Source organism: Fodinibius sp. GM108 (assembly GCF_058386985.1).
On the sequence record NZ_JBYEIR010000005.1, the window covers coordinates 288357 to 392542 of the forward strand.

The window sequence follows — 104186 nt, forward strand, 5'->3', positions numbered from 1 at the left end:
AGTAGCCAAACGGCACCGAGTTGCACAATATGATTGAATAATGTCTCTATTTTATGAAAGCGTTCTGGCAACAGATGAAAATAGCGGCTTAATGGGTTGGGCATGGGTTGTGTTTCATGATGATAGTTGAGGCATGTCAAATCCCGCCAGCATTTATCACCCCGCATTTTTATGAGTCCGGCACCGAATTCTACCCGGAAAACGAGCCAGCGGAGAATAAAAATCATCAACAGAGGAGTATGATAATGCATGGGTCCCAGGAAGATAGCATAGAAGCCGGCCTCGAGCAGTAGCGATTCCCATCCAAAGCCATAAAAAAGCTGCCCCACATTTACGATTGAGAGGTATAAAATCCACAAAAGAAGCCAAACGCATACAGAGAACCATAGCGGACCTGTGTCAGAGAGGCCTACAGCTGCAACTACTGAAAGAATTAGTCCAACCCATGCTATTACACCAAAGAAGCGATCGGAGTAATGCCAGTGGAAAATACTCGGAGCTCTTTTGAATGTAATGCGGTTCAAAAAACGGGGGACAGGCAATAGCCCTTTTTCACCTACCAGCGGTCGAAATTGGTTCAACGCCACAAGAAAAGCAAGCAGATACATTATGCCTAGTCCGCGTTGAATTACAAAACGACTTAACCAATACTCTCCTTGGTAAAGACCTTCAAACATGAAGTTAGAATTGCTTAGTCTTTATGAGAAAATAGGAAAGAAGCTATGATGAAAAAAGCTGACTCTTTCGTGAATACGTTCGGTGATTTATTATAGGATTCACTTTGCCAACCAATTTGCATATAGTTCGGGTCTGCGATCTTTGAGGAATAGTTTTTTAGCATGTGAATTTTGAACCTCGGACAGATCTATATTACAGTAGAGTATTTCCTCGACCTGTTTGCCGGCCTGAGCAATTATTTCTCCCGATGGATTACACACAAATGATTCTCCCGCAAAAGTAAGTTTAGCTTCTTTACCTATCCGATTGCACAAAGCAGTGAAATATCCATTTTGAAAAGCAGCGGTTCGAAGCTCGGATTCGTATAATCCTTCCGGCCATTCCCCAACGGCTCCGGCCTGCGGCACAAAAACAATTTCAGCCCCATTTAATGCCATTGTACGCATATATTCCGGGTAGTGGCGGTCATAACAGATGGCCACACCAATTTTTCCAAAAGGCGTTTCATAAACAGGAGCTCCATGGTTACCGGGGGTATAATATTTTTTCTCATGAAAACATGCATAGTCGGTAATGTGGACCATTCGTGTTATCCCTGAAATAGATCCATCAACATTTATAACCGGAGAGCTGTCATACGTTTTACCATCATCAAGTTCAAAGAGATTCAGGACAAAAACTATTTCAAACTCTTCAGCTAGTTCCGAAAATGCCTCTGTAATAGTACCGGGAATAGGCTCCGCATGCTTTTCGGGATTAGAAGGATGATCGTATTGCGGATAAAAAGGTTCGAAGGCAAGTTCAGGAAAACAGATTATCCTGGCACCGGCGTTGGCAGCCTCACGAGCGTTCTGCAGTCCACGTTCCAAATTTTGGTTCTTATCTTCTGTACATCTTTGCTGAATCAGTGCTATTTTCATCAGTTTCGATTCTTGATCTTAGGATTATTTTATGTTTAGGCCGGAATCTTATGATAATATTGATAGCTACTGAATTCCAGAGGCTTTTCAAAACCCAGTTTTATCTGTTCGCCACCGTTTGAGTATTGAACTAGTCACTATAACTAGTCATGAGTTCAGAAGAGAGTGACGCCGAGAGGATTTGTTTCGTTATTGTACCTCTGGAGCGTGAAGGAAGTTGTAACACGGATGTTTTGCCCATTTTATTGTTGTTTTCCACAGAGAAAACGAGAGTAATCACAGAGTTGCAAAGAGGATGTTTAACCCTTGGCGAAATCTATCATGCTACATTTTCTTCATTTACAAGCTCCCCGTTGCAGCTGTTTACTTAAGCAACACGTCTCTTCCCAGCAATAATCAATACCAAAATAAAAAAGGCTGTTCATTTAGATGAACAGCCTTTAAATGAAAAGATTTACTTTTAATTAATAAGAATTACTGCGCGTGTAGCTGGTGCAGTTTCCGTTTTCTTTCCCATCTTTTTTGCATTCTTCCTTGTCTTCAAATCCGCCGTCGGAGTATGCTTCAATATCACCATTTTTGGCTGTTCTTCGCCATCTCCATTCACCTTTGGCATCTTGATAGATTTCACATCGTGGCATAAAGCAAACCTGCTAATTTTTTGCTGTTACAATTAGAATTATTAAACGTAATGGAATTCATCACATTGTACTAATTACGAAAATTATAACTTTTTTATAAGAAATGATACTACAAGTCGAGATAAACCATAGCCTAGTTGGGGCTATCATTTATCTGCATATGATAAGCATGCTCAGAAGAAAAAATAATTTCAAAACCATTAACATGACTGACAATCGAAAGCATAAAAAAGAGAATACCGGCAATAATTAGCAGAATATTGCCGCATTGAAATACCCAAAATAGAATTCGTGAAGATTGAAAAAACTGGCGGTTTTGCCAACGCTTGTTGTTGTTTAAAAAAGATTTGATGCCAAAAAATATGATGAGTAGTGAACCCGAGCCGATCCAAAACATAAAAGAAACTATTTTTTGTATTCTTATATGTAGTTACGGCTCAAGGGTTCCCAAAGAATTGTTTTGGCAGATTCCTTGCTCCTGAGCTAGGGGAGAAGTTTAAAATCGTAGTCGACGTTGTCTTTTATCTCTAAATTGGGCAGGTCAATAGGCACATCATTTTCTTCGGCTTCTTTTTTAAGAGCAGTGTAAAATGTTCTTGAAACAAGGAGCCGTTGGTATTCTTGTCCTTCTTCATAGATATAATCGGTGATCGCATCGCGCAGGCGGTCCATTCTTTTCATAAGCAGACAATCTAAAGTTTACCTTTTCCAACTAAAGCGGAATATATCTAAAATTTATGCTTTAGTTAAAAGATATAGAAAGCTTGCTAATGGCAACAAGAATAATCCTCTAATTTCAATATTCTTTCGAAAATAAATAGATATGCTATACTGCTTTTTTCTCGAGCTTTTGCTGGGTCAAATAGGATGCGATCCAGATGAGCATCCAGCCGGCTCCGGCGTACCACCACCCAAAGGATAACAAAGCAACAGTATTTATGGCATAAAGCATATGAGAAAACCATTCGGGCGCTTCGGTTTTGGTCTTGTTCATCAGCATGCTATCGCTGATTAGGACAGAAAATTTAATTAAAAGCAATAGACCCGTGTATCCCCAAACCAAACCGCTAAGCCAAGAGTTAGAAGTAAGAACGGCAGCAATTATTGCAACGGTTACAATCAGATCAACGATCACATTTTTAAGCCAGCCCATGCATATATCTTTGTTTGAATTTCAGCCTAAATTAAAGGATTGTGAGGCTTTTAATCCAAACTAATTCGCTGGAATTGCTTCCGATATCCGATCGTGAAAGTGATGTTTCCAATGTCCAGTCTGATGCCTTGGCATCTACAAGATATCCCTCAAGTTCGACGATATGTCCTTCTCTGAGGAAATTGATTTGTTCCTTGATTTCATCGGTTGATCCAATAAGATGCATATTCGCTGCATTTTGCCACATCTTTTCTTGTTGGATGGGAGGTTTAGCCATTTCCCAGTAGAAGGAACGGTCTGACTGTCGAACCATTAAAGAATTCAAATTGCGTTCATCCGACATAGGGCCCCAGCCGAAGACGATGTCCGTAGAAGTCAAATCTGAATATTTATCGAAGTAGTATTTCTCAATGGAAAGCACACGGGCTTCCAGGTTGATTTCAGCTTTAGGAGTTAATTCTATCTCTTTGTAGTCAAATTCATCGCCATTATAGATAGCTTGTTGTTACGGTGTATCGGGGGCTACAATACCGGGCCCATGTTCCACCGGTTTAGTTTCCCAATAGTAGTATAAACTGCCCATTAATAACAACCCAAAAAGTAGATGCTTAATCATAATATGGCTCCATTTATTATTTGTCTGTAGATCCTTCCTTTATAAACAAGATAGCTGCAGACAGGAAATGTTACAATTTTCTAATATTTGTAATTTTTCCAGGTTGTTTTTAAAACTGCAGCGATATTCCCACCTGCCAGTTTCTGCCTGGAGCCGGTTCGTAAAAGGTTCCGCCCGAAGCATTTACAACGATCGACCCGTTATAGCGGGTATCCAATAGATTATTCACGTTTAGAAAGGGGTATAAACTTACCGAGCCATTATTAAATGATTTTTCGTAGCCGAGTTTGAAATCAATAATGCTATATTGATCATTTTGTGCTGAATTTAGATTGTTAGTGGGATAGCTATTGACATATTCGTAAGAAACGGTTCCCGAAAAGTTGCCGGGAGTCCAGTCCAACTGGCTGCGCATACGAAACTTTGGGATGCCGGGTACTTCATTACCGGCAAGAGGAACTTCCTCATCGTCAACTGTAATAGTGGCTTCTATAAATTCAGCCTCGGTAATATTTCCAGTTGCTGCAATTTTCCAGTCATGATTTACTTGCCATGAAATTGTTCCTTCAATTCCGGTATGTTGCGTTTCTCCCTGGTTGCGATAAAAGGTTGGTCCATTAGGATCAAGTTGATACGGAAATAGCAAATCCTGAATCCATAGTTGATAAGCTGTAATATCATAATAAATAGCTTGTGCGGATATATTACCGCGGATGCCCCCTTCCAGCCCAACGGTCTGTTCCGGCTTTAAATCGGGATTAAAACCATTGCCGCCGCCAGGACGATTGACAAGCTCAGTTGTCGTTGGTGCTTCAAATGAGGTACTTAGGTTAGCAAAAATTGTCTGTTCAGAAGGTTGATAATTTAAGCCAATGCTTGGGCTAATTGATTGAAATGTGCGGTTGCCGGAACGAGATTCAACCGGTGCATCTGTTTCAAATGTTAAACGATCGTATCGGAGGCTGCCCAGCATATTAAAATTCCCGATATCAAGCGTTGCATTGGCAAATACTGCCTGATTCCATACGCGCTCAACTTGATCGACATCTATTTCTCCGCGCTCTCCACCACCAACGTGATCATATTCGACACGATCATCGTTTTGTAATTTGGATTCAATTCCGGCCTGTAACTCAATATTTTCCCATTGGTTATCCAGAGTGGCACGTAATCCTCCTACACCACGATCAACTGTAATGATACCAAAGGGGAGGGGATTGTTGAGATCCCGATAGATACCATAGCTTGTAATATCGAGCAATCCCAGTCCTCTTTCGTGAATAAAAGATAAACCGCCCTGTACCTGCGTAATCTGTTTGCCAGCCTCGGCATCAACAAAAAATGATGAAGCTTTGGTGGGACTTTCTTTGGCTTCTTCTTTTGATAATCCGCTGGGGTGCTGGGCTTTGGGCATATAGATAGAAGCAGCCTGATACTTTATTCTACTCCGGTCAGAAATGGAAACAGAACCTGTTATACCAGATCGAAGAACTTCCGCAGCGCTGTAATCCCGAAAACCGTCCGTGGTATGATAGCTGGTATAGCCGCTCATGCGGTGTGAAGAATTGGAAAAAGAAAATTCTCCTTCGGCTTTTCTTGTGCCATAAGAGCCTGCCATCGTACGAAATCTGAAAGAAGGTGATTCCTCATACCTGGGTTCAGTAGACAGATATAAAACTCCACCGCTGCTGTTACCCCAATAGCTGGCGGCCGGATCACGGACAAGTTCTGCCTGCCGGACGAAGGCCGGTTCGACAATATTGAGCATAGTCTGTCCGTCAGCTACTGTCAGAGGGATATCATTTAACACTACCTGAACACCTCGCACACCAAAAGCTGCACGCCAGCCTATGCCTCGAATGGTAAGTCGTTCACCAAGGGCGTGGTTTTGTCGGTCATTTACCCAAATACCCGGCATATTTTGACTGATACTTTGCAGGGAAAGTGAGGCATCTTGGTTAACTGTGTTTAGGTCTCTTGAAAATGTGGTTAAAGACAGAGGAGCATCTGCTGCACTGACTGAGGAATGAATAGCTGTGATTTCTATCGTATCAAGTGTTACTTGAAGGCTGTCGTTCTTTTCCTGGGCTAATGCCGTTGATGTTATAGCAAACAACATCCCGGTGAAATAAATGCAAAAAATACGTAAGGTAGAGGAAAGCATAACTAGTAATCATTTAAAAGACTTAATCAGACTCCAATTTAAAATAGAAGGATTTATTTAATCTTATAAAGCTGAAGATTTAATATCCTGTAAAAACTATGTTATTGGAACCTTTCAACAAGTGAAGTTTATCGCTATTATAGTATCGAATTAAATTTGTTGTAAATTTAACCGCGTAAACAGTAATGGAATGTAACTTCAAAAATCAGAATGACGTACTAGGTTGTCTATGAAAGAACTATTTCGGAAATACTTTGAAGTTACAGCATTCACCACTGGACTTTTGCTTTTGGCGATGATGGATCCTGAAGCAGCTGATGGCCCAAGCTTATGCTTGTTTGATTTTGTAGGAATTTCATTTTGCCCCGGTGACGGATTGGGTCATTCTGTTTCTTATGTGTTTCGAGGTCAATTTAATAATGCTTTGGAGTCAAACATATTAGGTCCTTTGGCTATAATTATTTTAGGGGGAAGAATAATCCAATTGCTTTTAAAAAATTACAATTCACAATAAAAAATAGGTGCGTTATGGCACGAATGATAGACCATTTACCAGAATTGGAGGGTGACGAGGCGGCATACATTTCAAAAGTGATGGAATCTATGGATGAGGAACAGGCAGACCGTTTTGCCCGGGTTTACAGGGCAAGACGCAAAGAACCGCAGATTATTTTATTAACAGCCATCGTGGGTTTCTTTGGGGTAGCCGGTATACATCGTTTTATAATCGGACAAATAGGAATGGGGATACTGTATTTGCTTACGGCGGGGCTTTGCTTCATCGGTACTATTGTGGATCTGATCAACTACAAAAATTTGGCTTTTGAATATAATCGCGATATAGCCCGCGACGCTTTAACGTTAATCGAATGATAAACTTTGGGTCTGTTTATCATAATCCGAAGATACGATTAACGTTAAAGCCAAAGCGGAAGTCACCGGTCCAGAATTGATTCTGGTTATCGGCCATCACAAACTGTTCAAGATGCCATTCGGTTGATGTAAAAAAAAGCTGGAATACATGTCCACCGGTTTCGATATTTAATCCCATTGAAAACGCATTGTTGGTATCGGTCGGACGCTCACCCAGTACAGGATAATACTCTGCAGTCAGTGCAAATCGCCTGGATAAATGAATTTCCGTGCCAAGTCCGATGGCGAATACCTCGTCTCCATCAATGTATGAGACATTATTAAATTTGCCATACATCGGCGACACCTGAAAGCTTATTGCATCACTGAATTTCCTTGAGGCGATAAGTGAAACAAAAGTATTGAGATCATCCTCAAAGGGTTGGCCGTTTTCTTGGGTAATTACCCCGAGATCTCCTTTTAAGGATACGTTTAGCGGCACAGAACCGGATGTATTCTGTTGCAATAAGGCTACTTTTGTTCGTATATCATACACATTGGTTAGAGATGATCGTCCTATACCCATCGACCAGCGATCGGTAATGCCGTAATCTAGTCCTAGACGCACATTTTGCACATTGTCAATTCCAAAGAATGTTTGCAGCGAACGCTCTGTGGCAATACCAAAACTGTGCATAATAGTAACATTTAAATTGCGGGCAGCCAGATTTTCGGTTGTTGCCTGAGTGATCAGCGTTGGCGTCCAAAATACCTCTGAAATAGCTTCATCTGTTTCTACACGTTCCCGCTGCATCTGACCAAACAGGGCAGAGGTTCCCAGAAAAATTATTAGAATAGTTATAACTGTTGTTTTAAAATAATTCTTCATGACTGTTCATCTATTGGTTTTAAAAGAGCATCGATTCTGATATCAATTTCTTCGCTTACACGATAAAACAGAATACCAGGAGGCTCAATATCATAGTCTGTAATATTAAGAGTCCAGGCCGCTTTTAGCTGCAACCCTTCCTCTGTTTTATCGAGCGTACCATCAATAGAGACTTCTCTTGTGTTCCCGTGGACGGTAAACTCTCCCTCTACAGTAACTTCTTGTGTTCCGTTTTTATCTGGATTAAAGGGGGTTTTGAGCTTTCCGAAAAATTCGGCAAATGGATACTCCTCGGCATTCAGTGTTTCCAGCATATCCTTGTCACGTTTGCTGATTCCTGTCTCCAGAGTGTTGACATCCAGGTAAAAGTCGACGGTAGAATCAGCCAGGTTTATTTTACCCACAAGGTGGTCTGATTTGCCCGTAAAGGTGTGGAGAGGCACCGATGAATCGAATTCAGCGTGGCCGCTTTTGGTCATGTACGCCTGTCCATAAAGATGATACGGAGATGCTGTAAACACAAGCAGCAGAAGTGTTACGACCGATAAAGATTGAGCGTTTCTCATAACTATCATGCGATATATCTTATATCAGCTTAATTATTTTCTGCACCGTCATTAATCCATTCTTTAATGAGGTTTATCTCGTCATCTGACAGGTAAGGTCCGCCTTGGGGCATCCGTACTCCAAATTCCGGATTATCAGATTCAATCTTGTCCACCAGAGGACTGCCGTCAGCATCATTAGCCTGTACCACCAGTTCGCCATATTGAGCACCCTCACTATTCATTACATTATCGTAATTGTTGAGCTGAACACCACTTTCTGGACTACTGATATGGCAATTAGTGTCTCCACAGCTTCCATTGAAAATTTCTTGCACATTGGTAAAAGTAGGTTCTGGAGGTTCTTCGTTACCATTACCGCCGTTTTCACCATTATCGTTACCACCATTGGTACCGGTACTGTTATCACCACAAGAGCCAAGAACTAGTGCTAGTGAGCATATTGCCACCAGTAGTAAGCTTTTGGTTGTTCTAATTTTTTGTATCCAGGATTGTCGCTTGTTGTCAGAAGTAATCATAATTGGCCTCCAAAAAATAGGTTAACAGGTTCATTAGCTGATGGATATTTTATTCAATATCCCGGATCGTTATCAGGATTCTCTTCGGAGTCGTGACCCGGGGCTGCCTCCATATCATTTTGCACGACTGGCCAAACACCCGGTTCAGGAACACTCACACCTTTCGTATCTCCACGTTCATTATCACTATCGAAATAATAGAGTGGCCATCCTTTATAGGTAAGTTGCTGTCGGTCGCCGTGAGCAGTGAATTGACCGATATGAGCTCGCTCTATATTACTTGGTAATGATTCTATATCAGTATGAAATACCGGCCAGTTATCGCTACATCCACTAGTGCAATTGTTAGTGTTTGTAGAATCATTGATAAAAATATAGAGGGTCCTTCCTTCAGCATCGGTTATGTAATTTGTTTGTCCTTCGCCTGTACTGTAGTTCCCTTCATCATCAACTATATAGTTTTCGCCATCAGCGCCAACAAGCTGTCCTGTTGCATTCATTAAAGAATAGTCTGGTTTAGCAACAAACCATTCATTAAGAGCTCCATCACCAGCCACATCACCGGATTCTTGGTCGCCGGAAAAATAATAAAGAGGCCAACCTTTATATGTCGTCTGTGTTCCGGCATCAGGATGATTAATAGTTCCGAAATCATCAGGATTGAGGTTTTCATCCGGATCCAAATCGGCTACGTGGAAAGCGGGCCAACTATCAATACATTCGCCCTCACAATTGCTTTCCCCGGCGACATCCTGCGAGTAATAATAGAGCACATTGCCGTCACGATCAGCCAGTATGTCGCCGTGTGTCTCATGGGAGATTACTTGAATATTGAACTCTGAGGGGTCAGAGTCAGTACTGTTGTCGCCACAGCCCAGCACCAGAAGGCTGATGATACTTATTGCTGTCATCATCTTTAGTGTGGAATTAGAGGGACTGATAAAACTACCTATATCATGCTGAACCCTCTCCTGAACTTGATTCAGGATCTCTTTCAGCATCTCGGACCGATTGCTCTTCAGGAACTTTAAGTACGACCTTTGCAACAGATCCTGAAATAAATCCAGGGTGACACTCAGGTTTTGCCAAGTCCTCTGAATATTCTTTCTAGCATTCATAAAGACCTCATTTTTATTCAACTTTCTAGTTTTTCTGACCCCGAGAACTGTCCCCGTTTTACCATTTATAGTTGATTGAAAAGAAACTGCCCATCGAATAAAGATCGACATTCCCCCAGCCCACTTCTTTAATTGGTACTTTTAAAAATGGCTCCGCCCGAAAACTGATATTTTGATTTAAATCCAGTTCATAACCGAGTGAAAGAGTTCCGTTGCTCACCCAATGACGTGTGCCAGTCTGTTCTTGCCATCGTCGTGTGATCACTGATTGATTATCTTCATATGTAAATTTGTAATCCTCATTAAGCATGATGTAGGATGAGAGGCCTGCTGAAGCGAAAACTCGAGAACCGTGAAAATGCAGGAAATCGTACTTTAAGCTGACAGGTATATCAATTAGCAGACAGACGCCTTTCATTTCACCGGGGGCCGCCCCGTATGGCAAGTAGTTTTCAGGTAATCTGTACTCATTCCCACTGCCCTCATAACGTACTTTTGTGTATTGGGCACCGGTCGTTAGAGCCAGGTTTTCTGTGATATCATATTCAACTGATAAGCCAATTTTGTGCCCCGGTCTGGCAAAGTCCGATAAGTTACTGACCGTGCTGATATCAGGTCCCAGTTGCAGCCCCACTGAAAAACGAGACATTCTCTGTTGTGTGTTTATGGTTTCAGCTTGACCGGTAGATCCCAGTTTGGGATTTTGGTCTTGCGATGGTCGATCCGTGCCTATTGCTATCTGTTTTTTACTTACAGGCCTGATGGCCGCCAAGGTGGGGGTGGGGGAGCGACCATCAAAGCCCGGAGACGCCTTGGCTATTGAGCCAGTCAAGAAGTCTCCATTAAAATCAGCACTTGTAATCCGTTGAACATCATCATTGATGTCTGATTTACTTTCGTTATCCGGGGAGCGATTATCAGCGACAGGAGTCGATTCTGTTGTAGAAGCAGAGGGAGTTCCCCTGCTATCCTGTTCACCGCTTATTTCTGCTTCATTCGTACTGCTTTGATCACTTTCCGAATCTTCGGTAACAATATCATCAGGAATCACATCCACAAAAGTGTCGGGCAGATCCGTAACATTTTCGCTGTTGCTGAGTTGATCACTAAGTTCATTAATTTTTAACTGCTGTTGATAGGTGAAAAAAGCAAGCACAGCAAAAAGTATAGCAACAGCAGCTGCAGCCATCTGCCATCGGCGTCGATTTGCTAGCTGTTGGTCTGCCTTATCAAGACGATTTTCCAGTTTCAGCCAATCTTCTTCTCGATATTCGATGTTGTATTCGTTGGCCTTTTTGCGGAAAAACCGCTCAATAGGATCGTTATCGTAATTTTTGTTACTCATATTAAGTATCTATATAAAATTCTTTTCCACAATTGATTGCAGGTTTTTCTTGGCTTTATGCAGGTTAGATTTTGAGGTACCGACACTGATATCGAGCATATCAGCAATTTCCTTGTGTTTGAATCCTTCTATTACATAGAGATTAAAAACGGTTCTGTAAGCAGGACTTAGCTGCTGAACCATGTCAATAATTTCCTCATAGGATATGCCGCTTAAAATTTCCTCTTCTGTACTAACCTCATTTTCAGCTGTTGCTATATCGATTAGTTGCTGATCTTTATGATGCTTGTGGTAGTGGTTGATAGCGGTATTTACTATGATCTGTCGCAGCCATGGTTTAAAGGGACGAGATGAGTTATACTGATCGATATTTGTAAATACTTTCATAAAAGCGTCATTCAGGATTTCTGCAGCCTTTCCTCGCGAATCCGCATACCGCAGAGTGATGCTCATGCCATAGGCATAGAACATCTTGTACAGCTTTTTCTGGCTTTCTCGATGCCGCTTTCGGCATCCTTTTATGATCTCTTCTATCAAAGCCCTGTAACTTAATCCTGTGAAAGTTGTCCTGTTTTCCCTTTTCTATATTACCGATACAAGAATTTAGAGCAAAGGGTTGCCTCTTAATATTATATTATCTGCATCGGTTACTGTAACTTCTTTTTTTGTGGACCGTATTTTTTATATGCTATTCCTTTTCAGGATAGTATCTTAGCGATAAAACTTAACAAGAATAGTACGTATTGGTTAGATATCTCTCGATACTGTTAATTTTAGGATTTTCTGTTCAGACAGCTTCAGCTGTAACAGCGTATACTGCTGATTCTACGGAAGTGAAACAGTCCGCTGTTGGACACTCAGATCCATATATGACGAAAGAGTTTAACTTGAGCAATTCCGGCATGTTAAAAGTGTTCACTACCGCCGGTAATATAGATGTGATTCCCTCTTCTTCAGCCCAAAAAGTAAAAGTGGAGCTTTTTATCGACCGCGGGTTTGCTTTTTGGTCAAATGCCAATAACCTCGACAACTTTCGCATAACAATGATGCAGCGAGATAATGAAATCGTAGCGTCAGTGGAGCGAAAGAAAAGGGATACAGGTTTTTTCAGTGATAGGATGCATTTCTCGTTTCGCGTTTATGTACCGGAGTCGATGTCCACTGAGCTCAATACCCGGAGAGGAGATATCAAACTCGAAAATGTGCATGGTGAACAGGTCGTAAAAACAGGAGAGGGTAATATATCTCTGCGTAATATAACTGGGCAGCTCAAAGCCTATAGTTCGGGTGGCGATATAGATATTTCAAATAGCCAGGGAACTATTTTTGTACAGACAGAGGGAGGGAATATTACGCTGGATCGCAGTAGTGGCGAGATTCGGCTAAGAACCGGTGCAGGTGATATTGTTACTGAACGCGTTTCCGGAACGATGTTGGCTCGGGTAGGAAGTGGCGATATAAGGGCTGATTTCATGCGTGTTGGAGAGGGTATTAATCTGGAAGCATCGACTGGAGATATCCGACTTTCGGTGCCCGATCACACTGGATATGAACTATTGCTAAAAGCCACGGAGGTTAGTTTTACAGATCTTGATAAGGTGCAGGGCAGTATAGATTCGGGAAGGATCAAAGGCATATATAAAGATTCAGGACCGCCTATCAACTTGCAGACAAACACGGGAACTATCAGCCTCAAAATAAAATAATCGAGCAGATTTGAGAGCATCATCCTCACATATCAATTGCTATATGGCTGTGACAGCCGTGGCTTTCTGTTTCTTTGGATTACTCACCAATGTAAGCTTGGCCCAGACATCAGAAAATATAGTCACGCTTAGCAAATCAGATATCGATCCGGATGACAAAATCATTTATATAACCGACAGTTGGCTCTTTGAGCCGGGGGATGATCCGCAGTGGGCTTCTCCACAGCATCCTGATTCGACCTGGGAAAAAGTTAGTACATATTTGGGTGCATCAGACCTGTCATTTATTGAATGGGAAGGTATCGGCTGGTTTCGCTTTCATTTTAAGGTAGATAGTTCGCTCGTAGGTTATCCGCTGGCGTTGATTCCCGAACAGCATTATGGAGCTTCGGAAATCTATCTGGACGGAGAGCTTTTATATTCATTCGGGGAAGTTTCTCAATACGAAGAAGATACTACACCATATCGCGATAATCGTCCTCGTCCGCTGGTTATTCAAGATACAACAAGTCACTTACTAGCAGTCCGATTTGCCAATCATAAGGCCCTGGCGTACCGGGATTATGGGCTCTCTGCCGGCTTCCGATTTTTGTTGGGCGACCTGGAGCATCATATCAACTCCACATTGGAAAGCTCTATTTCCAGATCCTGGCCGCAGCTGTTTTTTGGCGGAGGGTTGGTTGTTTTTACGATTATTCACTTTTTATTGTTCGTGTTCTATCCCTCAGAAAAACGTAATCTTTATTTTGCACTGTTTACATTCTTTCTGGCTGTATTAACCTATACTTTGATAGAAGCAACATATTCTCAGTCGCCCATTATGCTGGTCACCTATGACCGGCTTTCGCTTATTGCCTGGTTATTTACTGTTGTGTATGCGCTGCGATTTGCATACAGCCTCTTCTACGAAAAAACGCCCCAATTATTTTGGGGATTTTTGGCGGCCGGCATAATGTTAGCTCTGGCTACCTGGTTCAACTACAGCCAGGTTCATTTTTATCGCGAGTTTTTTGTTTTGATTACCCTGCTCGAAATTTCGCGCGTCTTGCTGCTCTCTTTTTATCAAAATAAAGAGGGTGTATGGATTATTGGCACCGGACTTGGCGGTTTCGCCTGCGGCATTTTTTATGCGGTATTTGCTAACCTGGAGGTTATCAGCGGTGATCCGGTTCTTGCAAATATTGTCGGATCGTCAGTTCTGATATTTTCAATGTCGATCTACCTGTCCAGAAACTTTGCTCAAACCCAAACACGGCTCAAGGATAAGCTTGAAGAAGTACAGTATCTGTCCGAAAAAGCACTTGAGCAAGAGCGGTTGAATCGGAAGAAAGAGGTAGAACGAAAGTTGCTTGAAGCTGAAAATGAGCGGAAATCACAGGAGCTCGAAGAAGCCAGGGCACTTCAGCTCTCAATGTTGCCTAAACAGATCCCGAATAACAAAAAGTGGGATATCGCTGTATTTATGGAGACTGCTCAAGAAGTGGGCGGAGATTATTACGACTTCAGCGAATCGAAAAACGGGACGCTTACTGTTGCTCTCGGTGATGCCACGGGACACGGCATGAAAGCGGGGATTATGGTAGCTACCGCAAAAAGCTATTTCCATACGCTGGCAAATGATCATGATAATTTGGGTATCGTCCGCCGTATGTCTTCGGGCATTCGAAATATGGATCTGAAGATGATGTATATGGGACTCATGCTTCTGAAGAGTAATGGGCAACAGGTACATATTACTTCTGCGGGAATGCCACCATGTTTATTGTACGATCATAGTAACAATGAATGCAGAGAAATCGTATTAAAGGGCATGCCGCTGGGCAGCAGGGTAGAATATCCTTATCAGGAAAAACAGATAGAGGTTTGTAAGGGAGATACTTTGCTGCTTATGTCTGATGGGCTGATGGAACTTTTTAACGAAGAGCGTGAACAGCTGGGAATTGAACGAATTAAGCAGGAATTTAAGGAGGCAGCTCCCTCATCTGCTTCTGATGTTCTTTCGCAGATAACAAAACTTATTGATCAGTGGTCGGGAGCTAAATCGCAAGAAGATGATATCACTGTAGTGGTGATGAAGGCAAAAAAATGAAACTGATGAAAGAAGAATTAACAACTATGAAATGCATAACAACAATTTTTGCTGTCACAGCTTGCATATTTTTGGGGATGATTGGAGAGACATTAGCTCAGGCAGAGCAGGATTCAACAGAGAAAGATCCCTTTAAGAATGATCCCTTTTTCTCGGCACCTGTTAGTGACTTTTTTAAGCGTTCAGCGGATCAGGATACCAGCAAAAAAAATACGCGACGATTTGTCCGCAGTTTAAATGAAGAAGGGTTGGATTTCCGGGGCGTTTTTGAATCTGGCCCTTACAATTCGAGCACTCTGTACTCAGTATATCCTAATCTTCCGATGATCCATTTTAATCGCGTGAATGCTCTTTTCCTGGGTATAAGAAAAGAGCGCATGCAGTGGTATCACGACGATGACTGGCTGGGAATCCCCCGGATACAGATGCACGGATTAATCGGATATTCCACTGGTCAGCGTGACTGGCAGTATTCCATTGGCTTAGAAAAATTGTTTGGAAAGAAAAAGCACGTAATGATCGGAGGGGAATATCATGATGCCACGACGACAAATGATAGCTGGAGGGTTGGCCTCAACGAAACATCACTGACGGCCTTTGCCGGCGGATACGATTATCTCGACTATTATAACCAAGAGGGGTGGGGCGCTTATCTTCTAATGCGTTCTAATCGCTATTTTGAAGGTGGAGTTGCTTACAGTGAAGACCGCTATAGCAGCCTTCAGCAAGAAACAGACTGGGCGTTATTTGGTTCCGGCGGACGATATCGAGCCAATCCTCCCGTTGATTTCAGAGGTGGAGTTGCTGTGCAGGAGACAGATCTTTCAAACCTGACAATTTCGGCCAGCTTTAATCCCAAGCGGCTGGTGCTGAGCAGAAGCTTTACCTTTACACTAAGTGGAGAAGTCGAGTTCGCTGATCCCGGCATTGGTGTTTCTGATTTTGACTACACAAGAGTTACCGGAGAACTCATTTCATATGTAAACTTTGAACCAGGTGGTGTTTTTAAATACAGGCTTCGCACTTCCGGTATTACAGGAGAAGCTCCGCGTTTTAAACAGCTTTATCTGGGGGGAGTAGGTACTTTGCGGGCGCTGCCTTATAAATCGTTGGGTGCTGGTAATCAAATGCTGTTGAGCAATGCCGAATTTCAGTTTGGCAGTCCCGGTTTTCGTTCTGGCGACTGGATCGACTTTGATGATTTTTACCTAAGTTTATTCCTGGATTCAGGCTGGATAGATTTTAATTCCGATATGCTGGATTCAGATGATCCTTTCAGTGGATTAAAAGAATTTGAATTCTCCGATCTGTCTCACAATGGTGGAATTGGTATTGGTTCCAGCTTGATTCGCGCCGAGCTTGCATGGGATTTGAATAACAGAGATCGTGCTCCAGTATTTTGGATTCGATTCAATCCGACTTTTTAAGTAGGCTTTGCAGTGTTATGAGTAATGCTTGATGATCACTCGAAGCTCTCATGCCCAGCCTTGAAAGGCTGGGCTAAGGATAAAACCAAAAGCTATCTGAAGACATTTATTTTGTCTCACTCAAGTTGCTACAGATCTGTTTAAAGATATGTTGAACAGCCTTAATGTAGTCATCTGCCGTAAACAGAGCTTTTTATGGAGCTTTGAACAAGGATAGGGGATGATTATCTGTGAACCTCTGCGAATTCCTCTGTGCCTCTCTGCGGTAAAAATAAACACCCACAAAAAATAAGCTCCCAACCGATCAAGGTTGGGAGCTTTTTCTTTAGGGCATTTGGAGCTTGAGAAGCATCCAAATCATTGCTCTTCCATAAAAAACTACGGAGATGAAACTGAGATGTTACAGTTAATCTGAAGAAATTTTCTTTTCCAAATTTTGTTATTCCTGAAAGTTAGATCGTATATTTACCCTCAATTTTAACTGAACTATTTATATGCGTACGAGCAATCCGACCCTAAGCGAAAAAACGTTTCAAAATGTCTCACAGACTGTGCCGCGTGGTGAAGGCATGACCATCAGTGGAACTATTAATAAGACGGGCATATTATTTCTCATTTTGCTGCTGGGGGCATCCATAAGCTGGTATCAGCCTTCACAGATATTTATTTGGGGTGGTGCTATTGGAGGATTTATTGTGGCCATTGCCACTGTATTTAAAAAAGAATGGTCGCCGATTACTGCTCCTATCTATGCCGGACTCGAAGGATTATTCTTGGGCGGTATTTCGCTCATGTACGCAAATGCATATGATGGCATCGTTTATAATGCAGTTATGCTTACACTCGGTGTATTTGCGGCTATGCTTTTCGCATATCAGTCAGGAATGATTGAGGTCACCAAGCGCTTTCGAATGGGAGTTGTTGCGGCCACCGGTGGAATATTTTTGGTTTATTTGGCCAGCTTTGTACTTGGCTTTTTTGGAGTAAATGTAGGACTTATCCACGGCACAGGTATGATGGGTATCGGGTTTAGCTTGATTATTGTGGGGGTTGCAGCTCTTAATCTTGTATTGGATTTCGATTTGATTGAGCGCGGCGCCGAAGCCAATGCACCTAAGTATTTTGAGTGGTACACATCTTTTGGTCTTATGATTACACTCATTTGGCTGTATATTGAAATTTTGCGACTACTGGCTAAGTTACAGCGTCGATAAATTTTAACGACTACATACCTTGGCCAAGAAAAACGAAATATTTTTATCTCCCCGTGAGCTGTTCTGGGGATCTTTGCTATTTCTGCTGATAACATTAATTGTAGCAGGACCACGGTGGTGGCGTTTATATGATGGAGAGGCTATTTCGCCTCCATCTGAAGAACCTGTCCATATCTATCTTGATGAACAGACAAATTTCGAAGAGTTAGCAGAAATGTTAAGTGATTCGGGTGTTGTAGACGATGTCGTGGAGCTGGAATGGGCGGCAAAAATTTATGGCTGGCAGCGTTTTCATGAGGGGCATTACCTTATTGATGATGCATTTACCTATAACCAATTTCTTTCGAAGCTTGCTAGAGGGGCACAGGATCCGGTATCCGTAACAATAATTCCGGGCAGTACAAAAGCGAGAATTGCTGATGCTGTTTCACAAGATCTTCAATTTGATTCACTCGCCTTCCACCAGACGTTAACAGATAGCGCAATTTTGGCCGAGTTGAATATTGATCCCGAAGACGTCATTGGACGATTATATCCCAATACCTATTCGATGTATTGGACCAGTTCTCCGCGATCTTTTTTAGAGCGGGTTTTGAACGAATTTGATCGACAAGTAGTGCAGGCTTACAGTGAGGAGTTCAACAGTATTGAGTTTTCTGTTGATGAAATCATAACACTTGCTTCTATCATCCAGTGGGAGGCTCGAAATAAGGAAGAAAAGCCCATCATCAGCGGGTTGTACTGGAATCGTTTGAATCGTGGAATGCGCTTGCAGGCCGACCCCACTATCATCTATGCAATCGGCGAACAACGGCGTATTTTATATGAAGACTATCAAATTGATCATGAATACAACACGTACCGCTACGACGGACTGCCGCCCGGGCCGATTACAAATCCGAGTTTAAGCTCGATAGAAGCGGCACTAAATCCTGAAGAGCATGATTATCTGTATATGGTGGCAACTCCTAATGGAGGGCATTCATTTTCAGAAACGTTTGAAGAGCACAAACAAAAAAGTGCCAAATGGCGGCAGTGGCTGCGGGAACAATACCGTATAAAAAGAGAAAGAGAACAGAACTCGCAGTAAACAGATTGCGGGATTCAAGATGCAAGTAGCAGAATGAACCGACCCTGTTCACAGGATTTTCTAGATTATAACTAGCCCGTAATTCATCGCCAGACGTAAAGCGATAAAATTTTGGGCTTCGGAATGCGTGGATGAAACTTCTCACTTACGAATCACACAATCTCTATTAGTTGTGAGGAGGTTGTACAGCTATCCTCTAGAGTATAACTACCTCGGAACACGGAATGAAGCTGAATTGCGATCTTAGTATATAGGGGTGGAAAGGACGATTATCCTGTTCATTTTTTCAACGACGAAATCCCGATAGCTCTCGGGACCAGAAAACCCACTGGAACCAAAAAAATCGCCGGCTGTGGGTTCTTCGGATTCATGTCTCTTCGGGATTCGGCAAAGAATTAAACTCATCCGCCGGCCGGCGGATTCAGACAAAATTCTTTGTAATCCTTATCCCTAATCGACATAAGCTGAATCCTCACAACCCTAAAGCCGGTTGATTTAAAACGTGAATCGCCGCGGGATGTGTTTGCTAGAACCTTGAAATAAGCAACTGGCTGTCTTGCAATAACCTTAAAAACAAATACGAATGTTATTCCAGTACCGGGCGAATGCTATCGGCTTTGATAGTAAATATTTTTACTTCCTGATTTATATGCGTGCCATTAAAGTGGATATTGTTGCTTAAGCCCTCATAAAGCGGCTGATTTTTCAGAGCATTTTTCAGGAGGGCAGGATTGCCGATGTTATCAAGTGTTTGTAGCAGATAACTGGCAGCATCGAATCCAATCATTGCAAACCGATTGGGTTCTCTGTCAAACCGTCTTTCAAAATGCTCTTTAAACTGTTCTACACGTTGACTTTTCTGATTAACGTAATAACTTTCAGAAAAATAAATTTCCTGATCGTCCAGTTCTATGTCCGGGAGCTCAAAATTTCCCCATTCTTGTGATCCAAGAACTGTTATATCGCTATCCATTCCCTCAAGATCCACGAGCAGAAGTTCTGCAAGGGTAGGGGCGGCCTCTCCGGTAAACGGCGCATATATCCCATCCAGATAATGATAATTCCCGAGGCTGTCTATTTTAGCCTGGTCTTTAGTAAAAAACTTAGTATAGTCTGAAAGGTCATATCCCTGTGATGCCAAATCCTCCACGAAAAAATGAACTACTTTTGCTCCCAGCTTTTCGGCTCGGTTGCGAAAGGCGTAGGCTGAGGTTTCTCCGAGAGACTGTTTCTCCGCCAATACAGCCAGCGTATCCATGTTCAGATTGTTGACGGCATATTCAGCCATTCTTTGTCCATGAGAGGTAAAAGTTGGATTTGCCTGGTACACATATGGATTATCAATATTGAGTGTGTCAGAGTTAGCCAGAGGAGCCAGCATTGGTATCTGATATTGCTCGGCCAGCTGTGCCATTTGCCGTGCAGGTTCCGAAAACAGTGGTCCCAGCACAGCATCTGCATTAGTATTCCAGGCAAGCTCGGTCATAGCGTATTCCGCCGAATCCATCTTGGCGCCCGTATTTTGATGCCGAATAAAAGCCTTCTTATTGGTATGCTGTTGATTAAATTCTTCTGCAGCAAGGATATATCCAAAATATAATCCCTGGCTTACCTGGAATTCAGGAGCATCACTATCATAGAGGGGCAGGGCGGCACCGATATTGTAAGTAATACCATCGGGAGCATCTTTTTGGTCTTTATAAGTTGCTTTTACGGTATAATTCATCGAATCGGAGATTGACTCGGCGAGCTCCTGCATAGCTGGATTGGTTGTATCTATTTTAGAGGCAACAAGTTGCGAATACAGGGTTTTTGCTACGGGATATGAAACTTCCCCAAAAGCAGAAGACACGAGGTCATATTTTATTTGAGGATGATCGGATTGCTGAAAAGCACTTTTCCGCTGATTTATCGTCAGAAATGAAAGTATATCTTCGTAAAGGCGAATGCCGTCGGTAACGACCTGTGTTTTCCGATCCTGTTGCTTCATCTGATATAATCTGTTTAAGGCATCACCATACTGACCAAGTTGAAAATCGGTCAGAGCCAGCGTGTACTGTGCTTCATTATAGATATTCGGTGAATTTACGTCGGTCAGGGATCGGAGATATGATTTTGCGGTCATATATTTACCAAGCCCGAAATATGCCTTCCCACTGAAGAGACGAGCTTTGTCAGAATTCAACTGCTCAAAAATATCTACCGCTTCTTCATAGTTTCCCTGTTGATACAGGTCCAGGCCTTCTTCAAATGATTGAGCATTGCTTTGGTGTGGAGTGACAATTATTGATAGAACAAGCAACAATCCCACAAGGGATAGTAGAGAGAGAGTTGTTTTTTTAGATAGGTTCATACGATACGGTTCATTTACGAATACTATTCGTTTTTACTAACTAATTTTCTGCAAAATTGTTCTCTGCTACTCCCACTCTATAGTTGAGGGAGGCTTAGAACTAACATCATAGACTACACGATTTATTCCAACAACTTCATTGATTATGCGGTTAGATACATGAGCCAAGAATGGATGGGGCAGGTGAGCCCAGTCGGCTGTCATGCCATCAACGCTGGTCACAGCCCGGAGCCCGGCGGTGTATTCATAGGTCCGCTCGTCTCCCATAACGCCGACACTCTGTACGGGCAGTAAAACGGCCAGGGCTTGCCAAACCTCATCATATAAATCATTCTTACGCAACTCGCTGATAAAGATATCATCCACTTCGCGGAGCATCTCAAGCTTTTCTTTGGTAACATCCGATAAAATTCGAATGGCAAGGCCGGGACCGGGGAAGGGATGGCGCTTGGTGAAATGCTCGGGAATACCCAGCTCACGTCCGACGTCCCGAACTTCATCTTTAAACAGCTCACGCACCGGTTCAATAAGGTCGAGATTCATCTCTTCGGGCAATCCGCCGACATTATGGTGCGATTTTATGGTGGCCGAGGGACCTTTAAATGAGATACTCTCGATGACATCAGGATAAAGCGTGCCCTGTGCCAAATATTTCACATCGTTATCGTGAGCAATAGCATCATCAAAAACATCGATAAAGGTATTGCCGATGATGGTTCGTTTTTCTTCGGGATCCACAACGCCTTTCAGTTTTTTCAGAAACTGTTCGCTGGCATCAATTCCTTTAACCGGCAAATGCAGCTGATCTTCATAGACATCCAGTACATCCTGGAATTCATTTTTCCGCAGCACTCCGTTGTCTACAAAAATACATTGCAGTTGATCGCCGATAGCCTCATGGACGAGCGTCGCTACTACCGTTGAGTCAACACCACCGCTTAATCCGCAGATAACTTTGTCATCGCCAACTTTTTCGCGTATCTCTTTAATGGTCGATGCAATAAATGACTTTGCTGTCCAGTTGCCTTCTAACCCGCAAATAGAGCGCACAAAATTCTTAAGTATCTGTTCGCCATAGACCGTATGCACCACCTCGGGATGAAACTGAACACCGAAAATTTTGTGATCGGTATGTCGTACGGCCGCCACGCGGGCATTATCAGTATGGCCGATAACTTCATACTTTGATGGTAGTTCTTTTATATGATCAGAGTGACTCATCCAAACGACCGATTCCTGGGGAATATCCTGCAGAAGGTCGGAATTGTCATCAACTATAAGTTCTGATCGTCCGAATTCGCGGCGTTCTGCTTTTTCAACACTTCCCGGAATCTCTTTATGCGCCAAAATTTGCAGGCCATAGCATATTCCAAGCACCGGTACGTTCCAGTCAAAAATATCCTCATTGAGATCGGGTGCGTTTTCATCATTAACGCTGCTGGGACCACCGGAAAGGATGATTCCCTTGGGTGGAGCATCCGAAAATGCTTCAATATTTTTGTTAAAGGGATGGATTTCGCAATAAACATTCAATTCCCGAACGCGTCGGGCAATGAGCTGTGTATATTGGGATCCAAAATCGAGAATCAGGATCCAGTCTGTGGGTCGGTGTTGCATAAAGCGTATTTACAGGTGGTAAGCATTTATTTTAATTGAGATCTATCAATCAGCAAACTGATAGTTTTGTCATACAGAAGAACGTGTAATGAGGAATATCAAATGTATTGAGATTATAAAACCGGAATCAAAAGAAAGCCTGTTTCGACGTTTGAGATCCCTCATTAAACCACTCGGGATGACATTCAAAAAAGATTTATCTATTAGTATAGCGAAGCGTATGCTGTGTTAATCCCGAGCAGGTGCTCGAATGATGTTTATTTCTGTTGTGGTGCCTGTTTTAAGCTATAATTTCTTGGTATTCAGCTGATGACATCAACTCATCGAGCTGGGATTTATCACTCATAGAGATTTTGACCATCCAGCCGTCACCGTAGGGATCGTCATTGACCAGTTCGGGTTCCATCTCCAGTTGTTCATTGATTTCCAGGATTTCGCCGGCCACGGGAGCATATAGTTCAGAGACTGTTTTCACAGCTTCAACTGTGCCAAAAACTTCATCCTGTTCAAATTCAAAACCTTCGGGCTCAATTTCTACAAATACAATATCACCGAGCTCACTTTGAGCAAAATCCGTTACCCCGACCGTAGCAGTACCATCGCCGTTGTCGCGGATCCATTCATGTTCTTTTGTATACTTTAAATCTTCTGGGTAGCTCATAACAATAATGTTGTAAATCAGTTTTCAGGATTAAATTTAAACTCTTCGAGGTACTTTGTATTGAAGGTCCCTTTCTTAAAGTTTTCATCATCCATGAGCTGAATATGGTAGGGTATAATTGTTTTAACACCTTCAATAACAAACTCTTCCAGCGATCGCTTCATCCGTTTGATAGCTTCTTCGCGGGTTGGAGCACTCACAATTAATTTTGCAATCATGGAATCGTAGTGGGGAGGGATGCGATAGCCGGCGTAAGCATGGGTATCAACACGCACACTGTGCCCGCCGGGTGTATGAAAAACCTTGATAGTACCTGCGGAGGGACGGAAGTTATGAGCCGGATCTTCGGCATTAATTCGGCATTCAATAGCGTGTCCCCGCATTTTGAGCTCTTTTTGCTCGAGTTCTTTACCAGCGGCTACTTTAATTTGCTCGGCCACCAGGTCATAGTTTGTGATTTCTTCGGTTACAGGATGCTCAACCTGTATGCGGGTGTTCATCTCCATGAAGTAGAAGTTTTTGTCTTTATCCACCAAAAACTCTACGGTTCCCGCTCCTTCATAATCGACAGCCAACGCTGCATTAATGGCAGCTTGTCCCATCTCTTCACGAAGTTCGGGCGTCATGAGAGGAGAGGGGGCTTCCTCCAGAATTTTCTGATGTCTTCGCTGAAGTGAGCAATCACGTTCACCCAGATGAATGGCATTGCCATGTTGATCACCCAGAATCTGTATTTCAACGTGATGCGGATCCTCAACAAATTTCTCAATATAGACATCAGGATCATCAAAAGCCGTTTCTGCCTCCGTTTTACACATGCTGTAAGCTTGCTTAAGCTTTTCAGGTTCATTAACGACCCGCATGCCGCGTCCGCCACCGCCTGAAGAAGCTTTGACAATTACAGGAAAGCCGATCTCCTCACAAATCTTTTTGGCATCTTCGTAGCTCTCAACCACGCCATCACTGCCGGGCACGGTAGGAACTCCACTGTGCTCCATCGTTTTTTTGGCCATCGATTTGTTGCCCATGGCATCGATGCTCTCGGGCGATGGACCAATAAACTTAAGGTCGTGCTCGGCACAAATTCGAGAGAATTCTGCTTTTTCAGATAAAAAGCCGTATCCCGGATGGATAGCATCGGCGTTGGTAATTTCTGCCGCTGCCATAATATTGGGGATTTTCAAATAGCTTTCTTTGCTCGGAGGAGGACCTATGCAAACGGCCTCATCAGCAAATTTTACGTGCAGGCTATCTTCATCGGCAGTCGAATATACCGCTACCGTGTTGATATCCATTTCCTTACATGTACGAATAATACGAAGAGCGATTTCGCCGCGATTGGCGATAAGAATTTTGTTAAACATGAATTTTGTCTGCTTTACCCAATGATAAATAGGGGTTGATCATATTCTACCGGTTCAGCGTTTTCAACAAGAATCTTCTTAACCTCACCGGAATATTCAGATTCAATTTCATTCATAATTTTCATAGCCTCGACGATACAAAGCGTCTGTCCTTTTTCTACTTGATCACCGACCTGTACAAAGGCGTCATCATCGGGAGATGGAGAACGGTAAAAAGTACCGACAATCGGTGATTTAACCACATCGCCGGAAGGCTCTTCATCTTTTTCAGCTGTATCCCCACCAGAGGGCTGAGAGGCCTGAGCTTGTTGAGGGGCCTGTTGTTGCGGCTGTTGCGGTTGCTGTGGTTGTGCCGGAAGCTGGTATTGCATCGGAAACTGTTGACCCGATGACTGTTCTATATCCGGCTCTTTCTTGACTTTGATTTTAAAATCACCCTCCTCGATAGACACTTCATTGACTTCACTTTCTGCAATGAGGTCCAGGAGATTTTTAATAACTTCTAAATCCATGATAATATTTAATTTGATGTTACTCGTTCAATGTATTCTGAGGTGCGGGTATCAACCTTTATTTCTTCACCCTCATTAATAAAAAGCGGCACTTGTATTGTTGCCCCTGATTCGAGCGTAGCAGGTTTACTGCCACCCTGTGCAGTATCACCTTTAATGCCCGGGCGGGTATCCGCTACTTTAACAGTTATATGATCAGGTGGATGAGCGTAAAGTACCTGATCATTATCTACATCTTTAACCAGGGTACAAACTTGTCCTTCCGCTAAAAATTCGGACTTATTTACGCGATCTTCTTCCACGGGAATTTGATTGTATGTTTCCTGATGCATGAAATAATATAGATTCCCGTCTTTATATAAAAACTGATAAGGTTGATGCTCTACGCGAACTTCTTCAACATCTTCACCCGATCTGAATTTCTTTTCGATTGTTTTATCATTGACAACACCCTTCAGTTTTGTGCGAAGAAATGCCCCGCCTTTCCCGGGCTTTACATGATGGTATTCAACAATTGAATATAAATCATTATCAAGCTCAATTACCATTCCAGTTCGAAAATTAGAGGTAGAAACTTTAGCCATAAATGGTGTTAATAATCTTCAAATTTAGTGCCACAAAAATACCATCTCGGATGAAGGATAACAAGCACTAAAGTATACCAAGTCCTGACAATAAGTTATAGAGGATTGCAAGCGGAGCGATAACTTTAATAAACACCGGCCATACTTTAGCGAATATGCTAGTCATGACAGTGGGGTACCCTTCCTGCATCTCTTTTAAGGCATTTTCAGTTTTCCAGTAATAGCCGAGGAAAATACAAATCAGAAATCCACCTAGTGGGAGTCCCACTTCATTAAATATTACAACAAAGAGATCGATGAGCGAGGTGTCGAAAGAAATGAAGAGAGAGATAATCAAGATTCCACCACCGATATATTGAGCAGCTTTTTTACGGCTTATCCCATGTTCGTCGATAGCATATGATACCGGAACTTCGAGCAGAGATATCGTTGAGGTAAGAGCAGCAATACTAAGCAAAAAGAAGAAGCTGCCACCAAAAATAAGTCCCATTAAGCCGCCCATTTCATGAAACAGCTCGGGTAAAACCTGAAAGATTAAAGCTGCACTTGCCAGCAGATTACCACTTTCATCAAATATGGCTACTCCCTGAGCCTGCGCCATATACATAGTAGGAATAATCAGTAGACCGGCAAGAAAAGCAATAAAAGCGTCAGTCAGTGTTACGTAAGCTGCAGCTTCCGGTATGTTTTCTTTTTTGCTGAGATAAGAGCCATAGGTGATCAGAGCCCCCATACCAAGGGAGAGTGAGAAAAAGGCCTGTCCCATAGCAGAAAAAATGAGTCCTGCCGAAACTTTTGAAAAGTCGGGAACCAGATATTCCCGGAGTCCCACTTCTGCGCCGGGCTGAAAGATGACATAACCGATCATTATAATCAGGATGACCAGCAGTAGTGGCATCATAAATTTGGTAGCCCGTTCGATACCGTCACTGACGCCGCCCAGGATAATTGAAATTGTTGCTCCCATGAAGAGGATGGCAAATACAGCATTTATAGGTCCGTTACTGGTATCAGAGATCCAGGTAGCCCATTCGTGCATCTGCAGGTAAAAAAAGATTTCTTCAAAGAAATAGCTGACTGTCCATCCTGCAATTACGGTATAGAAAGCCAAAATCATGATACCGCATATAATACCCCAAACACCGATAGCAGAGTACATGAATTTGTTATCGCCAAGTGCTTTAAAGGCCCCCACGGGATTGCGACCGGTTTTACGGCCCATGGTTATTTCTGCAACCATTACCGGGAAACCGATGGCAAAGGCGCAGATGAGGTAGATAAATAAAAATGCAGCTCCACCGTTGGATGCTACTTGTGTTGGAAATCCCCAGATATTTCCAAGTCCCACCGCCGATCCGGCCGCTGCTAGTATGAATCCTAACTTTGAATTCCAACTACCCCGTGTTGTCGTATCCATTTGAGCCAATACTTTTTTCTGTTTTCTGCTTGAAATGCTTGATACTGCGTAAAATTAATTTTGCCTTAAAATGTAACGCAAGAAGATCACTTACAAATAGAATTTTTGAAAAGATGTTAAGTGGATAACCACTTAAGCACTAAGTACACTAAGAATATTTAGAATATGTAGAAAAACGCAGCATTTAGCTCAGAATTAAGGAAAAATTTTATAGTCATTTGCTAACACATAAGGTTTTATGTAGCCACTATATATAAATCCTTAGTACTCCAGGTGCCTTAGTGGTGAGCTTAATCAATTTACTACACTGCCGGGTTCGGCATCCGTTTCTACAAATTTGAGCGAGCCATCCTCTTCTTCAGCCATCAAAATCATCCCATTACTTTCTACTCCCATCAGCTTTTTGGGAGCCAGGTTGGCCACCACACAAACCCTTTGACCAACAATATCATCCGGATCAAAATCATTGGCGATACCCGAGACCATTGTGCGTTTTTCGAATCCGATATCAACGGTAAGCTTAAGCAGCTTGTCAGCCTTTTCAATAGCCGAGGCCTCAATAATTTTACCGGCCCGGATATCAATCTTCATAAAATCATCAAATTCAATTTCTTCTTTTAATGGCTCATAATTTGTCTCTTCGGATTGTTCTTCGGCTCGTTCTCTAAGCTTCTGTAACTGCTTTTCGACCTCTTCATCCTCGATTTTATCAAATAGAATAGCTCCTTTATTTATTTTGGAGCCGGTTTCCAGCAGATCTTTCGAAATATCCTTCCAACTAGGAATCTCAGACAGATTAAGCTCTTTTCTTAGTACTTCCATCTTATTTGGCAAGATAGGATCAAAGAGAACACTCAGTGCAGCAGTGATTTGCAGACAAACATGTAAAGTATTGCCACAGATTTCGCGATCTTCTTTTCTGGTTCTCCAGGGCTCCATCTCGGTAAAATACTTATTGCCGATACGAGCCAGATTCATGGTTTCAGCAATAGCCTGACGCAGCTTAAAGGTTTCATAGGCCTCGCTGACTTTCTGCTTTTGTTCTTCAATTGCAGCTAACGCCTGCTGATCTTTTTCTGTTGGATTTGTCAGCTCCGGCACAATCCCGTTGAAATAGTTTTCCGTAAATGAAGTAGTGCGGTAAACAAAATTACCGAGAATATCAGCCAGTTCACTGTTAACTTTATTTTGGAAATCTTCCCAGGAGAAATCGGAATCTTTTGTTTCAGGTAAGATCGTCCCCAGTACATATCGCAATAGATCGGGGTCATAATCATCAAGATATTCATCAAGCCAAACAGCCCAACCTCGTGATGTCGAAAGTTTCTTTCCTTCCAGATTTAAAAACTCATTGGCCGGCACATTTTTCGGAAGCACATAATCTCCGTGGGCCATCAGCGTAGCGGGAAACATTATGCAGTGAAAGACGATATTGTCTTTACCTATAAAATGGATGAGATCCGTTTCTTCATCCTGCCAGTAGGTTTTCCATCGATCAGGATCTCCTTGTTCTTCCGCCCATTCTTTGGTAGCAGAAATATATCCGATAGGCGCATCAAACCAGACGTAAAGCACTTTTCCTTCGGCTTCTTCGAGAGGAACAGGCACGCCCCAGGTAAGATCTCTTGTCACTGCCCGGTCTGCGAGTCCATCATCTAGCCAGCTTTTTACTTGACCTGCTACATTCGGTTTCCAGTTTTCGCGCGTGTCGATCCACTGCTCAAGTTTTTCCTGAAAATCACCAAGTGGCAGGTACCAGTGTTTGGTTTCCCTGGTTTCCGGAGTATCACCGGTGATCGCACTTTTGGGATCGATTAGTTCGGTGGGAGAGAGGGAGGTACCGCAGTTTTCACACTGGTCTCCGTACGCCTCTTCGTATCCACACTTTGGACAAGTGCCTCTTACATAGCGGTCGGGCAGAAACATCTCTGCTTTGGGATCATAAAGCTGCTCTTCTGTTTTTTGAACAAAGACTCCATCCTCGTACAGTTTTGTAAAAAACTGCTGTGAAGTTTGATGATGCACCTGCGAGCTCGTACGTCCGTAATAATCGAACTCGATCCCAAAATCTTTAAAAATCTGCTTATTCTGCTCGTGGAATTTATCAACGATATCCTGTGGACTTTTGCCCTCTTTTTCAGCGGCAATAGTGATCGGTACCCCATGCTCATCCGACCCGCAAATATGAATAATATCTTCATCGGTTAATCTCTTATAGCGGACATATAAATCGGCAGGCAGATAAGCGCCGGCAAGGTGTCCCAGGTGTATGGGACCGTTAGCATAGGGCAGTGCAGAAGTAACAAGTGTGCGTTTGGACATGGATAATAATTTCGTGTTTGATTTTCAGAGCTCGAAAATAAGTGTATCGGCTTTAAAATAACAAAAGCTTTGGGAGAAATATGGAGATGAAATATCGAATACCGAACAAGGAACCGCAGATTTATAAAGTATATCTTCTTTTACTGCTTACTGCACAATTCTATTTCTAAAAATCATCAGCGGTCAACACCTTAATCATATTCCATCCGTGTTCAATAGTTTTACCAATACTTCACCAAAAAGGCGTACAGAGCCACACCTACCGTAACCGAAACATTGAGAGAATGTTTATGTCCGTATTGCGGTATTTCCACAAAGTCATCAACAAAATGCAAAAGTTCTTCATCAACACCGGTGACTTCATTGCCAAAGATCAGGCATATATTTTGCTCATTAGGCAGATTATAATCAGGTAATAAAACGCTGTCTGTAGTCTGTTCCAGGGCAATGAATCGATATCCGGAATCTTTTAAGTGCATTAGATCGGATTCAATACTATCATCATCCAACTTTTGCCATTCCACATGTTTTTCAGCACCGATAGCTGTTTTGGAAATTTCAGGGCGCGGGGGATGAGGTGTAAAACCGGAAATGAGTATTTCATCAATTCCAAAAGCGTCAGAACTGCGAAAAGCAGCCCCGACATTATGCATACTGCGTACATTATGCAGCAAGATCTTAACCTTTCCAAGCTTTCCAGGCGTGGTTCGCTCTAAATTTTTCTGAAGAATTTCTTTCGTACTAAGTTTGGACATAAATCCCATTGGTCTGTTAAATATGAATGCTGTTGAAGATATGGATTAAGTAATAGATTTACATTTTCAGGATAAGAAACGGTGATTGAGTGACCAGGGTATAAAACCAACCAAATGTCCTTTATCAATAAAGAGAATACCGGATCGGAAAGCCGCTAATGAATCATTAAGATTCTTTCTACTAAGAAAATAACTTCTGGAGTGAAACAATTTTTCTCGCCTCATATTTGAAATGAGTATGGATTTAATGATTACCATATTTTTTGTAAGCCTGCTTGTAGTCTTACTGGGTGCCGTGGTAAGGCCATTGCAAAATATATTCCTTACAGAACCTCTGTTGGCAATGATTGCCGGGATTGTGTTGGGGCCGGCTCTGCTAAATGTTATCCAATCAGATATCACCCATAGTTTTGCAGTTCTAGATTTAGCTGCCGAGCTTACTATTGCGATGGCCTTAATGGCTACTGCTCTTAGAATACCCCGGCACTTTTACACAGATAATATCACTACCCAAACCAATATTATTCTTGGCGGTATGGTGCTGATGTGGTTAGCCAGTGCCGGTATTCTATATCTGATTTTTGGCCATTTTTCCTTTACTGAAAGCCTGCTGCTGGGGGCCATTATTACTCCCACTGACCCGGTCGTTGCCTCTACCATTGTTACGGGAGAAAAAGCCCAGAAATATTTACCGGCTTCTATCAGAGACACGCTCTCTTTTGAATCCGGAATAAATGATGGATTGGCTTATCCGATTGTATTGCTTTCACTGTTTTTGGTCAGTACGCCCGATTTTTCTTCACAAAGGTGGATCATAGAAACTGTTTTATATGAAACAGTTTTATGCGGTGCTCTTGCATATTTTGTTGGTTATTTGGCAGGCATCACTATGAACAAAGCTCACAAAAAGGAAATGATGAATACCAAATCAGTTTTATCATTTTCTTTAGGCTTGGCTTTTCTACTTCTTTCCGGATTGAACTCTCTGCAAATGAATGGGATTATCGGCGTCTTTATCGGGGGGATTGCCTATTCCAACCATATCTCTGAAAACGAAGATATTCAGGAAGAAAGGGTTCAGGAGACGATGGAACGGATATTTACCATTCCCGTATTTTTCATTTTCGGATTAATGCTTCCCTGGCAAGAATGGTTCTCTCTGGGATGGAATGCCCTGTGGATTGTATTGCTTATCCTGTTATTCAGAAGGATTCCTGCGCTGCTGGTTTTAAAACCTGTTATGCCTCAATTCAAAAATATGTATGATGGTTTGATTTTAGGATGGTTCGGACCTATAGGAGTGGCAGCGTTATACTATGCTATTCTTGCACATGAGAAAACCTCTCTTGATGAAGCGTGGATTATTCCCAGCCTGATCGTTTTCGCATCTACTTTGATTCATGGATTAACAAGCCTTCCGTTTGAGAGATGGTATTATAAAAATAAGGGTAGTAATTAATGGGGAAGCGTTTGCACCCACAGTTCAGGCTACTGTAAGAGAAAAATTGTGTAAGCTGTGACAGACCTGTGGATTTGAAGATCGTCTCTTCACCTCTTCGTGAACAGCTTTAAGCAAGATTGGCAGTGAGCTGCTTTAAATACCCCATCTACAGCAAAGTTTTAACTAAATTTTACTTTCACTTTTTGTACAATGCTAGCCATTACCGATGCACATTCATTTTAATTCAAGAATAGAAGCCATGATAGATCTACATTACCGTCGTTTTTGCGCTATTTTTATTGCTTTTTTGCTGATTGGTGTCAATGTATTATATGCTCAACATGAGCGTTTCCAGTTTGATCCGGATATAAGTTATAATTCGGAAATATCTTCTCCCGCTGAATACCTGGGATATGAACTGGGGTCCGAGTTTACACTCCATTCGGATGTAGTGGGATATTTCAAATATTTGGATGAGGCTTCCGATCTGCTGACGCTCAAAAAATACGGCGAAACGTATGAGGGACGTGGTCTGTATTATGCGGTTGTAAGTTCGGATAGCAACATGAATAATATTGACGAGATCCGCGAAAATAATTTGCAGCTGACAGATCCGAACAGGGCAGGAGCAGTACAGAAAAATGAACAACCGATTACTGTTTGGCTAAGTTATAATGTTCATGGCAATGAGGCTTCAAGCAGTGAAGCCGCAATGCAGACAGCTTACCGGCTGGTAGCTGGTACGGATGCAGAAACGCAGCGAATGAGAGATGAGGCTGTTACCATAATTGATCCGATGATAAACCCCGACGGACGTGATCGCTATGTATTTTGGTATAAATCCTCACGCAACAGTATTCTTAATTCCAATCCCGATGACCTGGAACACGATGAAATATGGCCCGGGGGACGTACAAATCATTACTGGTTTGATTTAAATCGAGATTGGACATGGTTGGTGCATCCTGAATCACAGGGAAGAGTGGCGGCATACCAACAGTGGATGCCACAGGTACATCTTGACATGCACGAACAAGGATTCAACAGCAACTATTTTACGATGCCGGGAACTACTCCCTACAATCACGAACTTCCGGATGATTACAATAAATGGGCTGATGAGTTCGGACGGGGTGTAATTGAGGAGTTTGATAAGCATAACATTAACTATGCCACTCGTGAGGCGTTTGATTTCTTCTATCCCGGATACGGCTCTTCCTATCCCAGTATCATGGGAGCTATCGGTATGCTGGCCGAGCAGGGCGGACACAGTCGCGGTGGACGTTCCGTGGAGACTGAAGAAGGCTATAAGTTAACGCTTCGCCAGCGAATTTTTGATCACTATACCAACTCGATAGCTACGGTCCGTACTTCTATCGAAAATCGAGAACCGTTACTTAGTTACTTTGAAAATTCGTTTACTGAGCAGGCGCGGAAAGGCGATGCTGAAGCTTTTATTCTGCCTGATAACGGAAATGACTATACCTATGAACTGATTGATATTTTGTTACAACACGGAGTGGAGATCGATCGGGCAAATGAAAGCTTCAATCTCAGTAATGCCTACAGCTATTGGGATGGAGAAGCAAGCAGCCGCTCTTTTGAGGAAGGCAGTTTTATCATCAACACCGATCAGCCGCGGCATGTATTCATAAATACTATAATGAAACGTCAGCTCGCTATTGATGACTCGGTGATGTACGATATGGCTACATGGTCGGCTCCGATGTCGTACAATCTGGATGCTGCCTGGTCAGAAGACCAGGTAGATGTATCTTCCACAAGTGTAAATGAGTCGCCCCAATATGCAGCTGGAGTAGAAAACAGTGGGGCACAGTACGCCTACGTGATAGAAGGAAATCAGCGGTATACGCCCAATGCTTTGGCCAAACTGTGGGAGGCTGGCTACCGCGTTCGTGTTGCCAAGGAGCCTTTCACTTATAATGGCGAAGAATATGGTGAGGGTAGTTTAATTGTGTTGATCGGGCGTAATTACGAAAAACGTGATCAAATTGCGGATGATATGCAGCGTATTGCCGAAGAGGCTAAAGTTATTATTAAAGGATTTGAAACCGGTCGAATGGATTCTGGGATTGATCTTGCCTCACGTGACAGTGAGCCGGTAGATAAACCACAAGTTGGACTGATGGTGGATAGTCCGTTTAGCTCTTATACGGCAGGACAGATCTGGTTCTTATTTGACCAGTGGACCGAATTCGGCATTAACAGAATCCGCAGTGATCGCCTCTCATCATTGGATCTTAATGAGTACGACGTACTGGTGCTGCCCGGTGCATGGGGCGGTTACTCTTCCGTACTGGATTCCACAACGCTTGATCGGCTCGAGAACTGGGTTCAGCAGGGAGGAACGCTGGTAGCAACTGAAGACGCAGCAGAGTTTATGGCTAAAGATCAGTCTGGTTTTACATCAGTAGAACTTGTTGAAGATGAGGATGCCAAGAAAGAAGAGGAGAACGGGCAAACGGTCGAGCCTGCTGCCTACACTCCATACGCTGCGCTTGAAGATTCGGCAGGGCTAAAGCGTATTCCGGGATCTGCTTTTAAAGGACATATCGACACCACAAATCCATTGGCTTTCGGTCTTTCTGACCGGTTGTATTCACTGAAGTTCAGTGACGAGGCACTGTTACCATCTACCGATTGGCAGGTAGTCGGATATTATGATAAGGATCCGGAGTCGGTGATGGCTGCCGGCTATGCTTCCCAGAAAAATAAGGAACATGCCGCGGGTAATGCTTTTGCCGGAGTCCAGAATATGGGATCCGGAAAGGTGGTATTTCTACTCGATAACACACAATATCGTATGTTTTGGGTAGGTCCGGCACGGATGATGCAAAATGCTGTTATGCTGCTGCATGATATGTAAAGATTAGGCTGAAATCTTTACTTTAAAGTAGAAGCCTGTCAGGTGGATAGCCTGCCAGGCTTTCTATTAAACTGCTGAATTCTTTCAATAGGTTTATTTAATATTCACTTGATAAAGAATATCAGTTAAGAAAAATTATCCGTTTATAATTTGGCAACACAAGTTTAATCATGGTATTTTAAGGCGCTTAAATGTGGAGTATGTGTCAGCTGAAAGCTGACATTTATTTTTTAAGCTTGAAAATAGATTTTGAATTAAATCCCTGAATGTCGTGGAAAAGAATTATTTGTCACGTGAAGGTTATGAAGAGTTAGAAGAAGAATTGCAAGATTTGAAAACTCGGGGCAGGAGAGAAATTGCGGAAGAAATTGCTGAAGCCCGGGCGAAGGGTGATTTAAGTGAAAATGCTGAATATGATGCAGCTAAAGAAGCCCAGGGAATGCTTGAAAAACGAATCGCCGAACTCGAAAATGCCCTGGCCAATGCGCGAATTTTAGATGAAGAGGATATCAATACAGATAAGGCATATCTGCTCTCCAAATTAACAATCTACAATCATACCGTCAATAAAGAGGTTCAATATATCTTGGTATCCAAGGATGAAGCCGATTTTAAAGAAGGAAAAATTTCGGTTGAATCTCCGATCGGACAAGCCCTCCTCGGATCAGAGCCGGGAGAAGTGGTGGAAGTGGATGTGCCTGCAGGAACATTAGAACTAGAAATCAAAAAAATTGAACGGTAATAAATGAATATAGCAGTTATTGGCACGGGGTATGTGGGATTAGTATCTGGTACTTGTTTCGCCGACTCCGGGAACGACGTTACATGTGTAGATATTGACGAAGACAAAGTATCACAATTAAAGGCCGGAGAGATCCCCATTTACGAACCAGGGCTGGAAACAATATTTTCACGCAGCCAGCGTGAGGGTCGTCTCCATTTTACAACCAAAATTGAGGATGTTATCGGGCAGGCCGATATTGTTTTCTTATGTTTACCTACGCCTCCGGGTGGCGACGGGCAAGCTGATCTTTCTGCTGTTATGCAAGTTGCTTCCGAAATAGGCCCTCTCATTGAAGATTATACTGTCATTGTTAATAAATCTACTGTGCCTGTTGGAACTGGTGATCGCGTAGAGGAAGCTATTGCTGAAAATGTGGACCGGGAACTGTTTGATGTGGTTTCCAATCCCGAATTCCTGCGCGAAGGGGCTGCTGTCGATGATTTCCAGTATCCTGAGCGTGTGGTAATTGGCACAGACAGCGACCGTGCTGCCGAGATCATGACAACGCTATACGAACCGTTTGTTCGGTCTGGCAACCCTATTATTGTGATGGACCGCCGCAGCTCAGAGCTTACCAAGTATGCCGCCAACGCTATGCTGGCCACCAAGATCACTTTTATGAATGAAATGGCCAATATCTGCGAGCGGGTTGGTGCCAACGTTGATAATATTCGCCGTGGCATCGGAACGGACTCCCGCATTGGCAAGCGCTTTCTGTTTGCCGGTATCGGTTACGGCGGCAGCTGTTTTCCTAAAGATGTGCAGGCTATTCACCACACCGCCGGGGAAAACGGCTATGACTTTAAAATTGTAGATTCGGTCATGAAAGTGAATGAGTATCAGAAAATGTCCATCGTACGCAAGATGGAAAAGTTTTACGGTACCAAAGATTTTTCCGGCAAGACATTCGGCATGTGGGGTCTGTCATTTAAGCCGGAGACCGACGATATCCGCGAAGCTCCAGCCCTTTACATCGCTGATGAGCTTACCAGGCAGGGTGCCAAGCTGCTGGCTTACGATCCGGAAGCGATTGAAACGTTTAAAGAAGCTACTACTCAACAGGTATTAGATAATACGACGTTTGTAAGTAACCAAAAAGAAGCGCTTAACGGGATTGATGCGCTGATTATCTGCACCGAGTGGAATGAATTTCGCCGGCCGACAGTTGATAATCTAGCCGATCATATGGAGCATCCGATCATTTTTGACGGACGGAATCTCTATGATCTTGAACGTGCCCGAAAGGCGGGAATTACATACATCAGCGTAGGAAGACCTTCAATCAATGTCGACTAAACGGGTACTTATTACTGGTGGTGCAGGCTTTCTTGGGTCGCATCTTTGTGATCGATATCTCGAAGAAGGATATCAGGTTATCTGTATGGATAACCTGATCACCGGTAATGCTGATAACATCGCTCACCTGATCGGTAACGATAATTTTGAGTTTATAAAGCACGATGTTACCAACTATATTCATGTGGGTGGTGAACTGGATCTGATTCTCCATTTTGCATCTCCGGCATCGCCCATCGATTATTTGCAGATGCCAATCCAGACGCTGAAAGTAGGCTCGTTGGGTACACATAAGGCACTGGGTTTAGCGAAGGCCAAAGATGCAAAGCTGCTGCTGGCATCTACCAGCGAGGTTTATGGTGACCCCAAAGTACATCCACAGGCTGAAAATTATTGGGGTAATGTTAATCCTATTGGCGACCGCGGTGTGTATGATGAGGCGAAACGCTTTGCCGAGGCGCTGACAATGGCTTACCATCGTTTCCATGGGGTAGAAACACGCATTGTACGCATCTTCAATACCTACGGATCCCGTATGCGTCTACATGACGGCCGTGCTCTGCCGACATTTATGCGGCAGGCTCTCAACGGTAATCCGCTTACGGTTTATGGGGATGGATCACAAACCCGCTCTTTCATGTATGTGGACGACCTGGTCGAGGGTGTGTGGCGGCTGTCGCAATCCGATTACGTGGAGCCCATAAATATTGGGAATCCCGAGGAAATTACAATCCTGGAATTTGCCAAAGAAATTATCGAGCTGACCGATTCCGACAGCGAAATTGTCTTTGAAGAACTGCCCAAAGACGATCCTCAGGTACGTCAGCCGGATATCAATAAAGCAAAAGAAGTATTAAACTGGCAGCCAAAGTATGACCGTAAAGAGGGGCTTAAAAAGACACTCGACTATTTCAGGGAAAAAGTACTGAACAGCTGATTTTATGTCCCGCCTGGTTGATGTTTATCCGTATCGAAAAAAAGAAAATGAACTTTCACTTTTAATTTTAAAACGATCCGCGGATGTAAAATATCCCAATCAGTGGCGCATGATTGGTGGAAAAGCCGAAGAGAACGAAAAGCTTTACATCACGGCACTGCGTGAATTAGAAGAAGAAACCGGTTTGATGCCGTTACTGTTTTGGAGCATTCCTTCGGTTAATCAATTTTACGATCACCAAACAGATACAATTCATCAGATACCAGCTTTTGGCGCAGAACTTCCATCTGATGCTGATATAACGCTTAATCATGAGCATTCGGAACATAAGTGGATTTCTGCAGAAGAAATTGATGATTATATTGCGTGGCCAGAGCAGCGCCGCCTTATGAAGTTGCTGGTAAAAATGATAAAGGGAAATAATCTTTTGGAAGAGTGGATAATCAAAGATCTCAAGTAATAACTTATTTCTTTTCACTGTTGGCCACAGTATTGTTTTTGGTTATGATCAATCCGAAACAGCCAGCAGCCCAAACAAATGGCGGCTCGTATGAAGTGTTACCGGCCCCGGATCTCTGGTATAACAGCGTTGATGGTGTGAGGGCAGGAGTACGGGTGCGTGGACAAGTACCGGGAACATTTGGCGATGGTCCGCACCGACTGAATGCCGGCGTTTGGCTGGGTACAAAATTCCCCACAAATCCCTTTTCATATTATCTGCGATTTACCGAGCCAATTCCCTCTTTGACGAATTTTGCCAGTGAAGCAAATATATCATTCGAAACTTCGTACCGTACAGGGTTTCAAGATCACGGGATTTCGTTTAATAAGAGGTGGCAACCAGGTTTTGACGAGCTGAATTATACTGAGCTATCAGTTGGATTTCGAACTGAAGATCGTTTTGAAGATAAGTACCTGCTGTATACACAGCTGTGGCAGAATCAATGGCTGTATATGTTATCAGCTGATCTTGACCACACCGATGAAGGACGCCTCGGCCGTTATGTATTTTCTTTTTCTGCTGATGGAAATATAGCCGGAAATGCCTCCACATTTATCCGTAGTGAGTTCTCATTTCGCCAGCGTATTGAACTATCAGAAAGTTTTAGTCTCTATGCTCGTTTTTATTCCGGTTTTGCTACTGAAGAAACAGCTCCGGAATATCTTTTCATGCATAGTTTGAAATCCGCCCGATTCTGGATGGATAATGGTCTTACCAGGGCAAGGGGGACCATTCCACCGGGTTGGATGGAGATTGGAAATATTCAAGTCACCGGTGGGCCTGGATTGAGAGGCTATAACAAACAAGTTATTCAAACACTGAATGTTGGTGCAGCCCCCCTTTATACTTCTTTATCATCCATAAACCTGGAGCTGGATTATCCCAATCCATTGGATCAGGCAATGCATAATATCCCAATACTGGGTGAATTTTTAAGTCTTCGCTCATACTTGTTTTTTGATGCAGGAACATCTTTGGGAATTACTTCATTTGAAGAAGATAGGGTGCTTTCTGATGCGGGGCCCGGATTTCTATTTTCTATAAATATACCCGACTATCTCGGTCAATCCCGCGGGATTTTTATCCGCTATGATATGCCACTATGGCTATCTGATCCGCGTACAGAAAGTTCTTTCAAATTTCGTAATATTATTGGCGTAGGTGCCATTATTTCGCTCTAAACAACATCTCTTGGAAAAAGTAATTCATATAGCAATTATACTTGTAATATCTGTTGCAGTAGCTTCCTGTACCAGTGCCCGGTGGACTGTTAAAGAAAAATCTGCAATAGACGAGGAAGATTATGAGTTGATAGAAGAAGATTACCTGCTCATGCAGCCGGGTGATATATCTCCACAAAACCCGGTTTTTGAGCTGAATTTATATTCTGAAAGGACGTACGAGTATACACAGCGTGTTCTTATACAGAGAAATATCCAGGAATATAAACTTCGTCCCGGTTTCTTGGCTTTAGGGTTGGGAGGTGCGGGAATGGCTTTTTATCTGGCAAACTCAGATACCTTTAATGGCAGTGCCGTATCCGGAAAATCTGTTACGCTGAATGCAATCGGCGGTCTGATGGCTATTTCGGGATTTCTGAATATGAAACCAGTCGGAGAGCCACGTCCCACCGGTGAGGAGCGCTATCTGCGGAGTTCCGGATCGGCTATGAAGATCGATACCGTTAGAATAACGGAAGAGACAGACAAAGTTGTTTCACTAACTGTTAATCATAATGAGCAGCTAATTTTTGAAGATAATGACAGATCCTTATCCAATGGATCTTTAAATATTTCTTTGGCGGGAATATTAAACGAACAACAGTTGTCGGGAACTGATCCGGGTGTTGTTACAATTGATGTTAACTTCGAAGATACAAGGTATCGTTACGAATATCCTGTTGAGGATATTCTGCAGCCGTATGCACGGGTTACGTCACAGCTTACAGAATTGCGGAATAGCCCGCAGGAAACTGACGATAACGTATTGGCTGATTTAATGAAGGGTAGTCAGCTTCAAATACAGAATTTTAACAATTTCAGTAGTGATGAGTGGTACCAGGTGCTGTATGGTATTTCCGAAAACTACGTTCGGAAAGAAAATGTCGAACTGATATGGCGATCAGATGACTTTATTGATGATGATCAGGTTGTTTCGGTGCCACGTGTGCCATTCGGTAACATCGATGTAGAAAGTAATATTCCCATTTTGCGGGATAATGCCTCCAGCGCTATTGGACTGATCATTACCAATGAAAGTTATACCGGGGATCTGCCAGAGCGAAGTTACACCCACCGTGATGGGCGACTGATTAAGAGTTATCTCACTAACGCTTTGGGATATCAACCACAAAATGTTTATGAAATGGCTGATATCCAGGATACAGATGCAATCCGGGGTATACTTTCTCAAATCGCTTCTGTATCAACAGATAGTACTGAACTTTTCGTCTATTTGAGTGGATATGGCAGAGTAACTACCGATAGCGATGATAAACAATTGGAATTTTTGGGTATCAATGGAATCGAAGATCCGCCGGTTATTTCCCTCAAAAAAATATATGAGCAAATAGCTTCTATATCCTCAGCTCAAACAGTGGTGGTAAGCGATATCGATTTCAGCCAGAATTTTTCGGAAAACAGTATCACAGCAAACGAAGAACGTACCCTCATCGAAACTACTGCAGATCCTATTTCAGATCATCCACGGGCCTCACTTTTTATGGGATCCCGTCTCAGGCAACCTTCAAATCTGTATGTATCTACGGCAGGCGAAGACAAAAAACATCATATTTTTCCCTATTTCTTCAGCAAAGCTTTGCAACAACGCAAAACCTCATTGCCAGATATATATCAATATCTGGAGCGAAATGTATCATATACAGCACGAAAACTGTATGATCGACCGCAAGATCCGTTACTAATTGGCAGCACTACGCTGGATTTAGTTCCACAGTGATGGCTTACCTTTATCTTCTGTTAAGTTCAATTTGTTCGCTTGCTGTTGCTCACCTGTTAAAACTTACCGAGGTAAAAGAACTCAGCACGCTCAACACACTGACAGTCAATTATATTGTAGCCGGAATATTTGCACTGGCAGTAGGAGCAAATGGCGGGGGAACAGGCATCGCCTCACAAACGGTTTATCTTTTCCTTTTTTGTATCATCGTAGGGGCTTTTTTTATTGGAAACTTTGTTGTCTATAGTAAGTCTGTCCACACAAACGGCGTGGGTATAACGATCGCTGCCATGCGTTTATCTTTGTTGATCCCAGTGCTCATCTCAATATTTATGTATGCTGAATATCTGGGTGTGACTGAATTATTTGGCGTGATTTTCGTCTTTGGATCGCTCGTATTGCTTATCCCTAAAAAGAATGAAGTGCAGATCGGGAACATCAATGCCTCATGGTTGCTTTTGATTACCTTTGTGCTTTCCGGTTTTGCGGATGCATCCCTGAAAATTTATGAAGAAGAATTTAGCCTGGCGTTGAATGAGCTAACGTTTATGGGGTTGGTGTTTTTGGGAGCTTTTGTTATTGGGATTATTCTCAGCATGATCCGAAGTGGCCCTCTCATCCGGAAAAAAGAAGCACTCCTGGGAGCACTTATTGGTATTCCTAATTTGTACTCCGCCATATTTTTAATTTATGCGCTGGGCGAAATCAGCGGATCGATTGCCTATCCGGTGGTAAATATCCTTAATGTACTAGGAGGCACATTTTTGGGTCTTCTAATCTGGAGTGATAGTGTTTCAGTTAAACAGTGGGCGGGAATAGTCACTGCTATTATTGCAATCGTTTTATTGATATAGCGATATTGTTTTACCGCAGAGTGGCACAGAGCTCTTCACAGAGAAAGCACCTCGTTCCCAAGCTCCTGCTTATGAACGCCAAATTTCAGTGATAAGCGTCCATGCTTTTCACCTGTAGTTTTTAAGCCCTGGACACTTGAAACAGCCAGGATGGGAAATAATTTGTTCTGATACTGAGTGATTTCAAAACACAACGGACGCAAATCTATGACTTGTATCGTAATCCTTTATATACTGCAAAACCTACACCAAACAAAAACAACGGTGATGTCACAGCGAGTGGAGTGGAGCGTAAGCGAAAAGGAGTCGAATCCATCTCCCGGAAATAGTTCGCAGGCTGTGAAAGAAAACCTCTAAGACCTATGCTACAGAGGATCTGCTTACGATAGGGAGGGATTCGTTGCCATTCATCCGATGGCAACCCCAGCCATCGGATGGAATAGCTTCCCGCTGGACTCTGCGCCTTCCTCTGCGCAACTCTGCGGTTAAGTATTGCACAAAACTGCGACTCGTACTGTAATCCTGAACTTGTATCAGTATTTTTTCAATAGACAGAAATGGCAAACTAAAATTCTCCCTTCCGCCGGTAGGCAGAGATAGGAGTTAGGCTATAAGAGATGTTGGGCTAACAGCCAGAGAATGTTATTATAGAACAGCTAAGAATTTAAAAAGAGAAAGGTATTACCATACATAATGGATGTCATCCAAAAAATAAGAAGCAGGGCAGGGGACAAGGGAAAGAAAATTGTATTTCCGGAAACGGCAGATCCACGGGTATTAAAAGCGGCCTCATTTCTGATGCGACAGAAAATATGCGAAGCTGTATTGATAGGTGAAAAGCAAAACATACGAGAACAGGCGGACAAAGAGGGAATAAAGCTGGCGGAGTCATTATCCTGTATTTCAGTAAATGATACATACTATGCTGATAAACTTGTCGACAACCTGTATAAGCGACGCAGGCATCGTGGAATATCAAAAGGAGAAGCACGTGAACAGTTAAAAAATCCGCTTTATTTCGGGGCCGGTTTGGTTACAGAGTCAATTGCTGACGGATGCGTTGCGGGATCAGTGGCTACGACAGGAGAGGTGATACGAGCCGCAATACATAACATAGGTCTGCGAGAGGGAACAGAGATCGTTTCAAGTATCTTTTTAATAGCGTTGCAAAACGGAAAAGTGCTAACATATGCCGATTGTGGTGTAGTGCCGTATCCCAATAAAGAACAGCTGGCCGATATCGCTATTGAATCGGCCCGTACGCACCGATTGCTTACCGAAGAGGAGCCCGTGGTGGCGATGTTGTCATTTTCCACAAAGGGCAGTGCTGAACACGATCGAGTGCAGCTGGTCAGAGATGCTTTGAATATAGCCAGAGAAAAAGCACCGGAGTTAACCATAGACGGTGAATTCCAGTTTGATGCCGCTTTTGTGCCTGATGTAGCCAGGCGGAAAGCTCCTGATTCAAAAGTAGCCGGACGTGCGAATACTTTCATATTTCCTAACCTCGATGCAGGCAACATTGGCTATAAAATTACCGAACGTCTGGCTGGTGCAACTGCTACAGGCCCTATCCTTCAAGGGCTGGCCAAACCTATGATGGATCTTTCCCGCGGATGCAGTTGGCAGGATATTGTAAACGCCGCGTGTGTAGCTGTTTTAATGGAGGGTGAATAATTGACTAGTCCGTCCGGCCGCTGATTTTGCGGTCGGGCGGCTGAAAATTGCTTTCCACTGTATTTATTTGTTACTCTGATCCACCGACGGCAAGACCAGCCGCCCGATCGTCTTCTTAATACCAGCCAAGCTTGAATCCCCAGCGGCCGATATCAAAAGCGAAAGCAAGTCCCCAGTAGTAGATGAAATAAGCTCCACCCGTGATGAGGGCTATGCTGCTGATCATTCGAAATTTATAAGGTTTGTTTTGTGCCGCAGACCCTATTTTTTCTCCGGCCAGCCAAACTACAAGTCCAAATAATAAAGCCATGACTGCAATCTGTCCAAGGCCTTGAATCATCATAACCCCTGCACCATAAAGCGGACTGTTGGCACTGGCGGCATAAGTCAAAAATTCCCGGAAAACAGGGAAGGGGCGACCCACGGCAAAAAATCCTACTAAAATACCCAGTAGTAAAGCTTTGGTCGATGTTTGCCCCAGAAAAGCACGGGTAGTATCTGATAACCGTTTTTTAAAACGATCCAGAAATCCCATTTCGAAGAGTCCCCAGATTAACATTATTGCTCCCAAAAGTGTAAAGGTTGCCTGAGCCTGAGCTATTCGGACTGGTCGTTCATTTAAAGCTTCAATGCCTTCTGCTCCCAGAGATCCCACAAAAACTCCATAAAAACCCGTAATGACTAAAACACCGTATACAAACGAACGAAAAGCTTTCCAGGCTGCATTTCTCCCTGATTTTTTGTCAACTGAACAGGCAAGGCCCGGAATCATTGCAAAAACAATGCAGTTGCATGCCGTAAAGGTAGCAGCGAGCCCGGCAATTGCAGCAAAAATAAATCCGAATGAGCTTCCTTTTGCTCCATAATCATCAGCCAGTTGGGAAGTATCTCCAATCGTATTGCCTGCTACAACTTCTTTTCCAAATCCGTCTACCAGGTGATAATTCCAAAAACCGGCAATCACTACAGCTGCCAGCACCGCAAGAACCGTGTAAATAATTCTGCGTTTCAAGGAATATTTTAACCGGAAATTAGATTCAGCATTTGATCCCATGATTCTCTTATAGATTTGATATGTTGTTTAAATACACGGATTAATACCAGGACTGACTGATGCAATTTTAAAATAAATCTTGGCAAAATAACACTGTAATGCAACAGGCATTTTAAGGGAAAGGGCACGAGTCACAGATTAAAAAGCAATAAATCTTTTCTATATTCAAAATAAGCTCTTTCAATTGGATTTATTCTCGTCTAATTATCTATTATTAGCTTGTTAAAGCAGTAGTACGAGGCAATTATAAGTAAACGGATTTAGTTTAGTTTGCCCGGAAGTTTGCTTATATTTGTGCCTCTGGACAGGCGGCTAAATTAGAATTAGTCCAAATAATTGAAACGCCGTGTCATGTCCCATTGTTCGTTTATTTAAATCATTAAACTTCACAAATACCGCAGTAACTTATTATGAGTGAAACTGAAGCACTTGAATCCATGGTAGGTGGTGAATATAAGTATGGTTTTACCACCGATGTGGAATATGAAGATTTTCCCACAGGTATCAATGAAGATATCATCCGGGAAATTTCTCGCCGTAAAGATGAACCTGAATGGGTGACGGAGTTCCGTCTCGAAGCTTTCGAAAAGTGGAAGCAGATGGAAGAACCCGACTGGCCCAATGTTGAGTATGAAAAGCCAGATTTTGAAAACATTCAGTATTATTCTTCACCTAAAAAGAAGGACGGCAAAAAACCGGAAAGCCTGGAGGATGTTGATCCCGAAATTCTGGAAACCTATGAGAAGTTAGGTATTCCTTTGCAAGAGCAGAAGCAGCTACAGGGTATTGCTGTGGATGCTGTTTTTGACAGTGAATCAATTTTTACCACATTTAAAGAGAAACTGGCTGAGGCGGGCGTAATATTTTGCTCTATCTCTGAAGCAATCCAGGATCATCCTGAGCTTGTAAAAAAATATATGGGTACGGTTGTCCCAAAAGGTGACAACTTCTATGCGGCGTTGAATTCAGCTGTATTTTCGGATGGATCATTTGTGTATGTTCCGGAAGATACAGTTTGCCCGATGGAGCTTTCTACCTATTTCCGCATTAATAATATGCAGTCGGGACAGTTTGAGCGAACGTTGATTATCTGCGAAGACAACAGTCACGTGAGCTATCTTGAAGGCTGCACGGCTCCGATGTATCAGGAAAACCAGTTGCATGCTGCGGTTGTGGAGCTTGTTGCACTCGAAAATGCCGAAATCAAGTATTCCACCATTCAGAACTGGTATTCAGGTGATGATGAAGGAAAGGGCGGTATTTTCAACTTTGTAACCAAGCGTGGACAGTGCCGCGGTGATAATTCCAAAATCTCCTGGACACAGGTTGAAACCGGATCTGCAATTACATGGAAGTATCCAAGTGTGATTTTGGCTGGAGATAATTCGGTCGGCGAATTCTACTCGGTAGCTGTAACGAATAAGCGTCAGCAGGCCGATACCGGCACCAAGATGATCCACATCGGTGAAAATACCAAGAGTACAATTATCTCGAAGGGTATTTCGGCCGGTAAATCCAACAATAGTTACCGCGGACTTGTGAAAATTAGTCCCCGTGCCGACGGTGCTCAAAATTATTCGGTTTGCGACTCCATGCTGATTGGTCAGACCTGCGGAGCTCATACATTCCCGTACATCGAATCTGCCAATGCAACGGCTAAAGTCGAGCACGAAGCCAGCACCAGCCGCGTAGGTGAAGAACAGATTTTCTATCTGCAACAGCGCGGAATGGATGAGGATGATGCTATTTCCCTCATCGTGAACGGCTTTGCTAAAGAAGTACTGCAAAAACTCCCTATGGAGTTTGCTGTTGAAGCCGACAAGCTGCTTGGCATTAAACTCGAAGGAAGTGTCGGTTAATCAATTTGCTAACCATATCAAATTCAAAATAAATATTAGAGGAACAACGTGTTAGAAGTCAAAGATTTACATGTATGCGTAGAAGAGGACCCTTCAGAAAAAATCCTCAAAGGTGTTGATCTGACGATCAACAAAGGTGAAATTCATGCTATTATGGGTCCGAACGGAAGTGGGAAAAGTACACTCTCCAAAGTTGTTGCCGGTCATGAAGCTTATGAAGTTACACAAGGCGACATCTTATTTGAAGGAGAAAGTATTTTGGAGCTTGAGGCGGATGAGCGAGCCCATCTCGGGATTTTTCTCGCCTTTCAGTATCCCGTCGAAGTTCCTGGTGTAACAAACAAAACTCTGCTGCGACAGGCGTATAACACCATTGCTCGCGAGCAGGGCAGAGAAGAACTTGATCCGCTTCAGTTTGAGGATCATGCCAAAGAGAAGCTCGAACTGATCGATATGAAAGAAGAATTTCTCGATCGCAGTATCAACGCCGGATTCAGTGGCGGTGAGAAGAAGCGTAATGAGATTTTCCAGATGGCAGTACTGAATCCAAAACTGGCATTCCTGGATGAGACCGATTCAGGTCTCGATATTGATGCCCTGAAGATTGTGGCTAATGGTATCAATAAGATGGCCAGCGCGGATAATTCTGTTGTACTTGTTACGCACTACCAGCGTATTCTCGACTATGTACAGCCCGATCACGTGCACGTAATGATCGACGGCAAGATTGCTAAATCCGGCGACAAGGATCTGGCAATCAAGCTCGAAGATGAAGGATACGACTGGCTGATGGACACTGCATCTGTATCTGTTAATGGAGAACAGTAATAATCAAATGACGAAAGTGAAGCAACAAAAAGAACGAACTTTTCTACAAGATTTACTGAACTTTCAAGGTTCACTGAACGGAAAATCTAAATTGCTCGATGAAATTCGTCTGAAGGGAGCCGAGGGGGTTCGTAATACTCCTTTCCCGACTAAGAAAGATGAGGACTGGAAGTTTATCAGTCTTCGCGATCTTTATAGGGATTCATATGAGCTCGCTTCTAACCTGGAAGTTGATGTTCCTGACTTCAGTGAGCATTATTTGCCTGAAAGTCAGAAGTCCAGACTGGTATTTATCAATGGTGCTTTCTCTGAGGAACATTCTTCAACAGAAGCGCTGCCCGAGGATGTGGTAATCGGCAATATCGCCCGTTTGGCGGCCGATGAAAATCCACAGCTGGAAAAACACCTGGATCAGCACGGCAACTTTGAGGGCGATATTTTCTCTTCCTTCAACAGTGCTTTCCTGGAAGACGGTGCTTTCATCTACGTTCCGAAAGGGAAAAAAGTAGATACGCCGGTGCACCTGCTGTTTGTGCAGACAGATGCCGACGAGAACTATTTCTCTACGTCCCGCACCGTTATTGTTGCAGACGAAGATTCCGAGATCACAATTGTTGAAGATCATATCGGGCTTGGTGACAACAAATATTTTAACCTGCCGGTGGTTGAGGTCAACCTGGAAGAAGATGCTTATGTGAAGCATACGAAGATACAGCGCGACAGCATGGAGGCTATCCATGTGGCGCGAACAGGTGCTTCGGTTGCGCATCACGCAAACTATGAGTCTTATACCATTACACGCGGCGCCAAACTTTCGCGTAACGAGCCGCGTATTTTTCAGATGGATGAAGAGGTCGAGTTTACTGTTGACGGCCTGGTACTAATCGATGGAGATCAGGTATCAGACACGCATTCTGTGATGGATCACCGGTTCTCGCATTGCGAAAGCCACCAGCTGCACAAATGCGTCATTACCGGCAATGCACACTCCGTATTCAACGGAAAGATTTTTGTCCGTAAGGATGCACAAAAGATCGACTCATTCCAGGAGAACCGAAACCTGTTGCTCTCGAAAAAAGGATTGGTCAACACCAAACCACAGCTCGAGATTTTTGCCGATGACGTTGTTTGTACTCACGGTGCAACAGTAGGGCAACTGGATGAGGATGAGCTGTTTTACCTTAAGAGCCGCGGACTCGATGAACAGCAGGCTCGCGAGCTGCTCATTTACGCTTTTGCCCTCGAAACAATCGAAAATATTACGGTTGATTCGGTTCAAAAGCTATTGGTCGATGAAGTTCACAAGTTTACCGAAAGACAATTAGATTCCGAACTTACGGTGTAATTTATCATGGCTAAAGCTGCTACTACCATACCAAAAAATGTGGATTTTGACAGCATCCGCAAAGATTTCCCTGTCCTGCAACAGCAGGTAAAGGGGAATCCGCTGGTATATCTGGATAACGCAGCTTCCAGCCAGATGCCTACTCCGGTCGCTGATCGTATTGACAGCTATCACCGCAACGAACATTCCAATGTTCACCGCGGAATTCACACGATGAGCCAAAAGGCGACGGACTATTATGAGGCTACTCGGGAAAAAGTTCAGCGATTCATTAATGCTGTTGACAGCGACGAGATCATATATACCTCTGGAACTACGGATTCTATTAATCTTGTTGCCCATAGTTTTTGCGAGCGATTTGTCGAAGAAGGGGATGAAATAGTAGTTAGTGAGATTGAGCATCACGCCAATATCGTACCCTGGCAGATGGCTGCGAAACGTCATGGGGCAGAGATTAAAGTTATCCCTGTAAATGACAATGGGGAGATTCTCTGGGATGAATATGTCAATCTTCTTACTGAAGATACGGCGATTGTAGCTGTCGGGCATGTATCCAATGCGCTGGGCACTATTCATCCCGTTAAAAAGATGATAGCGGCTGCTCACGAAAAAGATATTCCTGTATTGGTGGACGGGGCACAGGCGGTACCGCATAGTCCCGTGGATGTGCAGGATATGGATGCCGACTTCTATGCCTTTTCATCCCATAAAATGTGTGGACCTACAGGGTTTGGAATCTTGTACGGAAAAAAGAAGTATCTCGATGAAATGCCCCCGTACCGCGGAGGTGGAGATATGATCGACAAGGTTTCTTTCGAAGAAACTACGTATAACATTACGCCTCATAAATTTGAGGCTGGAACGCCGCCTATTGCTGCCGGCATCGGTTTGGGAGCTGCCATCGATTATCTCACTGATATAGGCATGGAAAATATTGCGCTCCACGAACAGATGCTTCTCAACTACGCAACTGAGCAGCTTCTCCAAATTGACGGATTACGTATTATCGGACAGGCAAGAGATAAGGCATCAGTAATCTCATTTGTTTTTGATGATATCCATCCTACTGATATTGGCACGATTCTGGACCAGCAGGGCATTGCCATTCGAACGGGACATCACTGTGCACAAACGGCTATGCGTCGATTTGATGTACCGGCCACGGCCCGTGCGTCAATTTCTTTTTACAATAACAAAGATGATATTGACCGCCTTGTGGAAGGTATCCGAGAAGCCAAGACTTTCTTTACTGAGGAATAAGTCTTCAGTATTGACACTATGAGGTATAATAGATTATATTTAAACTCGTTCTAAATAACGAACATTATTTAAAGCTGATATCCGAAAGCTATGCCGAAAATTAAAGAAATAGAACGCACGCCCAATCCCGACGCTATGCGCTTTGTGTTGGGAGAACCATTGACAAACGGTGTTACCAAATCTTACGAAAGTGCCAGCGATGCCGAAGATGATGAATTGGCATCGGCGCTTTTTGCAATCGATCACGTTATCAATGTCTATTATGTAGATAAATATGTGACGGTAACGCAGGATGGCGACGCTGTTTGGTCAGAATTGCTGCGTCAGCTTGCTCCGCCAATTCGTGAGGCCAAGCCTCAAACTGATTTAGAAGAGGATGATGAGGTACATGCTACGAAGGAAGTACAGGAGACTGACGACCCTCGTCTGCAAGAGATCAATAAATTGTTAGACGAGCAGGTTCGCCCATATCTTCTTGCTGACGGCGGTGGATTAAAGATTTTGGGCCTCGACGGCAATAGATTGAAGGTTCATTACCAGGGCGCATGCGGAACTTGTCCTACAGCGACAAGTGGTACGCTTTACGCTATTGAAAGTATGGTCAAGCGAATTGACCCCGAAATTCAAGTTGTATCAGTTTAAGTAATAAGTAGTTTATGTCCATCTCAATCACTGACAGAGCAGCAGAACGTATAAAGCAGATCCGAGAAGAACAGCAAGTTTCGGATGATGCTAAGTTACGTGTAGGCGTTGTCAGCGGTGGATGTTCCGGCCTTACATACGATTTGGAGTTTGACAAGGGCAATGGTTCATCCGACGATGAAGACCAGGAGTTTGAAGAGAAAGGAGTAAAACTTGTCGTGGATATGCGCAGCTTTCTGTATCTGTCGGGAACTCAGCTGGATTATACCGAGGGATTGGAGGGAGAGGGTTTCCATTTCCACAATCCGAATGCAAATCGCACTTGTTCATGCGGAGAATCATTTTCTGTCTAAGTTATGGCTACAGATACGCAAGGTGAAATTGTTAATAAAGTAAAGCAGTCGGACAAGCTTGTCACGATTGATCTGCAAAAATTTTATGATACTACTCCAAAAGCAGAGCTTGACCTGAAGCAGTTTCTGTTTAAGGAGATGATCCTCAAAGAAGATGATTTTCGTCAGCAGCTCGAAGATTTTGACTGGAGTCAGTTCGACGGAAAATATGTGAGCGTTTATTGCTCTACGGATGCCATCATATCCAAATGGGCGTATATGCTTGTAGGCCAACATCTAACAGGACATGCCGAAGAAGTCTTCAAGGGCCAGGAAGAGGAGATGCTCTTTGAATTATACCGGCGCAAACTGGAGAATGTCGATTGGAGCTCTTACCAGGATAAGTTCGTAATTTTGAAAGGATGCTCCAGTAAAGAAAAGCCCGTGCCTGATAGTATTTACTTGTATGCCACTCAGAAGCTTATCCCACATGTCAAAAAGCTGATGTATGGCGAAGCTTGTTCTAATGTGCCTGTCTACAGGGGATAGCCATCATTTCTCATAAATTATATAAGATCAAGATCTACAACTGTTCGATCTAGCCTGTCCTTGCTCTGCTAAGAGGAACCAGCCAAAGCTCACTTCAAGTGAGCTTTTTAAATGTTCTTAGCCCACGGATTCATCCATAGGTAAAAGAAGGAAGCATTTACTAGTAGAAAAATATCCTGATGAGACGGTATATTCACGTTATATTTGTAAGGTCAAATCCGATACATTACCTTCTGATTACATCAAAAACTTGAATTAAAAAAACAGACAAACGTGTACGCATTAGTTACCGGGGCATCGCGGGGTATTGGAAAAAGTATCGTCAAATCTTTACTTAAAGAAGATGGTCGGGTAATCGGGACGGCCCGAAGCTCTGATTTCCCATCTGAATTCATCAATCATTCCCAGTTTGAGGGTCTGTATGTGGATCTGTCAGATTTTGAGGCGGTAGAGTCAAAGTTGAAATCGGTTTTCCAGCGGAAAGAAGTCCCGAATGTTTTGGTAAATAACGCCGGTATATTTCAGGACTGTGATTATTCAGAAGACGACGAGCCGTGGCTTCAAAACTGGGACCAAACGATGCAGGTAAATCTGCGAGCTCCAGCTTTACTTTGTAAATGGGCCCTTAATCGATGGGTAAAAGAGGAGGGCGGCTTTCTTATTAATGTAGCCTCTCGTGCAGCCTATCGCGGTGATACGCAGGAATATTCGGCTTATGCGGCCTCGAAAGGCGGGCTTGTTGCTATGACGAAAAGTATAGCACGTGATTTTGGTAAAGATGATATTTCGGCTTATTCCATCGCTCCCGGTTTCATCAAAACGGATATGGCTATGGATTCTATTGAAGTTTATGGCGAAGAATATCTGACAGAAGGAATGGCTTTTGACGAGATTACGTCTCCTGACGAAGTAGGCGAACTCGTTGCTTTTTTGGCTTCGGGCAAAGTGCCACATATGACCGGGGCGACATTTCACATCAACGGCGGTAGTTATATGATTTAAAATGGTTTTAACACTAAGACACTAAGAACACTAAGTAATTTTATTGAACACTTTAAAGAGAATAGGAAAGGATGTCTATCAAGCAACGCAAAAAAGATCATGTAGAGCTGACTACCTCCGGTGAGGTCAACTACCAAACGTCGACGGGATTTGGAGACTATCGTTTCATCCATAATGCTCTGCCTGAAGTTGATGTAGAAGATGTCTCAACGGAAGCCGATCTGCTTGGAAGAACCTTTGCTTTTCCTCTGTTTATCTCATCTATGACCGGCGGCTATACCGATGCCGGTGCTGTAAATGCCATAATAGCTGAATTTTGCGAGGAGTATAATCTGCCTTTTGGTGTAGGCAGCCAGCGTATTATGCTTGAAGATGAAGAGGCTATCTCTTCTTTCTCTGTTGTTCGCGAAAAAGCGCCGTCAGCGTTCATTGCCTCAAACGTTGGCGGAGCACAGCTTGTTGGCGGTCTGACACAAAACGAGCTGGAACTGCTTATCGATTCGATAGAGGCCGATGCCGTGATTGTGCATCTTAATCCACTGCAGGAACTGATGCAGCCAGAGGGTGATCGAAAATTTAAAGGTATAGAAGAAGGCTTACGTCAGCTCTGTTCCGATAGCCCGGTGCCCGTTATTGTTAAAGAGACTGGTGCCGGCATTTCAGCCGAAGTAGCAAAACGTCTGCTTATTACTGGTGTCGATGTCATCGATGTAGCAGGGGCGGGGGGCACAAGCTGGGCCAAAGTGGAAAATGAGCGCGCTTCCAATCAAAATCCCGATCCTGATTTTAATGAATGGGGATTGCCTACGCTGGATTGTGTGTTACAAATTCAGAAGTTGAAAAATGAGCACGATTTTGAACTTATAGCGTCGGGCGGCGTTCGCTCCAGTTTTGACATTGCTATAGCGCTGTGCCTGGGAGCAGATTTTGGAGCTGCTGCTCAGCCAGTCATTAAGGCTGTGGCTGATGATGGGAAAAGAGGGCTCGAAAATCTCTATGGAAAATGGCAAAAACAATTGGTCAATATTCTTACACTGCTTGGATGTGAACAGATATCAGAACTCGAGCCGAAACATCTGAAATTAACCCAGTCTCCCGGGTAACATATTGCACTAATTTGTTTATATTTGGCCTTTTGTAAACAGACCCAAAGAAGTTGGAAATTAACGAGCAACAGAAACAGCTATCAGATCTTATAGATGAGAAACTGGCAGAACTAAATCTGCCGGACGAGCCCTCTTTGCTCTACGATCCGGTGCGGTATACCTTGTCGCTGCCGGGAAAAAGAATACGGCCATATCTGACGCTGATAGGGTGTGGGCTTTGTGGTGGTGATACGGACGAAGCATTTTCCGCGGCCATTGCTATTGAACTGTTGCACAATTTTACGCTTCTGCATGACGATATTATGGATAGGGCCGAAACCCGTCGTGGAGAACCCAGTGTGTATAAAAAATGGAACCAGAATGCTGCTATTTTATCGGGTGATGCGATGTATGCAAAGGCTTTTAAACAGCTGCAGTACTACGGCCGCAGTGATCAGTATACAAAGACCCAGTACAGCACAATACTCGACATTTTTTTGGACAGCGCGGAAACGGTCTGCGAAGGCCAGGCTTATGATCTCGCATTTGAAAGTAGCAGTAATGTAACAGTTGATGATTACCTTCATATGATTGAAGGGAAAACGGCTGCCCTTATCAGCGGATCGCTTGCTATAGGTGGAGCCGTTGCCGGGGCAACAGATAAGCAGATCGATGAACTACAATATGTAGGTCAAAAAACCGGCGTTGCATTTCAAATTCAGGATGATCTGCTGGATGCTATTGCCGATCCCGATAAGTTTGGTAAAAAACGCGGCGGAGATATCAGGGAAGGAAAGAAAACATATCTTACCCTGCTTGCGTTACAACGGTGTGATGATCGGCAAAAAAAGGTGCTAACAAGGGTATTAGGTAGTCAGAATAGCGATGCTGAAGATATCAACAAAATCATTGAGCTTTATCATACGTTGGGTGTTGTCGAAGACACCAAAAATGCTATTCTATATCATTATCAGGCCGCTTTGGATCATTTAGATGATTTTGAATCATCTGATTACAAAGATGAAATTGTCGCATTTTTAAATCGTTTGATCTCTCGTGAATATTGAAGCTAAATAAAATATAATGAACAAGATTTACACGTTTACACTTCGAACTGCAATTATTTTACTTGCTCTATCTGCCTTTACAGCCTGTAAAAATGAAAACCTGATTAAGCGGGGAGACTCGCTTGATGTGGCTTTTAAAAAGGCAATGAAGCTGTATCAAGCTGAAGATTACAGTAATGCTGCACAGGCATTTGAAACGGTAGTTGAAATAGGTCGCGGCACTGATTATGGTCAGGAGGCACAATTTTATCTGGCCGAATCATACTATCAGCATGGCCGGTATTTGCTCGCTGCTTCGGAGTATGAACGATATATTTCGTTATATCCCCAAGCCGAAAAGCGAGAAGATGCTCAGTTTAAGGAGGCATATTGCTATTATCAGTTGAGTCCGCGGTACAAGCTGGACCAGCAGTATACTCGTCAGGCCATCGAAAAATTTCGACTTTATAACTCTCGGTTTAGTAACTCGGAGAGGGTGGATGAAGCGGCTAAATATATCACGGAGATGCGTGCAAAACTGGCCAAGAAGCATTACCATTCGGCTGACTTATATATGCGTACCGATCAGTACGAAGCGGCAATAATCTATTATGATTTGACGATCGATAATTATCCAGAAACAATTTGGGCACAGCGGGCTCTGGTGGATGAAATAGCTGCTTATAACACATATGCAAGCCGAAGTATTCGAAGCAAGCAACAGGAGCGATACCAGAAAGCGGTAGAAGCATATGAAAAATTTGTGCAGTTGTTCCCGAACGGTGAGTATCGTTCAGAAGCTGAAGATTATGTTGATGAAGCACGTTCTGCGTTGGCGGATCTGGATGGAGGCAGTGAAACCAGAAATACAACAGCCAGTGCTGACAGTTCAGGCTCAAATTCTGAATAACAAATAATGTCAAATTCTGGTAAAGCCGTTGGCCTTTTAGGGGGTAGCTTTGATCCTGTCCATAATGGGCATGTGGCTATTGCCCGCTCTTTTTTGAACTCTGATTACATCTCTGAGCTCTGGATACTGCTGACTCCAGAGCCTCCTCATAAAACTGAGCAGGTATTTTGCGATTATAAATATCGTTTAAAAATGTTGCAGGGTGCTTTTCGTCACATGAATGGTGTGAAAATAAAGGAAATTGAAAGAAATCTGCCACGCCCTTCATATACTGTTCAAACATTGAAATATCTTGAAAAAGAATATCCTGACTATAATTTCTATCTTTGCCTCGGTGAAGATTCGGTCTTCAATTTCAAAAAGTGGAAAAATTGGAAACAAATACTTGATTTTTGCGAGCTGTTGGTGGTAAGTCGCCCATCTACTGAGGATCTGGATTTGGATCCCGACATTGCCGAAAAAGTGCATTTGGTTGATCACAGGCCGATTGAAATTTCATCTACCGATATCAGAAATCGGATTGCAGAGGGGAGAGATATCTCTGATTTGGTTCCACAGGAAGTGAATAAAATCATCAAAAAAGAAAATCTTTACTTACAAAATTAGTTATGCGTCGCAGTGGATTCCTAAAACTTTTGGGAGCCGGTAGTCTTGGCTCAATATTCAGCAAAGTTTCTTCAATAGATTCACCGCCAGATAAGATACTAAAACCTAAAAGGCTAAAAGAGGGGGATACAATAGGATTAGTTAGCCCCGCCAGCAGACTGCCCCGGGAAAAACAGTATGATGAAATTGTAGAGCAGGTCAGAGATCTCGGTTATAAGGTAAAGCTGGGAAGCAATGCCAGGGAACAGTATGGCTACCTGGGTGGACACGATAAACAGCGGGCCGAAGACATCAATCACATGTTTGCTGATGACTCGATAGATGCTATTATGGCATTTCGCGGAGGATGGGGAAGTAACCGTATTCTTGATCTCCTGGACTACGAGCTGATAAAAAAGAATCCGAAAATTTTTATCGGATTCAGCGATATTACTTCACTACTTTTGGCCATTCATGTGAAAACAGGACTAATAACTTTTCACGGGCCGGTCGGCAAATCCGACTGGACAGATTATACCAAGCATAATTTCAAAGGGACACTTAGTTATGAGCAAACAAGTCTGCTCAGTATTCCTGAAAAAGATTTGTGTGAGGAGTGCCGAGACTTTTATGTGATAACCACCGGAGAGGCGAGTGGCCGACTTCTGGGCGGTAACTTAAGCGTTTTAACATCGATGATGGGGTCAGACTATTTACCGAAGTGGAAAGACAATATTCTTTTCCTTGAAGATGTGGGCGAAGATATCTACCGCATCGATCGCATGATGACACAGTTGAAGCTTAACGGCATCCTTGATCAGATATCCGGTTTTGTGTTTGGACAATGTACCGATTGTGAACGCTCCAATAAGTACAGTCTTACCCTTGAGCAGGTTTTCGACGATCACATCAGGCCGCTTGGCATTCCGGCGTTTTCCGGGGCCATGTTCGGGCATCTCGAAAATATGCTGACGCTGCCTGTTGGTATTAAAACTGAAATTGATGCTCAAAGTGGTTCTATTATGTTAAAAGAGCCTTCGACCACTTGATTTAGCTTGATTTCCCGCCCAAAAATTCTACCCTCTTACGTAATGGAGTTTTATTTTTGTTTGAATACAATAGGTATCTGTTCATTTTTTGTCACCAATAAACGAACCAAAAAAGTGTCGGGGGAATAGTAGATTTTGTCCATATTAAAGTAGGAATCCAGGGATAGCTATTCTACACTAGTAGTTATGCTTAAGCAACTTTCCCCGATTCCCCCGAGCCCCCTGTTTATTGAACCGTGAAAATGGGATAGTTTTCGTTAGTACAGCCTACGTATCCCGACAGCCGTCGGGAGCAGTAAGCCCTTGATCTTTTACGAGTCTTTTGGACCATGTCCGCCTACCGACGTGATCAAGCCAAAAGACGGAACAAATATTTCCGATCCGGCCGAGCCTGTGCCCCGAAGCTCCGAGTATTCGGAGTCGTCTTTACTTTGCTGGTCCCGAATATGTTCTCCCTTAGCTTCAGTCCACTATTCTAAAGCCGCCGTGATTCTAATACCGGAATAATGAAATTGTAAAATTGGTAAAAAAAATCCCCTCCTTAAAAAAGGAGGGGATCGGGGAGGTTGTATGAATTATTCACCAATATTCTACGGGATCTTTCCACCTCAGAAGAAGGGTGAAAAACTGTGAAGAGGCTTGATAGGTTGTCGGCACCGTGTGCTGTACCGACTACAAAATAATCATCTCGTCCCGATGCTCCGCGTTTGGTTCCTTTTGGTGAGTCTGCGGATGCAGAGCGTCAGAACAGATTTCAGCCGCAGAGCAGTTGAAATAAGAGATAGGAATAGAGAGCATTTTCGGAGCCCAAATATTCACCAAACAACCGTCCTCGGTCATCCGTCAAAAATTCCGAGGGAGTTGTATTCCCGAGGATTGCTGTTCGGAGGTACAACCTCCTCACAACTCTAGGGCAGTGACAAGTATTTTCTTAGGATCCATTCTCCCGCGAGTAAAACCAGCACAACAATAAACCACGCTAAGTGCTGATAGGGATAAAAGAAATTGGTTTGCACGTCTTCCTGCTGTTCCAAGAGGCCCCGTTGTTCGAGCTGATTCCAGAATCCTGTGAGCGAGTCGAAAGGCACATAACTACCGCCGGAGCGTTGGGCAATCTGTCGCAAGAGCTGGTCATTGCGATTAATATCGACATATTCCGCATTGGAACTTGCCACAGCAAACTCACCTGATTGCGTATCGAGCGTGCGATCCTCTTTCTGTGCAGTAGCTTCAAACGAATAGATATCCTCGGGCAGTGTGCCGAGGTTAAGCTGATATTCACCGCCGCCGTGATTTTCCATTGTATAAAAACGATCATCCATCGAATCAGAAGAGATAGAGATATCAATTGTACCATCGGGTTCAGCCTCTCCGCGCTCGTTGTTTAAATAGGCATTGATAACAACTTGTTCAGAGCCGGCAAAAGTGGTTTTGGCCGGCTGTATATCCAACAGTTCATTTTCTGGATCGGTGGCGGTCCAGCTGATAATGTTTGACCAAAGCTGCTGCACAAATTCGCGCACTTCCGAATCACTATGCTGATTGAGCCGGAACCAGTTAAAAGCCGTAACAAAAGAGATTCGCTTGTTACCGATTTCTTGAACAGCAATAACGGGGTTTTCTGTCTCTTCGCCCTGAAAGCTGCTGCTGAATAGTTTCGTAGTTCCCGGAGCTTCTTCCAGGTTTTTTATTGGAGCTGAAAGAGAAGGAAGACGATCATATGTGATTGCCGGCAGTTCCATGATTGGATGAGCCGGTGATTTTACCTCCGGATAGATCGAAACAGAAAAGTAATTCCAGCCACCAGTAATTGAGACAGGGAGTGACGAGACTTGCTGCTCAAATCGTTGTGGATCAAATAAGGGGGTGGCTGTGACAACCATCGGCACTTGTTCTGCTAACTGTATCAGTTGTTGTTCTACATCATCTGGCACACCTGTCTGAGGATAGCCGTGAATTACTGCAAGATCCACTGTGTCGGGATCAATGGAGAAATCGCCTTCCATAAAACGATTGCCACGAAGCCAGGTACGGCTTGTTAGATCAGTATTTTGATCCTGCAAAAGTAAAGAACGAAGCAGTTTTACATCGGGATGAATTTCAAAGGCGAGCGATAATATTTGCTGCCTGGCATCTTGTACATCCACCGAAAAACGCTGCACATTGTTGGCTGCTGTCCATTCATCAGCCAATTCGGGAATCTCAATTTTATATTGATGCAGACCTTCCTCATCAAGAGGTAGTTCAAAAGAGACTTCCTGCGAGCTGTTAGAAATTACAGGCGTTACGGTTTCAGTATCGATGATTTCTTCTCCTTTACGAAGCTCTATCGGGAACGACTGTCCTTCAAATCCTTTGCTTGAAATCGTGGCGGAGACCGGGTGCGTACTGTTCAGATAACCCGTTGAGTTTGTGGAGACTGAGGTGACGAGTACATCCTTTTGAAAAGTGGTATCTCCAAGACCGATTGTAAACACCGGTATATCGATGTTTGATGTTTCGAACACCGGGTTTCGTCCTGTTGTATAAATACCGTCGCTGATAAGTATGGCCGCGCTGGCCTCAGATTGATTGCTTTGAATAGCTTGCAGGGCGTTAAATAAATTTGTCTGATCGGCTTCTAAATTGAGTGCCTGGAGATTTGAGGCTTCTGCTTCATCCCCAAATAAAAAGAAGTTGTAATCGACCGATGATGAATCTTCGAAATTCAATTCATCAAGCACTTGCTCATAGCTTTCTGCTCCCTGGTAATCAGTTTTTTCAATTGCGGTACTCTCCGAGTTATCCAACATGACCAGGATTCGCGGGTTTTCGAAATAGGAAATCTCTGTTCTAAAAAACGGGTTAAGCAGGAGAAGTAGGAGGATAAAAAAGACCAGCGAGCGGAGAGCAATTAGTAAATAGCGATATCTCTTGCGAATACCTTTGATACTTCTGTACGACCACCAGGCAAGGGCAGAGGTCGCAATAAAAATTAGCAGATATACCCAGAAGGGCAGAGAAGACTGGAAACCTTGGAAGATAAAATCCACAATGGTTGAAGCTTATATTTCATCCAGCAGCATTTCAATAAGTTTATCGGGCGAAAGTCCTTCGGCCTCTGCTGCATAGTTATTTACAATCCGATGACGGAGAACCGGTTTAGCCAGTGCTCTTAGATCTTCTTCAGAAACATTATATCGCCCATGCATCAGCGCCCGTGCTTTGCCGCCGAGTACCAAATATTGCGAGGCCCGCGGACCTGCGCCCCAGCTCATATATTTCTGGATAAATTCGGGTGCCACATCTGACTGCGGACGTGTTTTAGTAACTAATTCAACGGCTTGATTCAGAACTCCTTCGGGTACAGGAACTTCCCGTACCAAATCCTGAAGTTCCAGAATTTGATTGGCATTTAGAACAGGCTCAATCGTCGCTTCACCAAGGGATGTGGTTTGGCTTACGATCTGTTGCTCTTCTTTCAGCGAGGGATAATCAAGCCACAAGTTAAACATAAAGCGGTCGAGCTGGGCTTCGGGCAGGGGATAAGTACCTTCCTGCTCAATGGGATTTTGCGTGGCCAGCACAAAAAAGGGCGGCTCCAGCGGATAGGTTTCTCCCGCTGCTGTAATGTGAAATTCCTGCATACCTTCGAGCAAAGCAGCTTGCGTTTTCGGCGGCGTGCGGTTGATTTCATCCGCCAAAATGATATTGGCAAATATGGGCCCTTTCACAAATTTGAATGATTTGTGTCCGGTCTCCCGATCATCTTCGATTATTTCAGTACCCGTGATATCTCCCGGCATTAAGTCCGGCGTAAACTGAATACGGCTAAAACTGAGATCCAGAGTCTGCGAAATCGTTCTGATGAGCAACGTCTTAGCTAGACCAGGAACGCCTATAAGCACACAATGGCCTCTTGAAAACAGACATATCAACAGCTGGTCAAGTATATCTTTTTGACCAACGATAACTTTGCCTACTTCATCACGAATTTTATTGACTGATTCCTGGAAAAAATCTACTGCTTCAACCGAATCTTGAGGTATAGTGCTCATATTGTGCTTTTAGGAATTTCGAAATTGCTCCGGAACAGGAATTTTAAATTCTACATACATTTCCTTGCGCAGTCTTTTGATCATTTCGTTCATCTTCCGCTCCTGCTTTTGCCGAAGAGCAATTTCTCTGATTCGCTGATAGTCCTGTTCTAAACTTGCAACATGTTCCGGCACGCGTTCATCGAGACGAACAATGCGAAAAGCTCGTTTAGAATTGTTTTCTTCTCCCATTGTAAATGATTTGGGCTCAGAAATATCGCCGACCTCATCGAGTAACAGAACAATGCGATAGAGGGCAGGGTCGAGCTGTTCAAGAGCAATCAGCCGTTCGCCGGTTTGGGGATTCAGAATGCGTCCGCCTTGAGGTCCAGTATTGGGATCATCCGAGTGCTTGCGGGCCATTTCGGCAAAAGTGATATCATCATTGGTTTTGACCGAATCTTTGATGGCCTCTAATTTATTAATGGCTGCCTGATCGTCATAGCTCTCACTGTCGATCTCAATCAGAATGTGATTGGTATCAATTTGATCGCCCTGCCTTTTATTTAACCTAATAACATGGAATCCAAAACTCGTTTCTACTACCTGGGAAATTTCCCCCGGCTCCAGGGAAGAGGCAGCAGCTGAATATTCCGCAACCAGATCGTCAAGCGACATAAGCGGCAATTTTCCACCGTTTGAGGCAGAAGGCCCATCGCTATGCCGTTTCGCAAGTTCTTCAATCGTTTTACCATGATTTAAAACCGAATCACGTAACTGCTCGGCGAAACGCCGGGCCTGAGCTTCAGCATCTTGCATAGCAGAGGGTACGGCAACAATTTGTGAAACAGCTACCTGCTCGGGAATAGTTGGCAGAGAGTCTTCGGGAATTGACTCAAAGAATTCTTTAACCTCCGGACGGGTAATAGAGATTTCACTTCGTTTTTGCTCTTGAAATCTCTGCACGATCATCTGTTCGCGATAGGTATCCCGCAGATCAGCACGGATCTGGATGATGCTTTGTCCCATTTGGCGTTCTAATTCTTCTTCGCTTCCAACCTGTTCAACATAAGCATTGATTTGTTGGTCGATATTCTGGTCAACCATTTTATCGGAAATTTCAACGGAATCCCTTCTGGCTTGATCGAGCATAACATGTTGATCGACCACATTCTGAAGAACGGTGTACCAGATGTCTTCACCAAACTCTATCTGTTGATTCTGTTGTTGTTGCATCTGCATCATATATTGCTGCACACGCTGGTCAACATCCGACTTGAGGATGACATGATCGTTAACAAGCGCAACAATTTGATCCAGCTTTTTTGGCGAAGATTGTTGTTGTGCTTTAGAAGTGAATGGTACAAGGAAGAATGAAACTGTTAAAAAGAGCAGTAAATATGCTTTATTCATTTGTTGAATTGCTTTCAAGGGTGTCGTCAACCGTTGGATTTTGATTAGATTGCGTAGATAAAACGTTAAAGGTTTCTACTTCATTATTCGATTGCGCCTTAAGATAAAGATTCTTTACATAGGAACTGAAATTTCGTTGGTGATTATCTGTAACCATCCAGTCTTTTATTTCTTCAATCAGCCATTCAAGATCCGGATGTTCACCTTCCGATCTTATTTCTGTCAGCTGAACAAAATGATATACACCATTCACACGCTGAATGGTTGATATTTCATTTTGACCAATCCTGTGTAAATAGCTGTTCATAATATCGATTTCTTTGGCTGCCATAGATATAGGCCAAAATTGACTCGACTCATTAATAGCAACTTCCGGATTGATCGAATATTCTCTTGCGACTTCGGGCCAGGGGACACCTCGGAGTAGATCCTGCCGGGCCGAACGGGCTTCTGAGAGTGTATTTGTTCTCATATGCCGGAATTTCACGTAATCTTCGTTAAGTACAAACTGGTCTTTATTGGCCTGGTAATGAGAACGAGCTTCATTATCAGAAATTTCAAATTTATCCTGAGTGGTGCCGATTACATAATCTTTTAAAGCCTGACGCAAAATTTCTTCACGCGCCTGTTGTAGCTTTTGTTGAACTTCTTCGTTTTGATCCAACCCTAACCTGTTGGCTTCCTGAAGCAACAGTTGCTCCCTTACCCAGTCATCGCGATATCGCATCAGAGCATTTACACTATCCTCAGCTAAAACAAAATCGGGAATATCTTCTGCAGCTTGTTCGATGGTGAGAAATTTTGTACCGACTCTGGCCAGAGCTTCGTCGGAACCGTTTCTGGCAGATTGTTGACAGGAAGCTATGAAGCTAGCAATCCCTAAACAGAAGCAGGCTAAAATAAGTAATCTGTTATGTGAATGAATCATGATTAATTAATATAACATACCGGCTATGGTTGCAGTCATCAAATTAGCCAGCGTGCCAGCTAAAACTGCCTTCAAGCCGAATTGTGCTAACTCCGATTTCCTGCTTGGTGCCAATCCGCCAATGCCGCCAATTTGAATAGCGATAGAGGAGAAATTGGCAAATCCACACAGTGCAAAAGTAGCCATGGTAATAGTTTTATCTGTAAGGAGCCCCTGATTTACCATTTCAGAGAGCTGAGTATAAGCAAGAAATTCATTGAGTACTACTTTTGTACCTAAAAGGGATCCAACGTTAATAGCATCGGCCCAGGGAACTCCCACTATATATGCAATGGGAGCGATAAGCCAACCTAATATTTTTTCAATCGTAAGCGTACCGTCAGTGATCATAGCATTTATACCGGTAACACTGCCAAAACTCTCCATAAAATAATTGCCCATAGCAAGTAAGGCGATGAATGCCAACAACATAGCTCCAACATTTGCAGCTAAAACTAAGCCGGTTTTTGCTCCTGTTGCCGCGGCATCAATGCCGTTGGCATCTTCTTGTTCTACCTGCATTTTCACATCTCCTTTTGTAACAGGTTCATCCACTTCGGGATACATTATTTTAGCGATGACGAGGGCTGCAGGAGCGGCCATCAGGCTGGCCCCAAGCAGTTGTTCCGCAAACATGAGTCGTCCTACATCAAGAGCTACATCATGGGCCTGCGCATAGGAATTGCCCAGCATCTGCACATACGCTGCCATCACGCCGCCGGCGATTGTTGCCATACCGCCAGTCATAACGGCCAGTAACTCAGATTTGGTCATTTTTTTGATATAAGGCTCTACAACCAGAGGTGCTTCAGTTTGCCCGACAAAGATGTTGGAGATAACCGACAGTGATTCGGCACCTGACGTACCCATAAGTTTTTGCATGCCGGTAGCCATATATTTAACAATGCGCTGCAAAATGCCATAGTGGTAAAGGATTGCTGTGAGAGAGGCAAAAAAGATAATTGTAGGCAGTACCTGAAAAGCAAAAAAGTTGCCCATACTGTTTTCCATACCGGGACTCTTGGCCAGATCCCCAAAAATAAACTCTGCACCTTCAGTGGTAAAATCGAGTACGATTACAAAAAAGGAGGAAACCCAGCTAAAAAAATCTTTTGGCCATCCCAACGGTCTCCAATATTCTTCCATTTGTCGGCCTTTAAGGATAAAAACGGCCAAAATGAATTGGATACTGAGCCCCGTTCCCACTAACCGCCAATTTACTTTTCTTTTGTAATTACTGAAAAGAAAGGCGATGCCAACGATAGCCACCATCCCGATCATGCCGCGCAGTATATCAATCATATATTATTCTTGTTCTGTTTGTGATTTTTCTTGCTTCTGGAGGGGAGTCACAGGCTTGCCGCGGCGTTTATCCACGGGAGGACGATAACAATGCCGCGACCGTGGTTCATAAGCTTCAGCTTCGCCAACTAACACCCGGTCATCACTATCTACAACGCGCTGCGAATAATGAGCCATGGTACCACTTTCTGCACAGACAGCATGTAGTTTTGTGACAAATTCTGCTATGGCCAGCAGCTGAGGCATTGGCTCAAAAGGTCGCCCCTCATAATCCATATCAAGGCCGGCTATTATGACCCGTTTGCCATCATTAGCCAAAGTATTAGCAACATTCATCAGTTGTTTATCAAAAAACTGTGCCTCATCAATACATACAACCTGGGCTTCACCTGTGAGCAATACAATCTGATCAGCCGTGTCAACTACCAGACCGGGCAGAACATTTTCGTTATGAGAAACTACATTTTCTTCATCGTAGCGATCATCAACCTTTGGTTTGACAACCACTACTTTTTGTCCGGCAATATGGGCTCGTTTTGCCCGGCGAATGAGCTCTTCTGTTTTACCGCTGAACATTCCCCCACAAATAACTTCAATCCATCCAACTTTTTGTGGTACAAATGACGGTTCGTTAAGCATAAAATTGAATATAAAATGGTTCTGGGATATGCTGCTTTAAAGCATGGAATATATCTGTGTGAGGGTAAAAATAAAAAGATGAATTGTGAGGACAGTTAAAGCTAGTAGTCTGGTCAACCAGTTTATTTACTACTCTTTTTCAAGATCCGTAGCTCCGCTTCTGTACGGGATGAAAGTTCCGAGTAGTCATGGTTATACCACAAAGATTGACAGAGAAAACACAGAGTTTCTTTAGGGTTTATGAGTTACGGGTTGCGGGTAATATGTTTCGAGGTTCGAGTTGTAATTGTCAATTGACGTATTTTAATATATTTGAGATTCCTCATCACCGGTAACCCACCGTTCTTCGGAATAACTTAACAGCGGATGGTGAGCTGGGAAAAGATTGTGTTTTGATTGAGGCAATACCAACTGGTATCACACTTCTATGTCATCCCAATCCCGATACTTCGGGAGAGGGGTCTCAAGGGTATCAAAAGCAAACTTTGTTAGATGATCAAAAGCTCAATCAAAGTTTGAGATCCCTCGTCTCTTTGGTCCTCGGGCTTTTTTATTTCGTTCTCAGCTGTCTACTTCTCATTTTTAAGCCTTCTTAGGAATGCTCACAGCTTCTGGTTTAGCATGCCGAAGCAGGAGCATTGGCATGAGGCTAAGAAGAAAAAAACAGAAGCTACCTGAAGACAACTGGGATCAATAATGAAAAGCAGTGGCATTCCGATCGTAGTGGAGGGATCTCCTTGAATTGATTCGCGTAGGATCTAAATGATTATTTGCAACGTTGTAAGAGTTCAATCTACATATTTAGGTTCAGAGTCATTTTGAAGATACAAGCCGCTCTTTTGTAATCTCTTCAACTGATCTGCAGCCTGATAATGCCATCGTCAATTCAAAGTCAGCGCGATAGTTTTGAATAACTTCTTTCACACCAATTTCTCCGCCCAGAGCCAGGGCATAGACATAGGGACGTGCGAGCAGAACGGCATCAGCTCCCAGCGCCAGTGCTTTAAAAATATCGCTGCCCTCGCGAATACCGCTGTCTAAAAGCACCGGAATTTCGCTCTGCACTTCTTCGATGATAGCAGTGAGTGCTTCAATTGAACTAATAGCCCCGTTTACCTGACGCCCACCATGATTGGATACGATAATGCCATTCATACCAGCCTTAACGGCTTTGCGAGCATCTTCGGGATTAAGAATTCCTTTTAATAAGATGGGGAGATCGGTTAGTGAGCGCAGGAAGGAGAGATCATTCCAGATCAGTGAGGGGCGCGAATAGCATTCAATAAAAGTTTTCACAGCTCTGCGGGGTTCATCTGAAAACAGATTACCCCAGAATCCGCCGGGATAATTCCGGGCCATTTGAATAAGGGCCTTCAAACTGTTCCAGGTTAGCTTCGGCGGCTTATCAGCTTCGGCAAGTTCCGTTTTCATCAGTTCCCTAAAGACGGGATCACTGGTATATTGGGCAATGCCCATGCCGCGTAAGAAGGGCAGATAATCCAGATCCAGGTCGCGCGGCCGCCAGCCGAGCATTGTCGTATCAAGGGTGAGTACAATTCCCGTACAGCCACAATTTTCGGCTCGTCGGATAAAACTCTCTACCAGGTCATTTGAAGTGCTCCAGTAAAGCTGGAACCAACGAGGAGTATTACCCATTGCCGCACTGCACTTCTCCATAGAAACAGAAGCCTGACTCGAAAAAATAAATGGGATATCCTCTGATGCTGCCGCTTTTGCCACGGCCAAATCAGCATCGGGATGTGCCATCTCTAGCACGCCGATCGGACCTAGTAAAAATGGGGCAGGATATTTTTGGCCAAATAAAGAAATACCAGTATCGGGTGACGATACATCGCGCAGCATGCGGGGGACTATCTTCCATTTTTCAAATGCAGAGCGATTGTCCCTCTTAGTCGATTCATTGCCGGCCGATCCCGCTATATAGGCATAAGCTTCTCTCGAAATTTTATTTTGGGCCGCTTCTCTTAATTTATCAAATGAGACTGGTATAGCTCGCTTGTCCCCGCGAAGATTCCCTAAAAAAATTTCGGATTGGCGCTGTCGGCTGAACGACTTTTCAGAAGACATCTTAAATTTCCGTCTCTTTCATCAGCTGGCTCTGCCGGTACATATCTACGAAAATCCAAACTATCGGATAGGGTGGGAAGAGAACCGAAAGAACCAGCTTTATATTTGTAGATCTCGATTTCTCCTGTTGAGATATTCCCGCGATTCCTGCTACCCAGAAAATAAAGCTAAGGAAAATGAAAAAGGCGACTGATATGGAACCCAGAAAACCGAAATTATTGTAAAAGGTTTGCAGCATGAGTTTCTTCTCTACTTTGAGTAGGAAATTCGTTATTTTAATAGCTTATCAAATGAATGACAAAATATAAATTATTAAGATCATATGCTCCCTGTAGTTTCTATCGTAGGGCGCCCCAACGTTGGCAAATCTACTATTTTTAATCGTCTTATCGGCAGTCGCAAGGCTATTGTTGATGACGAGTACGGTGTAACCAGAGATCGCCATTACGGCGAAGCTTTTTGGAACGGCCGCGATTTTAACGTTATAGATACCGGAGGTTATCTGCCCGAGGAAACCGACGTGATGATCAGAGGTATTCGTGAGCAGGTGCATATCGCGATCGATGAATCGGATGTCATTCTCTTTGTTGTTGATGCCGAAGCCGGGATCACAAGTTTGGATGTTGCCGTAAGCCAGATGCTTCGTCAGGAAGATAAGCCGGTATTGCTGGTAGCCAACAAGGCTGATAACGAGGAGCGGGAGATGAATGCTACGGAGTTTTACAGCCTTGGATTCCAGGAATTATATACTATTTCCGCTATTAACGGACGGGGGACGGGCGATCTTGCGGATCGTATCGTGGAGCTTCTGCCTGAAGAAAAAGACGAGCCCGAGACAACAATTCCCAAGCTGGCCGTGATCGGTCGCCCGAACGTAGGCAAAAGCAGTTTTATCAACGCATTGCTTGACGATGAGCGCTGTATTGTCACTGACATTCCCGGCACCACACGTGATTCCATCAACAGTAAACTGGTCTATAACGGAAATGAATATATCCTGATCGATACGGCCGGGCTTCGCAAAAAAGCCAAAGTGAAAGAAAATGTAGAATTTTATAGCACTGTGCGTACCGATCGTGCGCTTAAAGAATGTGATGTAGCCGTACTTATGCTGGATGCCATGCGGGGATTTGAGGCACAGGATAAGCGAATTATACGTGAGGCCGCAGATTATAATAAAGGCATTGTTATTGCTCTCAATAAATGGGATCTGGTACCAGACAAGGATCAAAATGTCCATAAAGAGTTCGAGGATTATATTTATGATCGAATACCAATGATGAAGTATGTACCCATTGTTTCTATTTCTTCACTCAGTCGACAGCGGATCCACAAGGTGATAGAAGTGGCAGATAAAGTGATTAATGAGCGTAAGAAAACTATTAAGACATCTGACTTGAATGATTTTATTGCGAAAATATTAAAAGAAAAACCGTTGCCTGTACGACAGAGGGTACCGCTGAAAATAAAGTATGCTACACAGGTAAAATCGAATCCGCCGGTTTTTAAATTTTTTATGAATAAACCCGAAGAACTCCCAGCCAATTATAGACGTTATATTGAAAACAAGATACGGGAACAGTACGGATTTAAAGGTGTACCTATAACTATGAGATTTGTTCAGAAATAACTTATTTTAGTTTTGATGTGAATCATTGAATCAGTTATTTTTCCGAGCGATATTTCGTTGAGCAACATACAATTTTTTAAATGAGAACAGATGCCATCACCACAGAACTTAGAACAACCTCGTGCAAACGCGCTTAATGAAAACTTTGAGCGTGAACGTTCTTTCTCTTTTCTGGAAAATATCTACATCCCGGAAATATTTAAGGCGCTTTGGTATACGTTTAAACAGATGTTTCAGCCCTCTGTGACGCTGGAATATCCTGAAGAGAAATGGGACCCGCCGTCAATTTTCCGCGGTCGTCCGGTCTTGGTAGAGGATAACGGGGAAGAGCGCTGCGTGGCCTGCGGATTATGTGCCCGCGCCTGTCCGCCGCTTGCTATCAGCATGCAGGCCAATGAAGACGCCGACGATCCCAAAGAGCGTTATCCGGACATGTTCGAGATCAATATGCTGCGATGCATCTATTGCGGCTATTGCGAAGAAGTTTGTCCCGAAGAGGCCATTGTGATGAGCAAAGACTACGATATCGTCTTTGAATCCAGGGAAGAGGCCATCTATGATATGGAACGTCTGCTGGTACCCAAGGAAGACTTGCAAGAACGCCTCGATTTTCTGCGCGAGTATAAAAACCGGCAATTCGGTCAATTCTGGGATTTCGAGGAAGAAAATAACATCCACTCCGTTCGTGATCGTGACCGCGAATTTAATTCAGGCCTGTCACTTGTTGAAATGCTCGAGCAACAGCAAGAGAACGACAATGTGGAAGCTGAATCTGAATGGGTGAGATAATAAAAATGGCTGATCAGGAAATTTCGCAGGAGCAAATTGACAACCTTGTCGAAGATGCTTCATATTTACAGGATGAAGCCGAAGCAATGCAATACGTTATTGATAATGTACCTTATGATGAAAGTCCGCCGAATAGTCGGTCTATCGCCGAATTACTACTGATGATCGATCATGCACAGTTATCATATTATCGTCCAATCCTTGAAGAGGCTGTAGATAATCCACGACCGACCCATCTGGAAGATTTTACCCATTATGAGGAGAATTTCGAAGCCGATGAAGAAAAAATGAAGGATGTGCAAAAGATCCTTCGTAAGATAGCCAAGCACCGGGCCGGACTGGTTAATGTAATAAAAAACACTCCGCTAATCGATTGGGAAACAGTCGTTTATAGAGATGATCAACAAATTTTATTGTATGATTTTATGCAGGAGATGATCCGGTTTGAGCGGGGAATATTGAAAGATATTGCTGAGCAGGTTCGTCTCTTTAATCAGGAAAAAGAAACACAACGGGAGATAGAACAAAAGCGGGCACAGCGAGGAAATCAGCAACCCACCGAAAACTCCTAGCACTGTTTCTATGCCTTGGGCAACATTTATATTATTTCTGATCAGTGCATATGTTGCCGGAAAACTATTTATACTTACCAACAGCAGGGGCCGATTAAAATTCCTTGGACTCACTATTGCAGCCGGTATTCTGGCTGTCATGCAGGTCGGTCTGTTTTTTGATATGATGACTGATAACCCCAACTTTTCTGCAGCTGTAGCATTTACTGCCGAATGGGGACACATCACCAGTTTGGCATTTGTCCTAAGTTCACTTGCTATATTTATTCGCGAATCAAAGCCGGTTTTTGCACAATTTCCATTCTTCTATACCGCTTTGCCACTTCTTATTTTGATCTCATACTTTTTTGTTCAGGATACATATGCGCTAAAGAACTGGCTGACTGCTATCTACCAGGGGGGAGCAATCGTTGTATCTTTACTGATGTATTCGGTTTATACCTATCGCAAAATTGAATATGGGTTAATTCTCTCGGGAATAGGTGTTTTCTTGCTAACTTTTCTCTTGTTTTGGTTTATACCCGCGGTGCAGGACTCTTATGCCTGGATCTGGAAACTCATGGTCGGTATAGCAATGATTGTTACTGTAATCGGATATGAAAAAACAGAGAAGCAGATAATGGCAAAATCTATCTGATTTTATTTTCAACTGAAGAAATGAGTTTTTTATGTCAGCAGAAATAGATTCTAAGTCGGCCGATTTCACATTGCAGAATACAGAAGGAGAGGAGGTAAGCCTGTCTGATTTTAAAGGTACTAAAAATGTAGTTCTGCTGTTTTTTCCACTCGCTTTCAGCAGCACCTGTACCGAAGAGCTCTGCACCACCAGGGATAACATGAAGCTTTATAATTCGATGGATTCCAAAGTGATTGGCATCAGCGTGGACAGTTTTTTCACGCTGAAAGCTTTTAAAAAGCAAGAAAACCTGAACTTTACGCTGCTGAGTGATTTTAACAAAGAAGTGTCGGAGAGTTATGATGCTCTTTATGATGACTACTTTGGTATGCAAGGAGTATCAAAACGAGCTACATTTGTAATTGACAAAGAGGGCATCATCAGGCATCGTGAGGTGCTGGAGGACTCTGGTAAGCTTCCTGATTTTAAAGCCTTGCAAAATACCTTAGCAGACCTTTGAAAGCAGAGATAAAGACTTGTAACCGGATTGCTTCAGTAGTACTTCACAGCAGTCCCAATATCCATTGTTAATTCAATTCGTTTCTTTTTTTACTTCAACAGCTTTTACTGAAGACCAACTATTTTTTTACTATTCCAACATAGTAAATTCATATCTATATATTATTGATAAAACAGCACAGTAAAATTGATAGGGAGGAAAATCAGAAATAATATAAGTGCAAGAAGTGACGGCAAGATCCACATGACAAGTGCTATATTTTATTTATAGCAATTCTGTTATGCGAGAAAGAAGGCTTGTATTTTAATTTAACTCGATTGCTATAGGCGGACAACCATTTTAATATCCAAGAAAGTTACTATTTGGTGCCAAAATATAGATTGTAAGATCCTAATCGCAGTTTTCTTTGATATACACTTCAACTATTGTGAGTCTTTTTTTGTTCAAAAGCTGACCTTTGGGACAACCAACTTAATACTTCTTTTGGAGCGACAATTAAAATAATACCTGACAACAGTTTTTAACCCTCATTTTTCTCGGGATGCTGCTTATTTTAGTTCCTTATGATAGGAAATGTATTAGGAACTTAATAAGGAATTAAGATAACAGGAACAACTTCTTGAATAATAATATCTTAGCTCACTAAATGTGTAGTAGCTGTTAGGAATTGTTTTCATTTTTATATTGATATTCGATGTGATGAATTGGATCAAATATTTTCATTATAATGAAGTAAGAACAAAAAGATTTGAAAGAAAATGAAAAAACAAGATATCATAGATAAAATAAATGATTTGCCTGTTGCTATGAGAGAGCAATTAGCTGATGAAATTTATCAGAGTTTGGATTCTTCTGAATCAGGATTGAATGCCGATTGGATTGTTGAGGCTAACCACTTGATGAGAAAATTAGAAAACACCCCACCATCAATTCCAGAAGAATACTTAGAAGAAACAGAAAAAACTCGCGGCGATTTAGAAGAAGACAGCCAAACAGAAACTCTGTGGGACCTTATCGATGAGATTCGTCTACATTGTACACTCCGGGCCAGAACAAAATCGCCAGAAGAGGAATACATTCCTGGAGATCAGGTATTCGGGGAACTGAAAGAGCGTAGTCAACAACGGGAAAAGTTGCTGGGGGATTTGGAAGTTTCTTCAGGTCCAGTTCCCGATGTAATAGCTGTAGAACCCCTTGATGACTTTAAACTTCAACTAACTTTTGAGGGAGGGGAGCAACGCATTTTTGATTTAAAACCATATCGCAAAGGGATTTTTTCTGAGCTACAGGATCCAGGTTACTTCAGTTGGGTTCGGCTTCACTGGGGAGGAATACGTTGGCCCTATGGTGAGCAATTATATTCAAGTATACTTTATCCAAACAGTATTCCTAAAAATTAGATTAACTTTGTTTCAAGCTAACTGTTGAAAACGACCGGTTGGTTCCTAAAACAACAATCTCAATAGGAATTATATATAAGTTAAATTTCTAATTCGTTATTAGTTAAGCTGATTACTTCTTTATTAGTCGAACCTTTTAATCCTTGTATTAAAGTTTTTGTAGAATTATTCCACTCATTTTGGATGGTCGAAAATATTAGGCCATCTATTTCAAGGTCATTTGATAGCCTTTCGTAAAAACGAAATTGGTTATCATTAATACTGTTTGAGCTTTTTGCTTCGCCGATGTAAGATTTACCATCTCTTATCACAAAAAAGTCAATATTTCGTTTCTTTAATTCACCATTCTCAGGCCAATACAGATCCAAGTCTGGTGCCCATAAAAAATTCTTTTCACTTTTCCTTTTTAGATAGTATAAACTCATTAAGGGTACTTCCATATTTTCAGAAAAGCCTTGGTATATTACCTCAGTAAGTTTATATACCCAAATTGGATTGTTTATAATGTTTTGCTTCGTATAACAACGATTACATTTAAAGTTTTGTGTAATCTCATCACTTCTGTACCAGTCCTTAAGTGAGCAATTATTACATTGAAGAAGAAATCCCCTTTCAAGAATTCCATTTTCTAAGAGGCTGACAAATCGTTCTGGTAATTTTTCAAACTCATAGTCGACGTATCTTTTTATACTATTATCAAATTGGTTTTCAAATATTTGATTCAAATGTAAATGATGAATCCCCCGTCTATCTATCGAATTTAATATCCAACCTGGATGATGTTTATTCTCATTATCTCCCAAAATTTCAAATAGTTTTCGTAAATGTTTATCTCCTAAATAGTCTGGCAGATTTTTAAGTCCATCAATTTTACTCAAGAATTCTAACTGGTATTGTGACGTAGCACTTTGTTTAATTTTATTATAACCAGCATACTTAACTATTTCGTTAGCAAAATCTATAGCAGAGGGTACATTAATTTCTATGTGTTCAGAATTTTGAACTTGGTATGTTATAAACCTTTCATTATTAATTCTAAACTTTGGTACTGCGTATATATCAACTCCTGGTGTAAAAGACTTTATTACAGATTTAGAAATTAAATCTCGTATGTATAATTTGTTAGGCAGAAGAAGTTTATCCATTTTTAAAGTTGCAGATGCAACGCCGTAATCACTTTCAGGAGTAGGAGATATAAAATGATATGAAGAGTTGGATCCAGATATACTTATGGTTTCCCTATCGATAACCGGTCTTCCGGAGATATAATTTTTTAAACTCTCAAAGGACCTTATATCCCATTTGTAAAAGTCGTCAGTTGGATGATGAAGACTACCAACTATTTCACCCAAGTGATTAATACTGTCACTTGATGAGGCAAATGTTATATTTCCTTTTCGCATTCCTTGATTTCCTGTAGTTGAAAAGTATTTTCCCCCATAATCTGAATTTAGCCATTCAGATATACCATCTGAGTCTTTTTCCAATAAATTGAAAGAAAGCCAAGCTACAGTTGTATAATCTGCTCTTAAATTCCAGTAAAGACTAGCAATTTCTGTATCAAAGTTTTCTGACACAAGGATAACAACTGGCGGAGAATTGCTAATTAAATCTGGACTAATGTTTCGCCTATATCCTTTATTTAAATTTTTCTTAGTATATCCAATAAAGTTAAAATGCATGAATTGCCTTTGTGAATCAGTACAAGCCTTAAGTATTGAAACTGGATCTTTTTCAAGAGGGAAACAGGTGTCTTCTTTTAAGAGCTCTCTTAATTTATACCTGCTAGGCGCATCAATGACATTCCCAGTTTCTGGGTCTTGATATGCTTTTGCTTTTCGAGAAGGAACATCTTCTTTTAAAAATTGTCTTATAGCCATATCGCGATACCCTGAAGAGTTAAAATGGACCTCGTCATCCATTTTCATAAACATTGGGCGTCGTTCTTTAACATCTCCACATGCTACCAATGCCAGTTTACTCAAATTTTCTTTTGACTCTTCAGCAACCGCAAATAAAGCTTTCTCCTTCTCAAGGTTACTTATAATATCAGGAGTAATATTCATTCCTGAACCACCGGACATTGGCTCAAAATTATGAATTATCTTCCTTTGTCCCCACGTTAACAATTTGAATGGAAATGTTTCTTGTTTGATATTTTCAATATCAACTTTATCGGCTATTGGAGGTAAAACAATTAAATCCGGATCATAGTCTGATATTAAATGTAGGTCACAATCTTTAAGTTCTTCCTCTTGATTTAAACTGATTATGAGATTATGAACTCCTCCGAGAAGGGCACAATTAGATTTGACTATTTTCTCAAAAGTTGCCCAATCTTGGTAGTTTACTAGCCACGCAACATTTCTGGGGTGTAAGGTTATTTCTCCCGAATTATTTGCCATCTCAAAGAGTATTTAAAATTGAGTAAATGTTTATTTCACAAAAAACCAACAGGGAAAGGCTATTCAAACTTGTAAAGTAATTAGTTTTGTTTATTCATTTCTTTGAATTTCTTGTAGTAATAACCTTCCTCAGGTTCATTTCCTGTCGCAATATCATGAATTAATTGTAGCATTAATACGGATCCAGATATTACATCATCATTTTCGGTTGGTCTGGGACCTAAATGGTGCGTATTAGTTGGTATCTCGATTTCGACGATCCACCATTTTTCAATCTTCGCAAAAAGCTCAATCAATTCTATAAATAAGTTCGCATCAAATTCTTTGTCTACTTCAGCTAAAAATTCGTTGAGATTATGGACAAGCTCATTTCTATGCTTCCTAATTTTGTGGTAGACTTCTATATCTTCTTTTTCTATTGCTCCAAGTTTTGCGAACCATAATAATGATGCTTCTGTTAAATAATTGGATCTCGATTTGACCTCGCTTTTATACCTTTCGCTTTCCTTTGGACCATCTTGATCGTATTCATTAGCAAAAAAATTTAAAGGGAGGTCTTCAACTCTATCTTTGAATAATTCAAAAGACGTAATAAAAAGAGAAATGTAAATAAGGTTGCTTTTAAGACTCTCTGGGTTGAGAAATTTTTCCCAAGATTGTTTACTACTTGACATATTTTGAAGATTTCAGGATTTCATGAAAATATTGCTCCTCTAATAAATATAGGGGGAGAAAAGAGATGGCAATGTCTATCGGAATTATTATGTAGATCAGGCAACTTATAATCCTCGAATAATATCTTTCATTACACCACTTTTACAAGCTGAAGGTTCAACACTATTGATATATGTGTCAGAATTCTGATTAATATAATCGCGTAAGAGTAATGCCAAATCATCATCTCTAACACTAGTAATCATATTTACACAAGTATCCATTGCTGCAAACCTATTCATCTTCAGTGCCATGTCGGAAGCAATTTTAAATGCTTCTGCTCTTAGTCTATTGTTGATTGAATTATCAAAAACTATTTTCATTCGATTGGCAACGGTTTCAGCATATTGAAATGAGGCTGGAAAATTTAAAACAGCTTCTCTGTACTCATTTAAAAACCGTTTGAGTAAATCTTCAAAAATGTCTTCTGATAAGACAAAAAATAAGCTATTAGGAATCTCATAAATCAAATCCCATGTTGGGCGATTATCTAAACCGATTATTAATTCAACAAGCTTTTCAATCTCACTAGAAATATACTTTCCTTCTCTTTCAAGCTTGGTTACGATCGTATCCAACAATTGGCCTGCTTCACCTGATGCATCGGTTCTTCCTAATAAGATATCGTATGCAGATTTTAATGCCTGCTTCAGTTCAGATACATTTTGATATCTATATTCAGGCCTTTTATCACAACATTTTTCAATGATATATAAAAGTGGATTTGGCACTAAACTTTCATCGATGTAACTAGGATCTCTTCCTGTTAGAAGTACATAAAAGCTTTTACCAAGCATGTAAATATCTGATTTTTCATCCGCGTGTTTAAATCCACCGCTTAAAAACTCTGGTGGTAAATAACCCTGTGTACCCCAGAATTGACTTGATCTAGTAAAAGCAGTGTCGGAATCTATTTCCATGCTCAAACCTAAATCTGATACTACAACATCATCACCATCTAAAAGAAAATTCTGTGGCTTTAAATCTCTATGATACTTATTTGTTCTGTGTAGTTCAGCTACACAATTAATCATTTGATAAAACACTTTCTCTTGCTTCTCAAAATCATCTTCAAGATCAGATATTAAGTTTCTTAAATCCCCTTCAGGATAATATTTCATTACAAAAAAAGGAGGAGAATGGTCTAGGTGAGAATCTATTATCTGTACTACTTTACTGTTACCTGTAAACTCATTAAGTAATCTAACTTCTCTTCTAAATCTATTTAAAGCCTCATCATCTGATATTTTACAATACTTTAGTGCAAAAAAAATATCCTCTTCTCTGTCTTGGTCAGTTACCAATAAGAGAGTACCCATACCACCTTCATTGCTATGGATCTCCTGAACTAAATATTTATTTTTTATTATATCTCCTTCACTGTACATGATGTGCTGATATTTTTTTAACGATTAAGTTACCTAACGAACTTGAACTTAATCTGCATTTCTAACAAAGAGCCAAGTTAAAAACTATAGGTAAAAACTCAAGCTAAAAGGAGCAATCGTAGTTGCGACCATTTTATTGAGGCACCAAAAAACGAAGAAAGTTTAGCTGTTGCCACCGAATTGCTGGAAAGCACCTACCAAATAATGAGCAAATAGAGCGAATCAATAAGGGAAAGTTTCGTCGAACTATGTCCACTTAAATGCGCCAGTTAGAGACATAAATAAAATCCTTTAAGTATCTCTTTGAAAATAAAATGAATATAATTTTCCCATTCGCCTACTATTAAGCTCAATTTTCGGTTTTGATAAAGCGTATTTAATTTTTCTTGAAAAAGAGTTGTTTAAGTTATCCTCGTATTGAATATTAACTTTTAAGCTCAAAAAATTAGTGAATCTGGCGAAATATTTTTCCATTTCTTCAGGTTCTGCTAAGTCCATTAAAATGATTGTAAGCATAAATACTAGTTGTAGTGATCTCGGTAACCTTAATTCTATTTCTTCATCTTCTTGTTGGAATATCGGAATTAGATAATCATATCTTTTTGTAAAGTTCATTTGGTATGGGAAATTTCCAACTAAGAATTTGCCATATTTTTCATCAGATTCGACCCAACAAGAGTTTTCGCTTATCTTCATATCTAAATCTATACCATGGGATTTCAAATCCTTTCGAACTTCATTTAAGTATTCGGCATATTCAACATTGTTTGAAAAGGTTACCGAAATATTTTTTGCTAATCCTTGTCCTATATTTCTTAAAGTAATATGGAATTGAGATGCGTCCGAATCCAGAGCGTTTTCTTTATTTGTCGAGCAGTATGGATGAGGAACTTGATTCTCATATTTACAGAATGAAAAAAAATGGAAATTTAATGGTAAGATTATCGGTTCATATGAGGTAACTCTTTCAGTTCTCATCTCTCTTAATGTCAACCATATTACAATCAATGTTGCTACAGTTGATAATGCAACAATTAAATCAATTGTAGTTTTTACGTTGATACTATTAAAGAATTCCATTTCCTACTATTAGATAATTTTGTGCCGTAGCGATATTACGCATAGGGCATTCGAATTAATGTTAAGTAGTTAACTAATGAACGAGAAGTGAAAAAGCCAAAAGCTTACAGATGATAAACAGATCAGAACACTTAATGAGACTAGAATAAAGACACAACTGTTACAGTTTAGTCTGATTTTTGACAACATTTATAGAAATAACAATTGTTACTTTATTTACTAAGCTATTGTTACTTATGCATTTACAGATATTTTATTTTGACTATTAAGAATAATTTATTTAATCTGATACAACATATTGTTGACTAAGCAATATCTTAAATATCATTTTCATTACTACAGTCGGTCATATAATAAGTTGTTTATTGCTGTACTCCACTTTTAAAGAGTTTGAACTGATAAACAACAATTGCCCCTCTAAATAATATTGCTTTCTGGACTGCACTTGAAAACTCTGTGCTACTAGGAAGTAGTATTTTTAATATGATTTTTATGACTGATAGACAAGATGATCCAGTAGGTATTTATGAATTTATTCCAGTTTCAAATTTGGCAGAGATTATTGGAATAAGTACACGTGGTATACGAGCATGGGTTGAACAGGAGAAAATTGATGCTAAATTTTTAAAGAAAGAACCTTCTCCAGGCCAAAAGGGGTATCGATATTTGATAAATCCTGAGGGAATTCCCGGTCCATATAGAATTCAATATCATCAACATGTGATCAAAAATAAGTGTAATGAAGACCAAACTCGGAAAGCGTTACCTAATTGGGCAATTGAAAAAGCTACAGCCCGGTTAGACCTTATCCATTTCCTTGAACAAGAGTTAAGCAGAGCAAAAGAAGAGGGTAGAAACATTACGCCGGTATATCAGGCTACAGCAGAAATATTCAATAGTGGACATGTTCTGGAAAAGGCTTATGAAGCATTAGGGAATGTTAGCAGATACACGCTAAGACAAAAGTGGTGGCCGGCTTATAAGAAAGCCATAAATAACCACGAAGATCCTCTTTTAGCATTAGCCCCTAAATACAACACTAATAAAGGGAAGCGCAAAGTACCAAACTGGTATACTAAATTACTAAAAAAAGTCGTACTACATCCTAACCAAATAACACCCACTCAAGCAATCAAGGTTGTTAATGCAAAATTGCGTCGCCAAAACAAAAAAGTCCCTTGCAGTATAAAAACGGCTCTCCGGTGGATTAAAGATTTTAAGGGTGAATATTATGACCGATGGGTTTTAATGCGAGAAGGAGCTAAAGCACTTAATGATAAAGTGCTCCCATACCTTGATAGAGACTGGAACGTACTTAAGGTAGGCCAAGTACTAATTGCAGACGGACATGTGCTTAACTTTGATGTGAAGCATCCTTATACCGGTAAGGCCCATCGACCAACACTGATTTGTTTTTATGACGGGCGATCTCGAATGCCCGTCGGTCTTTCAATAATGCCTACAGAAAACACCGAGAACATATCAGAAGCACTAGCTGATGCTGTAAAAACATTAGGAAAATTTCCCGAAGCAGTTATTCTGGATAACGGTCGAGCATTTAAGGGAAAACATTTTACTGAAAGTAGCGAGTTCTACGATTCGGGTCTAGCCGGTATCTATGAGCGATATGGAATTATTACGCACTTCACTATGCCTTACAATAGCCAGAGTAAACCTATTGAGCCATTTTTCAATCAACTCAATCAGCGTTTCTCAAAGATGTTGCCAACTTACCTGGGAAATTCTATTCCAAATAAAGTAGCTAGGCTCAAGAGAAATGAAAAGTTGCATGTTACAGCTTATAAAAAACAAGTAGGAGACTGGCTTCCGACAATTCCAGAAGTTGTCAATGCAATTAAACAATGGAGTATGGAAGTGTATGGTAAAGAGTCCCATGGTGGATTAAGAAAAGGAGAAACTCCGTTAACAGTTCTTAAACAAGGGCAGGGGCCGGGAGTCCCTTACTTTCTCATGAGGGATCTTTTATTGAAGGTTGAACAAAAAGTCCCTCGTCGGGCACGGATTACAATTGAAGGGATTGTATATGAAAATAATGATGTATTAACGGGTTGGAAAAAACCTGTGGTTGTACGTTATACTCGGAGAGAACCGGAGTATATTTGGGTTTTTGATCACACAAGTGGTTCGCCAGATTTTATGTGTATTGCCCAAGCAGTCAAAGCGGTTCATCCACTCCAAAAATTAACCAAAGAGGACGGTGGTTTTGATCTAACAATCAGAGAGACTTTAAAACAGCGAAAACGTTTAAAAAAACGAGCAATTCAAGCAACCGAAGAGTTGCGGAAGATTGATAGTGGTATTCCAGAACCTGTGGGCAAATTTATTCCTGACTTTGAAAAAGAGAAAAATCTAGAAATTCAAACAATACCAAATGAAGAACCCGATCAACAGCTTCAGGAATCAGAGCAGATCAATTACTCTAAAAGCAATTTTGAGACAGTAAACGATAAATTATTTGAATACCCGTACGAGCGATTTGAAAACATAGCAAAAAAAGAAAAAAGCGATATAAACGATCAGGATATCGCTTTTTTGAAGGACTTTATCCGAACTTCAACTTATACAAGGTTATATGAGGAAGAACACACTGAATGGATAAATAATCTTCTCAAAGCCTAGTCAATTAGAACTGTTTCTACTTTAAAATTGATTTTTTTAAGGTCCCAAAATCACGACTTGTACTATATAATGGGAAAGAAAAAAGAGGTAATATGAAAGAAAAATTCGTAATCACTGATAATGTTAAACGATTATATCAATTAGCAGATACCTTGCTTGAAAAGGACAATGGTACTCCTGGCTTGGGTTTATATTATGGCTCTCCTGGATTAGGAAAGACAAAAGCTGCTATACATATGTACTTACAAAAAGATTTTATCTATTTAAGAGCTAAAACTGCATGGAGAATACGTTGGTTTCTTAATGACCTACTTCATGAACTCAATGAAAAAGAGCAATATCGAACTAAAAATGCTTACAATAAATTGGTCGAAGTTCTAAGTATAGATCCAACATTGATAATCATAGATGAAGTTGATCATATGCTACGTAATAGAAATATCATTGAAACATTACGTGATCTTCATGATGAAAGTGGTAACTGTTTCTTATTAATCGGGATGCAGGATGCTGAACGGAAATTGAAAAGCTTTCCTCATCTTTATAGTCGTTTTGCAGATGTTATTAGAGCCAAACCTATATATAAAAAAGAAATACTGCGGATAAGTGAAGAACTCTCAGAAGTTCCAATGAGCAAGAAAGCCGCTGAAAAATTATATGAAGTGACTAATGGAGAGTTTAGGAAAATAATAACCTGGTTGTATTATCTAGAAAAAGTGGCTAAGACTAATTCTATTGAGAAGATAGATGCTGACCTAATCAAAAAAAGAAAACGTTGATATGTCAATTAGTAAAGCTCTTTTAGTCAAACCACGTCCCTGCCCATTTTGTAATTATAGAAAACTAGAATTACGGGCGGTTGTTTTCAGGGAATGGAATATTTATTGCCGGAATAGTGAGTGTAATTGCAAAGGGCCCACTGGTAAAACCCCAGATATTGCTGTTACAAAGTGGAATTCATTAACACCGAACTGTTTAGATGATCGAAAAAGCTTAGATCAATTACTCAGAGAGTTTAAAGATCCAAACACTGTAGAAAAGATGTGGAGGGCAATGCGAAAACTTAGAGAGTTTACAATTGGAGAAATTATTATGATGACTTCATCTCATCAAATAATAGTAAAGAAGTATATTTTTTTACTTGAAGAAAATGATTATTTGCAAATTTCTGAGTCTAATAGAGATTCTCAAGAACCCAACATGTATCGTTGCTTAAAACCCCGAAAGGTGAAGGCACCAAATTGGTTAGATCTTCAAATGACTCCCAGAGATTTCGAAATATATAGACAAGAAAAACAGTCCTTAGCATGGAAGAAATTAACCGCTACTAGTTTTTCCAATTCTAACCTCCAACAAGTAAATCTGTTTAAAAATGAGTTATAGAGAAATTGTACATGAAGAACTTGGAATTTCATCTAAAGATATTGAAGAAGAATACGACCAAGAAAAACTTTTGAAATGGAAAGCCAAGATTGACGAGGACATTCAAATAATGTCAATTGACATCGAGACTGCCAAGTCCAAAGCTAGAAACTCGAATGAATATTCTGATCCAGAATGGTTTCATAAAGTCAGAGTAAAGAAAAAGTATTTCGGTATTCTTAGCCAAAAAATCCAAAATCAGCTTGGTATTGCCAGGAAACGTAGGAGAAAAAAATTTGAAAATGTATTCGTAGATATTTGTGCACGTGAACTTGAACAACAGACATTTGAAGAATTAAAAGCTCTTACCGATGCTGAATTGAGATATGATGAACGAGAAAATAGGCAAGATGATTATTTATAATAATTTGAATACCCTGTATTTAAATTAGGGTATACCCTAAATCAGTACGATATTTTATTAAACGGATCCTTGCTGAAAGCCCATAATCACCAGCTTGAACACACCACCCTAATTTTAGTACAGTATTAAAGATTTCGTCATGAAGGCGACTTATGTAAGAGTATCAACATTCGAGCAAAATATTTCCAGGCAATTAAAAAACAAGCAGGGAGAAGTATATTGGGATAAAGTGTCAGGAATGGTTGCTTTTGAAGATCGTAAAAATGCCTCAAGATTATTAGCCGATGCTAAGGAGGGAAAAATAGATGAAATAGAAGTCCATTCAATAGATAGACTTGGCCGGGATGCAATCAATGTACTGCAGACAATTAAAACTTTTACAGAGCTCGGTGTTAATATTATTTCCAAAAAAGAAGGACTAAATACTTTACTGGATAATGGTGATCAAAATCCAGTGGCTAAATTATTAGTATCTGTTCTGAGTACTTTGGCTGAAATTGATTATAACAACAGGAGAGAGGCCCAAAGAGAAGGAATTGAAAAGGCGAAAGCAGAAGGGAAATACAAAGGTAGAGCTAATGGTACCAGATTATCAGATATTGAGCTGGTTGAAAAACATTCTGATATTGTAGATGAATTAAATAGGGGAGAATCCATTCGAAGAACGGCTAGGCTTACTGAAAAAAGTAAAGGTACAGTGCTTCGCGTGAAGAAAGCTTTAAAACGCATTGAATCAAGGTAATATTTTATTATTACCCAGCCGTAATTAGAGTTTGAAAAACTATTATTTATTCTGTAAATATTATTCAATTAATGTTTTAAGAGAGCTAGGGGTACAAGATTTACTTATGATATTGAATTAGTTGATCTAGAAATATTTAGTGCCCTCCTCTATAACTTCAGAAAAATTTATGTGGTCAGACAATGAAGCTAAAGTTGATCTTATCAACGTTAACGATAAAGTAGCAGCTATTGAGGAAATAATAGCCAATCAAAATTTGTTGCCTACTACTATTGGCGTTTTTGGTGATTGGGGTAGTGGGAAGTCAAGTTTAATGCAAATTGTGCAAAATACAGTTGATAAAAAAGAGGGAGTAATAACTATAAGTTTTAATGGGTGGGTATTTGAGGACTACGAGGATGCTAAATCTGCATTGATGGGTAGAATCATTGATGATCTTATTGCTTCAAAGTCACTTTCAACAAGAGGAAAAGAAATCACTAAAAAGTTACTAAAACGGATAAACTGGTTCAGATTAGTAGGACTTGCTGGAAAAAATATTCTTTCAATGTCACTAGTCGGAACTCCTGATAAAGACATTTTATCAGATTTATCAAAAAGTTTTGAAACCGAAGAATTAGAAAAAGTATTAGAAGATCCAGATAGAGAAAGTTTAAGAAAATCAATAAGCGAATTTAGGGAAGACTTTCAAAAGTTGATGAAAGAACTAGAAATCCAAAAACTAGTTGTATTCATTGATGATTTGGATAGGTGTTTGCCAGATACAATCTTGGAAATATTTGAAGCTATTCGTCTGTTTCTATTTGTTCCTAGCACTGCTTTTGTAATTGGTGCTGATGAAAGAATTGTGGAACATGCAATAAAAACAAGGTATCCAACCAACAGTTCAAGACTAGATATTGGCAGAAACTATCTAGAAAAGATTATCCAGTTTCCTATACGTATTCCACCTATGAGTGTTCAAGAAACTGAGACGTATATAAATCTTCTTTTTGCCAAGCTTTATTTAGAGGATGAAGATTTTGATGACTTGTGTGCCTCGGTACTTGACTACAAACCTGAGACGATATTTGATATCGGGTTCAATTTAAATAATTGTGGTGAATTAATTGATGAAGTGCCAGGACAACTAATCAATGATTTAGAAATGTCTCATCAAATCTCAAAAATATTATCAACAGGTTTACAGGGTAATCCTCGTCAGATAAAGCGATTTTTAAACACTATGATCATTAGAATTAAAATGGCAGAAGCAAAAAATATTGAGTTATCAAGAAAGCTTTTGGTAAAGTTAATGGTTCTAGAATATTTCGAACCTACTTATTATAAGAAACTTAGAGATGAGCAATCGAAAAATGATGGCAAACCACCAATCCTTAAGAAATTAGAGTTATTCATTGAAAAAGGAGATGATGAAAAAGAAGATTTAAATCTCAACAATGAAGAACAAAAGTGGCTTGAAAACGACACTGTCCATAGTTGGCTTCAACTTCAACCATCATTAATTGGGAAGGATTTAAGGCCCTATTTTTACTTTTCAAGAGAAGATGAAGGGAACTACTATGCCACAAAATCTCCACTTACCCCAGATATGAAAGAAATATTGTCCCTCTTTATTTCTACCTCTGATGCTGAAACGGAACAAGCATTGAATAAAGTAGACGGGTTATCTCAAAAAGATATAGAGATAGTTTTCTCTGAAATTATGGATAAGATACATAGATCTGAAAGCAAAGAAGAAAGGGTAGGGTACATAAAAATTTGTTCAAAAATGGGTAGCAGAAATAAGTATTTAGTACCAATACTACTTGATAATATTAGGACCTTGTCATCTTCTAAGATGGGATATGCAATTCCAGATATCTTAAGTAATCTGGGAGTACAGACTGGTTATGAGGATGAAATTCGAAATCTATTTGAGAAATGGGAAAGTGAAGATCTGGGTAAAGGATTTGCTACTGCTATTTCTCAAGCTAAACAAAAGTTATAAAATATGGGAACATCAGCAAGCTATAGTGGACCTACTGGAAAAAATCCGTTGCTGCCCAATTGGGCACCTGAACCTGAAGAGGACCAAGATCAAGACCACGAAAATACAGATGAAAATGACAATTCAGTAGAATGGCAGACTCCAAAAAGGAACCTTTCAGACCATATTAACTATGGAAATAATGGGAGTAAAAAGCATGTTGCAAAAGCTTTTTCAAACTTTGTTAAGGCGGGGGGTGGTGTAAAAGGTAGTACAAAGGCATCATATGCGGGTAGATCTGCCGTAAGAAATCTTGGCAATTTTATATCAAGCGCATCTTCAGATTTCACCCAAGCTTTTGATGATCTAAATATAGATCTATCCGGGAAAAATAAGTTTGAGATATTGTCTGAGTTAACTAACTCAATTTGTGATGGGAATAATAATACACGGGAAGACTCAATTGCTAGAGAAGCTGCAGTCGAAGTTTTAAATGATTTATTTGAAGATCAGAATATAGATGAAAATAGTTTAGAAAACTTTGAGAATATTGAAGATGATGATTTAATAGACATTATTGAAAATTTTGTCTCAAAATTTATTTATAAGAGATTTATGCAAATACTAGCTGAAAGGTTGGAGAATAATACAATTGATTCAGATAGGATTGTTGAAATAGAATGGGAGATACGTGAGCTTGTACAAGCTAAAACTGAAGGCACATTCCAACAAGACTCTATCAAGAACATTCAATGGAAAACGGATCAAGGTGAATTAGTAGCCACTAAAATATTCAAAGAAACATATCAAATAATTGAGGATTGGGATGAAGACTAAAGTATTGGCTATAGTAGGAGAGGACGATTACAGCGTGGACGATGTAGATATTAAATTCTATATCGACAATAAAAAAAAGCCCCGTTTATCGGTTAATAGGGTGTGGGAGTTAATTGATAGAAATCACCTGGAACCCTCACAAGATGGAATTGATTGGTTTAGGTTCTCAGCAAGTATATATACTTGCGATTTAAGAATAAGTAGATCATCAGGTTATGATGATTGGACTAGAGAGATTGAGCTACATTTTCCGGTTAATGATATAGATAAATGGAATGCCAGTAAGGATAGGATTGAAAAGTTAGTAGGTTTTTTAACAGGAGATGTTTGGCATTTCGAATTTTACGAGACAGCCTTCAAAAGGCCTTCCAAGCCTCGATATATTAAAACTTATCCAAAGGTAGACACCAATTTAGTTTCGTTATTCTCAGGCGGTTTAGACTCATACATAGGTGTTAATAATCTCATGGCGAAAGACAAATCCATATATTTAGTGAGTCATTATGACAATACTTCTAAGCAACATGCTAAGCCTGCACAAAATAGGTGTATTGAAAATTTATCGGAGATATATGAAGACTGCGAATTTAGACACTTAAATTTTTTTGTGAATGCTCCGAAAGAAATATCTAATATCAGTGAGTCAACCACAAGAAGTAGATCAATAATTTTTATGGGGATTGGTATTTTAGTAGCCTCATCTTTAGGAGAGAAGGGTAAATTATACGTTCCTGAGAATGGGTTTATTGCTTTAAATGTTCCTTTAGGAAATTCACGTATAGGAAGTTTTTCAACTAGAACTACACATCCATATACTCTTGAACTTATGAATCAAGTGATGGATAAACTTAATATTAGTGTTAACCTTGTAAATCCATATTATTATCAAACAAAGGGACAAATGATAGATAGAATGGAGAACAAGGCTAAAGTAAAAGATACACTGGAAAATACAGTATCATGTTCCCATCCCTCTATAAGACGCTTTAATAAAAGTATCGAAGGAGGGGCTGGTCACTGTGGCCATTGTTATCCTTGTTTAATACGAAGGGCAGCAATGAAAAAAAATAATCTCGATGATGGTTCTAGTTACGCATTTGATTTAACTAAAAAAGAAGTTATAGATGAACTTTCTAGTATAAGACGAAAAGATGTAAAAGCCCTGTACAATGCAATTGAACGTGAAAAAAAGTTCAATGCTTCAATCGTACTAAAACCAGGACCAATAAATAGTGGAATATACAATATTGACGGTCTATATAAGATGTATCAAGATGGGTTACAAGAAATTTCAAGTTTATTACCTTAACAATGCCATTTAAAATCATTGATACTCATTTTCATTTAGATTTATTTAAAAATGAAAGCAATTTAGTTTCTAAGATTGAAAGCCAACAAATCTATACTATAGCAGTTACCAATTCACCAACTGTTTTTAAACATACCTACAGCTTATGTCAAGACAAAGAATACATTCGGCCAGCATTAGGTTTACATCCAGAATTGGTTGATCAAAGATATAAGGAAATAGAGATAGTAGAAGACTTCATAAATCACACTAAATACATTGGTGAAGTAGGCTTGGATTATTCAAGGAATACAAGTCAACAAGTTAAGAAGAAACAACGTGAGGTGTTTGCAAAGATACTTGATTTGTGTAGTTCTGCTGGAAAAAAAATAATTACTATTCATAGCCGAAGGGCTGAGGAGGATGTAATTAAAATGATAAAGGACAGTAATAATAATACTACAATTATGCATTGGTATTCAGGAAGTTTAAAGAACTTACAAAATGCAATAGATTTAGGTTGTTATTTTTCTGTCAATTATAAGATGCTTTCTTCACAAAAGGGAAAAAAGATCTTTAAAAATATTCCTCTACATCGATTGTTAACAGAAAGTGATGGGCCATTTACACAGACTATTAATAAAGTTTCAACCCCTCTAAATGTCTCAAATACTTTAGATCTCATGTCGAAAATACTATCCGTAGAAAAATATAATCTTCAAAAAAGAATATATACGAATTTTAAAAATTTACTGGGTTAAATAATCTATATGACTCAAGAATTAAATAGAGTAATTGAAGAGAAAAAGGGGAGGTAGCGGCAAGTATATTAAAAAAAGCTTTGGAAAGATTTGTTAAGGAGTCTATGTGGTTTACAGGTATAGGATTAGCCTTATTAGGATTTTTCACTGCTTTATTAGTACAACTTAAATTAGCTGAGATAGGATCTTTAAATTTTGTTGCAGGAATTGCAATTTTTGCATTATTGATTTCACTAGGATCTGGGTTTATGATTAAATTATATTTAATGAGGAATGATATTGGGAAAAGTTTGAAACCTGAAATAGAGAGTATACTTTTAACTCCTATAAAGAACGAACTTAAAAATATTAGCTGGAAGGATATAGAGGAAAGTACTATTAAAGTAAAAACTGACAAGGGACAGTCTGACCGAATATTAGATTCAATTGTTGAATCTCCACCTAACAGCTTAATTATGATCCAGGTACTTTTCCTATTTATTTCAATTTTAACAGTATCTATATATCTCATAAACTTTCTTCTCTAGAAAGGGCACACCTCAATATGAGAATAATAGACGTTTTAAATTGATAAAGGCATCTTAACCTATCAAATATTAAAGTAGTTGTTTCTCAATAGGGTCTCTCCATAGTAGGCCATGATTAGTTTTTGATAAAAGCGGTTGTCCGTTTTGATAAAAGCGTTTGTCCCTCGATACCCTCGATAATTGCGTTATAGCTGACCAGGAAGTAAGTGTGATATGATGATTCTATTCTATTTTACATAATATAAATTATACGACACAAACTATGGTATTTTATAGCAGATGCTGTTTTATGTCACTTATAGGCTCTTCTTATCTATCATAAATTACGTTTCAGATGAAGCTGTTATCATCTCTCTTCTCTACGGCAATTTCAGTCGGCGGCGAGTTCTTTATTTCAATTGGAAAAATGAACGTTTTCTCACTTCTCCTTGAAATCATCGGATTGTTCGAAATGCCTAAAGATGATTTTCGTTAATCTGAGCTTATTCGTTGCCTACCGAAATCATTCATCATTTTTTTCTATTCCTCAATAAATAATTATGGTAATACTGAAGGATTTCCTCCAAGATTTTCAATATTGAATATTTTTTTAAAAAATTGCTCAACACCCCTTTTATATGCTTAAAACGGCATATTTAGAACTTATAGGAAGGGTGGCTCCAAATTTGCCTTCTAAGCGGCTTAAAATATTTACTAATGGTATGCCATTCCTTTTTTACGTCTTTTTCCTATAAATTCTACTATCATTCATAAAAACAGTCAATAAATGAGAGTGAAATAGTAATCTTCAAGTGTGCGGCGAAAAGAGTTCACAGATGTTTGAAAAGATAGATACTCCATTGAACCAACACTAATCCTAAGTGCCTGACTCTTAGGGTTGAACATTCGGAACTAACTACATCATAAAGAATTGAAAAACTGTTCTAATTTATTTTAGGATGGATTAATCTAATTTGGATCTCAAAAAAATCCCATTATACTACTAATGAAATAAATAGATCAAGAGACAGGCTTCATCAGGATAAATTTTTAAAATATCTGAGATCTTATGAAGAACTACAGAAATATTATCCCAATATTAGTCAGTGCTTCGATATTCTTGTCGTTTACTTCGGTACAAGGTCAAACTGTGATGCAAAAACTAAAATCGAATAGTGAAACGACGGAATTTGCAAAAGCACTTGAACAAACCGATATCGATGACCGCTTAAATCAATCAGGTCCTTTTACGTTATTTGCTCCTTCAAATAGTGCTTTTACAAGAATTTCATCTGTTCAACAAAATAATGACAACCTGTTACTGAATCATATTTTTACCGGTCTGGCTACGAAACGGAGTCTTTCGGTAATGTCGGAGGTTACCTGCTTAAGTGGCCAAAATTTAAAAATTGAAAGAAATGGACAGGATATTTCAATAAACCAGATACGAATTGTAGAAGCTAATATAAAAGCTGATAACGGTGTGATTCATATCATCGATGGAGTTATTAACTAATCAATTCCGCAGATCACATTTAAGCTTCTGGGAATCATGGAGATAGAGATATCACCTTTAGCTATTTGAACGATTTCTCCATCGGCATGAGCTTCAATATTATCTTTTAACCGGAGGGTTATTTCTTCCACTTTTTGGGACCTGAAATGTGGAATCCAATAAGGTTTTTTTATTAAAAATAAAGGTAATAAGAGTGGAATCAGCCACTTCTGAATGGGAGATATAGTTATAAAGTTTAATTTGCCGTCATTCAAAGAGGCATCCGGTGCTATCCAGAAAGCACCGCCCTCTACCCTTCCATTTGCAAAAGTTGCCATTATGAGCTCGCGTTGAGACTTGTCACGTTCTGGCTGCTTGATAGTCAAACTGAATATATCATGATCTTTTGTGGCTTTAAGTGCCGCTACTGTATATCGCAAAAATGAAGGCCAATGACTCTTCTCAAAAGCATAACGATTCGTGAGACCGTCAAATCCCAGGCCAAACGTATTTAAAAAGATACGATCGTTATATCTGCCGACATCAATATTAATGGTATTACCTTCGAAAAGTATTTCAAGTGATTGCTGAATGTCTACAGGAATATTTAGTGATTTACAAAGGTCGTTACCCGTTCCCATCGGTATAATTCCCAGAGTTTTGTCGGTATCAATGAGTTTTGAGGCTATTTCCTGGACAGTTCCGTCTCCGCCGCAAGCAACAAAAACATCAAAATCTGCCCATATTTGCTCAACTAAAGCGCTGATGTCTCCTTTAACTTCTGAGCGAAAGAGCTTGGCAGCAGGTAATTGTTCAATTAATTTTTCTAAAACTGGAAGTTGGGATTGTGATCGGCCTGATCTTGCCGCTGGATTATATATGAAGGCGTAGCGTTTCACGAAATCGAATTGTCGAGATAACGGGCTACGATATCCAAACAGCGGTGGATATCATCCACAAAAACACGTTCGCCTTTTTGATGATATGGATAAATAGCCGGCTCCAGGGCTACAGATACCACCGGCTTCTCTCCTTTTTTATTGAAGACTTCACCGTACTGCAGGTAATCATTGGTGTTATTGTCTATTTTTATCTTTGGCTCAATAGATATGAATTTTCCCACTGTTTTCTCTGTCTGCTCGATAAGCTCCGGAGTGGGTTCCAGACCATTAAGCTCCCAGTGTTTTGAGTACAAAGCTATGCCTTTTTCACCTTTAAAAAGTGGTGTGGTATCCAATGTTATCACTTCCTCGGGAACTAAATCCAGTGACAGGCACCGCTCTGCAATCTTTCTTGCTCCCATACCGTGGTAATAACCCTCTCCGTTATTTTTTAACAGCACAGGATGTTCTTTGAGGCCTTTGCTCTCTTCCATTTCGGAGAAGAAAAAAAGCAGATTCGGCCAGCTTCTTTCTGCTGCAACTTCTGCCAGTGTCAGCATCATGCCCAGACCTGCGCAGTCATCCATAGCTCCTTCGATATAATCTTCTGTAATCTCTACAGGAAGTTTATCGGGATAGTCATGCCCATAGTGATTGATTTTATCCAGGTGAGCCGCCAAAGCAACGATCGACCGATCCGTCTTTGCGCCAACCTGAAAAATAAGGCTGTTGCCGTCTACTTGTATCTCTTTTGTTTGGGGAATATCGTCAAAAACGGATCGGATATACGGGTGCAAACGTTCTTCATACGTGCTAAATGACGGGACACTAGCGGTTTTTTTAATATGTCTGACAGCTTGATCTATCATTAAGAATCAGAAGTAAATCTAATATTAAATGTGCCGTCATCTTCGGCTTGAATATCAATTTTATCAATAACAGCATTCACACTCAATGGTTCGTAAAGGTGCGGGAATTTTTCTCCGGTTTCTTTTTCTTCTTCATATTTGATTTGATCTCTGATCATGGAAACGTCGATTACAAGCAACAAAATTTGATTCTTGTCAGGATAAAGCCGATTGGCTGCTTTCTCCAACTGACTACCCGTTACAAATGATATAAATCCTTGATCTTCAAGGGATTGGGGTTCATAGGTTCCAGTATCTTTATACTGATTCCATTCGTCTCGGGTAGTTATATGAAACAATAAATCTTCGCGCATAAATAAGTAAGAATAATTTTAAAACTAATATTTCAATTATGAATAAGCTAAATGTAGTAAGGCATCTCCTTTATGGACTACGGGCGCAAAGTTAAGCCCTATAACGCGTCCATCGTATGGACACGAAGCTTTAAAACGCTCACTGCCGTACGGATCGGTAATGTAGCCCAGCACTTGCCGTTTCTGAACTCTTTGTCCCAGTTCTACCTTGGGCTGGAAAAGTCCGGCATGCTTTGCCCGGATCCATGTGGTGGAGTGAAAAAATTCCGTTTCATGCTTGGCTTCGGGAGCTTCTTTTTTCATTCCCAGATGTTTCATTAGCCGCAAGGTTCCGTTAATGCCTTCTTTAATACCAGGCTCATCAAAACGAGTAGACTCACCAGTTTCGAAAACCAGAATATGCTTTCCTTTGCTGTGAGCTGATTTCCTGAACGATTTATTAATAAGCGAGGAATGAATGGCAATAGGCGGATTAAATGCCGCGGCCAGCTCTCTTTCTTTATCATTATTGAGCAGACAGCGAATTTGGGGATAGTTAGCCCGTGCGGCACCTCCTGTATGGAAATCAATCCCATAGTCGATTTTGGGGACAATTTGATTCATTAGCGTATACGCCAGCAGGCGCGCCAACGATCCGCCTTTGATTCCCGGAAAGCTTCGATTGATATCTTTACCGTCTGGCAAGCCGCGTACATTTTGAATAAATCCATACACATTCACCAGCGGAAGTGCTATGACACTACCCTTTTCCGGCATTAACATCTCTTTGGCAACCATCCTGCGGATAATTTCCACGCCGTTTAGCTCATCCCCATGAAGTCCGCCCGTGAGCAAAAGTACGGGTCCGTCTTCTTCAGCCCGGAAAACATGCACCGGCATATCGATGTTAGTGTGCGTGGGTAGCCGCGCAATATTGAGCTGTATTTCTTTGTGTTCCCCCGGTCCTATCTTGTGATCATTGATCGTAATACTATCAGGCATTCCTTTGGATATTTCGTTGTTTACGGGGGTTATTTTTTGCTTCGACAGCTCGGCGCTCTACGAACGAGATAATGCGACCGGCTATATTTTTACCGGTGGCTTTTTCGATGCCTTCAAGGCCAGGTGATGAGTTAACTTCGAGCACCAGTGGTCCACGTTCAGACTGCAACATATCAACGCCTGCAACCGACAGTCCCATTGCTTTGGTGGCAATAAGTGCTGCCTTACGCTCTTCTTTAGTCAGCTTGATAAGTTCGCCGCTGCCCCCGCGGTGGATATTGGAGCGGAATTCGCCCTCCACTCCTTTACGTTTCATGGCTCCTATTACCTTGCCGTCGACAACAAAAGCGCGGATATCTTCGCCCTTGGCTTCTTCTATAAATTCCTGGACAATCACCCGTGCTTTCATACTGTGAAATGCCTGAATAATGGATTCAGCAGCTTTAAATGTAGGAGCCAATACCACACCTACGCCCTGTGTACCTTCCAAAAGTTTCACGATCAGTGGCGGACCGCCAACAGAGTCTATAATCTTTCGAACTTCGGTAGAATAGTTAGTGAATACTGTCTTGGGCATGCCTACTCCGGCCCGGGCCATGATCTGCAGACTTCGAAGTTTATCGCGAGAGCGAACCAGTGCCTGTGATTCTACCGCTGTAAAAATATTCATCATTTCGAATTGACGAACCACTGCGGATCCATAAAATGTAACAGAAGCTCCTATTCGTGGGATGATAGCATCAACGCCAGCCACTTTGGTACCTCGATAGTAAATACAGGGATTATCTTTTTCACTGACAATATCACATTTTAGGTGATCTAAAACCGTAGCGTCATGATCAGCCTCCTCAATAGCCTCAACCAGCCGTGATGTCGAATAGAGTTTAGAATTTCTTGAAAGGACAACTATGTGCATATAATGATTTTATATTTTTGATTCTTTCATTTCTTTTTTTGAGATGTACTTCCGAGATACATCAACCAGAAAGCGACCTCTCAGCAGCTTGCGCCCCACTAATACGGGATATTTCATTTCCGACCGGTCGGTAAGCGATAGCTCGGCTTTCAGCAGTTTGTCAAAAAGTCTTACCTTCGCTTTTATCACAAACCGTTCTTCTGTTTCCCCGTTCGAACTTTTAACCACTTTTGTCCGGTGGATCGGCAGCTTAAACAACTTATCATTATAAGTTTCGTGGGATGGATCAAGCAGATTGAATTTTACAAACTGTTTGCCTCCCTCCTCATATGCTTGAATATGGTGGCAGTGCAGGCTTGACGTATATGCTCCGGTATCAATCTTAGCATCGATATCAAACAGATCCCATTCCGGAAAATCGATCGTTTCAAGCCGTCCGATAGTTTTCAATTTTCGATTTTTGGATGCCATAAGTGCCTGATTTTTGTTGTATCTGGAATCACCTAAGTATACAAGTTATTCCGCTTTGTATCATCTGAATGACTCATTAAATCATTCCAATTTGCTGTCTGTTTTTTGCTATTTTGGAATAACAAAAATCACACAGAAGATTCCAGAATCATGAAAAAAAATTTACCGATTACCATTCCGGTTTCTTCAATATTTTCCATACTTGTAGTTTTTGTCATCAGCTGTAGCAGTACAGAGCCTCTTCAACAGCCTCAAACAGCAGAGGATCATGATAGTGAGCACCGTACTACCAATGCTTCTTTGTGGATGCAGACTGCTGCCGAATACAGCGCTCTTACTTCTATGATTTATAAAACGGCCGCATCGAATCTTGCGATGGCACTTGAAGATTCATATTGGACAGCTTATCCCAACCAGAAAGCCAAAAATATACGCAAGAAGCCGCCGGCAATTATTGTTGATGTGGATGAAACTGTGCTTAACAATTCGCCATTCCAGGCGCGAATGATTTTGCAGAACAGCGATTTTGATCCCGAGCAATGGAATAGCTGGGTAATGGAAGCACAGGCCGATGCGGTGCCCGGTGCCCTGTCTTTCCTTGATCGTGCAGCGGATAGAGGTGTAGCGATTTATTACTTGACGAATCGTGAAGCTAAAGTTGAATCCGGCACCCGTGAGAATCTTCAAAAGCTGGGGTTTCCGCTTTCGGAAAGTGAAGATCGGATATTGAGCAATAATGAACGTGAAAATTGGACTTCTGCCAAGACCGAGCGACGTGCTTATGTAGCGGAAAACCATCGTATTCTGATGCTCTTTGGTGACGATCTCAATGATTTTGTTTCAGCGAAAAATATATCACGACTTGAACGCCAGAAACTGGTTAATCAAAATAAGGATAAATGGGGCCGCCAGTGGTATATGCTGCCGAATCCGGTGTACGGATCATGGGAAGATGCTTTGTATGATTTTGATAACTCTTTGTCACCCAGTCAAATAGATAGTATTCGGACCGAGAGGTTGGAAACGAAAAATTAGTTAATAATAATAGAACACAGATGAGGCGGATCCAGCAGATAACCGCAGCTAGAAGGTGAATTACACGAAGGTAACGTTATGGACGGACAGGTGTCCGATCTACATGAGGCAAACCGGAAAACTGGCAATGACATCTTTCCTCGAGAGTCGTAGGCCCCTCATAACTTTAGCGACGTGTTGAAATTTCTGTCCCGATAAAAGGACCAATGATAAATACAACGTCCTTATGCCTCTTTGTTCTGTTACTGTTTTTGAATGAGCAAATCCCGATAGCCTTCGGGACCAGAAAACCACTGGAACCATAAAAAACTCACCGGCCCTATGGAATGCCACATTGTGGCCCTCCGAGGTATCGGAGGATTCCACGGGGCCAGCGCTTTTTTCGTCTATTTTTTGGCGACAAAAAATAGACAGTAAGGTTTTGTTAAAGATGTGGTTTTTAAGATGAGTAACAGAATCTTTTAATGTATACCGTGATTCCCGCCTATGGTTTGGGTAATAATGATGAACTTAAGAGAGGATAAATAAAACATCCCGACAGAAAAATACTCTGCCGGGATGCTCATGTTTGGAAATTATAGAGTATGCACTATGTTTCTCTGTTTTGTTGGCGTTCACGAACTAACATTACGCCTAGTGCAATAGCCAAAAGTATGGTAGCGCCCAAGAGCCAGACCAGCCAGTTGGTTGATTCAGGCTCAGCATTCTCTCCCCAAATTTCTATTTTCTCGTTGATTGTAGCCATTTGATTTCTTTCCATAATGCCTGCATCTGACAAACTACCGGATGCCTGCAGTTCAAGCTGGCTCCAAAACTCCTCAAAATTTTGATATCTATTGTATTCAGCTTCCGAGGAGCCTTCTTTGCTTTCTTCTATTTGTTTATCAAGATAATTACTAATGGAACTGTACATCTCATCAGATGTGTCAAAACCACTGACACCGATATTCCTTTGAACCAATGAATCTCTGATAGCAGACACAGTTTGATTTTCTAATGACTGTCTCCACTGATCAATGTTATTCTCGATTTCCGATGCCAGTTGATCAGCATTTTCACCGGCATATACTTCCGTGATTTTATCACCCAGTCGGTTCCACATATTCTCAAACTGTTGCTGAACTTCCGCCATCCGGATAAAATCCTGAAGAGCAAGACGATCGCTATTCCGCTCAATTATATTGATGTTTTCAGCAGAAATATCACGGATCATTTCCAGGGCATTACCCGATTCAACACGCGATCGCTCATCTTCCAGTTCCTGAATCTCTTCCAGATCCATCTGCTGGTAAGCTATTATCATCGAATCAATAAAAGCCGAAATAAGCTCATCGCGGTCTTCCAGGTTCTGGCGATATTCACGCACCATTGCAGAAAGCTGTTTTTCGCTTTGAATAGATTCTTCCATCGCCCGTTCCAGGGAATCAGTTCGCTTGTTCAGCTTCTCCATATTTTGCTCGTATTCGGAGACCTGTGACTCTAACTCCTCTAGTTTTTGCGTCTGTTGCTGGATCTTCGTCACCTGCTCTTTAACTCTAACCGAGTAATTTCTCAACTCTTCCATCCTCTCCTCGTAAGTATTTGGATAAAGTACTTTGTCCAATAAATCAGAATGCTCGCTAAATTTTTCATCGAGCTCTTTCACCTCTTCGATCAAAGCTTCGGCGCTATCAGGTGAGGAAACCTCAGCCATCCTTTGTTCTATTTTAGCATATTCCTGTTTAAAGGATTTCTGAATTTCATAATCCGATTGCTGTTGTTGCGCGACAGCTGCTGCTGAGAAAAGGCCGAATAATAGTGTCAATAAAGATATGCGTAATTTCATAACTGTTCGTCTTCTCTTTTAGTCATTTCGGATTCATCTTGCTCTATCCCATCGGGTGTGATCTGCCAGGTTTCACCTGTTTCTTGGTTTAGCAGTTGGATATACGACATCCGCTGATTGAAAGCAGGACTCTCTAGTCCACCTTCAGAAATAGCAATCTTGTTTTCAAGCTTCAGTTTCCCCTCTTCAGGCGACATCACGTAAACGTGAGAATAGTCTGGCGCGGTAATGTAATAGTATCCTTCTTGTCCCCTGATAAGCCGTATTTCTTCGGTAGTAACAGAAGAGGTGTCTTCAGTTTCGGCATACTGCAACGGCATAATGCTGAACTTAATCCCGTGCTGCGGATCTTCGACCATGCCGTTCTCATTCGGCTCCAATACCGACTCGACCGACTGTGAATAGTCAACTTTGCTGATAACCATCGATTGCTTACAACCCATCGAAAATAAAACCAGAGCAGCAGCAAATATGGCTACAGTATATAATTGGTATTTCATATTACTACTTTTTATTCAGATTAACGTACAATACTGTTCTTATTAATTATAGAGGATGAAGAATAATTTGTTCCTTTAAGCCTTTTTAATACAGGTTGCAGGTTACGGGTCGCCGGTTGCGAAAAGCTTGTAAGTAGTCTCTCGCCTAATTTCTTATAACCAATAACCATTCACAAACACCCTTCAGCCACGTACAGCTGTCGGGGCCGATGCTTTTTCGAAGGGATGATTTATAACTGCCAAATTAACAGTTAATGCTCTCTCTACTTTATCATAGGATGATATACTTCGACAATATTTAATCCAGAGAGATGAGAATATCTTTCTTGATATCAGCAGGCAGTTTATCGCGTCCCTGAAGGGCGGCCAGTTCCACGATAAAAGAATAGCCTACAACCTCACCGCCGAGATTTTGAACCAGCTCCGTAGCAGCTTTGGCAGATCCGCCGGTGGCTATCAGATCATCATGGATAAGGATTCGTGCCCCATTATTAAAAGCATCTCTATGCATCTCGATGGTATCTTCACCATACTCGAGTGCATAAGTGGCCGAGATCGTTTCAGCAGGCAGCTTTCCGGGCTTGCGGATGGGCACAAAGCCGGCATGAAGATCCTGGGCCAGGTTGGTTCCAAAAAGAAATCCGCGGGATTCTAATCCAACAACATAATCGATATCCATATGCCGGAACGGACGTGCCAACACCTGTGAGGTAAGCTCCAGCGTATCTGCATTGCGAAGCAGCGGCGTGATGTCCTTAAATTGAATACCAGGCTTCGGAAAGTCGGGAATATTTCGAATGTTCTCTTTGAGCAGCGAAATTATTTCTTGTTTTACCTCATCCATAAACTGTATCTTCAGATTTAAATTCGGAACCGATAATAGTTATTTACAACGCAAGGAAGCAAATTTAATGGACAATAATATTCCCGGCACGCAGAAACATCTGCGATTTATGCAACAGGCATTTTTTTTGGCCGAGCAGGCTTATGAAGAAAAAGAAGTACCGGTTGGGGCGCTGGTTGTTAAAAATGAGCGTATTATCGGTAAGGGATATAATCAGACTGAGCGGCTTAACGACTCCACGGCTCATGCCGAAATGCTGGCGCTTTCTGCGGCTTGCTCTACCCTGGGAGAAAAATATCTGACTGATTGTACGATGTATGTCACCCTGGAGCCCTGCCCTATGTGTGCCGGAGCACTGGTATGGTCGAAAATTGACACTGTTGTTATTGGTGCATGGGATGCAAAAGCGGGTAGCTGTGGCAGCGTTTTTAATCTTGCCTCAAATAAAAAACTAAATCACCAAGTTAATGTTATACAAGGATTTATGGAAAGTGACTGTGAGTGGATTCTAAAGAAGTTTTTTGAGGAGCGGCGGGGATCAGACGGCAGACGGGAGATGTGAGACGGTAGATGGCAGACGTGAAGGTTGGAGGTTTCAAATTAGAAGCTGGAAATTCGAGGTGGGTAATGAGTAATGAGCAGTTTGGAGAGAAAACAGAGTCGGACAATACATTTTACTATATCATGTTGGCGCCGATTATTGTCCTTACGCTGGGACTGGTGTTCATTCAGATAACTGAAACGCCCTGGCAGCTGGTATCAGGTTCGGCTGCTGTAGAAATAATTTGGGGCATTTTCTGGGGCATAATCACTTTTGGTGCTGTTATTATTCTGACACGCTTACCAATCTCGAGATCATTGCGTGAAGTTTGTCGAGAGCTGCTTCCGCTTTTCCAGAATATGGGAATATGGCAAATTATGCTGATATCGCTGGGTGCCGGCATCAGTGAAGAGCTTTTATTCCGCGGATTTCTGCAACAATGGCTAACGGGCTTTTACTCCATTGAAATAGCCATTGGATTGGCAGCCGTCGTTTTTGGATTATTGCATTTTCTTACCTTCAGCTATTTTCTCCTGACTACCTTTTTAGGCGCAGCGCTGGGTGTAGCCTATTATCTTAGCGGCAGCCTGTTGCTGGCAATAACCTGGCATGCCGTCTATGACCTGCTGGTGCTTTGGGTGTTTAATCAGCGTCCCCAGTTATTGGCTCTTGAAGGAGAACAGTGATCCCTGTTGTCGGTGGTTTAAATTTGGAAAACAATAGTCATTTAACGCTCGCTTCCCTTCCTCTTTTTACTAATTCCCCTTATAAGGGGAATCTCACCGACTTAGTAAGGGGAGACATCTTCTGATAGTAAGGACAATTGGATTTCCATAGTAAGGCAGATAAATTTCTTTGCTTCCGAGTTAAGATGTAAAAACGACCTTTATCTTATAAACACTGTACTAGCGCCTCCCTATGCTTTTTGATTCTGTACTTTAACATTCTGGAACCCAGATATCATAAGTTATATTTCCGACAATAGAAGTACATAGACATAGTAAACTTTCATTTCTAACGGGGTTGGATGTGAAGCAGGGTGTTATTTTCCATATCAATAGGTGATTGGATAACACTCCCCTTGTTTTTGATGACGTGGGCCCCGTTAGAAATGGGTGTTTTGCAAGTCATTCTTTAATCGGTTACGGAGATAGCGTTTGCCCATTCCGGATTTTAGATAGCGCTCCCGGTTTAAGGCATCCGACTTGCTTCGGCAACCTTCAAAGTAGATTAGACTTAACGGTCGTCGATGCTTGGTGGATTTGCACTTCCCTGTCCGATGCTCTTTGATTCGGTGCTTTAAGTTCTGTGTAAATCCGGTATACCATTGGTTATCTTTTCGGCTTAGAAGTACATAAACATAATAAACTTTCATTTCTAACGGGGTTGGTTGTGAAGCAGGGTGTTATTTTCAATATCAATAGGTGATTGGACAACACTCCCCTTGTTTTTGATGACGTGGGTGTAAATCATAGTAGTTTTTACATTTTTATGCCCTAATAACTCCTGAACCGTACGAATATCGTATCCATTTTCCAGCAGATGAGTTGCAAAGCTATGCCGAAGTGTGTGACAAGTCGCATGTTTTTTTATCCCACTCTTTGTGACTGCCTGTTTTATTTTTCTTTGAATCATTGAATTGGAAATATGGTATCGATGTTTTAAACCAGAACGGGGATCCTTTGAGCGTCGAGAAGAAGGAAACAGGTATTTCCACTTCAACTTTTTGGCAGCATCAGGATATTTTTTTGCCATAGCTTTTGGTAGCAGTGTTTCAGGATAACCATCCGCGACATCCTTTTTATGAAGCACGCGGACTTTTTCAATTTGCTCCCGCAATTGTTTTTTGATGGTTTGCGGCATAATGGTAATTCGATCTTTTTTACCTTTGCCGGAGCGAACATGTATTTGATTATAGCTAAAATCCAGGTCCAGAACTCTGAGCCTGAGGCATTCTGAAATTCGCAGCCCCGAACCATAAAGTAGCTGAGCTACCAAGAGAGATATTCCACTCATACTATCCAGAAGCTTTTGCACTTCGCCGGGCGTTAAAACAACAGGGAGTTTTTCAGGTGTTTGAGCTCTCTTGAAGTTCATCATTTTCTCGAGGGGCTGATGCAGAACGTGCTTATACAAAAACAAAATAGCACATAATGCCTGATTTTGGGTTGAGCCCGCTACATTTCGATCTTCTGCCAGGTAGTTAAGGTATTTCACCACATCGTTTTCTGACATTTCGGATGGGTGCCTGAGGTTGTGATATTTTACAAAGCGGACTATCCACTGAGTATACGCTCTCTCTGTACGATAGCTATAGTTTCTACGCCGAATTTCCGTTCGTAGCCGGTGAAGCAGCGAAGGTTTTGACATAATATGGTTGCTTACTGGGACTTGATTTACTAGTAAGACCCAAAAAGATGCCAATCCTTACAAAGAATATTATGTCAACATGTTATATCAACAAAAACCTTCTCTATGCATGATAATATCCGGCAATAACACTCATACTTGCACTTTGAACGATTTATTAACAAACTAGCGCCTTGCACAATAATATTATTATGTACGAGGCTTGTTGACATAAGTATAGGTTATACCTACTGAGGTAAATTCATCAAACATGGCTACCAAATCTGAAATACTTTTCAAACAACATTGTAAATCTAGAGGTGTATCCTGTCATAAAATTCCGACTGAGGACAAAAAACAGAATCAGACTCCTGATTACTACTTTTACATCGATCAGCAAAAAATTATCGCTGAAGTAACTTCCCTCAACAAGAATGAAGAAGAGAGAAAAATGCTTGAGGAAAAGGGAGACAAAACAATTGGTCATTTCCCAAATACTGAAAAACGCCTAAAAAGGAAGATCAAGAACAAATCCAAACAATTAAAAACAAAAACTAAAGATAAGTATCCTGGTATCATTGTGATTTATGATGACAGATTGCCTTTTGGGTACCTGTTTCCAGATGATATTCGATTTGCAATGTACGGCAACGATACCGTTGAAATTGCAGTGCCAAATAATCCCAATTTAGAACCTGTTATTACAGCTGTAAAATTTGGTGGTGGGAGAAGAACAAATGCTGATACTGGAACTTACATCAGTGCAATTGCCCATCTAAAAGAAACAAGACCAGGAGAAACTAAACTGGATTTATTCCACAATTTTTTTGCTGACAATCCACTTTCCCATGATTTGTGTTGGAAATTTGCTGATCGACAATTTAAAATCGATGATCCTCATCAGGGGAATCAAAAAAAATGGAAAGCAGTGAACCAGTCACAGTAGGTATAACCCGCGCATTAAGCGGACAGGCCTCGCCAAATCTTGCCAACCTCTCTTTTTATAGTTACTCTTTCATTTGTAGACAATTTCAACACGTTTTCGCCTGCAGCTTATGCGCAAGGTCGTTAGGTGCACTGCCTAACAAAATTTTAACAAACTATTTACTATGAAAACTTTTCATCTTGCATTTGCTACTTTTGCCATATTATTCACTTTCATTGCATGCTCTAATTCATCAGAACATGAGAATCAAGAGCCCTCAATTACGGAAGAAAATGTTACCCTCAGTATTTCTTCCTCTAATCCAGATAGTACAGTAATATTTGAAGCCATAAATATTGGTGAGTGGAATGGTTCGGCTCCTGCTGATTCACAAGCGACTCCATTCGAGTTTACTGTAAGTACAACTAATTTTTATGGTACTTTTCACAAGTTAAAAGGGAATAGCTCATTGATTCTTAAATTAGTTGCTCAGAAGAATGGAGAAACTACTTGGGAGACCGAAAAAGAATTCAACCAAATTTCCCAAGTTATACTTGACGGTAACTTTACATCAGTTGAAGGCAAATAAATACATAGCGTGCACCTAACCCCTTTAAAAAGGAAATTGTCAAGCAGACAGTCCTCACCTAGTATTCGTCCCTTCATTCCATAAATCCTTG

General features: G+C 41.4%; 98 protein-coding genes (1 of these 98 only partly in view). 52 read left to right on the plus strand and 46 right to left on the minus strand.

Annotated elements, in window-relative coordinates; translation table 11 throughout:
* From ACT3ID_RS11390 to ACT3ID_RS11425, 8 genes are all read right to left on the minus strand, one after another.
* On the minus strand, positions 1-677 hold the 5' portion of the coding sequence (locus ACT3ID_RS11390; protein WP_491542158.1) for a lipase maturation factor family protein. Its footprint begins 769 nt before the window's first position; only the first 677 of its 1446 coding nucleotides appear in the window; its start codon is at positions 675-677; its stop codon lies beyond the left edge, outside the window.
* A 99-nt stretch (positions 678-776) separates the two neighbouring features.
* Positions 777-1598: a nitrilase-related carbon-nitrogen hydrolase gene (locus ACT3ID_RS11395; RefSeq protein ID WP_491542159.1), complete on the minus strand. Its 822-nt coding sequence runs from the start codon at positions 1596-1598 to the stop codon at positions 777-779.
* Positions 1599-2062: 464 nt separating this feature from the next.
* Positions 2063-2239 carry a YegP family protein gene (locus tag ACT3ID_RS11400; protein WP_491542160.1) on the minus strand — a complete coding sequence of 59 codons (177 nt, stop codon included), beginning with the start codon at positions 2237-2239 and terminating at the stop codon, positions 2063-2065.
* 133 nt (positions 2240-2372) lie between these two features.
* Positions 2373-2636 carry a hypothetical protein gene (locus ACT3ID_RS11405; protein WP_491542161.1) on the minus strand — a complete coding sequence of 88 codons (264 nt, stop codon included), beginning with the start codon at positions 2634-2636 and terminating at the stop codon, positions 2373-2375.
* A gap of 86 nt (positions 2637-2722) precedes the next feature.
* Positions 2723-2920, minus strand: a complete 198-nt coding sequence (locus tag ACT3ID_RS11410) for a hypothetical protein (protein ID WP_491542162.1) — start codon at positions 2918-2920, stop codon at positions 2723-2725.
* A 145-nt stretch (positions 2921-3065) separates the two neighbouring features.
* On the minus strand, positions 3066-3392 hold the full coding sequence (locus ACT3ID_RS11415) for a hypothetical protein (protein WP_491542163.1): 327 nt from the start codon (positions 3390-3392) through the stop codon (positions 3066-3068).
* Between the two features lie 31 nt (positions 3393-3423).
* On the minus strand, positions 3424-3813 hold the full coding sequence (locus tag ACT3ID_RS11420) for a hypothetical protein (RefSeq protein ID WP_491542164.1): 390 nt from the start codon (positions 3811-3813) through the stop codon (positions 3424-3426).
* A gap of 304 nt (positions 3814-4117) precedes the next feature.
* Entirely contained in the window at positions 4118-6172 is a 2055-nt protein-coding gene (locus ACT3ID_RS11425; RefSeq protein WP_491542165.1) for a TonB-dependent receptor family protein, read from the minus strand.
* 229 nt (positions 6173-6401) lie between these two features.
* Here ACT3ID_RS11425 and ACT3ID_RS11430 point away from each other — a divergent pair, with 229 nt between their 5' ends.
* Both ACT3ID_RS11430 and ACT3ID_RS11435 read left to right on the plus strand, forming a co-directional pair.
* Positions 6402-6686, plus strand: a complete 285-nt coding sequence (locus tag ACT3ID_RS11430) for a DUF2752 domain-containing protein (RefSeq protein WP_491542166.1) — start codon at positions 6402-6404, stop codon at positions 6684-6686.
* 14 nt (positions 6687-6700) lie between these two features.
* A complete protein-coding gene (locus tag ACT3ID_RS11435; RefSeq protein WP_491542167.1) occupies positions 6701-7045 on the plus strand; it encodes a TM2 domain-containing protein in 345 nt (114 codons plus the stop codon).
* A 19-nt stretch (positions 7046-7064) separates the two neighbouring features.
* Here the strand turns inward: ACT3ID_RS11435 and ACT3ID_RS11440 are convergent, their stop codons facing one another.
* The 6 genes from ACT3ID_RS11440 to ACT3ID_RS11465 are packed head-to-tail and all read right to left on the minus strand — an operon-like array spanning position 7065 to position 11997.
* Complete coding sequence (locus ACT3ID_RS11440) at positions 7065-7913, minus strand: DUF5777 family beta-barrel protein (protein ID WP_491542168.1); 849 nt, start codon at positions 7911-7913, stop codon at positions 7065-7067.
* Entirely contained in the window at positions 7910-8479 is a 570-nt protein-coding gene (locus ACT3ID_RS11445; protein ID WP_491542169.1) for a YceI family protein, read from the minus strand. The genes ACT3ID_RS11440 and ACT3ID_RS11445 overlap by 4 nt, the downstream gene beginning before the upstream one ends.
* A gap of 29 nt (positions 8480-8508) precedes the next feature.
* Positions 8509-8997 carry a hypothetical protein gene (locus tag ACT3ID_RS11450; protein ID WP_491542170.1) on the minus strand — a complete coding sequence of 163 codons (489 nt, stop codon included), beginning with the start codon at positions 8995-8997 and terminating at the stop codon, positions 8509-8511.
* A 53-nt stretch (positions 8998-9050) separates the two neighbouring features.
* Positions 9051-10115 (minus strand): hypothetical protein, encoded by a 1065-nt coding sequence (locus tag ACT3ID_RS11455; protein WP_491542171.1) that lies wholly within the window; start codon positions 10113-10115, stop codon positions 9051-9053.
* 58 nt (positions 10116-10173) lie between these two features.
* Complete coding sequence (locus ACT3ID_RS11460) at positions 10174-11460, minus strand: porin family protein (RefSeq protein WP_491542172.1); 1287 nt, start codon at positions 11458-11460, stop codon at positions 10174-10176.
* 9 nt (positions 11461-11469) lie between these two features.
* Positions 11470-11997 (minus strand): RNA polymerase sigma factor, encoded by a 528-nt coding sequence (locus ACT3ID_RS11465; protein WP_491542173.1) that lies wholly within the window; start codon positions 11995-11997, stop codon positions 11470-11472.
* Between the two features lie 206 nt (positions 11998-12203).
* Between ACT3ID_RS11465 and ACT3ID_RS11470 the strand changes: the two genes are divergently transcribed.
* The 5 genes from ACT3ID_RS11470 to mltG all read left to right on the plus strand — a co-directional run bounded on the left by ACT3ID_RS11470 (position 12204) and on the right by mltG (position 18986).
* On the plus strand, positions 12204-13166 hold the full coding sequence (locus tag ACT3ID_RS11470; RefSeq protein ID WP_491542174.1) for a DUF4097 family beta strand repeat-containing protein: 963 nt from the start codon (positions 12204-12206) through the stop codon (positions 13164-13166).
* Between the two features lie 43 nt (positions 13167-13209).
* A complete protein-coding gene (locus ACT3ID_RS11475) occupies positions 13210-15255 on the plus strand; it encodes a PP2C family protein-serine/threonine phosphatase (protein ID WP_491542175.1) in 2046 nt (681 codons plus the stop codon).
* 5 nt (positions 15256-15260) lie between these two features.
* The gene (locus ACT3ID_RS11480) at positions 15261-16682 is read left to right on the plus strand and encodes a hypothetical protein (protein ID WP_491542176.1); all 1422 of its coding nucleotides are present in this window, start codon (positions 15261-15263) and stop codon (positions 16680-16682) included.
* Positions 16683-17176: 494 nt separating this feature from the next.
* Positions 17177-17896, plus strand: coding sequence for a Bax inhibitor-1/YccA family protein (locus ACT3ID_RS11485; RefSeq protein WP_491542177.1), 720 nt, complete (start codon positions 17177-17179; stop codon positions 17894-17896).
* A 19-nt stretch (positions 17897-17915) separates the two neighbouring features.
* A complete protein-coding gene (gene mltG, locus ACT3ID_RS11490) occupies positions 17916-18986 on the plus strand; it encodes an endolytic transglycosylase MltG (RefSeq protein WP_491542178.1) in 1071 nt (356 codons plus the stop codon).
* A gap of 586 nt (positions 18987-19572) precedes the next feature.
* On the opposite strand, the gene ACT3ID_RS11495 is transcribed toward mltG, so the two are convergent.
* The 9 genes from ACT3ID_RS11495 to ACT3ID_RS11535 form a co-directional block, all read right to left on the minus strand.
* Positions 19573-21339, minus strand: a complete 1767-nt coding sequence (locus ACT3ID_RS11495) for an ABC transporter substrate-binding protein (protein ID WP_491542179.1) — start codon at positions 21337-21339, stop codon at positions 19573-19575.
* 66 nt (positions 21340-21405) lie between these two features.
* A complete protein-coding gene (gene guaA, locus ACT3ID_RS11500; protein WP_491542180.1) occupies positions 21406-22956 on the minus strand; it encodes a glutamine-hydrolyzing GMP synthase in 1551 nt (516 codons plus the stop codon).
* 280 nt (positions 22957-23236) lie between these two features.
* Complete coding sequence (gcvH, locus tag ACT3ID_RS11505; protein WP_491542181.1) at positions 23237-23617, minus strand: glycine cleavage system protein GcvH; 381 nt, start codon at positions 23615-23617, stop codon at positions 23237-23239.
* A gap of 17 nt (positions 23618-23634) precedes the next feature.
* A complete protein-coding gene (gene accC, locus ACT3ID_RS11510; protein ID WP_491542182.1) occupies positions 23635-24981 on the minus strand; it encodes an acetyl-CoA carboxylase biotin carboxylase subunit in 1347 nt (448 codons plus the stop codon).
* Between the two features lie 14 nt (positions 24982-24995).
* Positions 24996-25493 (minus strand): acetyl-CoA carboxylase biotin carboxyl carrier protein, encoded by a 498-nt coding sequence (gene accB, locus ACT3ID_RS11515; RefSeq protein ID WP_491542183.1) that lies wholly within the window; start codon positions 25491-25493, stop codon positions 24996-24998.
* 8 nt (positions 25494-25501) lie between these two features.
* Positions 25502-26077, minus strand: a complete 576-nt coding sequence (gene efp / locus ACT3ID_RS11520; RefSeq protein ID WP_491542184.1) for an elongation factor P — start codon at positions 26075-26077, stop codon at positions 25502-25504.
* Between the two features lie 67 nt (positions 26078-26144).
* The gene (locus tag ACT3ID_RS11525; RefSeq protein WP_491542185.1) at positions 26145-27494 is read right to left on the minus strand and encodes a sodium-dependent transporter; all 1350 of its coding nucleotides are present in this window, start codon (positions 27492-27494) and stop codon (positions 26145-26147) included.
* Between the two features lie 294 nt (positions 27495-27788).
* The gene (gene metG / locus ACT3ID_RS11530; RefSeq protein WP_491542186.1) at positions 27789-29816 is read right to left on the minus strand and encodes a methionine--tRNA ligase; all 2028 of its coding nucleotides are present in this window, start codon (positions 29814-29816) and stop codon (positions 27789-27791) included.
* Between the two features lie 221 nt (positions 29817-30037).
* On the minus strand, positions 30038-30571 hold the full coding sequence (locus ACT3ID_RS11535; protein ID WP_491542187.1) for a TrmH family RNA methyltransferase: 534 nt from the start codon (positions 30569-30571) through the stop codon (positions 30038-30040).
* Positions 30572-30818: 247 nt separating this feature from the next.
* Between ACT3ID_RS11535 and ACT3ID_RS11540 the strand changes: the two genes are divergently transcribed.
* From ACT3ID_RS11540 to pta, 10 genes are all read left to right on the plus strand, one after another.
* Positions 30819-32030 carry a cation:proton antiporter domain-containing protein gene (locus tag ACT3ID_RS11540; protein ID WP_491542188.1) on the plus strand — a complete coding sequence of 404 codons (1212 nt, stop codon included), beginning with the start codon at positions 30819-30821 and terminating at the stop codon, positions 32028-32030.
* A gap of 241 nt (positions 32031-32271) precedes the next feature.
* The gene (locus ACT3ID_RS11545) at positions 32272-34899 is read left to right on the plus strand and encodes a M14 family metallopeptidase (protein ID WP_491542189.1); all 2628 of its coding nucleotides are present in this window, start codon (positions 32272-32274) and stop codon (positions 34897-34899) included.
* Between the two features lie 271 nt (positions 34900-35170).
* Positions 35171-35641: a transcription elongation factor GreA gene (greA, locus tag ACT3ID_RS11550; protein WP_491542190.1), complete on the plus strand. Its 471-nt coding sequence runs from the start codon at positions 35171-35173 to the stop codon at positions 35639-35641.
* A gap of 3 nt (positions 35642-35644) precedes the next feature.
* Positions 35645-36979 (plus strand): UDP-glucose dehydrogenase family protein, encoded by a 1335-nt coding sequence (locus tag ACT3ID_RS11555; protein WP_491542191.1) that lies wholly within the window; start codon positions 35645-35647, stop codon positions 36977-36979.
* Complete coding sequence (locus ACT3ID_RS11560; protein ID WP_491542192.1) at positions 36969-37916, plus strand: UDP-glucuronic acid decarboxylase family protein; 948 nt, start codon at positions 36969-36971, stop codon at positions 37914-37916. The genes ACT3ID_RS11555 and ACT3ID_RS11560 overlap by 11 nt, the downstream gene beginning before the upstream one ends.
* 4 nt (positions 37917-37920) lie before the next feature.
* A complete protein-coding gene (locus tag ACT3ID_RS11565; protein ID WP_491542193.1) occupies positions 37921-38376 on the plus strand; it encodes an NUDIX hydrolase in 456 nt (151 codons plus the stop codon).
* The gene (locus ACT3ID_RS11570; protein WP_491542194.1) at positions 38352-39599 is read left to right on the plus strand and encodes a BamA/TamA family outer membrane protein; all 1248 of its coding nucleotides are present in this window, start codon (positions 38352-38354) and stop codon (positions 39597-39599) included. The genes ACT3ID_RS11565 and ACT3ID_RS11570 overlap by 25 nt, the downstream gene beginning before the upstream one ends.
* 10 nt (positions 39600-39609) lie before the next feature.
* Positions 39610-41376: a caspase family protein gene (locus ACT3ID_RS11575; RefSeq protein WP_491542195.1), complete on the plus strand. Its 1767-nt coding sequence runs from the start codon at positions 39610-39612 to the stop codon at positions 41374-41376.
* On the plus strand, positions 41376-42230 hold the full coding sequence (locus ACT3ID_RS11580) for a hypothetical protein (protein WP_491542196.1): 855 nt from the start codon (positions 41376-41378) through the stop codon (positions 42228-42230). The genes ACT3ID_RS11575 and ACT3ID_RS11580 overlap by 1 nt, the downstream gene beginning before the upstream one ends.
* A 693-nt stretch (positions 42231-42923) precedes the next feature.
* A complete protein-coding gene (gene pta, locus ACT3ID_RS11585; protein WP_491542197.1) occupies positions 42924-43907 on the plus strand; it encodes a phosphate acetyltransferase in 984 nt (327 codons plus the stop codon).
* A gap of 115 nt (positions 43908-44022) precedes the next feature.
* Here pta and ACT3ID_RS11590 read toward each other — a convergent pair whose 3' ends face one another.
* The gene (locus ACT3ID_RS11590; protein ID WP_491542198.1) at positions 44023-44919 is read right to left on the minus strand and encodes a cytochrome c biogenesis protein CcdA; all 897 of its coding nucleotides are present in this window, start codon (positions 44917-44919) and stop codon (positions 44023-44025) included.
* Between the two features lie 452 nt (positions 44920-45371).
* Between ACT3ID_RS11590 and sufB the strand changes: the two genes are divergently transcribed.
* The 13 genes from sufB to ACT3ID_RS11655 all read left to right on the plus strand — a co-directional run bounded on the left by sufB (position 45372) and on the right by ACT3ID_RS11655 (position 57453).
* Positions 45372-46820 (plus strand): Fe-S cluster assembly protein SufB, encoded by a 1449-nt coding sequence (sufB, locus tag ACT3ID_RS11595; RefSeq protein WP_491542199.1) that lies wholly within the window; start codon positions 45372-45374, stop codon positions 46818-46820.
* 48 nt (positions 46821-46868) lie between these two features.
* Positions 46869-47648, plus strand: coding sequence for a Fe-S cluster assembly ATPase SufC (gene sufC, locus ACT3ID_RS11600; protein ID WP_491542200.1), 780 nt, complete (start codon positions 46869-46871; stop codon positions 47646-47648).
* Positions 47649-47664: 16 nt separating this feature from the next.
* On the plus strand, positions 47665-48993 hold the full coding sequence (sufD, locus tag ACT3ID_RS11605; protein WP_491542201.1) for a Fe-S cluster assembly protein SufD: 1329 nt from the start codon (positions 47665-47667) through the stop codon (positions 48991-48993).
* Between the two features lie 6 nt (positions 48994-48999).
* Complete coding sequence (locus ACT3ID_RS11610) at positions 49000-50253, plus strand: aminotransferase class V-fold PLP-dependent enzyme (protein ID WP_491542202.1); 1254 nt, start codon at positions 49000-49002, stop codon at positions 50251-50253.
* A 90-nt stretch (positions 50254-50343) separates the two neighbouring features.
* A complete protein-coding gene (locus ACT3ID_RS11615) occupies positions 50344-50895 on the plus strand; it encodes a NifU family protein (protein ID WP_491542203.1) in 552 nt (183 codons plus the stop codon).
* A gap of 14 nt (positions 50896-50909) precedes the next feature.
* Positions 50910-51248, plus strand: a complete 339-nt coding sequence (locus tag ACT3ID_RS11620) for a HesB/IscA family protein (RefSeq protein ID WP_491542204.1) — start codon at positions 50910-50912, stop codon at positions 51246-51248.
* Between the two features lie 3 nt (positions 51249-51251).
* Positions 51252-51776: a DUF2480 family protein gene (locus ACT3ID_RS11625; protein ID WP_491542205.1), complete on the plus strand. Its 525-nt coding sequence runs from the start codon at positions 51252-51254 to the stop codon at positions 51774-51776.
* A 273-nt stretch (positions 51777-52049) separates the two neighbouring features.
* A complete protein-coding gene (locus tag ACT3ID_RS11630) occupies positions 52050-52778 on the plus strand; it encodes an SDR family NAD(P)-dependent oxidoreductase (protein ID WP_491542206.1) in 729 nt (242 codons plus the stop codon).
* Positions 52779-52849: 71 nt separating this feature from the next.
* On the plus strand, positions 52850-53881 hold the full coding sequence (fni, locus tag ACT3ID_RS11635) for a type 2 isopentenyl-diphosphate Delta-isomerase (protein ID WP_491542207.1): 1032 nt from the start codon (positions 52850-52852) through the stop codon (positions 53879-53881).
* A 53-nt stretch (positions 53882-53934) separates the two neighbouring features.
* Positions 53935-54930 carry a polyprenyl synthetase family protein gene (locus ACT3ID_RS11640; RefSeq protein WP_491542208.1) on the plus strand — a complete coding sequence of 332 codons (996 nt, stop codon included), beginning with the start codon at positions 53935-53937 and terminating at the stop codon, positions 54928-54930.
* Positions 54931-54946: 16 nt separating this feature from the next.
* Positions 54947-55819, plus strand: a complete 873-nt coding sequence (locus ACT3ID_RS11645; protein ID WP_491542209.1) for an outer membrane protein assembly factor BamD — start codon at positions 54947-54949, stop codon at positions 55817-55819.
* 6 nt (positions 55820-55825) lie between these two features.
* Positions 55826-56425, plus strand: a complete 600-nt coding sequence (nadD, locus tag ACT3ID_RS11650) for a nicotinate (nicotinamide) nucleotide adenylyltransferase (RefSeq protein WP_491542210.1) — start codon at positions 55826-55828, stop codon at positions 56423-56425.
* Between the two features lie 2 nt (positions 56426-56427).
* Positions 56428-57453, plus strand: coding sequence for a S66 peptidase family protein (locus ACT3ID_RS11655; RefSeq protein ID WP_491542211.1), 1026 nt, complete (start codon positions 56428-56430; stop codon positions 57451-57453).
* A 908-nt stretch (positions 57454-58361) separates the two neighbouring features.
* Here ACT3ID_RS11655 and ACT3ID_RS11660 read toward each other — a convergent pair.
* The 7 genes from ACT3ID_RS11660 to ACT3ID_RS11690 all read right to left on the minus strand — a co-directional run bounded on the left by ACT3ID_RS11660 (position 58362) and on the right by ACT3ID_RS11690 (position 67878).
* Positions 58362-60485, minus strand: coding sequence for a hypothetical protein (locus tag ACT3ID_RS11660; RefSeq protein WP_491542212.1), 2124 nt, complete (start codon positions 60483-60485; stop codon positions 58362-58364).
* 12 nt (positions 60486-60497) lie between these two features.
* On the minus strand, positions 60498-61490 hold the full coding sequence (locus ACT3ID_RS11665) for an AAA family ATPase (protein WP_491542213.1): 993 nt from the start codon (positions 61488-61490) through the stop codon (positions 60498-60500).
* Between the two features lie 9 nt (positions 61491-61499).
* Positions 61500-62882, minus strand: a complete 1383-nt coding sequence (locus tag ACT3ID_RS11670; RefSeq protein WP_491542214.1) for a peptidylprolyl isomerase — start codon at positions 62880-62882, stop codon at positions 61500-61502.
* Positions 62875-63810, minus strand: coding sequence for a peptidylprolyl isomerase (locus ACT3ID_RS11675; RefSeq protein WP_491542215.1), 936 nt, complete (start codon positions 63808-63810; stop codon positions 62875-62877). The genes ACT3ID_RS11670 and ACT3ID_RS11675 overlap by 8 nt, the downstream gene beginning before the upstream one ends.
* A 6-nt stretch (positions 63811-63816) precedes the next feature.
* Positions 63817-65151: a NupC/NupG family nucleoside CNT transporter gene (locus ACT3ID_RS11680; RefSeq protein ID WP_491542216.1), complete on the minus strand. Its 1335-nt coding sequence runs from the start codon at positions 65149-65151 to the stop codon at positions 63817-63819.
* A 3-nt stretch (positions 65152-65154) separates the two neighbouring features.
* Positions 65155-65790 (minus strand): thymidine kinase, encoded by a 636-nt coding sequence (locus ACT3ID_RS11685; RefSeq protein ID WP_491542217.1) that lies wholly within the window; start codon positions 65788-65790, stop codon positions 65155-65157.
* An 813-nt stretch (positions 65791-66603) separates the two neighbouring features.
* Positions 66604-67878: a lactate 2-monooxygenase gene (locus tag ACT3ID_RS11690; protein WP_491542218.1), complete on the minus strand. Its 1275-nt coding sequence runs from the start codon at positions 67876-67878 to the stop codon at positions 66604-66606.
* A 322-nt stretch (positions 67879-68200) separates the two neighbouring features.
* Here ACT3ID_RS11690 and der point away from each other — a divergent pair, with 322 nt between their 5' ends.
* The 6 genes from der to ACT3ID_RS11720 all read left to right on the plus strand — a co-directional run bounded on the left by der (position 68201) and on the right by ACT3ID_RS11720 (position 73405).
* A complete protein-coding gene (der, locus tag ACT3ID_RS11695) occupies positions 68201-69508 on the plus strand; it encodes a ribosome biogenesis GTPase Der (protein ID WP_491542219.1) in 1308 nt (435 codons plus the stop codon).
* A 90-nt stretch (positions 69509-69598) separates the two neighbouring features.
* The gene (locus ACT3ID_RS11700; protein ID WP_491542220.1) at positions 69599-70297 is read left to right on the plus strand and encodes a NuoI/complex I 23 kDa subunit family protein; all 699 of its coding nucleotides are present in this window, start codon (positions 69599-69601) and stop codon (positions 70295-70297) included.
* Entirely contained in the window at positions 70285-70869 is a 585-nt protein-coding gene (locus ACT3ID_RS11705) for a hypothetical protein (protein WP_491542221.1), read from the plus strand. The genes ACT3ID_RS11700 and ACT3ID_RS11705 overlap by 13 nt, the downstream gene beginning before the upstream one ends.
* Positions 70870-70879: 10 nt before the next feature.
* Complete coding sequence (locus ACT3ID_RS11710; protein WP_491542222.1) at positions 70880-71506, plus strand: hypothetical protein; 627 nt, start codon at positions 70880-70882, stop codon at positions 71504-71506.
* Between the two features lie 31 nt (positions 71507-71537).
* A complete protein-coding gene (locus ACT3ID_RS11715; RefSeq protein WP_491542223.1) occupies positions 71538-72005 on the plus strand; it encodes a redoxin domain-containing protein in 468 nt (155 codons plus the stop codon).
* 758 nt (positions 72006-72763) lie between these two features.
* Positions 72764-73405, plus strand: coding sequence for a DUF2442 domain-containing protein (locus ACT3ID_RS11720; RefSeq protein ID WP_491542224.1), 642 nt, complete (start codon positions 72764-72766; stop codon positions 73403-73405).
* A gap of 80 nt (positions 73406-73485) precedes the next feature.
* On the opposite strand, the gene ACT3ID_RS11725 is transcribed toward ACT3ID_RS11720, so the two are convergent.
* The 4 genes from ACT3ID_RS11725 to ACT3ID_RS11740 all read right to left on the minus strand — a co-directional run bounded on the left by ACT3ID_RS11725 (position 73486) and on the right by ACT3ID_RS11740 (position 78992).
* Entirely contained in the window at positions 73486-75810 is a 2325-nt protein-coding gene (locus ACT3ID_RS11725) for a hypothetical protein (RefSeq protein ID WP_491542225.1), read from the minus strand.
* An 80-nt stretch (positions 75811-75890) separates the two neighbouring features.
* On the minus strand, positions 75891-76484 hold the full coding sequence (locus ACT3ID_RS11730; RefSeq protein ID WP_491542226.1) for a hypothetical protein: 594 nt from the start codon (positions 76482-76484) through the stop codon (positions 75891-75893).
* A 105-nt stretch (positions 76485-76589) separates the two neighbouring features.
* On the minus strand, positions 76590-77912 hold the full coding sequence (locus tag ACT3ID_RS11735; RefSeq protein ID WP_491542227.1) for a serine/threonine-protein kinase: 1323 nt from the start codon (positions 77910-77912) through the stop codon (positions 76590-76592).
* A 291-nt stretch (positions 77913-78203) separates the two neighbouring features.
* The gene (locus ACT3ID_RS11740; RefSeq protein ID WP_491542228.1) at positions 78204-78992 is read right to left on the minus strand and encodes a DUF8453 domain-containing protein; all 789 of its coding nucleotides are present in this window, start codon (positions 78990-78992) and stop codon (positions 78204-78206) included.
* A 492-nt stretch (positions 78993-79484) separates the two neighbouring features.
* On the opposite strand from ACT3ID_RS11740, the gene ACT3ID_RS11745 reads away from it, so the two are divergent.
* From ACT3ID_RS11745 to ACT3ID_RS11795, 11 genes are all read left to right on the plus strand, one after another.
* Positions 79485-81632 (plus strand): Mu transposase C-terminal domain-containing protein, encoded by a 2148-nt coding sequence (locus tag ACT3ID_RS11745; protein WP_491542229.1) that lies wholly within the window; start codon positions 79485-79487, stop codon positions 81630-81632.
* A 92-nt stretch (positions 81633-81724) separates the two neighbouring features.
* A complete protein-coding gene (locus ACT3ID_RS11750) occupies positions 81725-82411 on the plus strand; it encodes an AAA family ATPase (protein ID WP_491542230.1) in 687 nt (228 codons plus the stop codon).
* Position 82412: 1 nt separating this feature from the next.
* Positions 82413-83015, plus strand: a complete 603-nt coding sequence (locus ACT3ID_RS11755; protein ID WP_491542231.1) for a hypothetical protein — start codon at positions 82413-82415, stop codon at positions 83013-83015.
* Positions 83005-83418 (plus strand): hypothetical protein, encoded by a 414-nt coding sequence (locus ACT3ID_RS11760; protein ID WP_491542232.1) that lies wholly within the window; start codon positions 83005-83007, stop codon positions 83416-83418. Before ACT3ID_RS11755 ends, ACT3ID_RS11760 begins: the two co-directional genes overlap by 11 nt.
* Positions 83419-83557: 139 nt before the next feature.
* The gene (locus ACT3ID_RS11765; RefSeq protein WP_491542233.1) at positions 83558-84160 is read left to right on the plus strand and encodes a recombinase family protein; all 603 of its coding nucleotides are present in this window, start codon (positions 83558-83560) and stop codon (positions 84158-84160) included.
* Between the two features lie 169 nt (positions 84161-84329).
* Positions 84330-86150: a KAP family P-loop NTPase fold protein gene (locus tag ACT3ID_RS11770; protein WP_491542234.1), complete on the plus strand. Its 1821-nt coding sequence runs from the start codon at positions 84330-84332 to the stop codon at positions 86148-86150.
* 3 nt (positions 86151-86153) lie between these two features.
* Positions 86154-86966: a Qat anti-phage system associated protein QatB gene (locus ACT3ID_RS11775; RefSeq protein ID WP_491542235.1), complete on the plus strand. Its 813-nt coding sequence runs from the start codon at positions 86154-86156 to the stop codon at positions 86964-86966.
* Complete coding sequence (gene qatC, locus ACT3ID_RS11780; RefSeq protein ID WP_491542236.1) at positions 86956-88275, plus strand: Qat anti-phage system QueC-like protein QatC; 1320 nt, start codon at positions 86956-86958, stop codon at positions 88273-88275. The genes ACT3ID_RS11775 and qatC overlap by 11 nt, the downstream gene beginning before the upstream one ends.
* 2 nt (positions 88276-88277) lie before the next feature.
* The gene (gene qatD / locus ACT3ID_RS11785) at positions 88278-89015 is read left to right on the plus strand and encodes a Qat anti-phage system TatD family nuclease QatD (RefSeq protein ID WP_491542237.1); all 738 of its coding nucleotides are present in this window, start codon (positions 88278-88280) and stop codon (positions 89013-89015) included.
* 80 nt (positions 89016-89095) lie between these two features.
* A complete protein-coding gene (locus tag ACT3ID_RS11790; RefSeq protein ID WP_491542238.1) occupies positions 89096-89542 on the plus strand; it encodes a hypothetical protein in 447 nt (148 codons plus the stop codon).
* 1048 nt (positions 89543-90590) lie between these two features.
* Positions 90591-91037, plus strand: coding sequence for a fasciclin domain-containing protein (locus tag ACT3ID_RS11795; RefSeq protein WP_491542239.1), 447 nt, complete (start codon positions 90591-90593; stop codon positions 91035-91037).
* Here ACT3ID_RS11795 and ACT3ID_RS11800 read toward each other — a convergent pair.
* The 6 genes from ACT3ID_RS11800 to ACT3ID_RS11825 are packed head-to-tail and all read right to left on the minus strand — an operon-like array spanning position 91034 to position 95487.
* On the minus strand, positions 91034-91915 hold the full coding sequence (locus ACT3ID_RS11800; protein WP_491542240.1) for a diacylglycerol/lipid kinase family protein: 882 nt from the start codon (positions 91913-91915) through the stop codon (positions 91034-91036). The two genes, ACT3ID_RS11795 and ACT3ID_RS11800, sit on opposite strands and share 4 nt — an antisense overlap.
* Entirely contained in the window at positions 91912-92766 is an 855-nt protein-coding gene (locus ACT3ID_RS11805) for a M28 family peptidase (protein ID WP_491542241.1), read from the minus strand. Before ACT3ID_RS11805 ends, ACT3ID_RS11800 begins: the two co-directional genes overlap by 4 nt.
* On the minus strand, positions 92766-93119 hold the full coding sequence (locus ACT3ID_RS11810) for a DUF952 domain-containing protein (RefSeq protein WP_491542242.1): 354 nt from the start codon (positions 93117-93119) through the stop codon (positions 92766-92768). Before ACT3ID_RS11810 ends, ACT3ID_RS11805 begins: the two co-directional genes overlap by 1 nt.
* Before the next feature lie 36 nt (positions 93120-93155).
* The gene (locus ACT3ID_RS11815) at positions 93156-94100 is read right to left on the minus strand and encodes a succinylglutamate desuccinylase/aspartoacylase family protein (RefSeq protein WP_491542243.1); all 945 of its coding nucleotides are present in this window, start codon (positions 94098-94100) and stop codon (positions 93156-93158) included.
* Positions 94093-95016 (minus strand): 30S ribosomal protein S6--L-glutamate ligase, encoded by a 924-nt coding sequence (gene rimK / locus ACT3ID_RS11820; protein ID WP_491542244.1) that lies wholly within the window; start codon positions 95014-95016, stop codon positions 94093-94095. Before rimK ends, ACT3ID_RS11815 begins: the two co-directional genes overlap by 8 nt.
* 9 nt (positions 95017-95025) lie before the next feature.
* Positions 95026-95487: an ATP-dependent zinc protease family protein gene (locus ACT3ID_RS11825; RefSeq protein ID WP_491542245.1), complete on the minus strand. Its 462-nt coding sequence runs from the start codon at positions 95485-95487 to the stop codon at positions 95026-95028.
* A 150-nt stretch (positions 95488-95637) separates the two neighbouring features.
* Between ACT3ID_RS11825 and ACT3ID_RS11830 the strand changes: the two genes are divergently transcribed.
* Positions 95638-96522, plus strand: coding sequence for a 5'-nucleotidase, lipoprotein e(P4) family (locus tag ACT3ID_RS11830; RefSeq protein ID WP_491542246.1), 885 nt, complete (start codon positions 95638-95640; stop codon positions 96520-96522).
* 589 nt (positions 96523-97111) lie between these two features.
* On the opposite strand, the gene ACT3ID_RS11835 is transcribed toward ACT3ID_RS11830, so the two are convergent.
* The 3 genes from ACT3ID_RS11835 to ACT3ID_RS11845 form a co-directional block, all read right to left on the minus strand.
* A complete protein-coding gene (locus ACT3ID_RS11835) occupies positions 97112-98347 on the minus strand; it encodes a hypothetical protein (protein WP_491542247.1) in 1236 nt (411 codons plus the stop codon).
* Positions 98344-98847, minus strand: coding sequence for a hypothetical protein (locus ACT3ID_RS11840; protein WP_491542248.1), 504 nt, complete (start codon positions 98845-98847; stop codon positions 98344-98346). Before ACT3ID_RS11840 ends, ACT3ID_RS11835 begins: the two co-directional genes overlap by 4 nt.
* 298 nt (positions 98848-99145) lie before the next feature.
* Positions 99146-99691 (minus strand): adenine phosphoribosyltransferase, encoded by a 546-nt coding sequence (locus tag ACT3ID_RS11845; protein ID WP_491542249.1) that lies wholly within the window; start codon positions 99689-99691, stop codon positions 99146-99148.
* Between the two features lie 67 nt (positions 99692-99758).
* Here ACT3ID_RS11845 and tadA point away from each other — a divergent pair, with 67 nt between their 5' ends.
* Both tadA and ACT3ID_RS11855 read left to right on the plus strand, forming a co-directional pair.
* Complete coding sequence (gene tadA, locus ACT3ID_RS11850; RefSeq protein ID WP_491542250.1) at positions 99759-100253, plus strand: tRNA adenosine(34) deaminase TadA; 495 nt, start codon at positions 99759-99761, stop codon at positions 100251-100253.
* Positions 100254-100261: 8 nt separating this feature from the next.
* Positions 100262-100918: a CPBP family intramembrane glutamic endopeptidase gene (locus tag ACT3ID_RS11855; protein WP_491542251.1), complete on the plus strand. Its 657-nt coding sequence runs from the start codon at positions 100262-100264 to the stop codon at positions 100916-100918.
* Positions 100919-101337: 419 nt separating this feature from the next.
* Here the strand turns inward: ACT3ID_RS11855 and ACT3ID_RS11860 are convergent, their stop codons facing one another.
* Positions 101338-101607: a GIY-YIG nuclease family protein gene (locus tag ACT3ID_RS11860; RefSeq protein ID WP_491542252.1), complete on the minus strand. Its 270-nt coding sequence runs from the start codon at positions 101605-101607 to the stop codon at positions 101338-101340.
* Between the two features lie 2 nt (positions 101608-101609).
* Positions 101610-102602, minus strand: a complete 993-nt coding sequence (locus ACT3ID_RS11865; protein WP_491542253.1) for an integron integrase — start codon at positions 102600-102602, stop codon at positions 101610-101612.
* Positions 102603-102852: 250 nt separating this feature from the next.
* Here ACT3ID_RS11865 and ACT3ID_RS11870 point away from each other — a divergent pair, with 250 nt between their 5' ends.
* Both ACT3ID_RS11870 and ACT3ID_RS11875 read left to right on the plus strand, forming a co-directional pair.
* Positions 102853-103527: a hypothetical protein gene (locus ACT3ID_RS11870; RefSeq protein ID WP_491542254.1), complete on the plus strand. Its 675-nt coding sequence runs from the start codon at positions 102853-102855 to the stop codon at positions 103525-103527.
* 163 nt (positions 103528-103690) lie between these two features.
* The gene (locus tag ACT3ID_RS11875) at positions 103691-104095 is read left to right on the plus strand and encodes a hypothetical protein (RefSeq protein ID WP_491542255.1); all 405 of its coding nucleotides are present in this window, start codon (positions 103691-103693) and stop codon (positions 104093-104095) included.
* Positions 104096-104186 lie beyond the last annotated feature (91 nt).

Excerpts from the sequence above, each read along its gene's own strand:
- ACT3ID_RS11395 (WP_491542159.1), bottom strand. The coding sequence starts at position 1,598 with ATGAAAATAGCACTGATTCAGCAAAGATGTACAGAAGATAAGAACCAA.
- ACT3ID_RS11400 (WP_491542160.1), bottom strand. The coding sequence starts at position 2,239 with ATGCCACGATGTGAAATCTATCAAGATGCCAAAGGTGAATGGAGATGG.
- ACT3ID_RS11405 (WP_491542161.1), bottom strand. The coding sequence starts at position 2,636 with ATGTTTTGGATCGGCTCGGGTTCACTACTCATCATATTTTTTGGCATC.
- ACT3ID_RS11410 (WP_491542162.1), bottom strand. The coding sequence starts at position 2,920 with ATGAAAAGAATGGACCGCCTGCGCGATGCGATCACCGATTATATCTAT.
- ACT3ID_RS11415 (WP_491542163.1), bottom strand. The coding sequence starts at position 3,392 with ATGGGCTGGCTTAAAAATGTGATCGTTGATCTGATTGTAACCGTTGCA.
- ACT3ID_RS11425 (WP_491542165.1), bottom strand. The coding sequence starts at position 6,172 with ATGCTTTCCTCTACCTTACGTATTTTTTGCATTTATTTCACCGGGATG.
- ACT3ID_RS11430 (WP_491542166.1), top strand. The coding sequence starts at position 6,402 with ATGAAAGAACTATTTCGGAAATACTTTGAAGTTACAGCATTCACCACT.
- ACT3ID_RS11435 (WP_491542167.1), top strand. The coding sequence starts at position 6,701 with ATGGCACGAATGATAGACCATTTACCAGAATTGGAGGGTGACGAGGCG.
- ACT3ID_RS11440 (WP_491542168.1), bottom strand. The coding sequence starts at position 7,913 with ATGAAGAATTATTTTAAAACAACAGTTATAACTATTCTAATAATTTTT.
- ACT3ID_RS11445 (WP_491542169.1), bottom strand. The coding sequence starts at position 8,479 with ATGAGAAACGCTCAATCTTTATCGGTCGTAACACTTCTGCTGCTTGTG.
- ACT3ID_RS11450 (WP_491542170.1), bottom strand. The coding sequence starts at position 8,997 with ATGATTACTTCTGACAACAAGCGACAATCCTGGATACAAAAAATTAGA.
- ACT3ID_RS11455 (WP_491542171.1), bottom strand. The coding sequence starts at position 10,115 with ATGAATGCTAGAAAGAATATTCAGAGGACTTGGCAAAACCTGAGTGTC.
- ACT3ID_RS11460 (WP_491542172.1), bottom strand. The coding sequence starts at position 11,460 with ATGAGTAACAAAAATTACGATAACGATCCTATTGAGCGGTTTTTCCGC.
- ACT3ID_RS11475 (WP_491542175.1), top strand. The coding sequence starts at position 13,210 with ATGGCTGTGACAGCCGTGGCTTTCTGTTTCTTTGGATTACTCACCAAT.
- ACT3ID_RS11480 (WP_491542176.1), top strand. The coding sequence starts at position 15,261 with ATGAAAGAAGAATTAACAACTATGAAATGCATAACAACAATTTTTGCT.
- ACT3ID_RS11485 (WP_491542177.1), top strand. The coding sequence starts at position 17,177 with ATGCGTACGAGCAATCCGACCCTAAGCGAAAAAACGTTTCAAAATGTC.
- ACT3ID_RS11495 (WP_491542179.1), bottom strand. The coding sequence starts at position 21,339 with ATGAACCTATCTAAAAAAACAACTCTCTCTCTACTATCCCTTGTGGGA.
- guaA (WP_491542180.1), bottom strand. The coding sequence starts at position 22,956 with ATGCAACACCGACCCACAGACTGGATCCTGATTCTCGATTTTGGATCC.
- gcvH (WP_491542181.1), bottom strand. The coding sequence starts at position 23,617 with ATGAGCTACCCAGAAGATTTAAAGTATACAAAAGAACATGAATGGATC.
- accC (WP_491542182.1), bottom strand. The coding sequence starts at position 24,981 with ATGTTTAACAAAATTCTTATCGCCAATCGCGGCGAAATCGCTCTTCGT.
- accB (WP_491542183.1), bottom strand. The coding sequence starts at position 25,493 with ATGGATTTAGAAGTTATTAAAAATCTCCTGGACCTCATTGCAGAAAGT.
- efp (WP_491542184.1), bottom strand. The coding sequence starts at position 26,077 with ATGGCTAAAGTTTCTACCTCTAATTTTCGAACTGGAATGGTAATTGAG.
- ACT3ID_RS11525 (WP_491542185.1), bottom strand. The coding sequence starts at position 27,494 with ATGGATACGACAACACGGGGTAGTTGGAATTCAAAGTTAGGATTCATA.
- metG (WP_491542186.1), bottom strand. The coding sequence starts at position 29,816 with ATGTCCAAACGCACACTTGTTACTTCTGCACTGCCCTATGCTAACGGT.
- ACT3ID_RS11535 (WP_491542187.1), bottom strand. The coding sequence starts at position 30,571 with ATGTCCAAACTTAGTACGAAAGAAATTCTTCAGAAAAATTTAGAGCGA.
- ACT3ID_RS11540 (WP_491542188.1), top strand. The coding sequence starts at position 30,819 with ATGATTACCATATTTTTTGTAAGCCTGCTTGTAGTCTTACTGGGTGCC.
- ACT3ID_RS11545 (WP_491542189.1), top strand. The coding sequence starts at position 32,272 with ATGATAGATCTACATTACCGTCGTTTTTGCGCTATTTTTATTGCTTTT.
- ACT3ID_RS11555 (WP_491542191.1), top strand. The coding sequence starts at position 35,645 with ATGAATATAGCAGTTATTGGCACGGGGTATGTGGGATTAGTATCTGGT.
- ACT3ID_RS11560 (WP_491542192.1), top strand. The coding sequence starts at position 36,969 with ATGTCGACTAAACGGGTACTTATTACTGGTGGTGCAGGCTTTCTTGGG.
- ACT3ID_RS11565 (WP_491542193.1), top strand. The coding sequence starts at position 37,921 with ATGTCCCGCCTGGTTGATGTTTATCCGTATCGAAAAAAAGAAAATGAA.
- ACT3ID_RS11580 (WP_491542196.1), top strand. The coding sequence starts at position 41,376 with ATGGCTTACCTTTATCTTCTGTTAAGTTCAATTTGTTCGCTTGCTGTT.
- pta (WP_491542197.1), top strand. The coding sequence starts at position 42,924 with ATGGATGTCATCCAAAAAATAAGAAGCAGGGCAGGGGACAAGGGAAAG.
- sufB (WP_491542199.1), top strand. The coding sequence starts at position 45,372 with ATGAGTGAAACTGAAGCACTTGAATCCATGGTAGGTGGTGAATATAAG.
- ACT3ID_RS11610 (WP_491542202.1), top strand. The coding sequence starts at position 49,000 with ATGGCTAAAGCTGCTACTACCATACCAAAAAATGTGGATTTTGACAGC.
- ACT3ID_RS11615 (WP_491542203.1), top strand. The coding sequence starts at position 50,344 with ATGCCGAAAATTAAAGAAATAGAACGCACGCCCAATCCCGACGCTATG.
- ACT3ID_RS11620 (WP_491542204.1), top strand. The coding sequence starts at position 50,910 with ATGTCCATCTCAATCACTGACAGAGCAGCAGAACGTATAAAGCAGATC.
- ACT3ID_RS11625 (WP_491542205.1), top strand. The coding sequence starts at position 51,252 with ATGGCTACAGATACGCAAGGTGAAATTGTTAATAAAGTAAAGCAGTCG.
- fni (WP_491542207.1), top strand. The coding sequence starts at position 52,850 with ATGTCTATCAAGCAACGCAAAAAAGATCATGTAGAGCTGACTACCTCC.
- ACT3ID_RS11645 (WP_491542209.1), top strand. The coding sequence starts at position 54,947 with ATGAACAAGATTTACACGTTTACACTTCGAACTGCAATTATTTTACTT.
- nadD (WP_491542210.1), top strand. The coding sequence starts at position 55,826 with ATGTCAAATTCTGGTAAAGCCGTTGGCCTTTTAGGGGGTAGCTTTGAT.
- ACT3ID_RS11655 (WP_491542211.1), top strand. The coding sequence starts at position 56,428 with ATGCGTCGCAGTGGATTCCTAAAACTTTTGGGAGCCGGTAGTCTTGGC.
- ACT3ID_RS11665 (WP_491542213.1), bottom strand. The coding sequence starts at position 61,490 with ATGAGCACTATACCTCAAGATTCGGTTGAAGCAGTAGATTTTTTCCAG.
- ACT3ID_RS11670 (WP_491542214.1), bottom strand. The coding sequence starts at position 62,882 with ATGAATAAAGCATATTTACTGCTCTTTTTAACAGTTTCATTCTTCCTT.
- ACT3ID_RS11675 (WP_491542215.1), bottom strand. The coding sequence starts at position 63,810 with ATGATTCATTCACATAACAGATTACTTATTTTAGCCTGCTTCTGTTTA.
- ACT3ID_RS11680 (WP_491542216.1), bottom strand. The coding sequence starts at position 65,151 with ATGATTGATATACTGCGCGGCATGATCGGGATGGTGGCTATCGTTGGC.
- ACT3ID_RS11685 (WP_491542217.1), bottom strand. The coding sequence starts at position 65,790 with ATGCTTAACGAACCGTCATTTGTACCACAAAAAGTTGGATGGATTGAA.
- ACT3ID_RS11690 (WP_491542218.1), bottom strand. The coding sequence starts at position 67,878 with ATGTCTTCTGAAAAGTCGTTCAGCCGACAGCGCCAATCCGAAATTTTT.
- der (WP_491542219.1), top strand. The coding sequence starts at position 68,201 with ATGCTCCCTGTAGTTTCTATCGTAGGGCGCCCCAACGTTGGCAAATCT.
- ACT3ID_RS11700 (WP_491542220.1), top strand. The coding sequence starts at position 69,599 with ATGCCATCACCACAGAACTTAGAACAACCTCGTGCAAACGCGCTTAAT.
- ACT3ID_RS11705 (WP_491542221.1), top strand. The coding sequence starts at position 70,285 with ATGGGTGAGATAATAAAAATGGCTGATCAGGAAATTTCGCAGGAGCAA.
- ACT3ID_RS11710 (WP_491542222.1), top strand. The coding sequence starts at position 70,880 with ATGCCTTGGGCAACATTTATATTATTTCTGATCAGTGCATATGTTGCC.
- ACT3ID_RS11715 (WP_491542223.1), top strand. The coding sequence starts at position 71,538 with ATGTCAGCAGAAATAGATTCTAAGTCGGCCGATTTCACATTGCAGAAT.
- ACT3ID_RS11720 (WP_491542224.1), top strand. The coding sequence starts at position 72,764 with ATGAAAAAACAAGATATCATAGATAAAATAAATGATTTGCCTGTTGCT.
- ACT3ID_RS11725 (WP_491542225.1), bottom strand. The coding sequence starts at position 75,810 with ATGGCAAATAATTCGGGAGAAATAACCTTACACCCCAGAAATGTTGCG.
- ACT3ID_RS11730 (WP_491542226.1), bottom strand. The coding sequence starts at position 76,484 with ATGTCAAGTAGTAAACAATCTTGGGAAAAATTTCTCAACCCAGAGAGT.
- ACT3ID_RS11735 (WP_491542227.1), bottom strand. The coding sequence starts at position 77,912 with ATGTACAGTGAAGGAGATATAATAAAAAATAAATATTTAGTTCAGGAG.
- ACT3ID_RS11740 (WP_491542228.1), bottom strand. The coding sequence starts at position 78,992 with ATGGAATTCTTTAATAGTATCAACGTAAAAACTACAATTGATTTAATT.
- ACT3ID_RS11745 (WP_491542229.1), top strand. The coding sequence starts at position 79,485 with ATGACTGATAGACAAGATGATCCAGTAGGTATTTATGAATTTATTCCA.
- ACT3ID_RS11750 (WP_491542230.1), top strand. The coding sequence starts at position 81,725 with ATGAAAGAAAAATTCGTAATCACTGATAATGTTAAACGATTATATCAA.
- ACT3ID_RS11755 (WP_491542231.1), top strand. The coding sequence starts at position 82,413 with ATGTCAATTAGTAAAGCTCTTTTAGTCAAACCACGTCCCTGCCCATTT.
- ACT3ID_RS11760 (WP_491542232.1), top strand. The coding sequence starts at position 83,005 with ATGAGTTATAGAGAAATTGTACATGAAGAACTTGGAATTTCATCTAAA.
- ACT3ID_RS11765 (WP_491542233.1), top strand. The coding sequence starts at position 83,558 with ATGAAGGCGACTTATGTAAGAGTATCAACATTCGAGCAAAATATTTCC.
- ACT3ID_RS11770 (WP_491542234.1), top strand. The coding sequence starts at position 84,330 with ATGTGGTCAGACAATGAAGCTAAAGTTGATCTTATCAACGTTAACGAT.
- ACT3ID_RS11775 (WP_491542235.1), top strand. The coding sequence starts at position 86,154 with ATGGGAACATCAGCAAGCTATAGTGGACCTACTGGAAAAAATCCGTTG.
- qatC (WP_491542236.1), top strand. The coding sequence starts at position 86,956 with ATGAAGACTAAAGTATTGGCTATAGTAGGAGAGGACGATTACAGCGTG.
- qatD (WP_491542237.1), top strand. The coding sequence starts at position 88,278 with ATGCCATTTAAAATCATTGATACTCATTTTCATTTAGATTTATTTAAA.
- ACT3ID_RS11795 (WP_491542239.1), top strand. The coding sequence starts at position 90,591 with ATGAAGAACTACAGAAATATTATCCCAATATTAGTCAGTGCTTCGATA.
- ACT3ID_RS11805 (WP_491542241.1), bottom strand. The coding sequence starts at position 92,766 with ATGATAGATCAAGCTGTCAGACATATTAAAAAAACCGCTAGTGTCCCG.
- ACT3ID_RS11810 (WP_491542242.1), bottom strand. The coding sequence starts at position 93,119 with ATGCGCGAAGATTTATTGTTTCATATAACTACCCGAGACGAATGGAAT.
- ACT3ID_RS11815 (WP_491542243.1), bottom strand. The coding sequence starts at position 94,100 with ATGCCTGATAGTATTACGATCAATGATCACAAGATAGGACCGGGGGAA.
- rimK (WP_491542244.1), bottom strand. The coding sequence starts at position 95,016 with ATGCACATAGTTGTCCTTTCAAGAAATTCTAAACTCTATTCGACATCA.
- ACT3ID_RS11825 (WP_491542245.1), bottom strand. The coding sequence starts at position 95,487 with ATGGCATCCAAAAATCGAAAATTGAAAACTATCGGACGGCTTGAAACG.
- ACT3ID_RS11830 (WP_491542246.1), top strand. The coding sequence starts at position 95,638 with ATGAAAAAAAATTTACCGATTACCATTCCGGTTTCTTCAATATTTTCC.
- ACT3ID_RS11835 (WP_491542247.1), bottom strand. The coding sequence starts at position 98,347 with ATGAAATTACGCATATCTTTATTGACACTATTATTCGGCCTTTTCTCA.
- ACT3ID_RS11840 (WP_491542248.1), bottom strand. The coding sequence starts at position 98,847 with ATGAAATACCAATTATATACTGTAGCCATATTTGCTGCTGCTCTGGTT.
- ACT3ID_RS11845 (WP_491542249.1), bottom strand. The coding sequence starts at position 99,691 with ATGGATGAGGTAAAACAAGAAATAATTTCGCTGCTCAAAGAGAACATT.
- tadA (WP_491542250.1), top strand. The coding sequence starts at position 99,759 with ATGGACAATAATATTCCCGGCACGCAGAAACATCTGCGATTTATGCAA.
- ACT3ID_RS11855 (WP_491542251.1), top strand. The coding sequence starts at position 100,262 with ATGGCAGACGTGAAGGTTGGAGGTTTCAAATTAGAAGCTGGAAATTCG.
- ACT3ID_RS11860 (WP_491542252.1), bottom strand. The coding sequence starts at position 101,607 with ATGAAAGTTTATTATGTTTATGTACTTCTAAGCCGAAAAGATAACCAA.
- ACT3ID_RS11865 (WP_491542253.1), bottom strand. The coding sequence starts at position 102,602 with ATGTCAAAACCTTCGCTGCTTCACCGGCTACGAACGGAAATTCGGCGT.
- ACT3ID_RS11870 (WP_491542254.1), top strand. The coding sequence starts at position 102,853 with ATGGCTACCAAATCTGAAATACTTTTCAAACAACATTGTAAATCTAGA.
- ACT3ID_RS11875 (WP_491542255.1), top strand. The coding sequence starts at position 103,691 with ATGAAAACTTTTCATCTTGCATTTGCTACTTTTGCCATATTATTCACT.